Here is a 115,343-nt window from a genome sequence, read left to right on the forward strand (position 1 = left end):
TTTTCGTTTAACTCTCGCAGTTGCCAGACCGCAAGAGTGTTTTAACAAATTGAAAGGGGCTTTATAACTGACTTATAGCTGAAAGCTTTACGGAACCCCCAGCCTAGCTGGGGGTTTTCTCTATACAAAAAAAGCAGATCGACTTGATCTGCTTTTTGGTTTACTGAATGTATCTTATCTATTTAGTCTCGCAGTGTTGCAGAGTACTGTTCAGCCACCGCTTGAACAATATTGTTCACTGCAGCAGTGATATCCGCATCTTCTAGCGTTCGCTCTGCCGATTGTAAGATAAGCGCAATAGCTAAGCTCTTCTTACCCTCCTCAACACCTTTACCAACGTAAACATCGAACAGTTTAGCATCGCGTAATAACGAGCCACCCGCCGATTGACAAGTAGCAACGATGTCACCAGAAGCAACATATTGATCGACAACCAGAGCAATATCACGGCGATTTGCAGGGAACTTAGATAGAGCGACGGCTTCAGGGATCACTTTGGTATTAATCGCTGACCATTCGATTTCAAATACGATTGTACGACCATTTAAACCAAATTTACGCTCAAGTTCTGGATGAACGGTACCAATCACGCCGATCTCTTTACCATCCAGCACAATCGCAGCCGCCTGACCAGGATGCAATGCCGGATGCTGCGTTGCCGTAAACTGATAAGCTCGGCCATTCGCAGTTAAATCGAGGATTGCTTCTACATCGCCTTTTAAATCAAAGAAATCAACGCTAGCCGTTTCCATGTTCCAATGTTCATCACCACGAGTACCAGCGATCACACCAGCCAGCATAGGCTCTTGACGCATACCATTTTCAGCAGCTTGATCGGGAATAAAACGCAAACCTTGCTCAAACAAGCGTACGCGCGGCTGTTGACGTTTCTGGTTGTGCACCACCGTATTCAGCAAGCCTTGGATTAAACTAAGGCGCATCGCTGACATATCGGCAGAAATTGGGTTTGGTAAAATGAGGGGTTCTATATTCGGAACCACTAGTTTTTGCTGTTCCGGTTCAACAAAGCTATATGTGATAGCTTCGTGATAACCACGATCCACTAACAAATCACGCACACGCTTGAGCGGTAAACGCGCTTCTTTGTGGGCATTCATATTCAATGCCGCTTGAGGAGCTTGATTAGGAATATTGTCATAGCCATAAATACGGCCGATTTCTTCAACTAAATCTTGCTCGATAGCGATATCAAAACGCCAAGTTGGTGCAGTCGCTTGCCAACCTTGTGACGTGGTTTCTACTTGCATGCCAAGACGTTGTAGAATTTCGACCACATCGGCATCGGCAATAGTATGGCCAAGTAAATTATCCAATGTCGTCCGACGTAGAGTCACTTGATTCGCACTTGGGAGATGCTGATCAGATTGTGCAGCAACAATAGGAGCCGCTTGACCACCACAAATATCAATCAATAGTTGGGTAGCACGCTCAAGAGCCGCTTGCTGTAACTCGTAGTCTACACCACGTTCAAAGCGCATCGACGAATCAGTATGTAATCCATAACGACGAGCACGACCGCGGATATGATCTGGCGCGAAGAAAGCCGACTCTAATAACACATCTTGCGTGCTTGAACTTACCCCAGAATGCTCACCACCAAATACACCGGCAATCGCCAGTGGTTTGTTATGGTCAGCAATCAATAAGGTATCAGGATTGAGCGTCGCTTCTGTGCCATCGAGAAGAGTTAGCTTTTCATCTTGCTCGGCAAGACGTACCACAATACCGCCCTCAATCTTTGCCAAATCAAACGCATGCATTGGCTGGCCTTGCTCTAGCATCACATAGTTAGTGATGTCGACAATCGGATCGATCGAACGAATACCGCAACGGCGTAACTTTTCCTGCATCCATAATGGAGTGGCGGCGTTCACATTAACGTTTTTGACAATTCGCCCAAGATAACGCGGACAAGCCGCAGGTGCTTGGATATCAATCGTTAGGGTATCGTTAATTGACGCCGCTACAGGAGCAACCGATGGCTCAATAATATCCAGACGGTTAAGTACGCCAACTTCACGCGCCAATCCACGCAAGCTGAAACAATCAGCACGGTTAGCCGTAAGGTCGACATCGATAGTGACATCATTAAGACCTAAAAACTCACGAAAATCACAGCCAATCGGCGCATCTTGCGCTAATTCCATAATCCCGTCTGATTCAATGTCAATCCCTAACTCTGAGAATGAACACAACATGCCGTGAGAAGGCTGGCCACGTAATTTGGCTTTCTTAATTTTGAAATCGCCAGGCAGTACAGCACCAACGGTAGCAACCGCGACTTTCAAGCCTTGACGGCAGTTGGCTGCGCCACAAACGATATCGAGTAATTCGTCTTCACCGACATCGACTTTAGTGATACGCAGTTTATCAGCGTCAGGATGTTGACCACATTCAACCACTTGGCCAACTTTAACACCGTTAAACACGCCAGCAACAGGGAGAACGTCATCGACTTCTAACCCTGCCATAGTAATTTGATGAGTCAATTCGTCAGTGCTAACCGCAGGGTTTACCCACTCACGAAGCCAAGATTCGCTAAATTTCATAGTGATAAGCCTCTGGATTACTTGAATTGTTTAAGGAAACGCAGGTCGTTTTCGAAAAACGAACGTAGATCGTTCACGCCATAACGCAACATCGTTAAACGCTCTACTCCCATACCAAAGGCAAAACCTGAGTACTGCTCAGGGTCAATACCGACACTGCGCAATACATTAGGATGAACCATACCGCAACCCAGTACTTCTAACCATTTACCGTTCTTACCTTTCACATCCACTTCAGCGGAGGGCTCGGTAAAAGGAAAATAAGATGGACGGAAACGCACCTCAACTTCTTCTTCAAAGAAGTTGCATAGAAAATCGTGTAAAATGCCTTTAAGTTGAGCAAAGTTAACCTTTTCATCGACCAACATGCCTTCGACTTGATGGAACATTGGCGTATGAGTCTGATCATAATCATTACGATACACACGACCTGGAGCAATAAAGCGGAACGGTGGTTTACCGTTTTCCATCGTGCGGATCTGTACGCCAGAAGTGTGAGTACGCAGCATTAAATCAGGATTAAAAAAGAAGGTATCGTGATCGGTACGCGCCGGATGATCGGCAGCAATATTTAACGCATCAAAGTTATGGAAGGCATCTTCAACCTCAGGGCCAGACTCAACGCTAAAGCCTAATTCACCAAAAAAGTTTTCGATGCGTTCAATCGTGCGAGTGACTGGGTGTAAACCACCATTATCAATACGGCGACCAGGTAAAGTCACGTCAATCGTTTCAGCCGCCAACTTCGCTTCTAATTCGGCGCGTTGTAAAGCATCTTTACGCAGTGAAATCGCTTTTTGTACGGTTTCTTTGGCAACGTTGATCTCTTGACCTGCGGTACGACGCTCTTCTGGTGGTAATTTACCTAGGCTTTGCAGTTGAGCCGTTAGCTCACCCTTTTTGCCCAGATAATGAACACGCACTTCATCCAGTGCAACTAACGACTCCGCAGCATTAATAGCTGCTGTCGCGTTAGCAATAATCTGTTGTAGATGTTGCATTGTTTCCTCGTCTGCTGATGCGCAGTTTCCTTAAGGCACCCGTGAGGGAATTAAGGGATTCTTGGGGTTTTTAGTAAGCTGTACATAGTAACGAAAGCCGCTGTCAAAGCCAAATTGAAATCACATTTCCTTCATTTTTTGCGTGTTTATTCATCGCTAACTCATCAAGTTAGGCAGTTGCAAAATAACTTTTAGTTATAGTGATTTTGTCATAAATTGATTTTGTTCAAATGACGCTGCCCGTTATGGTTAGACCCACAAAGATTATAACCAGAGGTTGATGATGCCATTAACAATTTTACCCATTGAAGCAGAACACGACGCTGCAATTTGCCAAATTATTAAACAAGTCGGTGCTGAATTTGGTGCGGTCGGCGAAGGTTTTGGACCTGCTGATGAAGAAGTTTTAACTATGAGTAAGTACTACACTCAGGATAGGCATAGCCTATATCTTGTTGCTCTATTAGATAATGATATTGTTGGAGGGGGTGGAATAGCACCTTTTCAAGATAGTGGGAGTATTTGCGAATTAAAAAAGTTGTTCTTACTAGCCAAAAGCCGGGGTTACGGCGGCGGAAGAATCATCGCCGAACGCTGTCTCGAATTTGCTAAATCTCAAGGGTTTCAGTACTGTTATCTTGATACCCTTTCTAGTATGTCTTCAGCTATCACATTGTATGAACGATTAGGTTTTGAGCACCTATCAAAACCTCTCGAAGGTACTGAACATGGTGGCTGTGATGTTTGGATGATGAAAAAGTTATAATCAGGATACTATGCATAACTATAAATTGCTGCCGACCCTATATGCCCTATTAGAGACCAAAAATCTCACTGATGCAGCTAAAAAACTGAACGTTACTCAACCCGCTATCAGCAAAACGCTTAAACAACTGCGCGAAGAGTTTCAGGATCCGTTACTTATCAGGCAAGGACAGCAATTTATATTAACCAAACGGGGAGAATCATTACTGGTACTTCTCCCCTCCGTATTTACACAACTGGAACAACTTTATCAACCTGCCGATTGTGAAGTGCATAAAATTCAGCGGCCATTTAATCTCGCGCTCAATCATTTTATTTCACCAGATATTCTGCCCCAACTTTGCCGAGAATTTCATCAGCAAGCCCCCAGAGCTAGACTCAATACAACACTATGGCAAGATCGTGCACTCAGCGAGTTAGCCGAAAGCCAAGTAGATTTACTCGCCACATTATCTGTTATTGTCCCTGAAAACTTACATGGTAAAAAATTAGCCAGTGATCAGTATGTCGTCTGTCGTTGGTCACAGCATATCGAGCAAAATACAACACTCACACTTGATGACTACTTTCGAGCAAGGCATATTTTAGTCAGTGGACTTCATACGGAAAGCTTACAAGTTGATACGTTATTTCAACGCTATCGAAAAAAACGTCGGATCTTTGCCACGTTACCTTCAATTCGTCTTGCCATTGAAACCATGATTGGTACCGACTGCTTGGTTACGTTACCATTACATATCGCCGCTCAATATGCCCAAGGGCACCCAGTGACCCTTTTTCCTACGCCTTATGAGCTGCCTCAGCACGATTATTACTTACTTTGGCATGCAAAACACCATCACTCACTTGAACATCGCTGGTTTCGTGAATTCTGCTATCAGTTTTTTAAACAAGATATCAAAGACAAACAAGATATTGGCTACTCACTACTGGTCTCTTAGTCACTGCTTGTGTACTCCAGTATTGAATAGGTTTCCTAGGCTATAGTTCAATCAATCGGACATCAGCAAATCTGAATATGATGCTATCTATTAAAACGTAAGTCTTTTTCAACAGAAAACAGTTAACATAAAAAAAGCCCAACCATTTTTGGCTGGGCTTTTTTGTTTTGGAGCGACACACGAGGTTCGAACTCGTGACCTCAACCTTGGCAAGGTTGCGCTCTACCAACTGAGCTAGTGTCGCATTAAGCAAGTGACTTTATCACGTTGCTCGTTATAAATGGTGCCCCGGGCCGGACTTGAACCGGCACGACTCGAAAGTCGAGGGATTTTAAATCCCTTGTGTCTACCAATTTCACCACCAGGGCACACTAATTTTTTAATCTCAGCACCGCTTTCGCCATACTGATATAATCTGGAGCGACACACGAGGTTCGAACTCGTGACCTCAACCTTGGCAAGGTTGCGCTCTACCAACTGAGCTAGTGTCGCAATGGAGGCGCGTCCCGGAGTCGAACCGAGGTTCACGGATTTGCAATCCGCTGCATGGCCACTCTGCCAACGCGCCTTCGAAACTCAAACCGCTTGCTTCTTTATCGCGTTGCTCTTGAGTACGGGATGCATTCTACGGATTCGATGCGATCAGTCAATAGAATTTTTTTGCTTTTTGAATCGTTTGATTACTTTGCATTCAAAAATGGGTTTTTTGTTTATTTTTTTAGCAAAAAGTCTCTATTTATCCAGAACATAACGAGCAAAAATCCATTTTTACTCGGCTTTTGATTACTCTTTATCGAACAATAAGCGACGATCATTAATCAACAAAAAACACGTTATTAAAAAACAATCGCAACCAAGCTCAGTTGACATCCAACTCGGCGGTGTTTAAAAATAGAGAAACGGGCCGATGCCCGCTTTTCTAGTGATGTTCTTCATTTAGCAAATCATTTTTCGCCGCTGCTAAATATTGCGCCATTGACCAATACGTTAAAATGGTCGCAATGTATAAGGCAATGAATCCTAACCACACCATCCATTGGTCATAACGCCAAATCAAAATCCACAATGCAAACATTTGACTGACGGTTTTTACTTTACCAATCCAAGAAACGGCCACACTAGCGCGCTTACCGATTTCAGCCATCCATTCTCTTAATGCTGAAATAATAATTTCTCGCCCAATCATGGTCACCGCGGGGATGGTTATCCATATTGAATGATAATACTCGGTGATCAAAATCAGCGCAGTAGCGACAAGAACCTTATCAGCAACCGGATCAATAAACGCACCAAAACGCGATGTTTGGTCAAGCTTCCTCGCCAACATGCCATCTAACCAATCGGTAAAACCAGCCACAAAAAAAATCATTGCTGCAGCAAAAGGAGACCAGCTATAAGGCAAATAAAAAACAACAATAAAAACAGGGATGAGAAAAAGTCTCAATAACGACAAGATGTTAGGAATATTTAAACGCATAATGTTAGGCTCTGATCAATGGCGCGTTAATGGTGCTGCATTTTGACTATGGTTTCAATGCCTGATAAATAATTTCTGCTAAAGAGTGACTAATACCCGGCACCTTGGCGATTTCTTCAACCGTTGCACGCTTGATTTCCTGTAAACCACCCATGTATTTCAATAAAGCTTGACGACGTTTAGGTCCAACGCCTTCAATCCCTTCCAAAGTACTGGTTCGTCGAGTTTTACCCCGTTTAGCGCGATGTCCAGTAATGGCATGATTATGGCTTTCATCACGAATATGTTGGATAAGGTGTAATGCAGGCGCATCGCTAGGTAAATGAAATTCGTCTCCCTCCGTAGTGATTAATGTCTCAAGACCAGGTTTACGACTAATTCCTTTCGCGATACCAATCAATTTTGGTCGCTTCGGCCAATCTTGCCAACACTGAGTAATGATCTGTAGCGCGCGATTGAGCTGACCTTTACCACCATCAATAAATATCACATCCGGAATTTTATCCACATCCAATTGCTTTGCGTAACGACGCTCTAAAGCTTGGGCCATGGCTGCGTAATCATCACCACCAGTAATTCCAGTGATATTAAAACGGCGATATTCTGCTTTGAGTGGCCCCTCTTGATTAAATACCACACAAGAGGCAACTGTGCTTTCTCCCATGGTGTGAGAAATATCAAAACATTCCATACGAGTTACATTATCTATACCTAATACACGTTGAAGCTCATTAACACGCTGCTGAATGGTCATCTTGTGATTAAGCTTACTGGTCATCGCGCTCAATGCATTGGTATTTGATAACTTCAAGTATTGGCCACGTGTCCCCGTCGGACTCACATGAAAATGAACGTTATGCCCAGCTAATTCACGCAACGCCAGCTGTAATGGTTTGGTCTCTTTTAATAACCCCTGATTAAGAATAATTCGACTCGGAACCACTCGGCTATCAGTATGATTAAGATAGTATTGGCTTAAAAAACTTTCGAAGACTTCTTGCGACTCGGTATTGGCTGGGATTTTTGGAAAAAAGCTCCGACTCCCCAAAACTTTACCTTGGCGGATCATCAAAATATGGATACAGGCCAACCCTTTCTCTTGCGCAAAACCAAGCACGTCCAGATCATCTTGTGAATCTTCTGCTACAAACTGCTGCTCCTGCACACGGCGAATCGCTTGAATTTGGTCACGAAACTTTGCTGCATCTTCAAAACGTAACGCCTGACTAGCCGTCTCCATTTTTCGAACCAACACTTCCAAAACTTGCTTATCTTTTCCTTGCAAGAACAGCCGTACACAGTTCACTAACTCGGCATAATCTGCATCAGAAATAAGGCTACTCACACAAGGAGCCGCACAACGACCGATTTGATACATTAAGCAAGGGCGAACACGATTGCTGTACACGGTATCTTCACATTGCCGCACTGGGAATATTTTTTGAATCAGGTGCAACGTTTCTCGCACCGCACCAGAATCTGGATAAGGGCCAAAATACTCACCTTTGCGTTTTTTTGCACCGCGATGCGCAGAGAGACGAGGATGCTTGTGCGCACTGATGAAGATATAAGGATAAGATTTATCATCCCGCAGCAACACATTGTATTTAGGTAAATACTGCTTGATGTAGTTATGTTCGAGGATCAACGCTTCGGTTTCAGTATGAGTAACCGTGACGTCAATTTTATTGATATGACTGACTAAAGCTCGGGTCTTTTCACTATCAACTTTACTACGAAAATAGCTAGACAGTCGCTTTTTAAGATCTTTGGCTTTACCAACATAAATCACCTCAGCCTCAGTGTTATACATACGGTACACACCGGGCTGATGGGTGACATTTTTTAAAAAGGAAGCAGAATCGAAATCAGCCACTACAACTTCTCTGTATCGAGCATCCCATGTCGAATGGCTAAATGGGTTAACTCAACATCTCCGTTAATATCTAGCTTGGCAAACAAACGATAACGATAGCTATTGACTGTCTTTGGACTAAGATTGAGTTGCTCAGAAATATCGGTTACTTTTTGGCCTTTAGTGATCATCATCATGATTTGTAGCTCACGTTCTGATAGACCAGCAAACGGATTTTCAGAGGCGGGTGAAAACTGGCTTAATGCCATTTGCTGAGCGATTTCAGGAGAAATATATCGCTGGCCACTATTCACAATACGAATAGCGTTCACCATTTCATCGGGCGCGGCACCTTTGGTCAAATAACCAGCAGCACCAGCTTGCATCACTTTGGTTGGGAACGGATTCTCAGTATGAATAGTGAGCACAATGATTTTTACGTCTGGATTAAAACGTAAAATCTTCTTAGTGGCTTCCAATCCACCAATACCGGGCATATTCATATCCATTAATACAATATCAGTGTTATTACTACGACACCATTTTACTGCATCTTCACCGCTATCCGCTTCCCCTACTACGTTCATTCCACGGACGTCTTCAATAATACGTCGTATCCCTGTGCGAACCAGCTCGTGATCATCTACAAGGAAAACATTGATCAAACTTGTATCTCCACACTTATCTATTCGCTCTGCACTTTATCATATTAAAGATGCAGCATGGCTGCTTAGTCTAACCTAAATGGCTAGCTCGCTGCCAATGAATATGTGCTGAATAGAAGTATTTGGCAAGTATTTCTTTAATAAACTGTGTACTTTAATGTACAAACAACAACTCTCAGAATAGAATATTGAAAATTAAGAATATATTCTTTTTAATATGATATAGCCAGAAAGGTAAGATAAAGGATTTCTACAGTGAAAAATTTATATATTTTTTTTGTTTTTTTGTTAACAGGTTGTGCGACAGCTTCTAAAGATATAACTCCCAGTTATGTATCCCCTCTAATTTTTCAAGGTAATAGTTGCAATCAAATTGCAGCCGAAGAACAGCGTCTTCGCGTAAGGGTTTCTGAATTAGGAGGGCGCATTGATAGTAAAGCGAGTCGAGATAAACTTCTAGTAATAACACCTTATACAATTTGGTTCATCGGTGGCAACAAAGATCAAGAAGCTGAGTTTGCTAGATTAAGTGGTGAACTTAATGCACTTCAGCAAGCAGCCATTCAACAAAATTGCCTTAACCCAGAAAGTCAATGATTTCAATACAGATTGGAAATTTACTAATCTAGCGTCAGCAGAAATAGCTATGTTTGTGCAAGGTGGTTATGGTCAGGCATGGGGTGACCCCAATAACTTACACAGCTATGGATTAGCCTCACTGGCATTCAATCATGGTTCACTGACCGATTATCGTCTTACCACCGGTGTGGGTATGGAAGCAGGCGTCCTCTGGCAAGTGGCAGACAAGCACCGTTTAGGGTTACAGGGACAATACTTGGCTTTATTGAATAGCGCTGCCGATCATCATAGCCAGATTAATTTAACGTGGAACTGGAGTCTTGCTCGTCATTGGGCACTGCGCAGTGAAATTCGCTATCAGCATTGGCAACAAGAAGAAATGAGTGCAAAAGTCACTGGTTATTTTTATTACTAAGCGCGACAAGTAAATCGCAGTAGCCCATTATAATAATGTTCACTTTAGTTTAGAAATATCATGAACTTGGTAAGGTCCACTATAGGCAAAACCTCAAATTACACCGACCTCAACGCGTCCTGACGCGAATAGCAGAAGATGGTATTATCTTCTGCTATTTTTTAGGTATCCCCAAACGACTTGATGTTACAGATAGACGACAAGTAGCAAAGGAAGATATCTTCTGCCTAAATACTGCCATCAATAAGGTTGACTGTGACTCTCGAATCAGGTTTTGTCCTCACCCGCCAAGCAAAAGATATCAACGGTAAAAGTCACATTGAGTTGTGGCTGGCGACAAATCAAGGGCCAACACAGTTGATTATCGAGGGCGAACAAGCGGTGTTTTTTATCGAACAAACGCAGATTCAAGCTTGCCAAGCCATCGCCAAACAACAGCAAATAACCGTTGATATTCGGCCTCTTGAGCTTAAAGACTTTAACCAACAGTCACTGGCAGGTTGTTATTTTGCGAGCCATTATCAAGCATCCAAACTGGCTCAAGCGCTCCACCATGAGAATATCATCACTTTAGAAGCCGATATTAAACTGGCGGATCGCTATTTAATGGAACGATTCATTCAAGGCAGCCTTGAGTTTACCGGCACCATAACCCACTACGGCGACTATCGCCAAGTCCGTCAAGCAAAATGCCGACAAGCGGACTATTTACCACAACTCCATGTGGTTTCATTAGACATTGAATGCTCAGAGAAAGGCCTGCTCTACTCCATCGGTTTACATAGCCCCATCGATAGCCGTGTGATCATGGTCGGCCAGCCACAGTCCGCTGAAACCACTATCGAATGGGTCAGCGATGAATATCACTTACTCAATGCTTTAGTCGATTGGTTTCAACGTTTTGATCCGGACGTGATCATTGGCTGGAATGTGATTGATTTTGACTTTCGCTTACTGCACAAGCGGGCCGAATGGCATAAATTAAAGCTCAAACTTGGCCGAGCTAAGCAGGCCAGTTATTTTCGATCAGCTGCGCAAACGAACCAAGGTTTTATTACCATTCCCGGACGCGTGGTACTGGATGGAATCGATACCTTAAAAACAGCCACCTATCAGTTTCGCTCTTGGTCTTTAGAGGCCGTGTCCCGTCAACTGTTAGGAGAAGGTAAAGCCATTACTCAGCCGCACGATAGAATGGAAGAAATCAATCGCCTTTACCGACAAGATAAACCTCAGCTCGCCCATTACAATCTGCAAGATTGCATTTTAGTCGAGAAGATTTTCCAACACACTCATTTACTAGACTTTGTTATTCAGCGCTCTCGATTAACCGGATTAGAGTTAGATAGAATTGGCGGCTCAGTAGCCGCTTTTACGAATCTCTATCTGCCTCAACTACACCGAGCAGGGTATGTTGCGCCCAACCTGCACTCCGAAAACTGGATTGCCAGTCCAGGTGGTTATGTCATGGACTCTCGCCCTGGCTTGTATGACTCAGTCCTACTACTTGATTTTAAAAGCCTTTATCCCTCAATTATCCGCTCGTTTTTAATTGACCCTTTAGGGCTGATTGAAGGTCTACCACTTGAGATCGGCAATAAACCACATCAAGCGGCCGCTGGATTTCGTGGCGGCCAATTTCATCGTCAGCGCCATTTTCTGCCAGCCATGATCGAAGCACTGTGGGCCGCTCGGGATATTGCTAAGCAAAACAACGAACCCGCCTTTTCGCAAGCGATCAAAATTATTATGAACTCCTTTTATGGCGTACTTGGATCATCTGGCTGCCGGTTTTTTGATACTCGTCTGGCTTCAAGTATTACCATGCGCGGCCACGAAATCATGAAGCAGACCAAAACCTTAATTGAGGCGCAAGGTTATCAGGTCATTTATGGTGATACCGATTCAACCTTTGTTTCATTAGGTGGCGCATTTATCCAAACACAAGCTGACAAAATCGGACGTGACTTGGTCTGGCACATTAACCAGTGGTGGGCAACCCATCTTCAGCAAGCCTACGGATTAAGTTCTTTTTTAGAGCTGGAGTATGAAACTCACTACCGCAAGTTTTTAATGCCGACCATCCGCGGCTCAGAAACGGGGTCAAAAAAGCGCTACGCTGGCCTGATTGGTGAACCCGGTGCGGAAAAAATGGTGTTTAAAGGCTTAGAGAGCGCCCGCAGTGATTGGACGCCTCTTGCCCAACGTTTTCAGTCTGAACTGTATTGGATGATATTTCACGATCAGCAGCCAGATGAGTATATTCGCACGACCGTTGAGCAAACGTTAGCTGGGGAGTTTGATCAGCAGCTAACCTACCAAAAGCGCCTGCGACGCAAGCTGCACGAGTACCAAAAAAACGTGCCTCCTCAAGTACGCGCCGCTCGCCTAGCAGATGAAATCAATGCGAGTTTAGGTAGAGCTTTACAATATCAAAATAAAGGCACGATTGAATACTGTATGACACTTAATGGCCCTGAACCTAAGCAGTACTTATCCAGCCCTATCGATTACCAACATTACATTGATAAACAACTCAAACCCGTTGCCGATGCGATTTTGCCTTTTATTAACCGTCAGTTTGAGCAAATCACCGCCGCGCAACTCGGGTTATTTTAATAACCCGAGTTCATATAATAGCCCCAAAAATTAACGCGTTTCCCATCTCATTATTCTGAATAAGAAAATAATTAACATTACCCTTTGTAAGGGAATAAAGCTTTTATATAGAAAAAACGAAAGCCTATTAAGATCACAGTTTCTCTCCCTCAGCGCATTTATGGTAAGCCTCGTCGTTCTTAATTTCAGAGTTATCAATAATTCATAACTATAAAAATAAATACAGCGCAAACTTGGAGAAAACTATGCTATCGACACAACAGGATGTCACGATAACCACCGTATCACCTTCAACATGGCGAAAATCTGATACCGTTTGGATGCTCGGACTTTATGGTACTGCAATTGGGGCTGGTGTACTCTTTCTTCCTATTAATGCAGGCATTGGCGGACTGATCCCTCTGATATTAATGGGCTTACTGGCTTTTCCGATGACCTTTTATGCTCACCGTGGTTTAGCTCGTTTAGTTCTATCATCGACCAATCCTGCTGCAGATATCACCCAAGTGATGTCTGAACATTTCGGAAAAAAAGCAGGTCGTATTTTTACTTTACTGTACTTTGTTTCCATTTTTCCTATTTTGCTGGTCTACGGCGTTTCTATCACCAATACTGTCGAAAGCTTTATGCTGCATCAATTAGGAATAATCCCACCGCCACGCTTTATTCTGTCATTTTGCCTTTTGATGTCACTGATTGGGATTGTTCGTTATGGCGAGGAACTGATAGTAAAAACCATGAGTATTCTGGTCTATCCTTTCGTTTCAGTATTGATGCTCCTTGCTTTATATCTTATACCGCATTGGAATGGCGCAATATTTAACCAAGATCTTATCCTTCACTCCGTGACCAGCGGCGATATGTGGCGAACGCTCTTACTCACCATTCCAGTGATGGTTTTCTCCTTTAGCCACACCCCCATTATTTCCACCTTTGCTAAATCAAAACGCAAAGAATATAGTGACACACTCGCAGAAAAAAAGTGTTCTCAAATTCTCGGTTACGCACACATGATGATGGTCGCGAGCGTAATGTTCTTTGTACTTAGTTGCGTACTCACGCTTTCGCCACAGCAACTTGCCGAGGCCAAAGCACAAAATATCACTATTCTCTCTTACTTAGCCAACTATCTGGATACGCCCGTCATTGAAATCATGGCCCCGATGATCGCTTTTATCGCCATTTCTAAATCATTTTTAGGGACTTATATTGGCGCACAAGAAGGATGTTCTCGTTTAATCAGTGAAGGTTTTGAGCATCGAGGCTATAACATTAAACCCAGTACAATAAATACGTTGACCGTTATCGTCATGCTGATGACCACTTGGCTTGTCGCGACACTAAATCCATCGGTACTGGGAATGATAGAAGTGCTCTGTGGTCCAATCATTGCTCTTATCTTGTATATAATTCCAATGTACGCGATTCAAAAAATACCCGCGTTAGAAAAGTATCGAGGACTGACCAGCAATACCTTTGTAGTCATCATGGGGATTATTGCGATCTCAGCAACCGTATACGGCTTATTATAAGAAAGAGACGTTGACTCTGTTGGTAAGTTGTTAGTAAAAGTATTGATAACTTACCGTTCTATAACGTAATAGAATGAATGCGCAGACTATCAACCAATCTTAAATTCAGTTTTTTTATACTGTTTGACTAACCACGGACCAAAGCTATCTAATAAACCAATCACCGAACGCTTGGGGATCACTCGCCCTTTCAGCAAAATTTTTAAGCGATCAACCTCGGTTTGTTTCTCTGGGTAATAACGTAAAAACTGCTCGCCGCACTGACGCGGATCATCAAACCAATTTTTGTCCTGATACATGACCAATGAATAGCTGGCACGAAGCAGTTTTTTAGCAATCATCTGCTGAGCGTTCGCCTGTTGAGCGGCATCATGGGTTTTGGCTATTTTATCACGATAAAACAGCAGCCAATCTTCGACATCCATATTCCAATACTTGGCGATTTCCCAACTTGGTTCATAATCACCAAAACATTCTGCGAGGTTATCGCCATAGACACAAACACTACAGTGGCGCAGTAAAAAACCCCAAGAAAATAAACTGTCTAACGTCGCGACTTCTTTCACTTCAGCGGTTTTAAAACTGACATCAGTAATAAACGCAAAGCGTTTTTGAAAACGCCAACGAATGGTATTGATTAACGTCGTACGAGTATTCTCGATTGAACCATAAGTCACCACAATCACATCCAGATTTGAAAAGTTGGGACGCGCAGTTTTGCGTGCCACACTGCCATAGAGATATACGCTATGTAGCTGCTCGCCTAATCCGGCACGCAAAAAAGAGACCAACTCCTTAATCGCAGGTTGATAATCAATTTGGAAAGGCTGCTTGGCATCAATAGGCGACAAGGTCATGTCGTAAAGTAACTCAACAAGTGAAACATAAAGTTATGTTCTCCTATGCGCGCGTTCGAATCAATAGCCAAATCATGACCAACCGTGTCTTGCAAGACAATTTCCACTGCACAACAACTTTTTCTTTTCAGGAGCGCATGAAGCATTTCTTTTCTGGGAAAGCATTCGTTATAATGCGCCGAAATCAAGCACAAAGGGTATTTTCCATGCCAAAGGCAAGTGAACTAAAAAAAGGTTTTGCGATTATTTCTAACGGCAAAACATTGTTAATCAAAGATATCGAAGTCACCACTCCAGGTGGCCGTGGCGGTTCTAAAATTTACAAATTACGTTGTACTGACCTAACTACAGGTGCTCGCGTCGACGAACGTTATAAATCTGACGATTTTCTTGATACGGTAGAGATGAACAAACGCAATGTTTCTTTCTCTTATGTCGACGGTGATGATTATATCTTCATGGATAATGCAGATTACTCACAATTCACCTTCAAAAAAGCCGATATCGAAGATGAACTGCTGTTTATCACTGAAGAAATTCAAGGTCTACAAGTGGTACTGGTTGATGGTAAACCCGTTGCCATTGAATTACCGTCTTCTGTAGAGATGGTGATTGAAGAAACTGACCCATCAATCAAAGGGGCTTCTGCTTCTTCTCGTACTAAACCAGCGCGTTTTGCCACGGGTCTGGTCGTGCAAGTGCCTGAATACATCGCTAACGGTGATCGCATTGTGATCAATACCGCTGAGCGTAAATACATGAACCGAGCGTGAGCATGACAGACTTACTCTCTTACGATGAAGCCATCGATACCGCTTACGACATTTTCTTAGAAATGGCGGAAGATAACCTTGAACCAGCAGATGTCCTGCTCTTTGTTGCCCAGTTCGATGAGCGCGGCGCAGCTGAAGTGGTTGATATTAGTGATGATTGGGATGCGGAAGTTGGCTTTAGCGTCGATAAAGAGCGCTATGCAGAAATTTGCATAGGATTGGTCAATGAGAGTAACGACGTACTGGATGACGTTTTTGCACGTTTATTGCTAAGCCGAGATCCTGAACAAAAGTTTTGTCATATTCGTTGGAAACGTGACTAATATTCGTTTCGTTAACGGACGATACCCAGAAAACTTTAAGTAAGAAGGGTATCAGCGACAATGCCAACTCAGTACGAGTTGGCATTGTTTTTTTCCTAAAAGAAAAATCAACTTAGCACGGCAGTTAAATAACCAAAGATCGTTATTCGACTAGTTGGTAATGAATCACATACAACTCTTCTATCCCTGGATAGATATCGCTGATCACCTGTTTTAATTCAGTTAAGGTCATATTTTCTTGCTGAGCATGAAACTCATTTAAGTCATCAAACTGGATCGGCTCAACATTGATGATTTTTAAACGGCAAAACCAACGCCCTTCTTCTAAGGTACTCACTTCAACCATAGAACCCGGTTGATAATCCTTCTCGCTTTGATCGCGAATAGTGATGACTTTTTTTCCGGTTAAAATATCGCTTTCAAATCGTGAAAAGAAAGTCATTTCTGTAGGAATGCTGGTCGAGGATGCGAGCATATTTTTCTCTCTTATTAGCCTGGAAATAGCTGACACTATAGCGAATAAGCCTAAGGCTTTAAATCGCAAAAAACATTATCTGTATAGCCCTGCGCTAAATACGAACAAATAGACTTGCTTTTTTTAGCTCGCTCATCAATCATTTGTATAGATAAATAAATGTAATGGATTTGTATGCCTACTTCACCCCTGTACCAACAAATTAAACAGCACATTATTCACCAGATCGAATCCGGCCAATGGCCAGTTGGTGAACGGATCAGCACCGAATTGGAATTAACTGAGCAATTTTCTGTCAGTCGCATGACGGTCAATAAAGCGATTCGAGATTTAGTGTCTGAAGGCCGCTTGCAACGTCGCCCACGGTTAGGCACCTTTGTCTGCGCCGCACCAGAAAAAGCCGAATCTCCACTGTTAGATATACGCAATATTGCCGAGGAAATCGTCAGTCGAGGTCAGCGTTATCATAATAAAGTTCGCGCTCATCACTCTTTAATTGCCGATGAAACTCTTGCTACTCAATTAGGGGTAATGCTCTCTACTCCATTGTTTTATAGTGAAATATTACATTACGCGAACGATCAACCATTACAACTTGAAGTTCGTTGGGTTAACCCTAGGCATGCCCCTGACTACCTTCAACAAGACTTTACTCATATTACGCCTAACCAATACCTTTCCGAGGCCTGCCCACTCAGTGCGATTGAGCATACGGTCGAAGCTTTGATCGCTGACAAACCAATCAGTGAAGCGTTGCTACTCAAAGCTAACGAACCTTGCTTGCTGCTTAATCGTCGTACTTGGAGTGGTGAGCATTTAGTGAGCTTCGCTCAGCTCTATCATCCGGCCAGTAAGTACAAATTAAGTTCGAAAATTGTCTATCCATAACCATAGAGTCGATCACATTTTTGTAACATTACCATTGCATTCATCATCCGTTAATCCTATTAATTGTATATACATTAAATCATCCTTAACGACCTAATGTTACCTGTTTGGAAAAATCGTCCTCAAACAGTCGAAAACTCAGCGATTGAATTGAGATGATCGAACGTAGCCAATGTCGCTGCAGCTTCAAGTAGCAAGGAAGTCGGTATCATCGCGAACCTCTGGCTCGCTAAGTAGGGGAAATGGAACACGTCTTAACCAATGCGCGTATAGTGAGTATGCAAGCTGGTGATATCGGCTATCAGCCCAGTGAGCCGCTTTCAATTGTCATCCGTGACGGAAAAATTGCCGACATCACCACAAACACCTTCGCCGACCATCCACAGCGAACCAATTGCCAAGGCCAGTTAGTCACTCCGGGACTGATTGATTGCCATACGCACCTTATTTATGCAGGTCAACGAGCCAATGAGTTCGAACAACGCTTAAATGGCGTCTCTTATCAGACGATTGCCGCCCAAGGAGGCGGAATCATGTCAACGGTGAAAGCCACCCGCCAAGCCTCACAAGATCAATTAATCGAGTTAGCACTGCCTCGTTTAGATGGTTTATTACGCAGCGGGATCACCAGTGTAGAGATCAAATCTGGCTATGGGCTGACGCTTGATGATGAAATTAAAATGCTCAAAGCCGCGAAAGCGTTGGAAGCCCACCGCCGAGTGAAAATCACCACCACCCTACTTGCCGCCCACGCCGTGCCACCTGAGTTTGCCGGTAAAGCCGATAGTTATGTTGATTTCATCTGTCAAAGCATCATTCCACAAGTGGCAGAGCAGCAATTGGCAAGCAGTGTGGATGTGTTTTGTGAATCGGTAGGCTTTAATCTTAAGCAAACTGAGCAAGTGTTTCAGTGTGCCATTGAGCATGGTTTAGCGATTAAAGGCCATACAGAACAGCTGTCCAATCTCGGTGGCAGCGCTTTAACGGCGCGCTATAACGGCCTATCGGTCGATCACATTGAGTATCTCGATGAAGCTGGAGTACAAGCATTAGCGCAATCAACGACCGTCGCGACTTTGCTGCCCGGTGCGTTTTATTTTTTACGCGAAACACGTAAGCCACCCATTGAATGGTTACGCTACTATCAAGTACCCATGGCGATTGCTACTGATATCAATCCTGGCACTTCACCATTTGCTGACCTGACCTTAATGATGAACATGGCTTGCACCTTGTTTGGCTTAACCCCGCAAGAAGCGCTGCGTGGGGTTACCACCCATGCAGCACAAGCACTAGGTGTCGCGGCAAGCCGTGGCCAAATTGCCGTCGGCTATGATGCCGATTTGGCCTTCTGGTCACTCAATCATCCTGCCGAATTGAGTTATCAAGTTGGTATCCCTTCTTTACAAGCCCGTATGGTTGATGGAGAGCTCTGTCATGACTAATTCCGTTTCCCCTTCCCATCTTTATCAGTGGCAAGGTCGTGATGATATTGAAGATGGTGAACTGGGTCAGCGAGTCCACCATGTTATGCAAATAAAACACCTTGATGAATTAACCGAAGCCTCCCATAGCGTTGCATTGGTCGGCTTTGAATGTGATGCCGGTGTTGAGCGCAATAAAGGGCGGATCGGCGCAAAACATGCACCGAATTTAATTAAACAAGCATTAGCCAATTTAGCGTGGCACCATACCAGCTCGTTATGCGATTTGGGCAATATTCACTGCCATGATGATGATTTAGAGCAGTCCCAACTCCGTTGTGCGCAGTTAATTGCTGACGGTTTACAACACTCACCCGTGATTGTGCTTGGCGGTGGTCACGAAGTGGCGTGGGCGAGTTTTCAAGGACTGGGCAAACATTTACTCAAACAAGGCATGAAAACGCCAAAGATCGCGATCATCAATTTTGATGCTCACTTTGATCTCAGATCCTTTAGCAGTGAGAAGGTATCCATCAAGCCCAGCTCTGGCACTCCGTTTATGCAAATCGCTGATCACTGCCAACAAATCGGCTGGGATTTTCATTACGCCTGCTTAGGTGTCAGCCGTGCTAACAATACGACCGCTCTATTCCAGCGTGCCGATCAGCTTGGTGTTTGGTATGTCGATGATAAAACCCTCAACGAGCGCAATCACGCTGCATTAATCGAGAAAATGGATGCATTTATCGCCGATTGTGATTATCTCTACTTAACCATCGATCTCGATGTCTTTCCAGCGGCGACCGCCCCCGGTGTCAGCGCTCCTGCTGCCCAAGGCGTAAGTTTAGATAATTTCCATCTCTACTTCGATCATCTACTGCAACACCATATTGATAAGCTGCTGATTGCCGATCTGGCTGAATATAACCCGAGCCACGATATCGATAATCAAACGGCGCGACTTGCTGCTCGTCTGTGTTGGGAAATCGCCAGTGCCATGACTCAGCACCAAGAGCAGTCACACGCTACCCCATCATCGGTTGAAGTTCAGAGCACTGACTCTCCTTCTGATGATATTTAAAGCTCAATCAAACGACTCACTCATTACCGGCCCCCATACTGGCTGAGTGGGTCATTCATCTATCCTCGATGATAAAAAAGGGTTTGACCCGTAAACGGAACCATGAATAAGGAGCAACACCATGTCACAACCACCCAATAACGATGTTCGTTTAGATACCACTCGCACTATTCGTGCTCCGCACGGCACGACTCTGCGCGCGAAATCTTGGTTGACCGAAGCACCACTGCGCATGTTAATGAATAACTTAGATCCTGAGGTTGCCGAACATCCTCATGCATTAGTGGTATACGGTGGTATTGGCCGCGCGGCGCGCAACTGGCAATGTTTCGATAAAATCGTCGAGGTATTAGAGCGTCTTGAAGAAGATCAAACGCTGTTAATTCAATCGGGCAAACCGGTGGCAGTGTTCCCGACCCATAAAAACGCACCACGAGTGTTGATTGCCAACTCAAACTTAGTCCCTCATTGGGCGAATTGGGAGCATTTTAATCAGCTCGATAAACAAGGACTGATGATGTATGGGCAAATGACCGCCGGCTCATGGATTTATATTGGTTCACAAGGCATTGTCCAAGGCACTTATGAAACCTTTGTCTCGGTTGCTAAACAACATTTTGATGGTCAAGCCAAAGGGCGCTGGATCTTAACCGGTGGGCTCGGTGGTATGGGCGGCGCTCAACCACTCGCGGCAACCATGGCAGGATTTTCAATGATTGCCGTTGAATGCGATGAATCGCGCATTGATTATCGTCTACGCACTGGCTATGTCGATAAAAAAGCCACTAGCTTAGATGAAGCGTTAGCGATTATTTATGAATCAGAGACGCCGGTTTCGGTCGGTTTATTAGGTAATGCCGCGGATGTTTTCCCGCAGTTAGTTGAGCGCAATATCACGCCTGATGTGGTGACCGATCAAACTTCAGCTCATGATCCACTCAATGGCTATTTACCGCAAGGCTGGAGCATGGAGCAAGCCGCGCAGCGCCGCTTAGAAGATGAAGCTAAAGTCACGGCAGCCGCTAAAGCCTCAATGGCCACTCAAGTACGAGCCATGCTCACCTTGCAGCAACGCGGCGCGGCAACCTTAGATTATGGGAATAACATTCGGCAGATGGCTTTAGAAGAGGGCGTTGCTAACGCGTTCGACTTCCCCGGTTTCGTTCCTGCTTATATTCGTCCCTTATTTTGTGAAGGCATCGGACCGTTTCGCTGGGCGGCTTTATCGGGCGATCCGGAAGATATTTATAAAACCGATCAAAAAGTTAAAGAACTCATCCCTGACAATCCTCACTTACATAATTGGCTTGATATGGCTCGTGAACGCATTCAGTTTCAAGGCCTACCAGCGCGTATCTGCTGGGTGGGTTTAAAAGACCGTCAACGGTTGGGACTCGCGTTTAATGAAATGGTCAAAAATGGCGAACTAAAAGCGCCCATCGTTATTGGTCGTGATCATTTAGATTCTGGTTCAGTGGCAAGCCCTAACCGAGAGACTGAAGCGATGCTTGATGGCTCTGATGCCGTCTCTGATTGGCCATTATTGAATGCGCTACTCAATACGGCCAGCGGCGCGACTTGGGTTTCGCTTCATCATGGTGGCGGCGTTGGTATGGGCTTTTCACAGCACTCAGGAATGGTGATCTGTTGTGATGGTAGTGACGATGCAGCCGAGCGCATTGCCCGAGTGCTGCATAACGATCCTGCTACCGGGGTAATGCGTCATGCTGATGCTGGCTACGACATCGCCAAGCGCTGCGCAGCGGAACAAAAACTCGATTTACCTATGCTTAACGCAGAGTTGGCTCAATTAAAATAATAAGGATAACCCATGCATCACTTAACCATTACTCCCGGCGAGATGACGCTGAGCCAACTGCGCCACATTAACTCATCCCCTGTCTGCTTGAGTTTAGATCCAAGCGCGATTCCAGCGATTGAACAAAGCACCAAAGTGGTCGAGCAAGTGATCACAGAAGGCCGAACCGTGTACGGGATCAATACCGGTTTTGGCTTATTGGCTAACACCAAAATCGCCCCTGAAGATCTAGAAACGCTGCAAAAAAGCATTGTCCTTTCCCACGCTGCTGGCATTGGCGCATGGATGGACGATGACACCGTGCGTTTAATGATGGTGTTAAAAATTAACAGCTTAGCGCGCGGCTTCTCAGGCATACGTTTATCGGTCATTGAGGCTTTAATCACTTTAGTCAATCATCAAGTCTACCCCTGCGTACCGCAAAAAGGCTCAGTAGGGGCATCAGGTGACTTAGCGCCTCTCGCCCACATGAGCACCGTATTGCTCGGTGAGGGACAGGCACGTTATCAAGGGGAGATCATTGACGGTGCTCAGGCACTGCGCATTGCTGGTCTATCACCGATTACTTTGGCGCCTAAAGAAGGACTGGCGCTGCTCAATGGCACTCAAGCCTCAACCGCATTCGCGCTGCAAGGCTTATTTATGGCCGAAGATCTGTTTGCTTCGGCAATCGTCTGCGGCGCAATGTCCGTTGAAGCGGCGTTAGGTAGCCGTAAACCATTCGACCCGCGCATACACCGAGTGCGTGGTCATCGTACCCAAATGGATGCGGCAGCCGCCTATCGTCATTTACTTGATAGTCGTAGTGAAATTGGGGATTCACATTCAGGTTGCGAAAAGGTGCAAGACCCGTATTCGCTACGCTGCCAACCACAAGTGATGGGGGCATGTTTGCAGCAAATTCGCCAAACTGCGGAAGTGCTTTGCGTTGAAGCGAATGCGGTATCTGATAATCCTCTGGTGTTTGCTGATGATGGCGATATTATCTCTGGCGGTAACTTTCATGCCGAGCCTGTGGCAATGGCTGCCGATAATCTCGCCTTAGCGATAGCCGAAATTGGTAGCTTGTCAGAAAGACGCATGGCGCTGTTAATTGATAGTGCGCTGAGTAAACTACCGCCCTTTTTGGTTGATAATGGCGGTGTCAACTCAGGGTTTATGATTGCCCAAGTCACCGCGGCTGCACTAGCGAGTGAAAATAAAACCTATGCCCATCCAGCCTCGATTGACAGTTTACCCACTTCAGCGAATCAAGAAGATCACGTCTCCATGGCAACCTTTGCCGCCAGAAGACTGCGTGATATGGCAGAAAATACGCGTGGGATTTTGGCGGTAGAATATCTCTCAGCCGCGCAAGGATTAGATTTTCGTGCGCCGCATCGCTCTTCTGAACGCATTGAACTGGCCAAGCAGATATTACGCGCCAAAGTATCGTTTTATGATAAAGATCGCTACTTTGCACCAGACATACAACAAGCGAACGAGTTGCTCAAACAAGCAGTACATAATGCTTTAATGCCTGAAGGCTTGCTGCCAAGTGTTACTCATCATGTAACCATTTGATAATAAAAGGTAATCCACTAACACAGGGATTGATCATCAGATTAATCCCTGTGCTATATCAGCGCAGCGTGCATTCGATTAGCTTATAAAATCTCCGCTATTATAGACAACCTACTTAGCCCAATTACCTATGATCGGTTTTCCAAGCAGTGCTAAAACAGCAATAAGGCTGACCTCAATCGAAACGGACCAACAAATATGGCCGATCATCTCACTCCAAAACTCATAACCATTAAGATTCCATAACCATCCTACTTGTCCATCAAGATACGCTAGATGTCGAAAACCTAATGCGGGGATCAATAGACCATGCATGACTAATGTAATTATAATTCCGTACACTGCCCCATACCAAAGTCTTATCTTGGGTGCTATTGCTGAGATGAAAATATAAACAAAGGCAAAAGCAAAACTAAATAGCCAGTGATAAAGCATTACCGCACCAGGGATAGTAATGCCTTGATAAACATAATCCAGCGAATGAGAGTTTACTCCTAGCCATCCTAACCAAGCATCAATATTCGCGGCAGGCGGCGATATTTCACCCGCTATACGTGGCGGCATATTAGCCTCAGTACCTGATTTTACGAGAGAACTAATAAAGCCCCCAATAAAGGTAGCAAGCACCAAAACCATGGCATTTTTTTTGTCTAAAATAAAATCAAATCTATTCATGTTTTGAGAGGACATTCTCGAGATCCTTTTTGGCTCGCACAATTTCTTGCACTGTCAGTAAAAACACGACCATCCACTGTTGATTTCGAAGATAGCTGTGCAGTAAACATCATATGCTCATGTGATTTCAGTGTAGCTGTAGTTATCAGCATACTCCAAGATATCTTCATCTCTCTCGTATACCTTTATCTTTTACAGGACACACACCAAATAACTCCATTTCTAAGGATTAGTACTAAAAACTTATTATCTTTTACAGGACACACACTAAATAACCCCATTTCTAAGGATTAGTACTAAAAACTTATCAAATGATAGTGAAACTAACTCTGTCTCCAAGCGTTTAAGGTCTATTTAAACTAAATTAATTAAAACGAGGTTATAACAAGTAGGTAGATATCGTATATTGATTGAATTAAAAGAATGCATAATTCCAGTAAAGGTTCTGGTCTAGTTTTTATGCTGAGTTTTTATAGTAAAGCTAACACTTACTCCAAAAGATACAGGTGCATCTTTTGTTTTTTCAAAACTACCTTCGCTATTGCTGCCTGAGGCCGAGTACCGATAGCTGTCGCGCGCGACTTCTCTAGACTAGTGCAGATTTTTAGCCAATCCCTTGTATTAAAACTTAACCGTGACAGGATATTTGGCATTTTATCGCTCATCGACGCTTTGCCGTCTCGATATTGGCGAGCGGTCCAGTCAACCAACTCTAAATAATCCATCAGACGAAAAGGGATCCCCTCTCGTAGTTCATTAGTTGGGTTACCAATCAAAGGATGCAAGCAAGGCGCTGTCACTAAATTTTTATTTAGTGCATCAATTCTGGCTTTTATCGAAGTAAATTCACTAGTTTCTGGGGTATCAGCGATCCCCGTTCGAATAGGATTTAAATCAACATAAGCCATTGCCGCTGCCAGTGCTTTTTCATCAAGTAGTGCTTGGCTTTTGAAACGGCTCTCCCAAAAGTGTCCAGTGCAATTGTCTTCTCGGTTAGCTTTACAAGCAATGTCGTAATTGAGCTCTTTCATAAACCAGCTCAAGCTCGATAACCTTTCCCGCCAAACTTCTATTAGTTCAATGCAGCACGTTTGTTCAGCTAGGCTAGTGAGTTGTTTATTTTGCCAACGTTGGATTAGTACTGGGAGTTTATGAACTTGGCTCCAGCGATCAACGACTTGATGATGCGTGAGGTTTAACACCTTGTCTTGATTAATATTTATCACTAAATGGTAGTGATTGCTCATGATTGCGTATGCACAAATATCAATGCAATAGACGTTAGTTAACGAATAGATTTTTTGTTCTATCCATTCTCTTCGATGTTCATAACAACGATTGGTCAGCGTATCTTTTCCGCATAAAAAGCTACGCCTCACGCAGCGAGAAATGCAGTGATAATAAGATGTTACATCCGTAGAAACCAGTTGTTGTCGAGCGGTGGTCAAAGTAGTGTCCTCCATTAAACGTGAAGGAACCTTAGCAATAAATGATGATTAAATGTGCTATCGAATCACCAAAAGACTAAAAATCATACTTTTTCCATACTTTTGGTGTGTGTCCCATAACATCCTCCTCCCATAACATCCTCCTAGTAACTGGAATACCGTCAAAATTTGGCCAATGATCAGAAAACCGAACAAATACGCACTATACATTTAGCTAACCCAGCCCCCCGTCTTTGTACAAAAACTCCCCATTACCTCATATTCACCCGCGCGTGAATGGCAAGAATACGCTGAGCTTCACGATTAACATCCTCTCGTTTGCGCCAAGCCCATAACCTATCTCGCGCTTGCTTAGCGCAAGCTGCCACATCAATCACTGGGTTTAAATAGCGACTATCGGCGGGCAATTGATACATCATGGCTTCCATAGGGCTCATTTGCCACGGTTCAAACAGCAAAGATAGTGGTACTTCTGCCAATTCAGGCACCCACTGACGAATAAACACACCTTGCGCGTCATGCTCTTGAGCTTGTTTGATTGGGTTGTAAATTCGAATGGTATTGATCCCAGTCACCCCAGCCTGCATCTGAAATTGAGCATAATGAATGCCTGGTTCAAAATCTAAAAATAGCTGTGCTAAGTGCCCGACCCCAGCACGCCAATCTTGATTCATATGATGAGTCAACACACTCACTAACATTGCGCGCATACGAAAGTTTAAATAACCGGTATGATACAAACAACGCATACAAGCATCGACTAATGGAATGCCGGTTTGGCCGCTTTTCCAAGCTTCCAATAGTTCTGTATCCGGCTGATACGCTTGCGCCAGAAGCGGCTCATAAGCACGGTTTACGCAGCGAAACTCCATCTCACATTCTGATTCAAATTTCTGTATGAAATGGCAATGCCAGTGTAACCGTGAAGCTAACGCAATTAGGCTCCGCCTTAACCCAGTCGTATTCCAATAACTGAGTAGCGTTTGATACATCTCGCGCAATGAGATATTCCCCCATGCAAGATAAGGGGACATACGCGAACAAGATACTCGGGCGAGCGACGGGCTGGATATCTGAAAGTAGTAATTTTTTGCTCGACGCTGAAAAAAATCCGCTAAGGTCTGTTTAGCGAGTGTCTCACCGCCTGTTTGGAATCCTTTCTCTTTACGTCGCCAAGCTGATGGTACATTGTTATCCAAACCTAAATCGGTAGCACAAACAGAAATTAACCTCTGTGCGGTTAAATTCGGCATTGCCAATGGTGCTCGCATAATTACTTGCCAGTGCTTATCCCAACCTTGACGGTGAGTTGCCGCGCGGCGAACGGCGCCATAAGCACTTTGATGCCAACTTATCCCCTGCTCCGTACACCAATGCTGAAGGGCAACATCACGCTTGAAGGTATTAGCAAGACCCACTTCCTGATGAGAATAAAGACCTTGAATAGAAAAGTGTGTCGCTAGTGTCGCCAAACCTTGCTCAGCTGAGACGTTAGCAATCAGTATCTGATGACCAAATCGAGCGAGCCGTTGATTGATATCTTGCAGTGATTGCCAGACAAAACGCCAATGGCGCTCAGAATAATGGCGATCATTGAGCAGCATGGGCTCAAAGAAATACACCAACAGCGTCGGTATTCCGCTATCTAATGCAGCGCACAAGGGGGGATGATCACTTAAACGTAAATCGCGCTTGAACCAAACAATGTTGATGGCTGGAGGGCTCATTATGCTTTACCTCGCTGACGACGACACCGTTCTGAACAATAGTTCACTTCATTCCAACAACGTTGCCACTTTTTCCGCCAACGAAAAGGGCGCTTACACACTGAGCAGAGTTTTTCAGGTAAAAAGGCTTTTTGATGACTTGTCATGGCCATTGATTGATTCGTTATCATGCCGTTAATTACGTCAAGCTTGCCAACCACGATCACGGTTTTAGCTAAAATCGTGCTGTTTTATAAGCTAAAAATCCTTTCTTTTTGCCAAAAGGCACAAATTGTGAACAATTTAACACTGATTGGACCATTAAAACTTTTCTTGGGGCTATAATCGGCAACAGTTTTTATGAACAAGTGTTGATTATGCTGCTTAAACCTTATTTTTCATCTGCTGAACATCAATTTCAATTTACTCGCCAACAAGCGAGCCATTTTGCTAAAAAAGTGGCGGGTGATTTCAATCCGATCCACGACGAAGACAGTAAGCGGTTTTGCGTACCCGGCGATCTGCTGTTTGCAGTGCTCTTGAAAAAGAACGGTATTAGCCAAAAAATGCGCTTTACCTTCTCCGGCATGGTTAGTGATGGCGTTGCGCTGCATGTTGAAAATCAATGCAGCCAAATGAGTGCGTTGGTGGATGAATCGGGTAAAGAATATTTATTAATGCAACGCGAGGGAGAAGTTTCCCACGATGCGGTGTTTATTGAGCATGTGATTAAAAGTTATGTCCAATTTTCAGGCATGAACTTTCCACACATTATGGTGCCACTGATGAAGCAGCAACAAGTGATGATCAACTGCCAGCGTCCATTGGTGATTTATGAAAGTATGGAAGTGGAATTTGAGCGCTTGGATCTTAGCCATCCAGAAGTTGAGTTTAGCGGTGCCTCCTTCGATGTCGATGGTAAACGAGGCGTCGTGACCTTGAATTTTACCTTTAAAGATCAAGGCCAATTAGTCGGCAAAGGTATCAAACGTATGGTTGCCAGTGGATTAAAGCCTTATAACCAAGCCGATATTGATGATTTAGTGCAGCGCTTTAACGATCGTAAAGTGCGTTTTCTGGCTGAGTTATCACAAGCGGCCTAATCATCTCAGCTCCGCCACTACCGGAGGAGCTATATCCAAACGACTTGGAGTTGCAGGTAGGCGGCAAGTGAGTGAATCCCGATGAGCATAGGCAAACTATGTGATTGGGGTGAACGAACGTAGCCAACACCGCTGCAGCTCCAAGTAGGAAGGCTGTAAATCATATCCAACGCCTAACCCGCGCTTTATAATTGCTATAACGCTCACCAAACACCCGCTCTAATACTCGTTCTTCTGGCTGGATCTGAAACCGATTCATGTAAGCGATGAACCCTATCACCACTAATAAACTGACTAGATTTTGCTGCCAATATGCCACGCCAAATAACAATAGTAATAACGCTAAATACATAGGATTACGGCTGTAGTTAAAAATTCCAGAATCGACAACAGTAGAAGCTTGATCCGGTTTGGTTGGGTTGACCGTGGTATTCGCCCTGCGAAATTGTACAACGGCAGAGATACCGACTACCCCTGATAACATAACGCATAATGCAAAGATCAGCTTGGTATACGGAAGAGTAAGAGCGGCAAAGCTAAATAGATACGCTAACCGATTAGACATCACCAGTGCCACTAAAAACAGAGCCACGGGTGGAATTTTCAGTTCTAAATAACGCATAACTCCCCTCCTGATTAGTTAAAACGGCCATCCGAAGATGGCCGCTAGGGTCATAGGATCTCTAACAAGGCTTGGATAGGATGCCTTGGTTGTATCTCCTCAAAGCGTTTCACTTGGCTACGACAAGAGTAACCGGTCATCAAACAGCGTTCTTTAGGCAGTTTATCCAAACTTGGCTGCCAGCTTAAGGCATAAATGTCTTTCGACATCTGTAGCTTATCCACTTCATGACCAAAGGTACCTGCCATACCACAGCAACCTACAGGTACGGTCTGCAACTCAGCCCCAAAGTGGCTGAAGATCTGCCCCCACTCTTTTTCAGCATTAGGTAACTTAGTTTTTTCGGTGCAGTGAGCCAATAAATACCAAGGCGCTTGTGGTGCCTGTCCTTGATCAATATTCGCTTGAGTAACATTGGCTTGCGATGGCATCTCAGCCAATCGTGGTAATAACCATTCATGTGCGGTAAGCACTTCAAACTCGCCCCGTTGCTGACCTAAAATCTCCACGTATTCATCGCGATAACAAAGCACCAGAGCCGGGTCAACCCCAACCATAGCAATATTAAGATCCGCGACTTGAGATAGAAAGCCAGCCGTACTGGTTGCTGTACTCTTAAAGCGCTGTAAAAAGCCCTTAATATGTTGCGCTTTACCATTGGGCTTAAACGGCAGCAAAATCGGTTTTTTACCCAGCTTAATCACCAGGGCGATAAAATCTTCCACCACTTGCGCATCATAATAACTGGTGAAAGGGTCTTGTACGATAATCACATGTTCAGAGCGCTGTTGCTGAGAAAGCGCCATCAATTGTTGGCGATCAAACGGCACAATATTATGACGACGAGATCGCGCCGCTAAGGTCGGGATAGATAACCGAGGGGTATCGACATAGCCAACTGTCGCCGCCGTTAAGCGTTCAATCCATGGCTGACCAATAACCGCATTGACCACTTGTGGCGCTTTCGCCATCAGCGGTAACATGGTTTCAATGTTCGCGACTAAGTAATCTTTAACCGGACGCGGATAGCGAGTGTGATAAAGATTTAAGAAACGTGAACGAAAACTCGGCACATCCACTTTAATTGGGCATTGGCTAGCGCAGGCCTTACAGGCTAAACAGCCATTCATCGCTTCATACACTTCATGAGAGAAATCATACTCATGAGAGGGACGAATACGCTGCCGAACGCGATCCAATAGACTTTTAACACTGGCTGTTTTCTGCAAGGCTTGTTGCTCTAAATCGAGAATATCAATCCCTTGCTCCGTCAGTTGACGCAACCATTCACGCACTAAACCCGCTCGACCTTTTGGCGAGTGACGACGGTCGGCGGTAACCTTCATCGATGGACACATCGGGGAGCTAGTGTCGTAGTTAAAACATAGCCCATTGCCGTTACATTCCATCGCTTGCTTAAAGCTGTCACGAACTTTTACGTCAATCTGCCGATCAAAATAACCACGCTTGGTATCCGATACTTTAACCAGCTCAAAACTGCTATTAAGCGGCGTACAAATCTTACCGGGATTCATCTTATTGTGAGGGTCAAAAGCCGCTTTGACGCGGCGTAATTCGGTAAATAGCTCCGCTCCAAAAAACTCAGGGCCGTACTCAGAGCGATAACCCTTACCATGCTCCCCCCACATTAAACCGCCGTATTTCGCCACCAGCTTAACGACTTGATCGGAAATCTCATGCATCATTAACTCTTGCTTGGGATCGCATAAATCAAGTGCGGGACGCACGTGCAATACGCCAGCATCCACATGACCAAACATACCGTAACTGAGGCCTTTGTCGTCAAGCAGCGCGCGAAATTCACTAATAAAATCCGCCAAGTGCTGCGGTGGCACACAAGTATCTTCGGTAAATGGCACCGGTTTAGCTCGTCCTTTGGCCGCGCCCAATAAACCTACCGCTTTTTTACGCATAGTATAAATACGGTTAATGCTGGCTAAATCATCACACACTTGATAACCAATAATCCCGGCTTGCTGCTGACTGATCATCACATCTAAACGCTGGGTCAATTGCGTGACTAATTGTTTTACCTGCTCTGGGTCTTGGTCTGCATACTCAACCATATTGATGCCGAGCAATTCCTTGCCAGGCACATCGGTTAACAAATCACTGACGCTATGCCAAACAATATCTTGTTTCGCTAAATTGAGTACGTTTGAATCTAGCGTTTCCACCGATAACGCATTGGCTTCAATCATTAGCGGCGCATTACGTAATGCCGAATCAAAACTGTCATATTTGATGTTAACTAAGGTTCGCGCTTTAGGAATTGGGGTGAGATTGAGTTTGGCTTCGGTAATAAAAGCCAATGAACCTTCAGCGCCGCACAGTACGCGGGTGATATTAAATTCCCCCGTTTGTTCATCAAGGGCATTTTTTAAATCATAACCGGTCAAGAAACGGTTTAAAGGCGGAAACTTGGCGACTATCTGCTCTCGCTGGCCACGGCAGACGGCTTCGGTAACCTGCATGGCCTTTTCAGCATAGCTATTGGCTTGCGGGTCGCCCCGTGAACCGTCGGTTTCTAAGATTGACCCATCGGAAAATACCGCTTGTAGCGAGAGAACATGATCGGAGGTTTTACCGTATTTGAGTGAACCTTGGCCTGAAGCATCGGTATTAATCATCCCACCCAATGTAGCTCGGTTACTGGTAGAGAGATCGGGCGAGAAAAAATAGCCATAAACACGCACCGCATCATTCAGTTGATCTTTAATTACACCAGCCTGAACCCTTACCCAACCTTGCTCTGGATTGATTTCAAGGATTTGATTCATATGGCGAGACAAGTCAACCACAATCCCTTTGGTTAAAGCTTGCCCATTGGTGCCTGTCCCGCCTCCACGCGGAGAAAACGTGACACGTTCGAATTCTGGCCTAATACTTAATTGACCGATAAGCGAAACATCATGGCTAGTTTTAGGATGAACAACCGCTTGTGGAAGTTGCTGATAAACGCTGTTATCAGTAGACACGGCTAAACGACTGGCATACTGTGTTTCGATATCGCCCGTAAACCCAGCTGTTTTTAACTCATGTAAAAAGGTTAAAACAACCGGATCAACATCAGATTGGAGGTGAAGTCTTGGTAACATTTGCTTCCTGCCCGAACGCCGCTGATCCAATCAGCGCTATGTAATGGGTGAGTTTTAATTTATTTTTTTGAGTCCGGTCACTTTACAACATTTAAATCAGTGATCAAATCAGAATCTTAACAACAATAGAGTTAAGCCATTTTTTAGATAACGGAAGAGTTGAAGGTCAGCTAAATCCAGCTATCGTTAAGTAAACACAGATACATTTTCGTCGCCTACTTTCCTAAGCGGTCATTGATTAACCACTTAGCCCTGACACACTCATGGACCTAGATATGAAAAAAAATAAAGTCGTTACCACAGAAGATATTCTATTGAAACTTTGTCAATCGGTTTCAACCGTACTCTCCTCAGCCACGGGATCGAACATCACCTACTCGGCAATGGTACAAAAAATCACCAAAACGTCACTCAAACCAGACTTTGGCTGCTTCGTTTTGTTTGATGGCGGATTTTCTGGTTTAGTGGTAATTAACTTCACTTCTAAAGCCGCTTTAGAAGTGTATACCCAATATATGCGCAATATGGGCATGCCAGAAGATGAACTTGCGGTATTACACACCTCCGACGAAGTTGGCGATGTACTCGGTGAACTGATGAACCAACTGGTCGGTGATTTCACCAACAAAGTACGCAAAGAGTTACAAACCAACATCACTCAAAACCAGCCGAAAATGTTGTCACTCAACAAACAAGTTAACTTATCGGTTGATACTAACTTAGATCGACCACAAGCCCGCCGCGTAACCTTCTCGACCGAAAATAATAATATTTTCTATCTAGAATTGGCCATGGATCGCACTGAGTTTATTCAATTGGAAGACTTTGAAATTCAGGAAGATGAAAGTCCAGACTCTATTTTAGCTGATACACAACAAAAGATGGCCGACAAAGCGGCCAATAAAGCGGCAAGCCAAGCAAATAGTGACCTCTCCGCCGATTTACTCGATGAACTAGGTATCTAACCGAGTATCTATCTTTACCCTACTTGAAGTTGTCGCTTACCAACCGAGCCGCAACTTCAAGTTACCATCAAAATAACATCGAATTACCGGTTAATTCGTCCCGCCGGTAGGCGAATATCCAGCATCCCTTTCACTCCTTAGATAAAAACGGTAAAATAGCTGACTTTTCTTAGCGCTGCGGAACCGATTTTATAATTCGATGGATAAACAAAAAGCCTTAAAAAAAATAGCCAAATGCCTAGAGTTAGGTAACTCCGCTAATGTCAATGAAGCGGCCAACGCGATCAAAATGGCCCACCGGCTGATGCTCAAATATGGGTTGGATAAAGACGATATTGAGTTTATTAAAATGGGCAAAACCCAATCAACTCATCTTCTGCCTGCCTCCATCAGTTCCGGCATTTTACGTATTATCCGAGGCATTAATACCAAATTTGGTGTTGAAGCCGTTTTGATCAATCATAAAGGTTTAAAACGCGTCGAATTTATCGGTGAGGCAGACAGAGCGATTTTTGCCGCCTTTGCTTTTGATATTGTTTATCGTGAAATGAATGAGCAGACTGGGCAGTTTCGCAACAGTTTTGCAGGCAGTGGCACACCAACGACAGAAGTCTCGCGGCGCGTAAATTCGTTTTTATCCGGTTGGGTAGAAGGCGCACTGGAAAAATTGCCAACCATTACGCCTGACGAAAACTCAATGAATAAAATCAACAGTTACATTGATAAAGAGTTCGAAAATATTGATCGGGAAACCTTTAAGCAACAGCTACGTGATGCGATGAAGAACATCACCGCAGATTATGAAGTCGGGCTCAAAAAAGGCCGTAAAGTTTCCGTTAATAGACCGATTGATGGTGCACAAGCGCCAAAACGACTTAAATAACCTTTCGTCTATAACGCTCAATTAAGTGATGCGAATGTGAAATTTAGATCAATGGATTGACTTTATTCGATAAGTTTTGTTTATTTCAGGCTAATTCCAGTGGACTCAAGGCGTTTTCCCTATCGCCCCTACCGCTGGATGACCAACAACTTCCAACCAAAGCTTAAAAAGTTTAAGGCTATAAACTACACATAGCGTAGCCAATAAGCGGAAATGAACACATACTGCCAACACGGAGAGAATACATTGAAAAAAATCACGCTGGCGATGGCACTGGTCATCACATTGTCTGGCTGTGCTGCCACACAAAGGCAAAATGCCACAACAGGCGAATCAGAAACGAATGCCGCCACTCGCGGAGCATTAATTGGCGCGGTAGCTGGTGCGGCCGCGGGTTTAGCCACTGGTGATAATGCGAAACAGCGCCGTCAACGCGCTTTAATTGGTGCGACTGGCGGCGCGGCTGTAGGTGGTGGTGTCGGTTACTATTTTGACCAACAAGAAGCGGCTTTGCGTGAAGAATTGCTTCATTCAGGCGTACAAGTTCAACGTGTCGGCGACAATCAACTTTTATTGCGTATGGAAAACGGCATCGGTTTCCAAACCAACTCTTATCAACTCGACTCAAGCATTCACCGTACACTACGCGGCGTAGCCAAAATTCTTGTCCAATACCCAGACACCAGTTTAGTGATTGATGGGCATACCGACAGTACTGGTGGTGATACCACTAACCAAGTGCTATCGGAACGTCGTGCTGAATCAGTACGCAGCTTCTTATTGTCACAAGGAGTCGCTCCAGGACGAGCTATCGCGCGAGGTAATGGCTCTCGCTTCCCAATTTGTACCAATAGTACTGTGGAAGGACGAGCTTGTAACCGCAGAGTAGACATTCAAATTTTGCCGCTAAAATAAGCCCTCCAGCAAGGCAAGTTTAGTGAACAAGAGTATACTTAGAAGGCCCTTAATTGGGCCTTTTTCTCATTAGCACCGATACGGTGATCACAACCATCAACTCATTAGGACACGCTGAGCATGCACGTTTTATCACCCTGGTTACTGCTGTTTTTCACCTTGGTGTGTTCATGGCCTATTGCCGCGCAAACCGATCAAGTTCGCCAACAAGCTCGCTTAGGTAATCCGGAAGCACAATTTCAATTAGCAGTGAGCTATCAACAAGCGCAGCAATCAGACCAAGCCTATTACTGGTTTTTACAAGCGGCAGAACGCGGCTATCAACCCGCAATGACACCACTAGCCAATGCTTATTTACAGGGTCTAGGTACGTCTACTGATGTAACCCAAGCTCTACTTTGGTATACCAAATCAGCTACCTTAGGTGATGTTGAGGCAGCCTTAGCAATGGGACGTTTATATCAACAAGGAGAATATCTCCCTCAATCATTGCTCATGGCAGAAATTTGGTATCACAGTATTGCGGATCGCCATCCGCTAGGTGAACAACGCTACAGTGAACTATTACAACAACGTTTTAATCAACGTCGAGCCAATCAATTAATTGCCTTACAAAATCTCGAAATACAAGCGCAACAGGATGGTTTAAGGAACGAGGACGAAGATAAGGCGTTACAAGAACGCCAAACTCAAGATCATACGATGTCGTTGATGAGCGATTTTTTGTTCGTTTTAATTGGCCTATTGTTAATTATGGGCATCTTGTCTCTGTATCGTTCAATCAAAAACAAACAACAGCATCAAGCCGAGCAATTAAATATGGAACAAAAAGAGCAGATCCAACAGCAAGCGGCGATTATAAAACAACAAAAACGTCAACTTGATAAGCTCTATCAAGAGTTTAAAAAACAACAACACCAACAGGCACATCACCAACACGACCAGACTTTTTCTTTGGCCTGCGCCCTACTCGGTTTTCACCCTCATCGATTACCCGATGAAAAAATCATCAAACAACGCTATAAACAACTGAGTAAAATCTATCATCCCGATCTGCAAGGCAGCGAAGAAGAGATGAAACGTCTCAACGGCGCGATGAAAATCATCAACCAAAGGTTAACTAAGCGTTAATAATTATAATAAACATATCGCAACCTCTTCTAAATAAATTAGAAAGCAAACGATTAGCATCGCAAAGCCAGTAACAGATACTTAACTTAATTACTGAGCATGTGCGATAATCTGCACAGATTAAACACCAAACAGAATAAGGTGGGGAGAAGTAATGTTTACTGTGATCGGAGTGTGCGATTGGTGCAAACTGTCAAACCAATTAACAAAGCATGAATATATTGACGGTAAAGCGCATTATTCTTGTCCAAATTGCCATGATCTGGCAAGAATGGACGTCAGGTTATTCAATCTTGATGAACTCGCCTCCCGTGAACGACAAATGCACCAAGCATCCTAACCTAGATAGAAGCGCCGCCAAGGCGCTTTGTTGCTAAATAAATTCCCTTTTCATCTCTCATCTCAACAAACTGCCAATTTGATCACAAATTCACATCTTTCATCTACTCTCTCGTTCAAAAAACAACCGCTTATTTATCAATCATCTAGGATAAAAATGACGACTAAATGTCAGAAATGAACAAAAAACAAACACACTTATCACTTGATCATCATCCACGCCTTGATTACTGTATATGCATACAGCATGTATATGAGGACAGTATTATGCTTAACACTACCTTTCATTATTCAGACGCTATTTATGACTCTTGCTCGGTCAATCGCCACTGCGTGCCACAACTCAATCATCCTATATTATCTCGCTTAGCGCAGTTATCCGAACAACGCCAATGGATTCTCTACACGGCACAATGCCCTCGTCCTCACTATCAACAATTAAGCATGCACCGGATCCAGTGTCATAAAATTATTCATATGAAAGCTTCACGCTCAGGTTCTGAAATGGATATTGTGCTCAAAGCGATTCAATCAGGCAATGCGAGCGCTATTGTTGCTTCGGCAAGTATCGATAAAGCACATCAACGTCGTTTACAACACATGGCGAAACAGCACCAATGTGAAGTCTTTTTCCTGAATAAAACCTCGTCGTTCTTTCATTAACGACGGTCCCCCCAGCAGAGACTGAACCCATCCACAAACCACCAAAGCAAACGTTTGCTTTTTATATGGCGACAGAAAATAGTTCTGGTATGATGCGTGCCATAAACAAGACCCAATGGTCGGTTGACAAACCAGAGGGTCTTTCTTGTCAACGCTGTTTAATCCAGATAGGAATGTTTCATGAGTCTTGCTGATCAAGTTCTTGCCGTCAATGACGACCTCCCCATTCGTACCCACTTGCCTGTACATAGCGGTAAAGTCCGCTCGGTTTACTGGCTTACCGAACAAGACAGTCAGCGATTGATCCAAGAAAAAGGTTATCCGATTGCCAAAGATGCCCCACTGGCAATTATGGTGATCAGCGATCGTATCTCTGCTTTTGATTGTATTTGGCATGCAGAAGGTGGATTAAAAGGCGTTCCCGGTAAAGGCGCAGCGCTCAATGCGATTTCTAATCATTGGTTTAGCCTTTTCAAACAACAAGGGTTAGCCGATAGTCACATCGTCGACATTCCTCATCCTTTAGTGTGGATTGTCCAAAAAGCCAAACCGATTAAAATCGAAGCGATCTGCCGCCAATACATCACTGGATCGATGTGGCGCGCTTACGCTAAAGGTGAACGCGAATTTTGTGGTATTGCTCTGCCTGACGGATTGGAAAAAGATAGCCTACTCCCTGAGCTGCTGATCACGCCATCAACCAAAGGGATTTTAACTGGGATCCCCGGCGTTCCTGAAGCCGATGATGTGAATATCACTCGACACGATATCGAACAGAATTTCGCTGCATTTAACTTTACTCATCCTGCTGATATTGATCATTACGAAACGCTGCTTAAACAGGGTTTTAGCGTGATTAATGAAGCATTAAAAGCCATCGGTCAACAGTTTGTTGATACCAAATTTGAGTTTGGTTATGTTACCGATGCCAACGGACAAGAAAAACTGATTTATATGGATGAAGTTGGTACGCCCGACTCTTCGCGCATTTGGGACACCGAATATTATCAAAAAGGCCAAATCGTCGAAAATTCAAAAGAAGGCTTTCGCCAATTTTTGCTTGGTTACTTCCCTGACCCAGATATTTTACTCAATAAAGAACGGATGACAGAGCGCGAAGCATTGGCACAAAATAATGCGCTTCCGGTAGAAGCACTGATGGACATTTCGCGCACCTATTTAGGCATTGCAGAAAAAATTGTCGGCCACCCTATCAAACTAAGTAGCCATCCTAAACAAGAGATCATCGCTATATTGCGTGACCAATACGATTTGATTGTCTAACGCTGTTTTTTACCCGCACTCATCATCTGATCGATGGGTGCGGATGATAATGAAAGCGCTAACTCACGGGCAAAGCGGGGTTAACGATCACCAAAAACTCATCCCCCTGAGCGGGCTGTAATTTAACCTCGGCGCTTTGCTCGATCAACAGAACCTGCGCTGGCTCTAATCCATAAGGCATGATCAGTGTTAGCTCTTCTATCCCTTCGGCTTTAGCCAGTTTGAGCAATGCGATGAGATTGGCTTCGTCACTTCGACGGCTAGATAACGTGCTTAAGGCCAAATCCCATAGTCGCTCTTCATGGGTTTTACTCTGTTTAACGGTATCTTGCCAGACGGTACCGAAAATGGGAGCAAAGGAGGCTAATACATCAGAAAAATTCCATCGTTTGGTACACGATGCTCCTAAAAAGCTCGCATAATCAAACACGACAGAAACTCGTTGTGATTGTTGCATGTTTACCTCAATGTAAAAATCTATCCTAGCGGGCTTACTATTATGCAGGAACACTTATATAGCAATACGATATGTAAAAACAATCTTTTATGGGAAGTATTCTCTTCTAACTGGAATATAAAAAATCAAACTTGTAACACTATATACCGACTATGTTTCTGATTGGTACTCTTCTCGTCAACAGAAGGTTATCCATCAAAAAGTCCGCGAGAGTGACCGATTTAACCTTTAATTAAGTCTATAATGAAAATAATCACTTAAACGGAAAGGCTTATCTATTTACAACTTAGCGGATAAGCCGCTATCATTTTTAACCATCTGTTCCCACCTACCCTACATAGGCACCAAATGAATAACGATAAACGTCCGCTTTATATTCCTTATGCTGGCCCTGCGCTACTCAGCACCCCTTTACTGAATAAAGGCAGTGCCTTTAGCGCCGAAGAGCGTGCATCTTTTAACTTGGAAGGCTTACTTCCAGAATCGACAGAAACGATTCAAGAACAAGTGGTCCGTGCTTATCAACAATATTGCAGCTTTGAAAGTGATATGGATAAGCATATTTACCTACGTAATATTCAAGACACCAACGAGACTCTCTTCTATCGTTTAGTACAAAACCATATCTCTGAAATGATGCCGATCATTTACACCCCGACGGTTGGCGCTGCGTGTGAGAATTTCTCTAATATTTACCGTCGTGGTCGTGGGCTATTTATCTCCTACGCTAACCGAGATCGTATCGACGATCTGCTTAATAACGCCGCAAACCATAACGTTAAAGTGATTGTGGTGACTGATGGTGAACGTATTCTCGGCCTTGGCGACCAAGGGATTGGAGGTATGGGCATTCCAATCGGTAAATTATCACTTTACACGGCTTGTGGCGGAATCAGTCCCGCCTATACCTTACCTATCGTATTGGATGTCGGTACCAATAACCCGCAACGCTTAGCAGACCCAATGTACATGGGCTGGCGTCATCCTCGGATCACCGGAGCCGAATACGATAACTTTGTCGAAGATTTTATCCAAGCGGTACAACATCGTTGGCCAGATGCGTTAATTCAATTTGAAGATTTTGCGCAAAAAAATGCCATGCCACTGTTGGAACGCTACAAAAATCGCATTTGCTGCTTTAATGATGACATTCAAGGTACAGCGGCGGTCACCGTTGGCTCACTACTGGCGGCTTGTAAAGCGGCAGGTAGCCAATTATCACAACAGCGGATCACCTTCTTAGGGGCAGGCTCTGCTGGCTGTGGCATTGCTGAAGCGATTATTGCCCAGATGGTCTCCGAAGGGATCTCCGACGCTCAAGCTCGTTCACAAGTCTATATGGTCGATCGCTGGGGTCTATTAGAAGAAGGGATGCCGAATCTGCTTGATTTCCAACAGCGTCTGGTGCAGAAAAAAGACAATACTCAAGATTGGACTTCTGAAGGTAATGGTTACTCATTGGTCGATGTAGTCCGTCATGCCAAACCAACCGTGTTGGTGGGTGTTTCAGGCGCTCCAGGCCTATTCAGTGAGGAAGTGATCAAAGAGATGCATGCACATTGCCCTCGACCGATTATTTTTCCTCTCTCTAACCCGACGAGTCGAGTTGAAGCGACGCCTGCCGACATTATTCACTGGACCAATGGTGAAGCGTTAGTCGCCACTGGTAGTCCGTTTGCTCCCGTCATCCATGATGGTAAGACGTACGCCATTGCCCAGTGTAATAACAGCTACATCTTCCCTGGGATTGGCTTAGGCGTACTCGCCGTAGGAGCGAAACGAGTCACTGATGAAATGTTAATGGAATCGAGCCGAGCTTTATCACTCTGCTCACCACTAGCGATTAATGGTCACGGTCCACTTCTGCCACCGCTAGAATCGATTCATTCTGTCTCGAAGAAAATTGCCTTTGCTGTCGCTAAAAAAGCCATAGAACAAGGTGTTGCGTTAGAAATTACGGATGAAGCTTTGGACGTTGCCATTGAACAGCATTTCTGGCAACCTGCTTATCGTCGTTACAAGCGTACCGCTTTTTAATTCGTCCCGTTGAACAAAGCGTTAATAGGAGCTGTTAATTTTTGCACTGTTTTGTCGTGCAACGTTAGCAGCTCCGAGGCTTTAATCACTAGAGCACCGATATGATGAGTTTTTTTGCCCCAGCCGGTCAGTATCTGGCCCCCTATCTTGCTGAGATCTCGATGGCATTGATTGCCTGTTGGTTGGTGATGTTAGGCGGAGAGGTGAATGCGTTACTGCGTCGCCTGATGCATAACCAGCATTTTATTGTCCGCACTTTAGTCTTTATTATCGTCAATGCGTTTGGTTATGGCTTACTGATTGTCAAAGCCAGCCCTTACTTAACTCGCACACTGGCCAACTTAGAGCGAGGCATGATGTTTAGTATCATCATGATCAGTTTTATTGTGATAGGTTTATGGGCACAAAAAAACCGACAAATTTAATGATTGGCCGACTGAAAACGCTTTTACGTTGGTTTCTCCGCGGCGTAGCCTTGCTGATGCTGCTTTTCCTGATAGCCGTAGCCGTCATTTTTTCTATCGACCGCTGGGTAAGCTGGCAAACTCAACCGCATATTATTAGCGATATCAATAAATTACCCAAATTTGATGTCGCGGTGGTGCTAGGAACCAGTAAGTACCTTGGGCGCACCTTAAACGATTATTATCTACACCGTATTGAAGCGGCGATTGAGCTTTATCAACTCAATAAAACCGATTATTTTCTTCTGAGCGGCGATAATGCTCATCGTTCTTATAACGAACCTTGGACGATGAAACGCGATTTACTCAAAGCGGGCGTGCCCGATGGGCAGATCTATCTCGACTATGCTGGCTTTCGTACTTTAGATTCGATTGTCAGGGCGAAACGCATTTTTGATACCGATGATTTCTTGATCGTCACTCAACGTTTTCATTGCGAGCGTGCGCTCTTTATCGCTCAACATCACGAGATTAACGCCACTTGTCTAGCCGTTCCCGGTCCTAAAAATCATCTAGGATACAAAGTACGTTTACGTGAAGTCTTCGCAAGAAGCAAAGCGGTTTTAGATCTTTACTTCCTCGATACGCAACCAAGGTTCTTAGGTCCCAAAGAACCTATCCTGTCTGAATCTCGTGATAATGGTACACTAAGCGAGAACACTGTCGATGAGTCTGATTGGACTCAAAAGTAATCACATAATTCTAAACCCAAACGACCGAAAACACGCCGTTAATAACCTATGCTCTGGCTTACGGGTCTCAATAATCCGTTGATTAACTAGCTCATAAGCAACGTAAGTTTCGGTCAGTAAGGGATAACACTACAAAAAAGAGCGATGTCATGTCTTTAACTATTCGCGGCGTATTACAAAAAATGCGCGCTCAACATCATCAAACGGTTCATTACCAACTTCCCGTTGGCGAGCACCTGATCGACCTTAATCCATTGATCGGCAAAACGCTGACACTTCATCATACGGGTAATATTTTTTGCCATTCATGCGGCAAAAAGACCAAAAAAAGTTACTCTCAAGGTCATTGCTTTGTATGCATGAAGAAACTTGCTAGTTGCGATATGTGCATCATGAAACCAGAGACCTGCCATTTTGGACAAGGCACCTGCCGTGAACCTGAATGGGCACAAAATCACTGCATGGTCGATCATTACGTTTATCTCTCCAACACCTCGAGCTTAAAAGTCGGCATCACTCGCCATAATCAAATTCCGACGCGCTGGATAGATCAAGGAGCCACTCAAGGATTACCGCTGTACAAAGTCAAAACACGACATATTTCAGGCTTACTCGAAGTCGAACTGGCTAAACACATCGCTGATAAAACCAATTGGCGAACGCTACTGAAAGGAGATGGTGAACCTCTGCCCTTAGCCGAACACGCTGCAAAGTTAACACCATTATTAGCAGAAAAAATTACCGAATTAAAACAACAATTTGGAGATGATGTGGTAATTGAGTTGAATGAGAGCGGTACCGAGATCAGTTATCCGGTTGAACAACATCCGATTAAAATCACTTCCCATAATTTTGATAAACAGCCATTAGTTAGTGGTGTGTTACAAGGTATTAAAGGTCAATATCTGATTTTTGATAGCGGCGTGATCAATATTCGCAAATACACCGCTTACGAAGTAGAAGTGAGTTACAACGAATAATATCGGAAATAATCCAGAGAGCCATCGAGCAAACAAGTTTGCCCGATGGCGACTGGCGGCGTTACTCGACGAGCGATACTGGCTTAACCAATGGCGCCAATACGTTAAAAAGCTGATCGATTTCTTCAACGGTGTTGTAGTGCATTAAACCAATTCGCACCACTCCACCTTTCGCTTCTAAGCCTAGTTGACGAATCAAACCTAGCGCATAAAAATGGCCATTCCAGACACAAATATTTTGTTCACCTAATGTCTTGGCTATCCATTCTGGTGAATGATCAGCGATACGAATCGCGAACGTCGGTGTACGCTTATCGCTGTCCGCTTCCCATCGACCATACAGTTGAGCTTGCGGTAATTGTTGTAATTTACGCAGAAAATAACCACTCAGCTGCTGCTCATGTTGATTAAATTGTGCAAAACTCTGCGCCAAACGTTGACGTAAAGGCGCACCGCTTTCTCCCCATTGAGCCAAATAATCAATCGCAGCCACTAAGCCTGCTAAGCTTTCAAAACTCTGGGTTCCCGTTTCAAATCGGCCGGGACCAATATTGGTTGCGGGCTCCACTTTATAAGGTTGCAAACTGTGTAGCCATTGAGAGTGGATATAGGCAATACCGATGTGGGGCCCGAAAAATTTATACGCCGAACAGACTAAGAAATCACACTCCAAATCTTGGACATCAATTAAATGGTGCGGCGCATAATGCACAGCATCAATGAACACTTGAGCCCCTACCGCGTGAGCTGCCTCGATAACCCTTTTGACATCGACGATTGAACCCGTCGTATTAGACGCATAAGTCAACGCGACCAAAGTTGTTTGAGCATTAATTAGGCTTAAAAGATGATCAATATCCAGCGTACCGTTTTCAGGATTGATCCTTGCTTGATGAACAAGCGCCCCTTTATCTTGTGCGGCCTCTTCCCAGCTCGATACATTAGAATAATGATCCAAGGCCGTAACAACCACTTCATCACCCCTTTGCCACTCTCGACTGATGCTGCGACTGAGTTGAAACGTCAAGGAGGTCATATTCGCACCGAAGACAATGTTACCCGACGATTCAGCATTGAGTAGCGCTTGAGCCGATTCTCTTGCTTGTAACATGAGATCCGTTGTCCGCTGGCTCGAAAAAAAGTGACCACCAAGATTAGAATTAAAGTGACCCAGATAATCCGTCATCGCTTGTAGCACTGAGCGAGGCACCTGAGAACCACCGGGTCCATCAAAGAAATACACTGGCCGATCATGGTGAGTCTGGGCTAAAGCAGAAAACTGCACCCGTGCTTGCTCAGGAGTGAAACTCATGGCGACCATCCTTAGCGGTTAGAACAAAAACATCCATGTGCCCTTCTTGAGTGTGATCCACCGAGCGAATGGGACTCGCGTTGTGCCATAACTTACTGTCTGCGAGTATCGCCACCTCACCATTATCAAGCACTTTACGGAAAAATGGCGCTTCATGGCAGTCGTTGTAAAGCATAATGTCACCACCAACGATGTTATAGCGGTCAATACTGACTAAGGCGATATGATCAAACCCATCTTGATGAACGCCTTCTGGAGCGACTTGAGTTTCATCATAAATCGCCGTCACTCGAATTTGATGAATCTCTATCTCTTGCCCATTCGGTAACTCATTAGCCTGCATAAATAACTCGCATACCTCACGCATTCCCTCACTATTGAGTGTCTCTGCAAGAATCGGCTCAAACTGACGAACAATATTCCCTTGAAAATGGTTAATATCCTCGCTTTGCACAAACTCATTTTTTCCAAGAGAAACCACTTGACCATCTCGATACTGAATCACCGAATAACGACGCAAGCGGTATTTACCATCAGCATGTTCGGTATGGGGCAGCGTGGCAAACGATGGCGCTAATTGGCGTGTTGCCTCTGGACTTAAATGAGTAATTTGTAGGGTTGTTTCATGTGCAGATAACATTATTGACTCCTTAATGAAAACACATGCCAGACACTTTTGATTAACATTATATTTACATAAAGAATACGCAGAAATACGCTTTATTCAAGCCAAGCAGACAAAAAACCCTAAGAGACAGCAACAATAAGAAATAAAAAACTAATGAAAACATTAAAATTAGACTAATAAACCAAAAATTAACATTGCATAGCCCAAATTTTAGACTCACACACCAAGAAAAATAAAATTTAAATTAAAACAAATAGTTATACACAAACCACCGCCTTAGAATATTGAAGCGTAATCTAACCATTCATTCCATTCGACTCGCCTGTCGTTACATGGATTGAATAATGATTTTCTTGTTACCACAGAAATTGTTAGTTAGACTAACTAAAAAGATAAACGCAAGAGTAAATTATGGACTTAAGGCATAGCCTACAGCGCTTAGAGTGGCACTTATGGCATCATTGGCGTGAACAAGCAAAACATAATGGTCATTTAGAGTTAACCAATAGTGAATTGCAGTATATCTATACCTTACTTGCCTATGCGGAACAGGGCATTCGTTTAACCGAATTGGCTGACCAGATGAAGGTGAGCAAAGCTTCAGCGAGTGCCATGGTCAATAAGCTGCAAAAACAAGGTTATATCATTCGTGAACCTTGCATGGAGGATGCACGAGCACAGCGTCTGTTGCCGAGTGAAAAAATGTTGGCCATGCAAGAATATGAAGCAGAGGTGTATCACTCCGCCATTGTGCACTTTCAACAGACATTAACCAGCGATGAGTTGAGACAATTAGAACAGTTGTTAATGAAAGCTTGTCGTGATTTAGATCTTGGGGGCATGGAGCCGCCTCAGCTCACCTCTCGTCCTTATTAATTGAGAAACAACATGATAAATTTACAGCGCACTTCTGTCGGTAAAGCGTTTTGGCACTACACCTTGCCATCGATTGCCGCATTGATGGTCAGTGGTACCTATCAAATTGTCGATGGTATTTTTGTTGGTCACTTTATTGGGGCTGATGGCTTAGCGGCGATCAGTTTGGCCTGGCCATTTGTCGGCGTATTACTCGCCTTTGGTATGATGATTGGCATGGGTGCAGGGGCTCATACGTCGTTAAAAATGGGCGCAGGTGAAACCTCGTCTGCAATTAATTATTTGATCCACGGCCTACTATTACTGGTCGCTGTCGGCTTGCCGCTAGGCATTGCACTGCACTTTCTAAGTCCAATGTTTTTGCATTTTCAAGGTGCAACAGATGGAGCTTACTTACAAGGAGCAGATTATCTGTATTGGATGATGGCTGGCGCTCCGATTGTTCTCGGCAGTATTGCCTTACCACTGTTAGTACGTAACGCCGGAGCACCACGTTTAGCAACACTCGCGATGGGAATTGGTGCGATCAGTAATATTGCCTTGGACGCCCTATTTATTGGTTATTTCCGTTTTGGATTGCAAGGGGCAGCGATTGCTACTCTACTGGGGGAGCTGATCTCCGTCGCCATCTGTTTAAACTATTTACTGAGCCGTCGCAGCCAACTACCTATCTCAAAACAAGCTTTTCACTGGCAAAGCAAAGCCGTGTTCGACATTCTAAAAACCGGCTTGTCGAGTATGCTGATGTACCTATATATCAGTTTTTCTATTGTGCTGCACAACATGCTGCTGCTCAAACATGGTCAAGCCATCCATGTTGCTGCTTATAGTATTGCTGGTTATTTACTGACTTTTTACTATCTGATGGCCGAAGGCACTGCAGGAGGGATGCAGCCTCTGACCAGTTTTTACTACGGTGCGAATCTTAAACAACGCGTCAAAGCAACGTTTAAAATCGCCAGCGCATTTACCCTAGGCAGTGGTATTTTCCTGGTTCTGGCGATTCAATGGTCACCCAGTTTCTTTGCACAATTTTTTATTGCTCAAGGCGATGAAGCACTGCTCTCCACCACCACATGGGCAATGCGGTTGTTTTTATGTGCCATGTTTTTAGACGGTTTTCTTATTTTAACCGCAACGTGGTTTCAATCCTTAGGATTAGGCAATAAAGCGACGTTTATTACCATGAGTAATATGATGATTCAGATTCCTTTTTTGTTGGTTTTACCCCATTTCTTTGGTTTAAATGGCGTATGGCTCGCGGTTCCGCTGTCCAATATCTGTTTATCCTTACTGGTGGGTTTTATGTTGTATCGCCAATGGAAAAAACTCGGTCATCAACCCGATTCATTAGTCATCCCCTAGCGAACCTCTAATAACTTGATGTGGCCAGTGGTGGAGGCAGCTCACACCACGGCTTCAAGTAGCAAGGGGATATATGGCTTTTCATCCCGAACATTATTCCTTACAATCGATTAACTTTTTAGAACTCACAGCGGAGTCATCATGAGCGATGTAAAGCATTGTAAACTACTTATTTTAGGCTCAGGCCCAGCTGGCTACACCGCTGCCGTTTACGCAGCGCGTGCGAACCTAAATCCAGTGTTAGTCACTGGGATGCAACAAGGTGGTCAGCTTACGACCACCACGGAAGTGGAAAACTGGCCAGGCGATCCAGAAGGATTAACCGGACCCAATTTAATGGAGCGGATGAAGCAACACGCAGAGCGCTTTGAAACTGAAATTGTATTTGACCATATTAATCAGGTCGATTTTTCAACGCGCCCTTTCCGCTTGAAAGGTGATAGCCAAGAGTACACTTGCGATGCGTTGATTATTTCAACCGGTGCTTCCGCAAAATACTTAGGCCTACCTTCTGAAGAAGCGTTTAAAGGCCGAGGGGTTTCTGCTTGTGCAACTTGCGATGGTTTTTTCTATCGTAACCAAAAAGTCGCGGTGGTCGGTGGCGGTAACACCGCTGTCGAAGAAGCCTTGTATCTTGCCAATATCGCCTCTGAAGTTCACTTAATTCATCGTCGAGATACCTTTCGCTCAGAGAAAATTCTTATTGACCGTTTAATGGATAAAGTCAACAACGGTAATATTGTTCTACATACCAACCGCACGTTAGATGAAGTGCTTGGCGATGAGATGGGCGTGACCGGCGTTCGTTTAAAAGACACACAATCTGATCAAACCGAACAACTCGATGTCATGGGAGTTTTCATTGCTATCGGTCATCAACCCAATACCGACATCTTCCAAGGTCAACTTGATATGAAAGATGGCTATATTTGGGTCCAATCTGGCTTAGAAGGGAATGCAACTCAAACGAGCGTAGCTGGAGTTTTCGCTGCGGGAGATGTGATGGATCATAATTACCGTCAAGCCATCACTTCGGCTGGTACAGGTTGTATGGCCGCACTCGATGCTGAGCGCTACCTTGATAGCCTCAATAACAAATAAAAAACCATCGATTGTGCCTCCTGTGTGACAACTGACTAACCCAGCGGTATATCCGTTGGGTTTTCTTTTGTATACTAGCCGACTTACCTTTCATAATAATGATCAATAAGCCTTTAAAATGGATAAGAAAAAGCAACGCAGCCTCAATCTTTGGCTCAAACAGCAAAGCAAACTTGCCAAACGTTGGTTAATGCTTGCTATTGGGTTAGGCGTTATTTCGAGCTTGCTCTTGCTCGGGCAAGCCGCCTTGATCGCCAGTATTCTTCACCAGCTAATCATCGAGCAGGTAGATAAACAAGCCTTAGTCACGCATTTCAGTTTATTGGCCATGACCATTGCACTGCGCGCTGGCTGTTCATGGGCGAGAGAAATGGCTGGATTTCGTGCTGGTCAAGAGATCAGAACCTACATTCGGCAACTGATTTTTAATAAACTTCGTGATTTAGGACCAGCCTACATTAAAGGTAAACCTGCCGGAGCATGGGCAACCTTAACGCTTGAACAAGTCGAAGAAATGCATGACTTTTTTGCTCGTTATTTACCACAAATGGCGCTGGCAGTATTGATCCCTTTTATCATTTTAGTGGTGGTATTCCCAGTCAACTGGGCGGCAGGATTAATTTTCTTGATCACCGCTCCGCTTATTCCGCTATTTATGGCTTTAGTGGGCATGAAAGCCGCTGATGCAGGCAAGAAAAACTTTAAAGCGCTGCAACGTTTATCCGGTCATTTTTATGATCGTTTACAGGCCATGACGACGATCCGTTTATTTGATCGAACCCAAGCAGAAACCGATCAAATGCTAGGGGCTTCGGAAGTGTTTCGTAAACGAACCATGGATATCTTACGCATTGCTTTCTTATCCTCCGCAGTATTAGAGTTCTTTGCCTCGGTATCGATTGCCATCACCGCGGTGTACTTTGGTTTTAGCTTTATCGGTGAACTCAATTTTGGATATTACGGTACTGGCGTGACCTTATTTGCAGGATTATTTATTTTGATCCTCGCCCCAGAGTTTTATCAGCCTTTACGTGATTTAGGCACCTTTTATCATGCCAAACAACAAGCGATTGCTGCCGCTGAAAGTATGGTGGATTTCTTAAGTATCGATGTTGAACAAGTCCAATCAGGCCATCACTCTATGGCCAATGCCCCTTCTATCGAGATTATTGCCAAAGATTTATCCGTGTTAAGCCTAGAAGGAAAAACGCTCGTTGGTCCGATCTCTTTTCAATTAACCCATGGTCAAACCACGGCGTTAGTCGGACCAAGTGGCGCAGGCAAAACCAGCCTAGTCAATGCCCTGCTTGGTTTTATGCCTTATCAAGGCAGTTTAACCGTTAATGGTACGGAATTAAGTCAAATCGACCATGCTTCTTGGCGAGCGTTAATCAGTTGGATTGGACAAAACCCGCTTTTAGTCCACGGAACCATTCGTGACAATGTCACTTTAGGTAAAGAAAGTATCGACGATAAACAGCTACAAAAAGTATTAGATGAGGCTTTTGCTAGCGAATTTGTTCACTCACATGGATTAGATTACCCAATCAGTGATCGCTCTGGTGGCTTATCCGTCGGTCAGGCTCAACGCCTAGCACTGGCGAGAGCGATGTTACAGAACGGCAAATTTTGGCTCTTAGATGAGCCAACTGCCAGCTTAGACGCACAAAGTGAGCAACTGGTTATGCGCAGCTTAACACAACAAATTAGTGATAAAACGGCGCTATTTGTGACTCATCAACTTGAACCTTTACGTTCCGTCGATCAAATCTTAGTGATGCAAGAGGGACAGATCGTTCAACAAGGTAATTTTCATCAACTTAGTCAGCAACCAGGACTCTTTTCTCGCATGCTTAGTGCAAACCAAACTAGAAAAGAAGCCGATAAGGGGAATTTAGATGCGTGAATTATTGCCTTATCTCAAGCTGTATAAAAAACATTGGTTTGGCTTATCACTGGGTATGTTACTGGCCTTTTTTACGGTTTGTGCCTCAATCGGTTTATTAACACTGTCAGGATGGTTTTTATCGGCTGCAGCGGTAGCAGGCTTAACCATTGCCCGAGAAACGTTTAATTATATGCTACCTGGGGCTTTTGTCCGCGGCTTTGCTATGCAGCGTACAGCAGGCCGCTGGGGTGAGCGAGTGGTTAGCCATAATGCCACCTTTAAACTGCTGACCGATCTGCGAGTATTCTTTTTTACTAAATTAGCACCCTTGATTCCCGGACGAATCAATAATCTGCGTGATGCGGATTTGCTCAATCGCTTAGTCGCTGATATCAATGCGATGGATCATGTCTATCTAAGACTCATTAACCCAGTAACCGTGGGTATTTTGGGGATTGGCGCATTAACCGCCCTACTCTGTTGGTTTGATATGAGTTTGGGGTTAACGTTAGGGGCTATCTTACTGACGTTACTGCTCGTCTGGCCGCCTTTGTTTTACCTGCTAGGTAAACGTAATGGTCAAGCGTTAACGGAACATAAAGCGCAGATGCGTATTGCAACGCTAGACTGGCTGCAAGGTTATAGTGAACTGGTTATTTTTAATGCTGAGCAGCGCTACCGCAATGCGATTTTTATTGCCCAAGATAAGCTCCTATACAATCAAAAGGTCAATACCCATTATACTGGCCTTGCACAAGCCCTATTACTTCTCGCTAACGGCTGGGCCTTGCTGTTAATGCTGTGGTTGGCGGCGGATGGCGTCAATGGTCAAGCGCCCGATCCAATGATTGCTTTAATGGCCTTTGCGACCATGGCCAGTTTTGAATTATTAATGCCGATTGCCGGTGCATTTCAGTATTTAGGCCAAACCTTAACCTCCGCTCGTCGCTTAAATGAAATCATTCTTAGTAAGCCCGACGTGGTTTTCCCCCTGTCACCCACTCAACATGCTGATCAATTGGATATCGAGTTTAATCAGGTTAGTTTCGCTTACCCTGACAGTACAAAAACCGTTGTTGATAAGGTTGATCTCACGATTCCTGCTGGTAAAAAAGTGGCGATTGTGGGTCAAACCGGATCGGGAAAATCAACACTCATTCAATTGCTGTGTCGTTATTGGGATCCATCACAAGGTTGCATTTCTATTGGTGGAACTCGTTTGCAAGAGTGGCAAGAGAGCGATTTACGCCGCGCAATCAGTGTCGTCAGTCAACGGGTTGATATTCTAAATGGCAGTTTGCGTGATAATCTTCTGATGGCTAAGCCTGATGTAACCGACCGTGAATTAGAACCATTACTTCATCAAGTCGGGCTAGAGAAATTGCTCGATGGCCCAGGATTAGATACTTGGCTTGGCGATGGTGGACGTCAACTTTCCGGAGGTGAAAAACGCCGGATTGGTATCGCAAGAGCACTGCTCCATAACGGAAAAATTTTGCTGCTTGATGAGCCTACCGAAGGGTTAGATAAGCAAACTGAGCAACAAATTATGGCCTTACTACAAACCCATTTTGTCGATAAGACGGTGGTGTTTATCACTCACCGTTTGGTTGCTCTAGAGTCGATGGATACGATTTGTCTGATTGATCAAGGGGAAATCGTCGAGCAAGGTCATCATGACCAACTACTCGCTCAACAAGGACGATACTTTCAACTGCAACAAACTTTATAAGCAATCAATAAACAACGTATTGAATAGCATAGTTATTACTATATGATATGGTTTTTATTCTCGCCCTACATAACGTAGGGCGACTTATTTCAATCATCACTATGCCCTCTTTAATCTCGGTTTATTGACGATTCATCGTAGGGACACAACGGAGTTGACCGTGAAAAAACTGATTCTTGCCGCTGCCATTGCTGCCACGGCAGCGGCGGGTGGCTATTTTTACCATCTTGATCCAAAAACCGATAGTGACATCGATCCTTTACTGACTCTGATCCCAGCAGAATCGGCTTTTGTCTCTTTCGCTACCGAAGACTACGATCATTATCAATATCTACATGCCTTCGGTTATGCTCAAGAGAGTTTGTACGACTATCTTGATGATAGAGAGCTCACCGCAGAGCAAGCCTTTATTATTCAATATCTTGATGGTTATTTACAAAGTGCTGTTGATAAACAGACTCTGAAAACCTACCTCGGTACACCGGATAACATTAAGCCAGTGATGTATACCTTAGGCTTAGTTCCTGTGTATAAGCTTCAGCTCGAAAACAGCGACGCTTTTTGGCGAACCATCTCGCAAGTTGAACAAGAAACAGGGGCAACCTACCAAGCTGGCCAATTCGGTGAAGTCACTTATCGCCGTTATCGACTCACTGAAGAAGAGGATGAAGATATTGGTCTGATCATTGCGGTAGGTAATCAAGTCGCGACCTTTACGCTTGATCTGCCAATGCTTGGTGAAGAAAACCCGCTTAAATTAGCTTTAGGCATTGAAAAACCACAACTCTCTTTTGCGCAAAGCGATCGTTTTAGCGAGCTGAAAACCAAATATGGTCAACAATACAGCAACTATGCTTACTTAGATCATCAAGCCATTATCCAAGGTCTCACCCAACCAGCCAGTAACCGTATTGCTCGTCAGCTGGAGGTATTACAACAACAGACCTCTGAACCATTTCTTGATGAAATTCGTCACCCCAATTGTCAAACAGAATTAGCAGCCATTGCCCGTAACTGGCCACGCACCGTTGGGCTTGCTGAATATAGCATGCATAATGGACAAGCGGCGATCAAGGGTAAATTGGTCATTGAAAGCCATAACCAAATGCTCATTAATGCACTCAAAGCCATACGTGGCTTTTTACCTGAAGTGACCGATCCCACAGAGCGTATTTTTTCTATCGGTCTGGGTTTAGATGTTTCAAAATTAGCCACTTCTGTTGGTAGCATTTGGAATGACTTACGTCAACCAAGCTACTCTTGTGGTTTGTTGGCAGATTTTCAACAAAGTTTAGGCGATGAAAACCCGGCGACAATGCTCAGTCTAGGGGCAAGTATGCTAGGCAGTGTCAAAGGTATGCATTTTGCGCTGAATGACCTGACCTTGGATACAGAGCATCCTTTTGGACCACAATGGGATAAACTCGATTTTCTCTTCACTCTTTCAGCTAATCAACCAGAAAACCTCTTGCTCAGCGCTCAGATGTTCGTGCCAGAATTAGCGCAATTGACACTTGAAGCCAATGGAGAGCCGATTGATCTCTCGACACTGGTGAGTGCTGAAACAGGGATGCAAACGCCACTATTTGCTCGGCTTAATGATAAACACCTTGCTCTTTATTCTGGTGCCCAATCAGCAACCTCCGCAGAAGCTATCTTAAAACAACCATTAACGGCTAAAGGTCTGTTTCAGTTTGATGTTAATATGCCACGTTTTATGGAAGCCATGCGATTAGCCGCAGAGTTCAGTGGCGAAGAGTTACCTGAAGAGTTAATGCATGGTTCAACGAGTAATGTGATTACTCAGTTTGTCATCGATATTAACGATAGCGGTATCACGGTTGACTATCATCAACGTTCAGCCCCCTCGGTACAGTAATCTTATTGATGAACAAATAAAAATCCCGAGCATTGCTCGGGATTTTTCAATCATTAACCAAAGGTCAAGTGCTACTTTTGTTATGGATAAACCTATTCAATAACAAAAAATGCGTTTAGCCTTGGCGACGTGGCGCTTTAGCTTTACCGCTCGGAGCGCGGGTACCCTGACGGGAGCTCTGCTCTTGTGCACTATTACGAGTACTTGAACCAGGTTTGCGACGAGCACGTATAGGTGCATTGCCTGTCGAACCACCGGTCGTTGTCCCGTTAGTCACTCGGCTTTTCGGTTTAGCGGTGGTGGTCGTGATTCGCTCTTCATGACGCTTCACAGCACGACGGATCTTCTGACTACGTGAACGTTCACGTTTGCGCGATGTATTATCTTTCGATTCATCCAGCATGGTTTCTTTTTCTGGGCGTAGTTCAACGAGATCACGCAAGTAGTTAACTTGTTTAAGATCGAGCTCTACCCATCCACCACGCGGTAATTTCTTATCTAAGAAAATATCGCCATAACGCACGCGCTTCAAACGACTTACTGTGGTGCCTTGTGACTCCCACAAACGGCGAACTTCGCGATTACGCCCTTCGTTAATCACCACATAGAAGGTATGATTCATACCTTCACCACCCGCATACATAACATCTTCAAAACGAGCCATGCCGTCTTCAAGCTGCACACCGCGCACTAAGTTGCGAATTTTTTCTTCGTTAATTTCGCCAAAAACTCGAACTAAATATTCACGTTCTACTTGACGGCTTGGGTGCATCAAACGATTAGCCAGCTCACCATCGGTAGTGAACAATAGCAAACCAGAAGTATTGGCATCAAGACGTCCAACTGAAATCCAACGTGACCCGCGAATTTTCGGCAAACGGTCAAAGACGGTGCGACGACCTTCAGGATCGTGACGAGTACACAGCTCACCTTCCGGCTTATAATAAGCCAGCACACGACAGATCACTTCTTCTGGCGCTTTAGCAGAAACGGCATGCCCATCAATACGTACTACGGCGGTTTCATCTTCTAGACGCTCACCGAGTATAGCTACCTTGCCATTAACACTTACACGTCCAGCTCGGATCAGAGCTTCAAGCTCTCGACGAGAACCATGACCAGCACGTGCTAAAACTTTTTGTAACTTTTCGCTCATTTATCTACCTATGATGTCGTCTTCTCAGACGTCGAATGACAATATGCGATCTTAAAATCGCGGTCGAATATTATTGCAAATAATCCAACAAAAAGCATCCGTTTTGTGACTGATGCGATCATTGAAATGGGGTTGGGTCTCCTGCACCTAAACGTGCAACAACCATTTCATCTTCACTGAAATCAATCACAGTGGTGGGTTGTTCCCCTAAATACCCACCATTGAGAATCACATCAACGAGATGCTCTAAGCGATCGCGAATCTCTTCCGGATCCGATTCCGTAGTTTCTTTGCCAGGAAGAATCAACGAAGTGGACATTAATGGCTCACCTAACGCCTCTAATAAATCGAGAGCAATTTTATTATCTGGTACGCGGATACCGATGGTTTTGCGTTTCACATTCATTAAACGACGAGGGACTTCTTTGGTGCCCTTGAAAATAAAGGTATAGGGGCCCGGTGTGTTATTTTTGAGCAAACGAAACGCGGTATTATCGACTCGTGCATACAAAGATAACTCCGATAAGTCGCGACATAATAATGTGAAATTATGTTTATCATCCAAACGACGAATTTGACAAATCCGCTCTAAAGCCTGTTTATTTTCTAATTGGCAACCCAACGCATAGCCAGAATCCGTTGGGTAGACGACAACACCGCCATTACGAATAATCGCAACCGCTTGGTTAATTAAACGTGCTTGTGGGTTTTCAGGATGAACGTAAAAAAATTGGCTCATGATTATTCCTCTTCATTGAGTCTCACGACTCTCTGGTTTGGCAGGTGCTGCCACTCTTTCCAAACCGCTTCAACGCCTGCTGGCAACCAAAGATTTCGCCCAAGCTCCATCCAAGGAGAGGGATAATGAAAGTCGCTGCCTTGCGAAGCGAGTAAATTAAAATGTATTGCGTAATCACCAAGGGTGCGCTTTTCTTGCGGTGCTTGCTGAGGCTGTGCCACTTCCATAGCATCACCTCCCGCTTCAACAAATGCGCTAATTAAGCGCTTAAGCCATTTCGCCGTCAAGTCATATCGCCCTGGATGGGCTAAAACCGCCTGTCCCCCAGCGGCATGAATCGCACTGATAGCCTCACTCATACTGCACCAGTTGGGCGGCACGTAGCCGGGATTATTACGGGTTAAGTATTTTTTAAACACTTGTTGCATGGATTTGACGTAGCCTTGGTCAACCAGCCATTTGGCAAAATGAGCACGAGTGATAGGTGCATCACCAGCGATCCGCTTAACGTCTTCCAATACCCCTTCTCTCGTCACTTTCGCTAACCGCTCAGCGATCAGCTCAGCACGCCCCACGCGGTGCTGTTTTTGCTCTGCAATTAATTGAGTGAGAGCGATATTATCGGGATCAATATTTAACCCAACAATATGAATATCTTTATTCTGCCATACCGTGGAAATCTCAATACCGTTGATTAACGTAATCGGATGCTGACCAGCTTCAATATAGGCTCGGGCTGGAGCTAAACCATCAATGGTATCGTGATCGGTAATCGCCAATACATCGACATTAAATTCTAACGCGCGATCGATCAATTGCTCAGGGCTAAATCGACCGTCTGAAGCAGTCGTATGACTGTGGAGATCTATTTTCATATCTATTGCCTGTTATTTAGGCTTGACTTTCTGCTCTCGAACTAGTTAACTAGTACGCAAATACAAAAGCACCGTATTAAGGCTTCCTATGTTACAAGAATTTAACCAAAACCATAATCACAATTTTAGTGCAGCTTCTGCTGAACTCACTTGGTGGCGCACTTGGACAAGTTCTTGGTGGGCAACGGTGTATTTCTAAATCGAATACGCAACCAAAAGCCCGCGGATACTGAGCGGGCTTTTTTATTGACTCAGATCGCTGACTTTTATTCTCCCTAAACGACTTGGAGTGACCACTTTCAATAAAAAGGGATAACAGCTTAGAAATACATCACAAGACGATTGGGTCAAACACAGGATTATGCGAGTATGCAAAGTAGCAAGAAAACCATTCATCAAGGAAGCTTTATGAACAAAGCTATTGATATCAAACAACAAGGGCAGCTTGAGGTTCTTCACACAACGCTACCTTATACACCGGATCCGACGCGTGTCTTCCATGCCTTGTGTGCCGATAAAACCGACTGTTTATTACTGGAATCCGCGGATATTGAATCAAAAAAAGATGTCAAAAGCCTGTTGCTGATTGATGCCGCGGTGCGCATTACTTGTGTCGGTCATCGCGTCACTTTTCACGCCCTCACCGATAATGGCCAGCAGTTGGTTGAGTTACTTAAACATAATATTGCTATCGATATTAGCCACCAGCTCGATCATGATACGTTAACCCTCAACTTCGCTCCAATCAGTGATCAGCTAGATGAAGATTCCCGCTTGCAAGAAGCCAGTTCATTTGATGCGCTGCGTTTAGTGCAGCACAGCTTTGATCTAAGCAACCAAGATAAGTATGCGATTTTTCTCGGCGGTTTATTTGCTTATGATTTAGTGGCTAACTTTGAACCTTTAGGCAGCGCTGAGGCCATCGACCAGTGTCCAGATTATGTGTTTTATGTCGCTGAAACTTTAATGGTCATTGACCATAAAAACGCACACTGCCGCCTACAAGCGACGCTGTTTAGCGCCAATCAAGAGCAACGCCAAGTGTTAGCCGCTCGCTTACAAACCATTACCACTCTTAGTGCAGAGTCAAAACCACTGCCTACAGCACAAAAAATCGCTGATCTCAGCGTGACCACCAATCTTTCTGATCCGGTATTCTGTGAAACGGTCAAGCACCTAAAAACCTTGGTCGTGAAAGGCGATATTTTCCAAGTTGTCCCCTCTCGCCGTTTTATGCTGCCTTGCCCGTCTCCATTGGCTGCGTATAAAAAACTCAAAGACAGCAACCCAAGCCCATACATGTTTTACATGCAGGATACCCGTTTCACTCTGTTTGGGGCTTCGCCAGAAAGCGCCTTGAAATACGCAACCGACAGCAATCAAGTCGAGATTTATCCGATCGCTGGTACCCGCCGCCGCGGTAAACGTGCTGATGGATCCCTTGATCATGATTTAGACAGTCGTATTGAGCTTGAATTGCGCGGTGATAAAAAAGAAAACGCCGAACACATGATGTTGGTTGACCTGGCAAGAAATGATGTGGCGCGCATTGCCGAAGCTGGTAGCCGCCATGTGGCTGATTTACTCAAAGTTGACCGTTATAGCCATGTGATGCATTTGGTCTCTCGGGTTGTTGGTCAGTTGCGGGGCGATCTCGATGCCCTACACGCTTACCAAGCTTGTATGAACATGGGCACGTTAACGGGGGCACCGAAGATCCGCGCCATGCAAATTATTCGTGAAGTAGAAAAAACCAGACGTGGTAGCTATGGCGGTGCGGTGGGCTATTTAACGGGGGATGGTGATTTAGATACCTGCATCGTGATCCGTTCAGCGTATGTGGAAAATGGCATCGCACAAGTACAAGCGGGCGCTGGTGTTGTTTATGACTCTGATCCGCAATCCGAAGCCGATGAAACACGCGGTAAAGCCCAAGCCGTGATCGCGGCGATTCAATCAGCGCATCAGGAGTAACCTCATGGCGAATATTTTGTTTGTCGATAACTTTGACTCCTTTACCTACAATTTGGTCGATCAATTTCGCACCTTAGGTCATCAAGTGACCATTTATCGTAACCACATTACGGCGCAAACCATTGAACACGCCATCACGCAACTAGATAATCCTTTGCTGGTCTTATCACCAGGACCGGGTGCGCCATCTGCCGCGGGTTGTATGCCCGAGCTACTACAACGCTTAAAAGGTAAAGTGCCGATCATTGGCATATGCCTTGGTCATCAGGCCATCGTTGAAGCCTATGGCGGCACCGTCGCTGGAGCCGGAGAAATCGTACATGGCAAAGTGTCAATGATGGAACATCAGCATCACGCGATTTATGCCCAGTTGCCCTCACCGATGGCGATTGCGCGTTATCACTCACTGGTCGCGACTCAAGTCCCTGACTGTTTAACTATTACGGCAAAAGTAGATGGCTTGGTAATGTCTGTTGTCCATGAACAAGACAAGATTTGTGGTTTTCAGTTTCATCCTGAGTCGATCATGACCACCTATGGCGCCACATTGCTTGCCAATGCCATTGATTGGGCACTGAGCGAATAAGCTCAACCACGATGCTCCGCCTAATTTTATACACTGATTGATAGGGATATTTTATGCAACACATCATCGATAAACTGTATGCCCAGCAGTCACTTTCGCAACTGGAAAGTCAGCAGCTATTTGATCTCATCATTCGAGGTGAACTTGACCCCATTTTAATCGCCGCGGTATTAACCGCATTAAAAATGAAAGGCGAAACACCGGATGAAATCGCTGGCGCGGCGCAAGCTTTGCTTGCTAACGCTGAACCGTTCCCACGTCCAGACTATGACTTTGCGGATATCGTCGGCACTGGTGGCGATGGTGCAAACACCTTTAATATTTCCACCACTGCCGCTTTTGTCGCCGCGGCATGCGGCGTGAAAGTCGCCAAGCACGGTAATCGTGGCGTTTCCAGTAAATCAGGCTCTTCTGATCTGTTAGACTCTTTTGGTATCAACCTTGCGATGAGCGCTGAGCAAACTCGTCAAGCCATGGATGAGTTAGGTGTGGCTTTCTTGTTCGCTCCCCAGTATCACCAAGGGGTTCGCCATGCGATGCCCGTACGTCAAATCCTGAAAACACGCACCATTTTCAATATCTTAGGACCTTTGATTAATCCGGCTCGGCCAACGATTCAACTGATGGGGGTTTACAGTCCTGAGCTAGTATTGCCAATCGCCCAAACCATGTTACAAATGGGGCTGCAACGTGCTGCCGTGGTGCATGGTAGCGGCTTGGATGAAGTCGCCATCCATGGTGAAACTTTAGTTGCAGAAATTCGTCATGGTGAGATTATTCAATATACCTTGACCCCTGAAGATTTTGGCCTCGAGTCTTACCCTCTCTCTGCTATTCAAGGCGGAGAGCCGGCAGAAAACCGCGCCATCATTACCCATCTTTTGACGGGGAAAGGCAGCGATGCACAACTGGCTGCTGTTGCGGTGAATGTCGCTCTGCTGCTACGCCTATTTGGCCGTGACGATCTGAAAGCCAACGCCCAGTTAGCCATCGACGTGATGAACTCGGGTAAAGCGTTTCAACTGGTTCAACAATTAGCACAAAGAGGTTAAATCCTATGTCTGAGCAACTCTCCGAACATATTTCAATCCAAGATACTCAGATGGCCGAAGTATTAGCTAAAATCGTGCAAGATAAGTACCTCTGGGTCGCACAGCGTCAAGCCGAGCAGCCGCTGGCTAGTTTTCAAGCTTTACTAACACCATCAGATCGCTCATTTTATGATGCCCTCAGTCCAGAGAAAACGCGCTTTATTTTAGAATGTAAAAAAGCCTCGCCTTCAAAGGGATTGATTCGCGAAGATTTTGATTTGGATTATATTGCCTCGGTTTATCATCAATACGCAGATGTGATCTCAGTTTTAACCGATGAAAAATATTTCCAAGGCAATGTCGAGTTTCTGCCACGGATCCGAGGGCAAGTGAGTCAGCCAATCCTGTGTAAAGATTTTATGGTTGATGCTTATCAAGTGTATTTGGCTCGTCATTATGGCGCTGATGGGATTTTATTGATGCTATCGGTACTCGATGATCAGCAGTATCAACACTTAGCCGCGATTGCTCACCAACTGGGCATGGGCGTATTAACCGAAGTCAGTGACCATGCGGAATTACAGCGCGCCATCACCCTGGAAGCCAAGGTGATTGGCATTAATAACCGTAACTTGCGCGATCTCTCGACTGATCTCAATCGCACTAAACAGTTAGCTCCCTTATTACCAAAAGGCACCATCATCATTTCAGAATCGGGCATTTATCACCATCAACAAGTGCGTGATCTGGCCCATTATGCCAGCGGATTTTTAATCGGCAGTTCACTGATGGCCGAGCAAAATCTTGAACTGGCGGCGCGCAAAATCATCCTCGGTGAAAATAAAGTCTGTGGCTTAACCCATGCCGATGATGCCGCCAAAGCCTATCAAGCCGGAGCCGTATTTGGCGGGTTAATTTTTGTGTCTAAGTCACCACGTTATGTGGATATTGCACAGGCACGACTCGTCATGAGTGGCGCACCTCTGCATTACGTGGGGGTATTTCAAAATCATTCACTGCAAGAGGTGGTCGATATCGCGCAGCAGCTATCGCTCAAAGCAGTACAGTTGCATGGTGATGAAGACCAAGCTTATGTTGATCAATTAAGAATGCAATTAGCCAATGAGATTGAGATCTGGAAAGCCTATGGCGTGAGTGATAGCAAGCCAAAAACTCTGCAACGGCATATTGATCGTCATCTGTTTGATAGCCAAGTCGGCGCTCAATCGGGTGGCACAGGACAAGCTTTTAACTGGCAACTGCTCGATGAGGTCAATAACGTGATGCTCGCGGGAGGAATAAACCCAGACAACGCTCAGCAGGCGGCAAGCCTTGGCTGTTTGGGATTAGATCTCAATTCAGGAGTAGAAAGTCAACCCGGTAAAAAAGATCAACAGAAACTTAATTCAGCATTTCGTGCCATTAGGCATTATTAATCACCGATTTGCGCATGACCAACAGTCCAAACCACCCACTAGGGTGGCAAACGACGCCAATGACAAGAGGATCATGCGCAACCAATGACAAGACAAAGGATACGAATCATGGCAAAGCTTAATGCCTATTTTGGCGAATACGGTGGTCAATATGTGCCACAAATTTTAGTCCCTGCACTGGATCAGTTAGAGCAAGCGTTTATTGATGCGCAGGAAGACCCTGACTTTCGCGCTGAATTTATGACCTTGTTGCAAGAGTATGCCGGTCGCCCAACCGCTCTAACCCTAACCCGCAATCTCACTAAGAGCACCAAAACCAAGCTATATCTAAAACGAGAAGATTTATTGCACGGCGGCGCGCACAAAACCAACCAAGTTCTTGGCCAAGCCTTGCTAGCAAAACGGATGGGCAAACATGAAATCATCGCCGAAACCGGCGCCGGGCAACACGGGGTAGCCACCGCGCTCGCTTGCGCGCTACTTGGACTGAAATGTCGCGTTTACATGGGCGCTAAGGACGTTGAGCGCCAAAGCCCGAACGTCTTTCGTATGAAACTGATGGGCGCAGAAGTTATCCCTGTTCATTCTGGTTCGGCAACCTTAAAAGATGCCTGTAATGAGGCGCTGCGTGATTGGTCTGCTACTTATGAAACGACTCACTATTTACTCGGTACGGCGGCAGGCCCACACCCTTTCCCGACCATAGTGCGTGAATTTCAACGCATCATTGGTGAAGAAACTAAGCTGCAAATTTTGGCTCGTGAAGGACGCTTACCTGATGCCGTATTAGCCTGTATCGGCGGCGGCTCTAACGCGATTGGTATGTTCGCCGATTTTATTGATGAAGCTAACGTACGTTTGATTGGTATTGAGCCAGCAGGAAAAGGCATTGATACCCATCAACACGGCGCGCCACTCAAACACGGTAAAACGGGGATCTTTTTTGGTATGAAAGCGCCACTGATGCAAGATTCGTATGGCCAAGTCGAAGAGTCCTATTCGGTTTCTGCTGGGTTGGATTTTCCATCCGTTGGCCCGCAGCACGCGCACCTGAATGCCATTGGCCGCGCCGAATATGAAAGCATTACCGATGATGAGGCGCTAGAGGCGTTTCAATCTATCGCGCGTAATGAAGGCATCATCGCGGCTTTGGAATCCTCACACGCGCTCGCTTATGCCGTAAAAATGGCGTATGCCGAGCCCGATAAAGAGCAGTTACTGGTCGTCAATTTATCTGGTCGTGGTGATAAAGATATCTTCACCGTCCATCAATTATTAGAAGAACGAGGCGCACTATAATGGATCGTTATCAACATTTATTCCAACGTTTGGCAGCACAGAACCAAGGCGCTTTTGTTCCGTTTGTCACCATTGGCGACCCTAACCCACAGCAGTCGCTGCGCATTATGCAAACCCTGGTTGAAGCCGGAGCCGATGCACTAGAGCTGGGTATGCCATTTTCAGATCCCTTGGCGGATGGCCCGACTATTCAAGGGGCGAATATTCGCGCGTTAGCATCCGGTACCACACCCGATCAATGCTTTGAGCTGATCAGCACCATTCGAGCACAATATCCTGATTTACCCATTGGTTTATTAATGTATGCCAACTTAGTCTACGCTCGCGGCATCGATAATTTTTATCAACGCTGCCAACAAGCGGGCGTTGATTCAGTGTTAATCGCTGACGTCCCCACCAATGAAAGTGCTGAGTTTGTGACCGCAGCGAAAAAATACGCCATTGATCCAATTTTTATTGCGCCACCTACCGCCAGTGATGAGACCTTACAATCGGTTGCAGAGCTAGGTAGCGGCTATACCTACCTTTTATCTCGCTCAGGGGTAACGGGCGCAGAAACCAAAGCCAATATGCCCGTTCACGCCTTACTCGATCGCCTTAACCAATTTTCAGCACCTCCAGCGTTACTCGGTTTTGGCATTTCAGAGCCAGAACAAGTCAAACAGGCCATTGAGGCTGGCGCTGCTGGGGCGATTTCTGGCTCGGCGGTAGTAAAAATTATCGAGCAACATCTTGCCGAACCCGAAGTGATGCTGGATGAACTGAAAACTTTTATTTCGGCAATGAAAAACGCCACTCTACGCGATAACTAATTATCCGCTAAGCACTTAGCGTTTCACTGAGGCGGCCTTATGGTCGCCTATTTTTTCGCTTCCTTTTATCTACAAACCCAGTCTATTTTTCTCTCACTTCCTCTTCTGGTGACAAATGTGAACTGACTCCAAGTATTCACTTTTCACCCTTCAATTTACGCTCCAATTCGGAAATCCCGATTGTTAAACAAGATTTAATCGATATAAACGAGACGAATATTTTTACAGTCAACTATCATAGGCTCAGATGTTGAGTTTTTACTCTGACAATGCCCAAGACCAATGTTGATAGAAGACTTAACGTTTCATTACACGACTAGATTGAAACTATCGGCTATAGCAATACTAAAAAAATAACAATGGAAGAATGACAATGTATAAAAGGATTAAATATTTTCTCACCAGTGATCCTGCGAGCGGTGTATTACTGCTGCTTGCCGCCATCACCGCACTTGCCATCGCTAACTCACCACTACAACACTCTTATCAACAATTTTTAAACTTTTATGTTTTTGGGATCAGCGTCAGTCATTGGATCAATGATGGCTTAATGGCTTTATTCTTTTTAATGATTGGCTTAGAAGTAAAACGTGAGTTGATTGAGGGATCGTTAAATAGTCGTTCAAAAGCCATGTTACCGGCGATGGCTGCCTTAGGTGGCATGCTATTCCCTATCGCTATCTTCTTGTTTTTTAATTATCAAGATCCGATTGCCATCAATGGCTGGGCAGCTCCAGCGGCGACAGATATTGCTTTTGCTTTAGCGATTTTAAGCTTACTCGGTAAACGAGTGCCCGTTGAATTGAAAGTCTTCTTGTTGGCTTTGGCCATTATTGATGACTTAGGCGTGATTTTTATTATTGCTCTATTCTATAACAGTGAGCCTTCAGGCATGATGCTGCTGTTTGTCTTGACCATCAGTTTGTTTTTATTCTTTTGTGGCAAGAAGCAATTTTCCTCTCTCGCGCTGTATTTTGTATTATTCCTTGTACTTTGGTTTACCGTCTACCACTCAGGAATTCACGCTACGCTCGCAGGCGTTATCGCTGGTTTCTTAATTCCACTGACTTGCCGAGCAGGAAAGAGCCCGGCGAAACGGGTTGAGCATTTATTGAACTCTTATGTCGCGTTTTTAATCTTACCGCTGTTTGCCTTTGCTAACTCTGGCGTCACGTTTTCGTCGATTAATATCGTCAGTAGTAATGCTCACTTACCGCTCGGTATTGCGCTAGGATTATTTGTCGGTAAACCTATCGGTGTCTTCTTATTCAGTTGGTTAGCGATTAAGCTTGGCGTCGCTCAACTGCCCCCTACTGTCAACCTACGCATGATTCTATCGGTAGCGGTACTGTGTGGGATTGGTTTTACTATGTCTATTTTCATTTCCACTCTCGCGTTTACCGCTGAGCAAAGTGTGATGGTCGATTACGCCAAAATCGGGATTTTGATGGGCTCGACCGCTTCAGCCATCTTGGGGTTTTCTATGTTAATCAAGGCGCTTCCAGTATCAACGCCACACATTGTCTCTAGCCAAGCCAGAGTAAGTGAGTTGCAACAAAGCCGAATTAAATAATCATGGTTGCTTCTATACTCAAACAACGTTGAATTATAATTAGGCAGTAACGAAGTGAATCCCCAATCATATAAATAAACGATATGATTGGGGTAAGCCAACACCACGGTGAGCGATTATCTGTTTTGATTTAGTGATTATTTCGCTAGACTGTCACCATCGTCTCCTTTTGGGCCTCATCTGATAATGAAACAACTGCTCGACTTTATTCCGCTGATTATTTTCTTCGTACTATTTAAGCTTTACGATATCTATATTGCGACTGGCGCGCTGATCGCCACAACCGCACTGCAAGTGGTGATCACTTACTTTTTAGTCAAAAAAGTCGAAAAGATTCAGCTGATCACTTTTGCTCTTGTGGCTATTTTTGGCGGCATGACCATCTTCTTACATAATGATAACTTTATAAAATGGAAGGTGACCATTGTCTATCTGGTGTTTGCTATCGGACTTGCTGTCAGTCATAAACTGGGTAAATCGGCGATTAAAGGTATGCTTGGCAAAGAAATTTCACTACCGAATGATATTTGGGCCAAAATCACTTGGGCATGGGTGATGTTTTTTGCTGTCTGTGCGCTTCTCAATACTTACATTGCCTTTCAGCTCTCGTTAGAAGTATGGGTTAATTTCAAGGTATTTGGCTTACTTGCCGCAACGTTTATCTATACTTTACTGACCGGATTTTATATCTATAAACACCTGCCAAAAGAGCAAAAAGACACGGAACAGTAACGGGAGTCAGCCCGATACTCATAACACTTTTGAGCTTAATCCTATTTTAAGGGTATAATCTCAGTTCTTTTTTCAGCGACCCTTGTGGGTCGCTGTTTTGTTTATTGTGGATGTCGAAAATGAATCAGGATGCACACTCTCCTAAAGGCCAACTATTATTGAGAACGTTAGCGATGCCAGCCGATACCAATGCCAATGGTGATATCTTTGGTGGCTGGATTATGTCGCAACTCGATCTCGCTGGTGGTATTCTCGCTAAAGAAATTTCCAGCGGACGTATTGTTACTGTCTCTGTTTCTAGTATTACCTTTAAAAAACCAGTCAAAGTCGGTGATGTGGTGTGCTGTTATGGTGAATGCACCAAAATCGGCCGAACCTCGATGTCGATTAATCTTGAAGTGTGGGTCAAGCCAATCAAGGAAGATGGGGTACTTGATCGCTTTCAAGTGTGTGAAGCCACGTTTAATTATGTCGCGATTGATGCAGATGGGCGGCCTAGAGTGATAAAGCAGAGAGGCGCTTGATCACATAACGAAGGATTAATAATATTAATCATTAATAGGCATTTTAAAATAGCTTTACTTTCAGTACATTAACATCAACCATACTGACTAAACCGAAAGTTAGAGGTAGACAGATAATCTACTTTTAAACACCAATAAGGATATCAATATGTGGTATGTGATCTTTGCTCAGGATGTACCGAATTCTCTAACACAACGCCTTAGTGCTCGTCCTGCTCATTTAGCACGCTTACAAGCATTACGTGATGAAGGTCGCTTGCTTACCGCGGGACCAATGCCTGCCATTGATGCAGAGAATCCAGGTGACGCTGGATTTACTGGCTCTACAGTGATTGCTGAATTTGAATCTCTACAAGCCGCCCAGCAATGGGCTGACAACGACCCTTATGTCACGGCTGGCGTTTATGCCCAGGTGATCGTCAAACCATTCAAAAAAGTGTTTTAATTATGAATAAGTTACTATTGTCCTGCGTAGGACTGACGATGCTATTATTGGCTGGCTGTAGTTCAACCGCCGATCAACAAAAACACCTAGAACTGCTTGCCGCTAATCGCGCCAGCGTATTAAACGCTGAACTCCCGATTGAACAAGGCCCTTTGACTATCATGCGTGCCAGCGCCAAGGGGACAATGATTGAAATGATGATGATTTATAACAACGACCAACAAGGTGCGACCCCAATTGATCAAGTGATGCAATCCAGTTTACAACGTTTTTGCTCGACACCTGATATTCGTGCCAATCTTGATGTCGGCATTAGTTATCGTTTCTTGGTACGCAACCCACGAGGACAAACCATGGTTGACCAATCGATGACGAAAAGTAGCTGCAAATAAACGCTAAATTCGGCTTTCCTATCGATGAGAATTCAGTCGTGGGTAAACTCAAATGAACAAGGTCTAACCATTCCGGTAGACCTTGTTTCTCTAACAAGTCAGCGTTTCTTGCTGCTCAATCAATAATGGGGATAAATCAATATACTTACCCAAATCTCGGCACTTAATACTTGGCATGTAGGGAATCTCACCTAACTTTGGCGCATCAATCCGATGTTCTAGTAATTGAATAATATCTGCATAGTGCTCGGTTCCAGGATTAACTCGATTCGCCACCCAGCCAACAATCTTTAATCCATCAGCATGAATGCTTTCTGCCGTTAGTAAAGCATGGCTTAAACAACCCAGTTTAATACCAACAACTAAAATCACTGCTAATTGTTCTTGCTGCACCCAGCGAGATAAACCCTCACTATCCGATATTGGTACCCGCCAACCACCTGCGCCTTCAACCAATACAACATCAGCATGAGATTGTAACTTCGCGAGTTTTTCACTCAGCACACTAGTATCTATATTTACCTGCTCATGTTTGGCGGCAATATGAGGCGAAGCCGGCAAGGCTAACGGATACGGATTAATATCTTCATACGGCATTTTGACGGTTGCTGCTTGCAACAAATGTAAAGCGTCGCCGTTACGCATTCCTTCTGCCGTTTGCTCACATCCAGCCGCTACTGGTTTATAACCTATAGTAGAAAAGCCACGAGCGGCCAATGCCTGCAAAATCGCTTTTGAAGCCACGGTCTTACCCACATCGGTATCCGTACCGGCAATAAATATTGCGTTAATCATCGATGTAACACCCCTAAACAAACTTGATACGTTGCAGGTAGGAGGCCTTGCTGACCAGCAAACTGCTGATAGGCCTGCTCTACCTGAGCAAGAGTGTGGCGGCCCGTTAGCCCTTGAGATCGGCCATGGATATGGGTGGCCCCAATACCTTTCAGATCGCGCATTAATTGATAAGCGCTCTCATACCACACGGTTATTGCGGGTAAGTCTAAGTGATATTGCGCAAAGTCAGATTGCGCTAACGCAAGGTTTATCTTATTCACATCCGCAAAGCGTTTAACGTGTTGATGTACATCAACCTTCTGCCACGCTTGTGCTAACTCGGTTAATGATCCAAACAATAAAGTGGAAAATCTTGCTTGTCCTTGAGGTTTGAGAATGCGATGAATTTCTTGCAGCGGAACGACTAAATCCTCACACCACTGCAAGGCTAAACTCGAAAACACCAGATCAAAGTGCGCAGCTTTGAAAGGGAGAGCTTCAGCGTCAAGTTGGACATAATGCATTCGATAATGACCACAACGCTGTTTAGCCTGATACAACATTGCTGATGAAAGATCCGCACAGACGACAGTCGCCCCCCGTGATCGCAGTTGCTGAGCGAAATAACCCGTACCACATCCCAAATCCAGTACCTGCCAATCCACCAGTTGTTTGGGCAAAGTGTCCAATAACCGTTGCCCGACATCACGTTGAAAAGCCGCATGTTGATCGTAACGAGATGCCGCTTTGCTGAAGGCTTGAGCAATGGCTTTTTTCGTTGCCCCTTGCTCAGCGTGCTCTACCCCAACCGCGAGGTTCATAATTGCCCCTCCATCGCCATCATTAAAGCGTCAGCCAGCTTTGTGACTTGTTGATTGGTGTGATTGGCCGTTAACGTAATTCGCAGTCTTGCTTGATTGGTCGGGACCGTGGGGGGGCGAATTGCACCCACCCAAATGCCACCATCACGCAGTCGGTCAGCAATAGTGATGGCACGCTGGTTGGTTCCTAGGATAAATGGTTTGATGGGAGTTGAAGTGGAAACAAAGCCAGGCACACCACTAAGCATTTGGTCATAGACCATAGAAAGTTCTTGCAACTTCTCTCTGCGCCACGATTGTTGTTGCACCATTTGGATAGAATGACAGAGAGCATAAGCTTGTGCTGGCGGCATCGCCGTTGAATAGACATGATGACGAGCAAATTGGGTTAAATAATCTCCCAAAACCTCACTACATAAGATTGCTGCTCCCGATAAACCAAGCGCTTTACCAAAAGTGACGACCAAAATATCGGGTTGAATTCCTGCTTGCGCGCAGCTTCCTCGCCCTTGCTCCCCCAAAACACCAATACCATGTGCATCATCAACCATCAGCCAGGCTCGTTGATCAACCTGCTGCTGGATTGATGATAAAGGCGCTCTATCACCATCCATACTGAATACCCCCTCAGTGACTACCAACGCGTGCTGGGATGAATGGGCGGTTAACAATTGCTTAAGGTGTTCAAGATTATTGTGCTGAAAGCGCCGTAATTGGGCTGAAGATAATAAGCCAGCTTCAATCAACGAGGCATGATTAAGCTTATCTTGTAAGAGCAGGTCCCCCTCCTCTAACAAGGTGAACAACAGGGCTTGATTGGCGCTAAAGCCAGAGCTAAACAAAATAGCTCGAGGATACCCTAACCACTCGCAAAGCAAGGCTTCAAGCCGCTGATGCGCGGGGGAAAAACCACTCACTAATGGCGAAGCGCCGCTGCCAGCACCAAAGAGAGCTAAGCCTTGCTGCCACGCTTCAACTAATGAGCGGTCACTCGCTAACCCTAAATAATCATTACTCGCAAAATGATCATACTTTCGCCCTGCGTGAACTAATTGCGCTGAACCTGTGGTTTGAACTGCTGACAATTGGCGGGTTAAGCCTCGTTGGTTTCGCTCATTCAGCGCATACTCAATCCGTTGCTCAAAGGCTAGCATCGTAAAACAGATCCGTATTACTTGGTCTTGATGCAACACGTTCAATCACTTGATCGAGCAGATCGTTTTCTGTCACTTGATCCGGTTTTTGAATCGCTTGTTGACGGTTAATACCTAACTTATTAAACAGCTGCAGATCACTGTCTTCAGCAGGATTTGGCGTAGTTAATAATTTGCAACCATAGAAGATTGAGTTGGCACCAGCCATAAAACACAGTGCCTGCATCTGTTCGTTCATCTTCTCTCTCCCTGCGGATAAACGCACCGCAGATTTTGGCATCATGATCCGTGCAACCGCAATTAACCTTATAAAATCAAAAGGCTCAACCTCTTCTGCACTCGCGAGTGGTGTTCCTTGAACTTTAACCAGCATATTAATCGGCACACTTTCAGGTTGAGTCGGTAGGTTGGCCAACTCAACGAGCAGGCCAGCACGATCATCAACACTTTCTCCCATGCCGATGATCCCGCCAGAACAAATTTTCATTCCGGAATCACGGACATGAGACAGGGTATCTAAACGGTCTTGGTAGGTTCGCGTGGTAATAATATTGCCGTAAAATTCAGGAGAGGTATCAAGATTATGGTTGTAATAATCTAATCCTGCTTGCGCTAGCTCATACGCTTGCTCTGCACTGAGCATGCCTAACGTCATACAGGTTTCTAGCCCTTTTTCTTTGACACCAGCAATCATCGCTTTCAACAATGGCATATCGCGCGCTTTGGGATTTTTCCATGCTGCTCCCATGCAAAATCGCGTCGATCCCGATTGCTTGGCTTTTTCCGCCGCGTCTAAAACACGCTCTACTTCCATAAGTCGCTCTTTATCAACATCAGTCCGATAATGAGCACTTTGTGGACAATATTTGCAATCTTCCGGACAAGCCCCAGTTTTGATCGATAATAAGGTACTGACCTGAACATGGTTATGCGGATGAAACTGACGATGTACTTGCTGCGCAGTAAATAACAAATCCATAAACGGTTGTTCAAGCAGCGCCGTAACTTCCGCCCTTGTCCAGTTGTGACGTACTTCCACGAGTAATCCTTAGCAATGTGCCTTGCTTGGTGACATTTATGCGCTGTAGTCTACTTAAGCGACATTAACTGTCAACGATAAATTAACCCCCCAGGTTTACAGTTGACTAAATAACGACCTTTCGCGTTAGGTGGATTTCTCATCACCTTCCCCAGTTTTTATACCGCTTATGCTTGGATCTATCGCCCCTCCAAGCTAGACTGTCAACATTTAAAAAACCATTAAGTTTACAACAGGTTACTTTAAGCTCTCACTTGAGTATGGACTTTTCATGGATTTAGCTTTTGATCGCCAACATATCTGGCACCCTTATACGTCAACCATTAACCCGTTAACTTGTTATCCCGTCACTCATGCACAAGGCGTCACTCTCTACTTAGAAGATGGCAAAACATTGGTTGATGGTATGTCGTCTTGGTGGGCGGCCATTCATGGTTATAATCATCCAGCTTTAAATCAAGCAGCGCATCAGCAAGTGGATAAAATGTCCCATGTCATGTTTGGGGGCTTAACCCATCAACCCGCGATTGATCTCTGTAAACAGCTATTAGCATTAACACCTGATAATTTGCAGCAAGTGTTTCTCGCCGATTCCGGCTCAGTCGCGGTGGAGGTTAGCCTGAAAATGGCGCTACAGTATTGGCACGCCAAAGGTGAACAACGCGCTAAATTTCTTACCTTACGTCATGGCTATCATGGTGATACTTTCGCTGCAATGTCAGTGACTGATCCGGATAACTCAATGCATAGCCTATATAAAGGCTTTTTACCTGAGCACATTTTCGCTGATTCTCCTAAAACTGCTTTTCATGCCGACTGGCAAGAGTCTGATATCGACGATTTTCGCAGCAAGATCGCGCGCCATCATCAACAGATTGCCGCGGTGATCCTTGAGCCGATAGTCCAAGGTGCAGGAGGAATGCGTATCTATCATCCGCAATTTCTGCGTGAAGTACGCCGACTTTGTGATCACTATAACGCGCTGTTAATTGTTGATGAAATTGCTACCGGTTTTGGTCGAACGGGAAAATTGTTTGCTTGTCAGCATGCGAATATACAGCCGGATATTCTGTGCCTTGGTAAAGCCTTAACCGGCGGTTATATGACGCTTGCGGCGACATTAACCAGTAAAACTGTCGCCGATACCGTTTGTAGTGGTGAGGCCGGTTGTTTTATGCATGGGCCAACGTTTATGGGTAACCCTTTAGCTTGTGCCGTCGCTTCCGCCAGTCTCGCACTGATTGCCAAAGGAGATTGGCAAACGCAAGTGGCTAATATTGAAAGCCAATTTGCCAAACGTTTACCCAATTTTACCGCCTACCGACACGTAAAAGACGTGCGCTGGCTTGGCGCCATTGGCGTCATAGAAACCCACCATCCAGTCAATATGAGCGTGATTCAAGCGTTGTTTGTCGAGCTTGGCGTATGGATCCGCCCTTTTGGCCGCTTGATTTATCTCATGCCACCTTATATCAGTGACAGCAAACATATTGATAGCCTATTAGATGCGGTAGAGACGGCTGTGCAAAATGACGACTGTTTCCAAATAAGCTAGCAATAAACGAAAACTCGTTTTAAATCGATAGCGCGCAGCTTAGCATCAATAAAAAACCGACGCACTGAGCGTCGGTTTTGAGTAACAATAAGGCAGAAATTAACCGATGTGGGTTAAACCACCCATGTATTTTTGTAATACCGCTGGGATTTCAATACGGCCATCCGCTTGCTGGTAGTTTTCCAAAATCGCTACCATGGTACGGCCCACAGCTAGCCCAGAACCATTCAGAGTGTGTACGAGTTCAGGGCGCTTTTCTGCCTTGCGACGGAAGCGAGCTTGCATACGGCGAGCTTGGAAATCCCACATGTTTGAGCATGATGAAATCTCACGGTAGGTTTTTTGCGCGGGTACCCACACTTCTAAGTCGTAAGTTTTACAAGCACCGAAGCCCATATCACCGGTGCATAGCACCACTTTACGGTAAGGAAGATTTAACAGTTGCAGCACTTTTTCTGCATGAGCGGTCAACTCTTCTAACGCCGCCATCGAATCTTCTGGCTTAGTGATCTGCACCAGCTCAACTTTGTCAAATTGGTGCATGCGGATCAAACCACGCGTATCGCGTCCATAAGATCCGGCTTCAGAGCGGAAACACGGTGTGTGAGCGGTCATTTTCAGTGGCAGATCTGCCTCATCCAAAATTACATCACGTACCAAGTTAGTCACTGGAACTTCGGCCGTTGGGATCAAAGAAAAACGACGTGGATCTTCATCGCTGGCTTTTTCCGTCAATGGCTCGGTGTGGAACAGATCTTTACCGAATTTAGGTAGCTGACCAGTACCAAATAACGTCTCTTGGTTGACTAAGTAAGGAACGTATAGCTCAGTATAACCATGTTGTTCGGTGTGCAAATCAAGCATAAATAGGGCAATGGCACGATGCAAACGAGCAAACTGGCCTTTCATGATCACAAAACGAGCGCCAGTAATTTTGGTTGCACTCGCAAAGTCTAAACCGCCGCTCATTTCACCTAAGTCGACATGATCTTTCACTTCAAAATCATACTCTTTCGGTGTACCCCAGCGTGACACTTCCACGTTGTCGTCTTCATCTTTACCATCGGGTACTGAACTATCAGGAATATTAGGCACGGTTTGCGTGATCGCTTCTAGTTCAGCTTGGATTTTGTCTAACTCAACTTTCTTGCTGTCGAGATCCTCACCGAGAGTACCAATTTGCTGCTTAATCATCGCTTCCGCGCCCGCTTTATCACCTTGCGACATCAGTTGGCCAATTTGCTTGGAGATGGAGTTACGCGTGGATTGTAAATTTTCAACTTCGACTTGAATCGACTTACGTTGCTCTTCAAGGGTGCGAATGGTGTCGACGTCGAGCGTAAAGCCACGACGTGCTAATTTTGCAGCTGTTTCATCCAGCTCTGTGCGAAGTAATTTAGAATCCAGCATTGCTAATCCTATGCTTTAATGTTGTGAAGAAACATGGACGTTGTTTTTTTGAACAACATCACACGTATTGAATTTACTCAGCCAAAGATAACCAAAAGCCACTACTTTTCATAGCGCTTTTGTGGGCTTTTTGCGTCTAAATCGGCTAGATACTGGAGTTTTTCCGCAATCTTAGTTTCTAATCCTCGATTGGTTGGAAAGTAGTAGCGTTTTCCAACCATTTCTGGAGGCAAGTAACGCTCACCAGCGGCAAAAGCCCCAGGCTCATCATGGGCATAACGGTATTCCGCACCATACCCGAGATCTTTCATTAAATGAGTCGGTGCATTACGCAAATGTGCTGGCACCTCATACTCTGGTAAGTTACGAGCATCATTCAGGGCCTGTTTCCAAGCGGTATAAACTGCATTACTTTTCGGAGCACAGGCCAAATAAACCACCGCTTGAGCAATCGCGCGCTCACCTTCAGCTGGACCGACACGGGTAAAACAGTCCCAAGCAGAGAGAGCGACTTGCATTGCTCTTGGGTCTGCATTACCCACATCTTCAGAAGCAATCGCAAGTAAACGACGCGCAATATATAATGGGTCGCACCCTGCGCTGATCATTCTCGCCATCCAATACAAGGCGGCATCGGCATTGGAACCACGAATCGACTTGTGTAATGCCGAGATTAAGTCGTACCAAATATCGCCTTTATTATCAAAACGAGCGACTTTTTCTCCCGCCACTTCAGCCAATAAACTGAGCGTGATCTGTTTACGGCCTTGCGCATCTTGACTTGCCATGTCATACAACAGTTCTAAATAATTGAGCGACATTCGTGCATCGCCATTAACCAACTCGGCGAGCCGCTGCAAAACGTTATCATGAAAATCAGCTGGATGTTGGCCAAGCCCTTTTTGCTTGTCATCAATCGCTTGTTGCAGCGTTTGTAAAATTTCATCGACACTCAATGAGGTGAGTTTGTACACCCGTGCGCGAGATAACAACGCATTGTTTAATTCAAATGACGGGTTTTCGGTCGTCGCGCCTATAAAGGTCACCGTTCCATCTTCAATATGCGGTAAAAAAGCATCTTGCTGTGATTTATTAAAGCGATGAACCTCGTCGACAAAAAGAATCGTCCTCCGCCCGACGCGCTGATTTTCTCTCGCTCTATCGATAGCCGCACGAATCTCTTTAACGCCGGACGTGACGGCTGAGACACGTTCTACTTCAGCATTTGCGTAATTAGCGGCGACTTCAGCTAGCGTCGTTTTTCCAGTTCCCGGCGGACCCCAAAGAATCATCGAGTGAAGATGCCCCGCCTGTAACGCACGACGCAGTGGTTTATCTTGGCCAAGAATATGCTGCTGGCCAATATATTGCTCAATGGTTTGTGGCCTCATACGTGCCGCAAGGGGACGAAAATCTTCATCCCCTGAAAAATCTAAACGGTAATTACTCACGATCGCTCATTGATTTCGTTATTAGCGTTGATCATCAACATCAACCCCATCGGGGATAACAAATTGAAAACGGCTGATAGGCGGCTTTTGCAAAGTGACATCATGGAATGTAAAACGACTTTGCTGACCATCTTGCTCTATGACGGTAAATCCGGTCACTTTGCCTTGTGCATCAATCATGATCTGAAAACGTCCTTGATTCGATTCAAAGGTAATGGGTGTTAAGGTAAAAACATCACCTTCAGCTTCCACTTGGTACGCATTCCAATCACTGGCTTGATTACGAGTCAGTAATATAAAAGGTGTCTGCTCAGTGGCTTGTTGCTGATTATAAATTGAGACTTGTTCGATAAATGGGCTGTAATACCACAGTGTTTGTCCATCGGAGACCAAGATATTTTCATCCGGTTCAAAGGTTTCCCAGCGAAACAATCCCGGACGAGCCACTTCAACGGTGCCCTTACCTTCCATGACTGTTTCCCCTTCTGGACTCAGCACTTGCTGATCAAACTGGGCACTAAAACCTTCGGTTAATGCTAAACGCTGACTCAGCGTCTCTTTAGGACTCGCCAATACCGAAAAGCTACAAAACAGCAGCACTATCCATTTTTTCATTTTATTTTTACTCCTGACAACCTGACTTAAGGATAAATCCGTGATGATTAACCGCATCAATATCTTCAATGGTAAGGTATAACGACTTTCCTTGTTTTATATGTCAACATTCGGTAGAAAAAGTTCGTGGTTAAACCGCGTCATGTCGAAAACAAGGTTGACATGACTCCGCCCAAGTGTGGTTATTGGCCACAGCAATGCTTGAATTTTTTACCACTCGAACATGGACAAGCATCGTTACGCCCAACTTGTTTATAAGGATTAATGGTTTGCGCTTTAGCGCCAAGCATCGCTTCATCGGCGGCCAGCGCCACTTCATGAACCATTAAATCCAGTTGTTCAATCATATGCGCTAACGTGGGCAATGATTCATAACCCGCTGCTTTCATCTGCTGATGAGTCCCCGCTTCATCAATCGCCAACATTAAGGTGGTTAATAACGCTTGTAGCATGCGTAATGAACCATCGGAATGACTGAGCGTCTGCCATTGTGGTTCGATCATCGGCCATAGACTCATAAACCCCTGAGCAAACTCAGTTAACCCCTTTTCACGTGACTCTGCGTGTTGCGATAAAAGGCTTAACAACGCAAATTGATTAGCTTTAAGCTGCTGATACTGTGCATTGATCTGTGCGGTAATCAAAGGTTCCAGTTCATCGACATGGTTTGGAAACAACTCACTTAACCACTGCTTAGGGTCCAGTGGCTGAGTAGCAAAATTCGCCGCTAATATACTGCCTTCGATAAACAAGGGGGATACAGCGCAGAAGTGCTTAGGGAGCATTATCAATGGGTAGTTCATAAATTATCGGTATCGGTCAATTAAGATTGACACAGTATAAACGTAAACCGTTGTCAGTTGCAGCCATGATCCGCGTATCACTTGCTACAATCCATCAGTAAGACGACAAAAGAGGATGACTCGTCGCCAGTCTGCCACTACAATCTCGCGTCTTTGTTATTGGCGGTACCAATCTTTATTATGCGCGTTATTTTAGGCCCAATGGAGGGCGTTCTTGACCCCTTGATGCGTCAAATGCTCACCGAAATCAATGATTACGATTTTTGCGTCACCGAATTTGTTCGCGTGGTCAACTTGCTCCTGCCGGATCATGTTTTCTATCGTCTTTGTCCCGAGCTTAAACACGCTTCACGCACTCAATCCGGCACCCCAATCAAAGTCCAGCTTTTGGGCCAAGAGCCACAATGGATGGCAGAAAATGCCGTGCGCGCCGCAGAATTAGGCGCCTATGGCGTTGATCTCAATTTTGGTTGTCCCGCGAAAATGGTCAATAAAAGCAAAGGTGGAGCGGCACTGCTGCAACACCCTGAATTGATTTATCAGGTGGTTAAAGCCTGCCGTGACGCAGTGCCCAAACACATCCCTGTCAGCGCTAAAATTCGCTTAGGATGGGAAGATCCTAATGACTGTTTTGAAATTGTCGATGCGGTAACTCAGGCTGGGGCCGATGAGCTTACCGTGCATGCGCGAACCAAAGCGGGGGGCTACAAAGCCAGTGAAATTCAGTGGGACTATATTGAACAGATCCGCCAAAAAAGCACCATCCCTTTGATAGCCAACGGTGAAATTTGGAATCATGCCGATGCGCAAGCCTGCATGAATACCACGGGCGTTGATTCTTTGATGGTTTGCCGCGGCGCGCTGAATATTCCTAACTTAGGCAATATAGTCAAATACAACCATGCGCCAATGCCTTGGAGTCAAGTTGTTGAATTATTACTCGAATACTCTGCCTATGAAGTGCGCGGAGATAAAGGTCGCTACTATCCTAACCGCGTCAAGCAGTGGTTTTCGTACTTACGTCAAGCGTATCCAGAAGCGGCAGAGCTATTTAGAGAGATACGCACGCTGACTGACGTCAACGCCATCGTAAGCCACTTTCAACGCTATCGCGATCAACTGCGCTAATCGGCTCCCCAAAACAAAACACCGCGCGGCTCAATCAGCGGCGCGGTGTTATTCGTTTATATGGTCATATGACCGTCGATATCTTATTTAAAACCAGCGCTCTAACGCCCCTTTATCTAACTGACGAAAAGCGCGGTTAAGCACTAAAGCCAGTTCTTTATAACGAGGTTTCGCTTTGAGTGGCTCAAGCGCAAAACCCGTCTCAATGATTTTTTGGTGTAATTCACGATACCAACCAGCCAATGAAGGGGGTAATTGGGTATTCGCACGGCTGCCCAACCACCAAATACCTTGTAATGGCAAACTGATCGCAAACAGAGCCACCACAATGGTTTGTGGCATAGCTTGTAAATTATGAAAGCTCATTTGAGTCAGTACGCTAATCGCCGCAATGGCTGGCATCACTTTAATGCCAAAACGGGTCGCTTTTATGATACGTGCTTCGGGAAACAGTAAGTTGAGCTCTTTACGCATTGGCCAGGTATCCATGTACTTTTGGCCATCTCTTAAACTATGGATGATTCCTGCTCTGTTGGCCATACCCTCTCTCCTTCACTGTTGATGAACCTTAAGACTAAAAAATAGTTTAATGATTCAACAAATGGCGTAAAAATTTGACGAAAGCTAATATTGTTTCAAATTTTTTTTGTTATACTGAGCCATTATCGCTATCCTCTGCGGACTCTCAATCTTATTGTTGCTGTTATTTACAATTTAGGCAACCGTAAGACGAAATCAGCATGGAATGCGTCGACGATTATACTGATTCAGTCACGTCCCTATTATACGGATATTCACCGTGTTATTGATCAAGATTAGTTCTCACTTTTTACGGGTTCAGCTATTCTTGTGGTTAAATTTTATCCTAACTGATTATACAGGTAGTTATACATGTCCAAGCTAGTTTTAGTTTTAAACTGCGGTAGTTCTTCGCTCAAGTTTGCGGTTGTTGATGCAGAAAACGGCAATGAGCATCTCTCCGGTCTTGCAGAATGTCTGCACCTTCCTGAAGCGCGTATCAAGTGGAAACTTGATGGTAAACATGAAGCCCAATTAGGTCATGGCGCAGCTCACGAAGAAGCGCTCGCATTTATGGTTGATACCATCCTTGCTTCAAAACCTGAACTAGCTGAAAACCTTGCAGCTATTGGTCACCGAGTGGTACACGGTGGTGAGCAATTCACTCAATCAGCGCTAATCGATGATTCGGTATTAAAAGGGATTGAAGACGCTGCAACTTTCGCACCTCTGCATAACCCTGCACACATCATTGGTATCAATGCGGCTAAAAAAGCTTTTCCAGCGCTGAAAAATGTTGCTGTATTTGACACTGCATTCCACCAAACCATGCCTGAAGAAGCTTACCTATACGCACTACCTTACCATCTTTATAAAGAGCACGGTATCCGTCGCTACGGTATGCATGGAACTTCTCACCTATTTATTGCTCGTGAAGCCGCTGAGCGTTTAGGTAAACCGGCCAATGAATTGAACATCATTAACTGCCATCTAGGTAACGGTGCTTCTGTCTGTGCAATTAAAAACGGTCAATCGGTTGATACGTCAATGGGCTTAACGCCACTTGAGGGCCTAGTGATGGGGACTCGTTGTGGTGATATCGATCCTGCGATCATCTTCCACCTGCATGACGCATTAGGTTACTCGGTTGAGCAAATCAACACAATGCTAACCAAAGAGTCTGGCCTACAAGGCTTAACTCAAGTGACTTCAGACTGCCGTTTTGTTGAAGATAACTACGGTGAAAAAGAAGAAGCGACTCGCGCAATGGACGTATTCTGCCATCGCCTAGCGAAATACGTTGCTGGTTACACTGCAAGCTTGGATGGCCGTTTAGACGCCATCGTCTTTACTGGTGGTATCGGTGAAAACTCGGGTCCAATTCGCGAAATGGTTCTAAATCGTTTAGCAATTTTTGGTATTGAAGTCGATAGCGCCGCTAACCTCAAAGCTCGTTTTGGCGGCGAAGGTGTGATCACCACAGCAAACAGCCGCATCCCTGCAATGGTTATCTCAACCAACGAAGAGCTGGTGATTGCTGAAGATACTGCGCGCTTAGCAGGCATCTAATTGTCCATGTAGGCGACTCTTCCTTCCTTGCCGATAGTGTTACTTATCGGCAAGGTTTATCTAGCGTCTCAAGATGTAGCCTATTTTTTAGGGGCTCAAGACCTATTCTTACGGAATACGGCGTTGGGCTTTGTTCCTTTCAATCTAACTCGTTTAGATTGTATCGATAGTGTTGAGGTACTTAACGTATGTCCCGTACTATTATGCTTGTCCCAATCAGTGCCGGTGTGGGTTTAACCAGTGTGAGCATGGGTCTTTTGCGCGCCATGGAGCGTAAAGGTGTAAGCGTTTCTTTTTACAAACCAATTTCACAGCCACGTAGCGGTGGCGATCAGCCAGATTTAACATCAACCATTATTCGTCATAGTAGCGATATCAAAATTGCTGAACCAATGGCCATGTCAGCCGCCGAAGCGCTGATTGGCGGCGAAAAAATGGATGTACTACTGGAAACGGTCGTTGAACGCTATAACCAAATTATTGTTGATGCCGAAGTCACGTTAATTGAAGGTTTAGTCCCGACACGTAAGCATCCTTTTGCCAACCAAGTTAACGCAGAGATTGCTAAAACGTTAGGCGCTGAAATTGTTTTCGTTGCCACGCCTGGTACCGATAATCCAACTCAGCTCAAAGAACGTATCGAAGTCGCTTGCTCTAACTTTGGCGGCACTAAGAATAAAAACATCTCTGGTGTGGTTATTAACAAACTCAATGCGCCAGTCGATGATGCGGGTCGTACTCGTCCCGATTTGTCAGAGATTTTTGATGATGCCGACGGTGCAAAACAAGCCAACCTTGAAGTGATGCAAATCTTCAACAGTAGCCCAATTCGCGTACTTGGTTGCGTGCCATGGAGCATTGACCTTATCGCGACTCGTGCGATTGATATGGCGAAACATCTCAAAGCCGAAATCGTTAATGAAGGTGATATCAACAGTCGACGCATTAAGAGCATCACTTTCTGTGCACGCTCTATCCCGCATATGATTGAGCACTTTAAACCTGGCTCATTATTAGTGACTTCAGCCGACCGTCCTGACGTTATTGTTGCTGCTGCTTTAGCGGCGATGAATGGCGTAGAAATTGGTGCCGTATTGCTGACCGGTGGTTACGATATTCCTAAAGAGATCGCTAACCTATGTAAGCCTGCTTTTGACACTGGCCTACCGATTTTCAAAGCGCAAGGCAATACTTGGCAAACCTCATTGAACCTACAAAGCTTTAGCCTTGAAGTTCCAGCGGATGATAAAGAACGCGTTGAGTTTGTCAGTGAACATGTTGCTAGCCACATTGATGGCCCATGGATTGACTCGCTGACCGAAGGCACTCAAGCAACGCGTCGTTTAAGCCCACCAGCGTTCCGTTATCAACTGACTGAATTTGCTCGTCGTGCTAACAAACGTATCGTGCTACCAGAGGGTGATGAGCCACGTACCGTTAAAGCCGCTGCGATCTGTGCAGAGCGTGGTATTGCAAAATGCGTACTGCTTGGTAACCCAGAAGAGATCAAACGCGTTGCTGCATTGCAAGGCGTTGAGCTTGGTGCAGGCGTTGAAATTATTGACGCTGCAGCCGTTCGTGAAAATTACGTTGCTCGTTTGGTTGAGCTGCGTGGCGCGAAAGGCATGACCGAAGTCGTCGCTCGTGAAAAGCTTGAAGATTCGGTATTCCTCGGCACTATGATGCTTGAAGCGAATGAAGTCGATGGTCTTGTTTCTGGTGCGGTTCATACCACAGCCAATACCATTGTTCCACCGTTCCAGATCATCAAAACTGCGCCGAACGCTTCGATCGTCTCTTCCGTGTTTTTCATGCTGCTGCCTGATCAAGTTTTGGTTTACGGTGACTGTGCGATTAACCCAGATCCAACTGCTGAACAACTGGCGGAGATCGCGATTCAATCGGCAGACTCTGCGGCTGCATTCGGTATTGAACCTCGCGTCGCGATGATCTCTTACTCAACCGGCACCTCAGGTAAAGGCGCGGATGTGGATAAAGTGCGCGAAGCCACTCGTCTTGCTCAAGAGAAACGTCCTGATTTAATCATTGACGGGCCTCTGCAATACGACGCTGCCATCATGGAAAATGTCGCGGCTTCTAAAGCACCGAATTCTCCAGTTGCAGGTAAAGCAACCGTGTTTATCTTCCCTGATCTGAATACAGGTAACACCACTTATAAAGCCGTACAGCGTTCAGCGGATCTGGTTTCTATCGGTCCAATGCTGCAAGGTATGCGTAAGCCGGTGAACGACTTATCACGTGGTGCTTTGGTTGACGATATCGTCTACACCATCGCCTTAACTGCGATTCAAGCAGACCAAGAGCAAAAATAATTGAGATAATGATTGCTCACGGTTAATGGCAGACAAAAAGCCCTCGATGTAATTCGAGGGCTTTTTTAATCATGACGACCAAATGTCGATTAACTTAACTGTTCACGACCATGAGCACTCTCAAGATCAAGTTCTGGACCTCTTGGCACCACTTGCGTTGGATTAATCATGCTATGACTAAAATAATAGTGCCGCTTAATATGATAAAAATCCGTCGTTTCACGCACTCCCGGATGTTGATATAACTCTTTAAGATAGCTATTAAGATGGGGATAATCAGCAATCCGTCGCTTATTGCATTTAAAATGGCTTACATACACCGCATCAAAACGAATCAAGGTAGTGAACAACCGCCAATCCGCTTCAGTTAACACTTTTCCAGCCAAATAACGATGCGTTGCCAAATGTTGCTCTACCTTATCTAGAGCCGCAAAGAGTGCTTCATACGCTTCTTCATATGCTTGCTGGGTAGTAGCAAAACCACAGCGATAAACGCCATTATTAATATTGGGATAAATAAAAGCATTCCAATCATCAATGACTTCACGCAATGCCAATGGGTAATAGTCGATATCATTGCCGGTTAATGAGTTAAACGCCGAGTTAAACATTCGGATAATATCTGCAGATTCATTACTGACGATGGTTTGGGTTTGTTTATCCCATAGTACTGGCACAGTAACGCGTCCGGTATAATCCGCTTTGGCTTGAGTATAGAGTTGATGCAAAAAACGATGGCCAAATAAAGGTTCGGGGATCCCAAACTGCCAGCCATGGCTAAGCATATCAGGGCAAACCACTGTTACGTCAATATGGTCCGTCAGCTGTTTTAACTCTCGAAAGATCAACGTGCGATGCGCCCATGGACAGGCTAAAGAAACATACAGATGATAACGACCTGAATCGGGAGTGAATCGAGCATTCGGTGTATTGTCTATCCAATGGCGAAAGGCTGCGTCTTCACGCACAAATTGCCCATCACTCTGTTTCGTATCGTACCAAACGTCCTGCCATTGGCCTGCCACTAGTCTACCCATGCTTGACCTCTCTCTTTACGTATTTCGCCACTCAGTATTGATACGCTAGTATAAAATGAAGCCGTAAGAAGAGAACCGTAGGGAATTGGCCTAGATGTTCAAAATTTTTGATGGGGAAGCAAATAAAACCATTTGAATATCACCCCGAAAGACGATCTATCTTTCGGGGCGATGTGGTAGAGATGGACCTTGAGGCTATATTTCGACGTGTAGACACGACACAGCGTGAGTATCATTACCTTTGATTTGCGGTTTGGTTTGCGCACACTCTGCCGTGGCTTGTGGGCAACGAGTGCGGAACACACAACCAGATGGAGGATTGATCGGCGAAGGCAGGTCCCCTTCTAACATCTGAATGGTTTTGCTGCGCTCTTTTTTAGGATCAGGGATCGGCACTGCCGACATCAAGGCTTTGGTATAAGGATGCAGCGGATTGGAGAATAGAGCTTCGGACGTGCCCAGCTCAACCGCATTACCTAAATACATCACCAATACCCGATCGGAAATATGCTTTACTACCGATAAATCATGAGCAATGAATACCAGAGACAAGCCCAATTCTTTTTGCAACTGCTGCAATAAGTTAACCACCTGAGCCTGAATCGAGACATCCAGCGCTGAGACGGGTTCATCACAGATGATCATTTTCGGATTTAAGATCAACGCACGAGCAATACCAATACGCTGACATTGACCACCGGAAAACTCATGAGGATAACGGTTAATCACGTTCGGCAGCAAACCGACTTTAGCCATCATCTCTTTAACGCGATCTTTCACTTCTTGCTTAGATAGCTCAGGGTAAAAGGTTTGTAGTGGCTCAGCGATAATATCGCCCACCGTCATCCGCGGGTTGAGTGATGCCAATGGATCTTGGAAAATCATTTGAATATCTTTGCGGGTATTGCGTCGCTTAACGGCATTCAGACGGGTTAAGTCTTGCCCTAACCAGACCACTTGTCCTTCGGTCGCTTCGACTAGGCCAATGATTGCCCGCGCAAAGGTCGATTTACCGCACCCTGACTCACCCACCACACCTAAGGTTTCCCCTTCGTACAAGCGCACATTCACGCCATCGACCGCTTTAAGTGTCGATGGTTTGGCCCATGGCCATGGTGATTTTGCTGGAATGCTAAAATGTACTTTCAGATCTTGCACATCCAACAATAGATTTTTTTCTAAGTTCATTACTTCCATCCCTCCCAATCCGAAAAACAAGCGCGCTGACGATTATCGGCAAAAGTCAGTAACTGCGGCGCTTCACGTTTACAACGGTCGGTGACTCGATGACAGCGTTCTTGATACGGACACCCCGGTGGTAGACGTAATAGATTTGGTGGATTACCCGGAATGGTCGGTAAAATTTCCCCTTCCGTATCCAAACGAGGAATGGCTTTTAATAACCCTTCTGAATACGGATGACTTGGATTATAGAAAATATCATCCACGTCAGCGTATTCCATCGTCCGTCCGGCGTACATGACCAGCACCTTGTCACATGAGCCAGCGACAACGCCCAAGTCATGGGTGATCATAATGATCGCGGTATTAAACTCTTTTTTCAGCTCATTGAGCAAATCCATAATTTGCGCTTGTACCGTCACATCCAGTGCGGTCGTTGGCTCATCGGCAATTAACAATTTTGGACGGCACAACAGTGCCATCGCAATCATCACCCGCTGACGCATACCACCAGAAAACTCGTGAGGATACATGGTGATCCGATTACGTGCCTCGGGGATTTTCACCGCATCGAGCATACGCACTGACTCTTCGAAAGCTTGCGCCTTACTCATGCCTTTATGAAGCATTAACACTTCCATCAACTGATCGCTGACTTTCATGTATGGATTGAGCGACGTCATTGGATCTTGGAAAATCATTGCAATTTGTTCGGCGCGAACTTTGTTCAATTCACGTTCAGGCAAGTTTAAAATTTCTCGCCCTTCAAATTTAGCACTGCCACTGATCTTTCCGTTTTTGGCCAGCAAACCCATTAAAGCAAACACGGTTTGTGACTTGCCCGAACCAGACTCACCAACAATGCCCAAGGTCTCACCTTGTTGCAAAGAGAAGGTTAAATCATTGACCGCAGTGACCATGCCATCCCGAGTCGAGAACTCAACTCGCAGGTCTTGAACATCTAATAAGTTCATTATCTATTCCTTAGCTAAGTTGGGTTATCGGTCTTTAGGATCGAGCGCGTCACGCAGCCCATCACCGACGTAGTTAAAACAAAATAGAGTGACGATCATAAAAGTAGCCGGGAAGATAAGTTGCCAAATAGCGACTTCCATTGTGTTAGCGCCTTCCTGTAGCAACGCCCCCCAACTGGTCATCGGCTCTTGAACCCCTAAACCAAGGAAAGAAAGAAATGACTCGGTTAAAATCATACTCGGGATCAGTAGCGTTGAGTAGACCGCAACAATGCCCAGTACGTTCGGCACAATATGACGAGTGATAATTCGCCATTGACTGACACCACAGACATGCGCAGCTTCAATAAACTCTTTGCTGCGTAGGCTTAAGGTTTGCCCACGTACAATTCGCGCCATATCCAGCCAAGCTATCGCTCCGATAGCAACAAAAATCAGCACAATATTACGACCGAAAAACGTCACCAATACGATAACCAGAAACATAAAAGGAATCGCGTATAAAATTTCCAAAACACGCATCATCACACGGTCGGTACGACCACCAATAAAACCAGAAGCCGCGCCGTATAAAGTCCCAATCAGTACGGCAACAAACGCACCCATGATCCCGACCATCAAAGAGATTCGGCCGCCAATTAAGGTCCGGACAAATAAATCTCGCCCTAAGGCATCAGTACCAAACCAATGGGTTGCCGAAGGGGCCGCGTGCATCGCATACCAATCGGTTTCATCGTAACTAAAATTAGCCAGCATCGGCCCAAACACCACCAGTAAAGTGATGAAGCATAAAATACATAAGCTCGCCATTGCCGCTTTGTTGCGCATAAAACGTACACGAGCATCTTGCCATAAACTACGACCTTCAATCTCAAGGTTTTCGGTAAATTTCTCTATGGCTTGTAAGTGTTCTTGTTTCTTTAACATGCTTTCGCCCTCAAACTAGTAGCGAATTTTCGGGTCGATATAAGCCAGAAGAATATCGACAATCGCGTTAAATAAGATAAATAAGAAACCAATCAAAATGGTGATTCCCATCACTAAGGAGTAATCTCGGTTAAATGCCGCGTTAACAAACAAACGACCAATTCCGGGTAAACCAAAAATGGTTTCAATGACCACCGAACCAGTGATAATGCCAACGAAAGCCGGTCCCATATAAGAGACAACCGGCAGTAAAGCGGGTTTTAACGCGTGCTTAAACACGATATAGCGATAGCTTAATCCTTTGGCACGAGCGGTACGGATAAAATTACTGTTTAAGGTCTCAATCATCGAACCACGGGTGATACGGGCAAAAGTTGCAACATACAGCAACGACATACCAATCACTGGCAACGCCATATATTTAAAGGATCCATCGAGCCAGCCACCGGCCGGAAACCAACCTAATTTGATGGAAAAGACATAAATTAATACCGGCGCTAATACAAAGGAAGGCATGACGACCCCGAGCATCGCGGTCGACATAATCGTATAGTCTATCCAAGTATTGTGCTTTAACGCCGCAATCGTACCAATCGAGACACCGATAATAATCGTAAAGATAAACGCCGCAGCACCAATTTTTGCCGACACGGGTAGTGAACTCGCAACCAACTCATTCACGGTATAATCTTTATATTTAAACGAGGGACCTAAATCACCACGCAAAATATTACCGAGATAAGTGATGTACTGCACCGAAACGGGCTTATCAAGGCCATATTTGGCATTGATATTGGCCATGACTTCCGGTGGTAATGGACGCTCACTAGAAAACGGATTTCCCGGTGCAAAGCGCATGAGAAAGAAAGACAGGGTGATCAATACCAACATGGTTGGTATTGCCTCAAATATCCTTTTTACGATGAATTTAAACATAAACTCACTCTTTCCAATCTGTGATAATAAAAAATACAAACGACACTGCATGCACCGTTACGTACATGCAGAGTCGAACAACAGGTGGTTTAACCACTCAATTATTATTTTGCTATGAGATAAAGATCTTTAGTGTAGATTTTTTCTTCAGCGTTATTGCTCGGGAAACCACCGACCTGTGGTGATAACAAACGAGATTTAACATATTGATAGATAGGGGCAATCGGCATGTCACGTGCAAGCAGTTTTTCTGCCTGAGCGTAAATCGCCTGACGCTCTTTTTCTGAGGTAGTTGCCATGGCTTTGGCCATCAGCGCATCATACTCTTCGTTATGATATCTTGGATCATTCGAGCTGTTGCTTGACTTCATCAAGGTAAGGAATGATGAAGCTTCGTTGTAGTCACCACACCAGCCAGCACGCGTCACGTCAAAGTTACCTTCACGGCGTGAATCAAGATAGGTTTTCCACTCTTGGTTCTCTAGCGTAACGTTCACTCCAAGGCCTGAGCGCCACATCGATTGAATCGCGGTCGCGACTTTACGGTGGTTTTCTGAGGTGTTGTATAGCAAATTAAAGCGCAGTGGATTACTACGATTATAACCCGCTTCTTCTAGTAACTTTTTCGCTTCGGCCAAACGTTGCTGTTGAGTCATTTTGCCATAAGCAGGCATTTCTGGTTGGAAACCAGCGGTAATTTCTGGGGTTAAGAAATAAGCTGGTTTTTCACCTTGGCCCATAATCGCATTGGCGATGACATCACGGTCAATCGCGAAAGAGAGCGCTTTTCGAACTCGCACATCATCCAAAGGCGGTTTTTGGTTATTAAAACCATAGTAGTAAGTACATAAACTTCCGACTACCGAAACCGAGTCAGCATGGTCACGTTGTAAACGGCGGAAATGCTCAATCGGCACTTCGTTGGTAATGTGAATCTCACCAGATAAGAAGCGGTTCATCTCTGCGACTTGGTTTTCAATCGGTAAAAACGTGACTTTATTAATCACTGTTTTTGAATCATCCCAGTAATTTGGATTACGTTTCAGCTCTAAACGCTCATTAACTACCCAACGGTCCAACATATAAGCGCCATTGCTGACATAATTACCCGCGCGAGTCCACTCATCACCATGTTTCTCTATCGTCCCTTTATGGACAGGCTTCATTGTGGTATGACCAGTCATCATCACGAAATACGGCAGTGGCGTATCCAATTCAACCACCAAAGTATGATCGTCTAATGCTTTAACACCTAATGTCGTGCTGGCTTTTTCTCCGGCAATGATCTCTTTCGCATTTTTCATCTTGGTGTATTCCATATACCAAGAATAAGGTGACGCTGTAGCAGGGTCGACCGCACGCTGCCAGCTGTAAACGAAATCTTGCGCAGTCACTGGATCGCCATTAGACCATTTTGCATCTTTACGTAAATAGAAGGTATAAGTTTGGTTATCTGAGGTTTCCCAACGCTCGGCAACACCAGGAATGGTATTACCATCAGCATCTTGGTTAACTAAACCTTCGAGCAAATCGCGAATTACGTGCGATTCTGGTACACCTTCTGTTTTGTGCGGATCGAGAGAAGCAACTTCAGTACCATTACCACGGATAAGCTCTTGAACAGGAGCAAGTTTAGTTCCTGCTGGAACATCAGCAGCGAGCGCAGAGAAAGGGGTCGTAGCGACAGTTAAACCTGCGCTAAGTAACAAGGCTTGTGTGATTTTATTTTTGTACATGCATAAACTCCAAGTTTTTATTTTGCATCCATGACTCTTTATTAAGCCTTCAGAACGGCCTGAATCAGGTGGCTTAGCGCAAAAACCAAGCAATATAACCTAGACCTAATAAAGAATTTCGCACATTAGCAATCATCGAAGTAATTTGCCAATAAAATGTAAAGCTAACCAATGATATCCTTAACCCACATCAATTATTAGGCAATTACTCCACTATAACGCTGTACCGCTGCGCGTTTGCGGCTATGCCCTAGTGACTAATAAACCACCACTTACTTAGCCAGTAGCCTTTTTAATCGACAAGGGAAACAATCTTTAGATAAGTCGGGCATAAGCACTGCTTGCAACCCGATTAGCAGTATCTTTCGCCGTCAACTTTAGCAAAAAATTAACATTTAAACAGTAGAACGTCTAACTTATTGTAATAATCCCCTGTTAAAGCCCTGCGTTCTGTGAAGAGGGTCACTACCTTGCACTAAGCTGATCGTATTGCTCCAGCATGTCGCATTCACAAAAAGAATAACTACACGCCTAACCGATTAGTTTTAATGACTCTTCGTCCGATATTCGCCTAAAAATCAGCTATCCAAGAGAACGCGTCAAAATTTCAAGTATTTGTGGACGGAAAATAAAAAACACCGCGCCAAGTAAACACAGTCCGGCCCAGATAAAATCAAGTCGAAAAGGTTCTTTCATATAAATCAGCGCAAAAGGTACAAACACAGTTAACGTAATAACTTCTTGCAATATTTTCAGTTGGCCTAAGTTCATTACCGTATAACCAATACGATTGGCGGGTACTTGAAACATATATTCAAATAGGGCGATTCCCCAACTGATCAATGCAGCAATGATCCAAGGTTTATGGGCTAAATCTTTTAGGTGGGCATACCAAGCGAAGGTCATAAAAACATTACTGATCAATAACAGACCAATAGTGACCAACATTGGCGGTAAGGAAAACATGCTAAACGCTCCGCAACAAGTAGAAAAACCAGCGCAGTTTGCGCTGAGATTTTATTTTCGTCAATCTGTCCAAGCGTAATTTAAATCAAACTGGGAACGATACCGAAAATTAAACTAAAAATCTCAAATTTACCTCGTTTATTGATAAACGGTCACATTTTGAGAAGCAAAATATTCTACTCATCACTTGGCGCTTTTTACTCCCTAGTCCATCAGCTAAACTGGAACAAACCATTATCTGGAGAAATGACAATGAACAAAATTTGGGTAACGGGTGATGCCGTCGTCGATTTAATTCCCGAAGGAGACAAGCATTACTTAAAATGTCCCGGAGGGGCTCCTGCTAATGTTGCCGTTGCTATTGCAAGATTAGGTGGGCAAAGCGCTTTTTTTGGTCGAGTCGGGAACGATCCCTTTGGTCAATTTATCCAACAAATCTTAACCACGGAACAAGTCGATTGCCAACATCTTATTCTCGATGAGCAGCAACGCACCTCAACCGTAGTGGTTGATCTCGATAGCTCTGGTGAGCGTAGCTTCACTTTTATGGTCAAACCCAGTGCTGATCAGTTCCTACAGCCAACCGATATTCCAGCCTTTAAACAAGGGGAATGGTTGCATGTCTGCTCCATCGCGCTTGCTAACCAGCCAAGTCGCAGCAGCACTTTTGCAGCCATAGAACGAATCAAACAAGCCGGCGGTTATGTCAGTTTTGATCCTAATTTACGCGAAGAAGTCTGGCAAAACCCGGAGCAGATTATCGAAGTCGTGATGCAGGCAGTCAGTCAGGCTGACGTGGTGAAATTTTCTGAAGAAGAGCTGACTTTTTTAACTCAAACACAAACTATTGAGCAAGGGTTAACCGCATTAGCTCCCCTCGCTTTACCCTTAGTGGTGGTCACTCAAGGGGCAAAAGGTGCTTTAGTGGTAACAGGCAAACAACAGCAGTTAGTTACAGGTAAAGTGGTCAAACCTATTGATACCACTGGCGCAGGCGATGCTTTTGTCGGTGGTTTGTTGTACCAATTGGCGACAAGCCATAACTGGCAAGAGAATATTGCCCAAGCCATCCAATGGGCACATAGCTGCGGTGCATTAGCCACCACCCAAAAAGGAGCCATGACGGCTCTGCCTAATCAACAAGCATTACTCGAATTTATCGAATCTTAATTGAATGGCTGTTGGTCTTGTTGAACCAACAGCCACTATTATACCCAAACGATTTGGAGTCACAGGTAAGCGGCAAATGAATTCATCCCAATAAGCATAGACAAGCTATTTGATTGGGATGAACGAACGTAGCCAACATCGCTACAGTTACAAATAGGAGGAGGATAACCTTAAGCAGCAAACGGCTTTAATGTTGCCTGAAGAGGGAAGTAATCCGCTTCAAGCTCAGCGCCGAACAAAGCGATTTGCGTAGCATCCGGCGCGGTAAACACGCGGCTACTCATCACTTGCTCTCCTTGGTTGATAAAAATTTCAATCGACGAATGATCAACCAGAATTTGTAGCTTAACTTGTTCTGTCGTGAGGTTTAGCTCTCGTATTGTATCCCCTTGACGGATCTCAGTTTGACTGCGATCTAAGCGTAAAGTGTGGCTCTGCTCATCAAGGGATAACACAACTTGCTGGTGACGATTTTTCATCAAATGCAGCTCACTCCCCCAAGGTAAAGTGACCTGTAATTCATAACTTTTACCGCCAATGTCGATACCCTGCTCGGTCAAATGTAGTGAGCGTTTTTCGCCACGTAACTGAGTCAGTTCACGAATCGGGCTCTGTATCACGCGACCATTTACCCACCGTAACTCACGTAACGCGGTTAATTGATGGATCCAACCATCAGCGCAACTGGGGTGATCGACCTCGTCCGGTAGCCCCATCCAACCACAGAGTACGCGGCGTCCATCTGGCGTCAATGCCGTTTGCGGCGCATAAAAATCAAAACCACTATCAAGCTCCCAACCTTGTAAGAATTGTAGCTGTCCTGGCTGATTGTCGGCGACGGTAAAAATTCGATTGTGGTGTTCAATGGTGTGATGAGGATTAGATGAGCGAATACCTTGTGGACCAAAAACAACCAAGGTTTGGCCATCCAGTTCAAATCTATCTGGGCATTCCCACATATAACCATAAGGCGCTAATTCTTGACCATACAATCCATCAAATTGCCAATCATGTAAGTTATCCGAATGATAAACGGCTAAACAACCCGCTAATTGCTGAGTTTGCGCGCCGAGCAGCATCTGCCAGCGGCCTTGTTTATAGACGACTTTAGGGTCGCGAATATGCTCAGTAACACCATCTGGTAGTGTGCGGATAACCGGGCCTAGCTTAGTGAAACCACCTTCGGAGTTAGCTTTAGCAATGCACTGCATGGTCTGCCGCTGTCTATCCTGTCCTAATCGAGTATTTCCGGTATAAAACAACCACAGATCGTCATCATCACTGACCGCATGACCTGAAAAAACCCCGTGACTGTCAAACCAATCTGATGGCGTCAGTGCGATCGAATGCCAACGCCAGTTGATGAGATCTTGGCTCTTGAGTAACACCCAATATTTGTCTTTATGCTGGCAAGCAAACGGGTGCCACTGATAAAACAGATAATATTCACCTTGATGATAAACAAAACCATTAGGATCATTAAGTAAACCTTGTGGCGGCGAAATATGCCATTGCGGACGATATACACTTTCGGTCGGCGGTAAATAAGCTTTAGCTTGTTGACGTTGCTGCTTGGCAATGTGAATGCCAACCTCTGCCAAATCGTGTTCAGAAATTTCATCACTGATCGGCATAGAAAGCTGCCACTCCCCTAATACCGACTCTGAGACTATCGATGTTGGCAGCGGTTTAACCTGCTGTAAATCACGTACCGCAACGGTTACCCGCCCTTCTGGTGCTAAAATACGCAGAATATTGGTTATCCCACCAGCGAGTTCAATCAACAAATTAAGAGACATAGAATTACCATTAAATCGGGAACGTTCTCAAAAAGTATAAGACATTACGCCGATAGGCAAGTATTTCTGATTTTCATGAGTAACTCGACGAGAGCAATGTGAGAAAGAACACAAAATTGTCGACTAGTCTCTACGAGCCCAATGGTGAGCAAGTCTCACGATCAATATTTTGAAAGGTCAACACGACTTTACTCATCTCTAAACCTTGCCCAGCAATACGATCAAGCAACATTTTTGCGGCATTTTCTCCTGCTTTATCAAAAGCATAATTGAACGTTGATAAGCTTGGAGTACTGACATAAGCCAACTCGTCATTACCGACCCCGAGTATTTTCACCTGCTGACCCGCAATTCGACCGCTCTCATGCAGGGCTTTAATTGCCCCGACCGCTAATCGATCAGTCGCACAAAATAGTCCATCGAGTTGAGGGAAAACTTGCAGTTGCCGCTTAGCTAACCGATAACCTGATTCAATCGAAAAATCACCACGTGCATGAAACAATAACTCTCGCTGATGAAGCGCTAGTGACTGAGCTAACCCTTGCGAACGCAGGGCATCCACCGCCAAATCATCACTTTGCACACCGATAAAACCGATCTGCTCGCACCCGGCCGCGACTAAGCGATTACCTGCTTCAAACCCGACTCGTAAATCATCATGCACCACGCTAGGGATATTGTATAACGAGCCATCCTGACCAATTAATACAACGGGAACATGAGATTGTTGAATCGCTTTAATCAAAGGCTCATCAAGGTGAGTCGCATAGAAGATGATTCCCTCAACTCGCTTTTGATTAAAGATTTGAATGTATTCTAATTCCTTAGCATGAATTTGATGAGTATTGGCGAGCAATACATGCTTTCCTGCTTGTTCAAAAATAGCCGTTAAACCATCAACCCCTTGCGCGGTGGCATGGGAAGAGACCCGAGGCACAATCACGCCAATCAAATTGGTCTTTTGTGATTTGAGATCTTTTGCAACCTGATTGACCATATAACCACAATCAGCAACCGCTTTTAAGACCTTGATTTTGGTCGATTCTTTAACACCATACTCGTCATTCATCACTCGTGATACGGTCGATTTTGATACACCAGCTAAACGCGCTACATCATGCAAACTTGCCATTATTTTCTCATTCCATCATCACATTGGGATTGATTGCAAAATCACTACCATCTTATCGTTCTTATTGCGTGATTCTACCCTTGTTTTGTTAATTATCACTGCGGGTTTTGGCGATCCTATTCACATATTTACTGATTTCCTTTTGACCTGTAGCGATTTGTTGATGATTATTAAATCTGCAAACGTTCCCAAAAAAAACAACTGTAATCATTAAAACTATCCTATAAATCATTCACAACAACCGGGGTGAGTTATGAACTATCCAGTCATAGCAAAACAACTTATTGAGCTCTTGGGTGGCAAAGCCAACATTCAAGCACTCGCACACTGTGCCACTCGACTACGTTTGGCGATCAGTGATGAATCGCTGATTGATGAAAAAGCCATTGAAGATCTCGATGGTGTTAAAGGTCAATTTAAAGTCGCAGGCCAGTACCAAATCATTTTTGGCTCTGGGATTGTTAACCAAGTTTACGCTGAAATGGCGAAATTGACTGGCCTCGCTGAGATGTCCACCAATGATGTCGCCTCTGCGGGTGCGCAGAAGCAAAATATTGTCCAGCGTGCGGTGAAAGGCTTATCGGACATTTTCGTGCCGATCATTCCAGCCATTGTCGCGGGCGGTTTATTAATGGGTCTTTATAACCTATTAACGGCACAAGGATTATTTCTTGATGGGCAATCACTGATTGACGCCAATCCGGGTCTTGCTGATTTAGCGAGTATGATCAATACCTTCGCCAATGCCCCTTTTGTTTATTTACCGGTTTTACTGGCTTTTTCTGCCTCTCGTAAATTTGGTGGTAATCCCTTCCTTGGCGCAGCTTTGGGCATGCTCATGGTCCATCCTGATCTTCTCAATGGCTGGGGATTTGGTAGCGCTTCATTAACCGGCGACATTCCTACTTGGAATATTTTAGGCTTAGAGATCCAGAAAGTCGGCTATCAAGGCTCGGTATTACCCGTCTTAGTCGCGACCTTTATTCTGGCTAAAGTCGAAAATGGGTTAAGAAAAATCATCCCTTCTGTGCTTGATAACCTATTAACGCCGATGCTGGCTATTTTCATCACTGGGTTTCTGACCTTTACGGTAGTTGGTCCTTTAACTCGTGATGTCGGCTTCCTATTAGGCGATGGCTTAAACTGGATGTATGAATCAGCGGGCTTTATCGGTGGCGCACTATTTGGCTTCGTCTATGCACCATTTGTAATAACAGGCATGCACCATAGCTTTATTGCGATTGAAACTCAGCTTCTTGCTGATATCGCTATCACTGGCGGTACGTTTATCTTCCCTATTGCTGCCATGTCCAATGTGGCGCAAGGCGCTGCTGCTTTAGCCGTGGGACTTACCAGCAAAGAAACCAAAATGAAAGGGATTGCTGTGCCTTCTGGTGTAACCGCGTTACTGGGCATTACTGAACCTGCAATGTTTGGGGTTAACTTAAAACTGCGTTATCCGTTTATCGCAGCAATCTGCGGTGCAGCCATCGCCAGTGCATTCATTACTTTATTTACCGTAAAAGCACACGCTTTAGGTGCAGCAGGTTTACCGGGTATTATCTCCATCAGTCCTGATAAAATTGGCTACTATGTGGTCGGCATGGTTATCGCGTTCGTCGCATCATTTGCCCTCACCTTGTTGCTCGGTATGCGTGAAAAAGCCAAACTAGGTGCTCGTGCTAACGCGTAAGGTATCCCCCTTAACGGCAAAAATTATTAAGTCGCTTTGAACATCGATTACGCGACAAACCATCAACCGTTAATCTTACGCTTTGCCCACTCTTTGAGTGGGCATTTTTATTTATCCCACAGGGACTGATTGGATTGATTGTTATCTTAATGATTGTTATAAAATCAATCAGTCTATCCAAGTGGCTTAAAATTGTCGCTAAAAGGGGACCTATCCAATAACCCTGTCGCGTTAAGTCGGCAGGATATGCACCACTATAGTCGGGGAGCCTTAAGGCTGAGATCGCATTGCGAGACCCGTTGAACCTGATTCAGTTAGCACTGACGTAGGGAACTATGGCAACCAATGACACAGCTTTCGCATACCACTAGCATCAATGTGTATACGATGATTTAGCTTCGACCATATTGGTCGTCACTGGCCAGTTCCTATACGTCATCTATAGGAGCCTTTCATGACCAATACCTTATCTGCTATTTCATCCATCCCCATCGTATTAACCATTGCTGGCTCAGATAGCGGCGGCGGCGCCGGGATCCAAGCCGATATCAAGGCCATTTCCGCCACTGGTAGCTATGCTTGTAGCGCCATTACCGCCATCACCTCACAAAATACCCTTGGAGTAACGGCAATTTTACCGATTGCCATTGAACACATTGCCAGTCAACTGGATGCGATTTTTAGTGACTTTACCGTGGCCGCGGTAAAAATTGGCATGCTGGCTGATAGCCAGATTATCCATATCGTGGCTGAAAAACTCCGTCACTATCAACCAAAGATTATCGTGTTAGATCCGGTAATGGTCGCCACCAGCGGTGATGCGTTACTTGCCGAACAAGCCGTCAATGACTTAAAACAGCAGTTATTACCATTAGCCACGGTTATTACCCCCAACTTACCCGAAGCCACGGTATTAACTGGCTGTCCGATGCCAAAACACGACCAGCAACTTGATGAGATCATCACCGCATTACAAGCTTTGCCAAGCCAAGCGGTGCTGCTTAAAGGTGGCCATTTTACTGCATCAGTAAATAGTCACGATTGGCTGATCTGCGGATCGTGGGTAACGTGTTTTTCAGGGCGAAGAATCCACACCAGCAATACTCATGGTACAGGTTGTACCCTTTCTGCAGCGCTCGCTTCTTACCTCGCGCAAGGCTTAAGCCTTGAGCAAGCGGTAACGCGAGCAAAGCATTATATCTCGCAAGCCATCTTACATGCTGACCAGTTACAGGTAGGTAAAGGCCATGGGCCTGTGCATCATTTCTATGCGCTTCACGGCAAAGTTCACACCGAACAGAAAAATTTGGAACCGGTTACAGAAACCGGTTCCAAATGAGTGAAAAACGATCTAGACTAGCCACAGGTTAAGCATGTTTCTAATAAGATGATTAAGGGGCAACCTATGACACAGTACAGTTTTCCGAAAGATTTTCTCTGGGGCGGCGCAGTGGCGGCTCACCAAGTAGAAGGTGGCTGGAACAAAGACGGTAAAGGCGTGAGTGTGGTTGATGTGCTGACTAAAGGGGCGCATGAAGTACCGCGAGTAATCACCGATAGCGTAGAATCCGATCAGTTTTATCCTAACCATGAAGCGATTGATTTTTATGGACGTTATAAAGAGGATATCGCGTTATTTGCTGAGATGGGCTTTAAATGCTTTCGCACATCGATTGCTTGGACGCGGATTTTTCCGAACGGCGATGAAGCCACACCTAACGAAGCTGGGCTGCAATTTTATGATGATCTGTTTGATGAGCTATTGAAATACGGCATTGAACCGGTCATCACCCTTTCGCATTTCGAAATGCCGAATCACTTAGTGAAACACTATGGCAGTTGGGCGAATCGACAAGTGATCGACTTTTTCGTTAAATTTAGCCAGACCGTGATGGAACGCTATCAGCACAAAGTCAAATACTGGATCACTTTTAATGAAATCAATAATCAGCGTAACTGGAAGCTGCCGATTTGGGGATATTGTAACTCAGGGATGATCTACACCGATTACCCAAATCCTGAACAGATGATGTACCAAGTGCTGCACCATCAATTTGTTGCCAGTGCGCGAGTGGTCAAATTAGGTCATCAAATAAACCCTGATTTTAAAATCGGTAGCATGATCCACATCATGCCGCTCTACCCTGCCACTTGTCGTCCAGAAGACGTATTACTCGCACAAGAGCTCATGCGCGAAAAGTATCTATTTAGTGATGTTCAAGTGCGTGGCTACTACCCAAGTTATCTGATTAAAGAATGGCAACGTAAAAATATCCAAATCGATATTGCCTCTGGGGATGAGCAAATTTTACGTGAAGGCTGCGCTGATTACCTCGCGATCAGCTACTACATGACCAATATTGTCTCAACCCAGAAAGAGGAAGGACAAACGACCTCCTTGTTTGAAAATAGCCGTCTCAATCCATATCTACCCGCCTCTGATTGGGGCTGGCAAATCGATCCCGACGGTTTACGTGTTGCCCTATCTGAACTGTATGAGCGTTACCAAAAGCCAATTTTTATTGTCGAAAATGGCCTTGGTGCGATTGATGAAGTACAAACGGATGGTTCAATTAATGATGATTATCGAATTAACTATCTCAGCGAGCACATCAAAGCGGTGGCTACCGCCATTAACTACGATGGTGTTGACGTGATGGGTTACACGCCTTGGGGCTGTATTGATTGCGTGTCTTTTACCACCGGTGAATACAAAAAACGTTATGGTTTCATCTATGTCGATAAGCACGATGATGGTACGGGAACCATGGCGCGCTCGAAAAAGAAAAGTTTTTACTGGTATCAGCAAGTGATTGCCAGTAACGGACAAATTATTTAATTGCATCGATACCCAAACCACTTGCCGTTGCCGCTAGGCGGCAAGTAGGAAGGGTATAGAGCTGAGATGAATAACACGCTACACTCACCAGCCCTTTGCACGCTCAAGTGACAAAGGGCTGGATCAGTTAGGAGTAATCGTCGTCATGGCCACCATTAATGATGTATGCAAAGCCGCCGGAGTGTCTAAAGCAACCGTATCACGAGTGCTGAACGGCAATGGCCAAGTAAAAGAATCTACCCGCCAAGCGGTTCTTGCTACCATGCAACAACTCGGTTATCAACCCAATACCTTGGCGCAAGCGCTGGCCACCAATACCTCTCATGCGATTGGTTTAAGCTTACCGCATTTTCAAAGCAGCTATTTTGGTAGCATTCTGCATCATGCCGAACAAGGGGCTCAGCAAGCGGGCAAAAAATTGCTGGTAGTGAATGGTAAAAATAGTGCTCAAGGTGAGCGAGAAGCGCTGCAAACATTGGCGAATCAACGCTGTGACACGATTATGATCTATAGCCGTCATTTAACGGAAAGCGAGCTCACTCAATGGCAACAGACGCATGCCATACCGCTCGTGGTGTTAAATCGATGCTTTTCTACGACTGCCATCGCAAGCTTTGGCTTAGATCAAACTCAATTAGCCACCCTTGCCGTCCAACACTTACTCACCCTTAACCATCGAGCGATTGCTTGTATTACTTCACCGCTCAACAGTGAAACAGGACAGCTCCGCTTCGCCGCTTATCAGCAGCAACTCGCGCAATCTGATATTGAACCCAAGCCTGATTTGATCGCCGAAGGCGATAATAGCCTTAACTCGGGCTACCATGCTACCCAGCAGCTACTCACTCGAGGTGTCCACTTTAGTGCGATTTTTGCCTGTAATGATGATATGGCGATTGGCGCCATTCGCGCTTTACATGAGCACCGCCTGCACGTACCACGGGATATTGCCGTCGTTGGTATTGATAATGAACCTGCAGCGGCCTACGGCATTCCAAGTTTATCAACCGTGGCGCTGCCGATCGTCGAGTTAACTCAGGCTGCGACACAATGCGCGGTAATGCTTGCTAATAAGCAGCCAGTGACCTCATTGCATCATACCTATCTTGGCCAGTTGATAGTGCGTGAGTCGTCACTGTCCGATTAATTTTCAACGTGAAACGATCACATTGCGCCGATTAAATGATATAACCATGACTGCCTTTTGCACTATTGTTGATAAAACGCAAAGCAACACCTTGCTGCACAGTCAATGATGGTCTTTTCACACTTAACTGCCCTCCTCTACCCCAATAACTTGGGGCTGCAGGTAGGCGGCAAGTGAGTTCATCCCCATGAGCATAGACAGACTCTATGATTGGGGTGAACGAACGTAGCCAACACCCCTGCAGCTTAAAGTAGGAAAAGTATAGCGGTTAAGTTTTCTCTAAAGTAAGGAATATGTATGTCTGATATCGCAACCAGTATTGATGCCATTCAGCCGATGGTTGAGTCTTCTTCTGGCTCTATTTGGGGTTATGTTGTCGGTGGGCTAGTTCTTGTCGTGGCCGCTGGTTATTTTGGTTTTAAAAAGATTAACCAACCTGCATTTGTGATCAAACAAATTCGCAAGCGCAACCGCAAAGAAATGCAAAAACAAGGGATAGAAAGCACCGAAGCCTTAGCCGATTTAGATCATTTGTTGGATGTCGTTCAACAACACGCTATCGATAATGGCATGAGTGGTACAGCGATGGTTCAACTGCTAGCTCCACTCAATGATAAAGCCAAAATCAACTCTGCTGCCGGGTTTTATCAGGCCATGGCTTATATTGCCAAAAACATCAATCAGCCACAGCTAGTGAAAAGCTTACAAAACAAATCTAAACAAGTGAAATCCAGCTCGCCACTGATGGCCGGACTACTGAAACGCGCTGGGGTTTAATTCTCGATTTCTGTGGCTTGCTATAATCACCAGCAGGCCATAGCAACAACCATTCCGTTCATTCGTATAGCTTAACCTCGCTCACACTTTTCCACTCTCCCTTCGATCTACGCCCTAAATTGCTGAGTAAGGGATGAGTTGCATTATCAAACCATTGTCTACCCTTAAGCGGTTTCTTATTGATAGCAGTTAGGTTTTAGACGATGCATCCAAAATATTCCTCTTCAAAAATAAACGTTTATCAAGTATTCACTCGTCTATTTGGTAATACGCAAACCGCCAACATCCCTTGGGGCACAAAAGCGCAAAACGGAGTGGGTAAGTTTAGTGATTTTACGCTTAAAGCCTTGCAAGAAATTGCTCAATTGGGAGCAACGCATATTTGGTATACGGGTGTTCATCATCATGCTTTAGTGGCCAATTATCGCCAGTTTGGCATCAGTGATGATCATCCAAGCGTAGTGAAAGGACGCGCTGGTTCGCCCTATGCGGTGAAAGATTATTACTCAGTCAATCCCGATTTGGCCGATAACACCGCGCAACGTAACCAAGAGTTTTTGGCCTTAATTAACCGCTCACATCAGGCTGGATTAAAAGTCATTATTGATATTGTTCCGAATCATGTGGCACGACACTATCAAGGATTAAACAATCCTCCCGGTGTCGAGGACTTCGGACAAAGTGATAATACTCAACTTGAGTATGCCAGAGACAATAATTTTTATTACCTACCCAATCAGGTGTTTCAAATGCCCGATCTGCCCGATCACTTAGCACCATTAGGGGGTGAAAATCATCCGCTCCTGGCTGAGTCTTATCAAGAATTTCCAGCCAAATGGACCGGCAATGGCTCGCGGCAGGCCAAACCGGATGTGGACGATTGGTATGAAACGGTAAAGATTAATTACGGCGTTACCCCTAGTGGAGAAAAAGACTTCGCCGAACTGCCAGAATCTTATCGTTGGCTTTCTCATCAAGCGCATTTTACTTTTTGGCAGCAGCAGTCGGTGCCGAACTCGTGGCTTAAGTTTCGTGATATTGCGCTCTACTGGCTAGAGCAAGGGGTTGATGGGTTTCGTTATGACATGGCGGAGATGGTACCGATTGAGTTTTGGAGTTTTATGAACTCAGCGATCAAGCACGTTAATCCTAATGCCTTTTTAATGGCCGAAGTCTATCAACCTGAGCTTTACCGTGATTATATTCAGTTAGGCAAAATGGATTATTTGTACGATAAAGTCGATTTATACGATGGGTTAAAAGCCATCATGCAGGGCAAATCCTCAACCGCGATCATTGGCAGCATTGAGCATCAAATGCGTGATATTGAACATCATATGTTGCATTTTTTAGAAAATCACGATGAACAACGCATTGCCTCAGCTGAGTTTGCCGGTGATGCTGAACAAGGGCGGCCAGCGATGCTGATCTCTACCTGTTTATCCAGTGCGCCGACCCTAATTTATTTTGGTCAAGAGGTGGGAGAGCCAGGAGCGGAACAGGCTGGATTTGGTCAGCCGTCACGCACCTCTATTTTTGACTATATTGGCGTACCTGAACATCAAAAATGGCTTAATCATGGTCGATTTGATGGTGGGCAGTTAAGTGATAAGCAGCGCCAGCTACGTCAGTTTTACTGCCAGCTACTCAGCTTAGCTAAAAACAGTCCAGCGCTGATGGGCGATTATCACGATTTATACGCCGAGAATTGGCCACTTTTTGCAGAGCAACAACATACGCTGTTTGCCTTTGCCCGCTCTTGCCCTGAGCAAAAATTGATTATTGCCGCTAACTTTAGCACCACGGCAAGTAAAACCGTGCCACTGCATTTACCCCAAGAGCTGATTAAACATTGGCAATTGAGCGAGGGAGAATATGTCTTAATCGATCATCTCAATCAGCAACCACTCACACTGGTGGTAACGAAGCAGCGCAGTTATGTCGAGATAAACTTTCAGCCGCTTTCCACACATTTTATTGAAATTGACCCTGAACACTTAGCCTTGTAAGCCAGTTGCTGATCTTCTCCCTGCTGAGAAAAACAGCAGGGAAATTGTACGATGATGAAGGAGTATAATATGCGCGCCCCGTTTCTTTTTCACGGCCAAACTGAATCATGGGTTACTCGCCACCAAGATTCATTAACCTTAACCCTAGCTATTGAACGCTCATTTCCATGCCGCCAAATTCTCGTGCGTCATGAGCCTGATAATGAAGAACATTTAGTCGAGATGGTCAATATAACCACTCATGAACGGCTCACTTATTGGCAAGCAACTATCCCGCTAAATCAAGATCGCGCAGTGACTCACTATGTTTTTAAGTTACTCTCTGAGCAAGGTCAGTGGTGGTTAGATGCGAAATCTGTCTCTGCGCGAATCCCAAGTCGTGAGTACCACTTCAAGTACAATGCACAACATCAGCCACCATCTTGGGTTAGTCGACAGGTTTTTTATCAGATTTTTCCGGATCGCTTTGCTAATGGCAAACCGGAAATCAGCGTGAAAAGCGGAGAATACTGTGTCAGTGGCGGCAGCAAACCGGTGATTGCTAAAGCATGGGGGGAGCCCGTTGATAATCATCAAGGCAATGGCGGCTGTGAATTTTATGGCGGCGACCTATATGGGGTAGAAGAAAAGCTTGATTACTTACAAGATCTTGGCGTTACTGCGCTGTACCTAAACCCGATCTTTCATGCCCCTAGTAATCATAAATACGATTGTATGGATTACTATCATGTCGACCCACACTTAGGCACCAATCAACACTTTGCGCAGTTGTGCGATAATCTTCATCAGCGAGGGATGAAAATTGTGCTCGACGCGGTTTTTAACCATACTTCTACCGAGCATCCGTGGTTTAATTTACAGGGTTGGCATCAAGAAGTAGGCGCTTATCAATCGGTCCAATCCACTTATCGCGATTACTATTTTTTCCAAGGCGACACTCAAGAATATATCGGTTGGAAAGGTGTCGCTAGCTTACCGGTGTTGAACTTTCAGCATCCTGACGTCAGAGCGGCTATTTATCAATCTGATCAAGCGGTAATTAAACATTGGCTAAAGCCTCCGTATCAAATTGATGGCTGGCGCTTTGATGTTATCCATATGCTCGGTGAAGGTGAAGGTGCCAAAAATAACGCTCATTACGTGCAAGCCTTTCGTGATGCGGCAAAACAGATCAACCCGGATTGCTATGTATTGGGTGAACATTTTTTTGAAGCGACTCAATGGCTACAAGGCGATCAAGAAGATGGCGCGATGAATTATTATGGTTTTGCGCATCCTTTACGGGCCTTGCTCACGCATTTAGATATTGCTTTTCACCCTATCGATATCCAAGTAGCGCAGTTTCTCGATTGGCTAGCAGAAGCCAGAGCCAAAATCCCGTGGGCGAATCAGTTAGCGCAACTCAATCAATTAGATAGCCATGATACCGCACGATTTATGGAGCTGATCGATGGCGATCAACCGTTATTTCATATCGCCAGCACGCTACTTTTCACCTATGTGGGTACGCCTTGTATTTATTATGGGACGGAGGTTGGATTAAGAGGCAGTCATGACCCCGACAACCGTCGTTGTATGCCTTGGCAGCAAGTGACAACATCACCTTATTTTGCTTTCTTTCAACAACTGATTGCGCTACGAAAACAATATGTCGCTTTGCAGATAGGCGATTTTCAACTGCTGTATCAAGATGAGAGCAGTTTTGTCTTTGCACGCTGCTATGCGGAGCAAAGAGTTCTGGTTGCGATTAATCTTGGTCATGCCCGCGACGTATGTTTGCCCCTCTGGCAGTTGGGGTTAACCAGTGGGGAGTTTAGCAATGCGCTAAACGCACAACATTATGAGTATCGACATGGAGAAATGCTCATCACGCTTGAGGCCAAAAGCGCTATGATTTTAAGCTAGCCAGTACCAAGCAAGCCGGTTGTTAATTCCGGCTTGCTTGGGTTCAGTTACTCCACTTTACTAAGCACAATCTGGCGATCAGGCACCGTTTCTGCTTCACTGTGGCTGGGTAAAATGCCTAACGTATGTAAAAAACCTTTCAACATAATGGCATAGATAAACATCATCGGCAGACCGGCAACCACACACAGTGATTTAATGGTCTCTATGCCGCCGCCTGCTAAAAATACACTGAGACTGATCAAACCAATGGCCGCCGCCCAAAGTAGCTTCACTCGATTATCCGGATCTCCATTCAGTTCAAGTTGATTGGTGGTTAACATCGCCGTAGCGACACTGGCGCTCGACATGGTGGTCAACATTAAGAAAAATTGGATGATTAAAAACAAAGCGAGGATCCAGCCACCGCCGGGTAAAGTTTTGATCAAAGCGACCACAGCGTAGGTTAATCCCCCTTCCACCATCCACGCTTGAACGGGTAAGCCACCTAGCATTTGCGCCCATACTGCATAACCACCGAAAATAGAGATGAAAAATGCGCAGCCTAAAGCGCCCATCGAAAGGGTATAAAGGATCACCTCTTGAATAGTACGACCGCGTGAAATACGGGTGATAAAGAGCCCCATCATGATCAAATAAGCGTAATACCAAAACCAATAGTATTGCGTCCAACCTTCAGCAAAGCCACTTTGCTGAACCGGATCGGTCCACAAAGACATTCTAAAAAAGCTATCTAGCATCACCCCTAATGAATCAGTAAAATTATTAACGATGAAAGCAGGCTGAGTGACCAGCAGAACAAACAGCGCAAACACAATCGCCAAGGTCACTGTCCAGTTTGAAATTTGATTAATGCCTTGATTAAAGCCCACTAACATCACCGCGACTAATGAGCTAACAAACAACGCAATAATAATCCCTTGAAGACCAAGGCTGTTATTGATCGCCAATAAATCGGCAACCCCAGTACTCACCAGCGTCACGGTTAACGCCAATGAGCTAGCAAAAGCAGCCAGCGTGCCAAAAATCGACAACAGATCAATACTTTTGCTGACCAGCGGATGATTGCCGACCACGGATGAACATAAACTCGACACTTTTAAAGTGCGCCTTTTCTGCACATAAAAAGCATAGGCAAAAGGAATCGCGGGGAAACAGTAAATTGCCCAGCCAGTGATCCCCCAATGGAAAATAGAATAGGTCACAGCCCAAGCCGCGGCTGGGTAACTATTCGCCTCGGCAAATAACGGCGGCGATTGTAGGTAATACATCGGCTCACCAATCGCCCAGTAAATCAAGGATGCACCAACACCAGCGGTGAATATCATCCCACCATAAGAAAAATTGCTGTATTCGGTTTTTTCATCACCCAGACGGATTTGGCCATGTTTGGAAAAGGCGAGCCAGAGTAAAAAGCCGACTAACGCCAAACTGGCTAGTTGCACCAACCAGCCAAACCAATGACTGACCCACGCCATCGCTTGTCCGGCCATGGCTTGTGAGTTGGCAGGATAAAGGGCTGAAACGGTCAGTAATACCAAGACCAAAATAATCGCCGGGAAAGCCAAGCCATAGTTAAGATTTTTCAAGCGCCTGCCTCCAATCCTGTAAAGCACGAATATGGGTTGGGGTAATACCGCAGCAGCCACCAATCACGGTTGCGCCTAGTTCATACCACTGCTTGGCAAACTCAACATAATCTTGCGCGCTGAACTCACGCATCGCCTGAACGGTTTGATTAGCCGCATGTTGCGCTTTAATCGGCGCAAAGCTATTGGCATACACCCCGATCTCGATACCGGTTTGATCTCCATTCAACACATTTTTCGCTTGCGAAATAGCATCCGCCATCACTTCAGGTACTGAACAGTTGAATAACATCCCTGCCCCTCCTGCCGCAGCAACTTGCTGAGCCGCATCCGATACCGACTCTCCAGAACGCAGCAGCGCCACATCGCCATCATCTTGCAAAGTAAACGAGTAATAACAAGGCTTACTTGATTGCCCTAAGACCTGTTGAATCATGCTCAACTCTTCTAAGCTAGCAATGGTCTCGGCAATCCAGATATCCACGTAAGGATCTTGCGCCGCATACAGGGTTTGGGTGATCGCTTGCGCTGGTTGCGCTTGAAACAGATCGGGGCGATAGCTGCCCATTGCTGGCGGAATTGAGCCTGCTACCTGTACGGCATGTGGCGCTTGCTGTGCAACCTCAGCAGCAATTTTCGCCGCTAAACGGGCCAATCTTGCGCCATCACTGCGATACAGTGCTTCGCCTAAATGAAAGGGCACACAGGCATAACTATTGACGGTAATGATCTCGGCACCGGCATCAATAAAACTCTGATGAGCTAAACGGACATGATCTGGCGATTCAATCAGTGCTTGGGCGCTCCATAACGGCTGTGAAAACGGCGCGCCTATGCGTTTTAATTCCCGGCCCATACCGCCATCAAGAAGGGTAAATGTGCTCATATTCTTGTATCCATACTGCTTTATTGGTTCAAGCATTGAAGCATACTGTGAGCAAGATCATAGTGAATAAGCTTCAAATACAACATGAAAAATTTTCAGGTTAGATATTTGATTTCAATCGACATTTTAGAGCTAAAAGTCTAATGCTTGATCTTCGTTCAATATTTGCCCGGCCAATATGATTGACGGAATCAATCATTATGTTAAATTCACCGCGAATACCCCCGTTTTATTTGCTGCCATAAAGAGCTTCTTATGATAAAAAAAATAATCCTAATTGCCGGATTGGCCCTCGCCCTGCTAGGTTGTAAATCCGAAGATGATAGTGCTTTACGCGCTCAACAGCGCGCTGATGCTATAAGTAATGAAAAACGCGATATCGCCTACTATTTAAGTCAACATTATAATTTATATTCAAGCTCACTACAGAGCACACTGAATAACCATAATTTAAGTGTTTCGATTGCCGATTTAGTGAGTGACGATCAAAGTCCAACATTAAGTGCTCGTGTTAAACAAGCGGATGAAACGATTCGTACATTACAAGGTATCGAAGCGTTTACCGATGAGTTATTAGAGCTTCGCTTAGCCGACGGCACCATGCTCAAAGATCTGCAACAAGGCCAACTGCCATTATTCGCCTTTGAACCCAAAGGTAATGAGCAAACCTGGCAGTTTATTGAAGCGTTCGACATTTATGGCAATATCCACCAGTTGGACGTCTATCAATTACCAAGCTTTCCTGTATTTGTTGTCGATAATAACAGCGCAAAATCACTACAGGCAGGCTTACAAGCTATGCGTCAGGAACTGCAAAAATTGGGACAACAACCCATCAGTCAATCTGACGACCTCCTATCGACATCGCAAGCGCGTAACCTTAGTGTGGCGAATAAATCAGATGTGCAACCTCTCTCAACCACGGTATTGAAAAAAATCCGCCTTGAAGATGACAAAGAGCCTTGGATTTTGGGTAAAGCTGAAATTTATGCTTTGGTAACAGGGGTTGATCCTAGTCGTGATAAACCGACGATTGATGTGGTTGACATGCCTTATTTGGATTATGACAAGATAGATTACTATCCTAACCAAGTAATGATCCATTGGGCGCGCTATCGTTGGGGAGCGGTTGATATAGTATTAATGGAGCAAGACAGTGGTACCGATTATAAAGAACTGGCTAAGCTGTTGGTTGAAGCCGCAGAAAAAGTGCTACAGTCAATTCCTGATCTTGAAGCTCAAGGGTATTCAGTGATTGCCAATATCACAGGTAAAATTATCGATGCCATCCCCAGCGGATTGCTGACTAACGATGATGATTTTGTTGATGTTTTTTATACTATTCAGCAAGATAAGCCTTATATTGATCATCCAGGGGCAACCAATAACGCACTGGTCACGTTAGAGCCTTTAACCATTTATCCTACTCGTTAATTTCAGTATTTCGTTTCCCTAAAACCGAAAGCTTTGCTTTCGGTTTTTTTCTGCCTCTTGATAGATATTTATGCGATTTATAATGGATAAATAATCATTATAAATCGCCATGCTGTAAATCAAGCAGACTAAAAAATGTACAGTTTTTTTTTACTTAATAGTCTATCAATATCATTAAATTAACCAATAGATAACAATTCAGTAAATAAAAACAAACACATTCACCCAGCTAATAATAGCTTTATTAATAAACTATAAAACTGGCGAATGGCTGCCGTTGTAATGATCCTTGATGAGTGGTATTTGCCACTAACATTTTACAAGGATAAAAAAATGTTTAAGAAAAATGTCAAACGTACAGTACTGGCTGGGTTATTGTTGCCAACTTCAATCTCACTGGCAATAGCATCTCAGCTTAAGGATCAAGAAGTACCGAGTTTTACCCCCTCTGTTGCTGTTGAAAATCATCAAACAGAACAACGCTATTTTGTTACCTACGTGCCTGGGGCAACCAGCGGACCAATGCGGATGAGTCAAAACGGCTTAACAGAAACAGATTTCTCTCTGCAAAAAGCCGCCGATATATTAAGTACTCAGCAAGTAACGGTCATCAATCACCTCGAGTCATTACATACTTCAGTGGTTGAGATGACGCCAACTCAAGCCAAGCAACTGCTCGATAATCCTGATGTGGCGATGATCGAAGTCGATCCAATACGCTATTTATTCGATGCTGAGATTGAGCCTTACGCACAACAGACCCCATACGGAATCCGTATGGTACAAGCGGATCAACTCTCTGACGTTTATGCGGCTAATCGTAAAGTTTGCGTCATCGACTCGGGATATCTTCGCAACCATGTTGATCTACCGAGCGCTGGAGTCACAGGCAGCACTTTCTCTGGCCATGGTTCATGGTTCACTGATGGCAATGGCCATGGAACTCACGTTGCAGGGACAATTGTCGCACTGGATAATAATGTCGGAGTTGTTGGGGTTCTACCGTCTGGCTTAGTCGGCCTACACAACGTAAAAATCTTTAACGATTCCGGTGTCTGGACTCGCGCTTCGGATTTGATTCAAGCTATCCAATCTTGTCAAAGTGCAGGCAGTCATGTGGTAAATATGAGTTTAGGTGGTAGCCAAGGCAGCGTAACCGAACAAAACGCAATGCGTAACTTTTACCAACAAGGGATGCTCTTAGTTGCAGCAGCAGGTAACTCAGGAAACAGCGGCTTCTCATACCCGGCGTCTTATGATGCAGTGGTCTCAGTTGCGGCAGTTAACTCAGGTGGTAATGTGGCTAACTTCTCACAGTTCAATTCACAAGTTGAGCTTTCAGCGCCCGGGGTGAATGTTTTATCCACGGGAAATAATGGCGGCTACTTAAGCTATAGCGGAACCTCAATGGCTTCTCCTCACGTTGCAGGTGTCGCAGCGCTGGTTTGGAGTCACTTTCCACAATGTCGACCAGAGCGAATCCGTCAGTCACTCAGTCAAACGGCTCTCGATCGTGGTGCCGCAGGTAGAGATAATTTTTACGGTTGGGGGATAGTTCAAGCGAGAGCTGCCTATAACTGGTTATCTCGCAATGGCTGTTAATTTCTAACATTGAGAAGATGAACAGGGTACTGAGTACCCTGTTTGTTATTTTCTAGAGACAAATCTAACCGTCTAAATTAATTTGTTTGATCAATTCTTCTTGTACACGGTCTGCTTCAGATAAGGGAATTTGACAGGTTCCAGCAGCATGATGACCGCCGCCACCGTATTTGAGCATTAACGCACCAACATTGGTTTTGGAACTACGATCAAAAATTGATTTACCAGTGGCAAAAACAATATTCTGCTGTTGAAAACCCCACATTTTGTGAATCGAGATATTACAGTGAGGAAAGAGCGCATAAATAATGAATCGATTACCAGCATAAATCACTTCTTCATTGGTTAAATCCAATAAAACAAGATTACGATAGACTTTTCCACAGCGCTGAATCTGTTGTTTAAATTTAACTTCATGCTCGCGATAAAGCTCTACCCGCTCCTGCACATCAGGCAGTACCAAAATTTGTTCAATACTTTGGGTACGACAATTCTCAATCAAATTCATCATTAAGTTATAGTTGGATACTCGAAACTCTTTAAATCGGCCGAGCCCAGTGCGAGCATCCATCAAGAAATTTAATAAGTTCCAACCTTGAGAATCGAGCACTTCATCGCGAGTAAATTGAGCCGAATCGCCTTTATCAACCGCCGTCATCATCTCTACCCATCGCTCCGGAAATACCGAACCTCCCCCATAATGATCCCATACCACACGCGCAGCAGAAGGTGCATTCGGGTCAATAACATGATTAGGCCGAGCCCCTTGATTACGAATGGTTTCTGATAAATGATGGTCAAACACCATATGTGCTTCTTTAACATAAGGTAAATTGGTAACAATATCGTGTTCGGTAATCTCTATCAGTCCATCTTGCATATCTTTCGGGTGTACAAACTTAATCTCATCAATCAACTCAAGCTGTTTGAGCAATACAGCGCACACCAAACCATCAAAGTCACTTCTCGTGACTAACCGGAATTTTTGTTGTTCTGACATAGCTAATTCCTTTATCTATTTTTTGTTATTCAACGGTGAAGAAACCGGAAAAATAAATACAGCACTCTTTAATATCATCGAGCTTAATAAAGCTCACCAATGATTAAAAATCAAATGAAACACTCTCTATCTGTTTATAAATCGACCCTCTTATGAGGGTCTATATGATTAATAGGCTTATGCATCAACTTATTAAGTTCGAATATGTTTAATCGCAGCATTTAAATCATCAACATTGTGCTGCAAATCCCTAACCACTGGACCAAGTTGATTGATGGCAATATTCATATCAGAAGATAGTGATTTAATATTACTGAGATTACTCGATATCTCATCACTCACTGTTAACTGCTCTTCCGTTGCTGAGGCAATAGAGGTATTAAGCTTATGGATTTCAATGGCCGAGTTTTGTATGGTGCCCAATGCTTCATTAGCGGTAGACATATTCGTGCGTGTCGATTGCATTTTATCGGCACTGGAACGAATGGTTTTGGTAGACTGCTCCGCTTTTTCTTGCAGCGCAGAAATCATGGTTTCAATTTCACCCGTTGACTGTTGAGTTCGCTGGGCAAGAGAGCGAACTTCATCAGCGACAACCGCAAACCCACGCCCTTGCTCACCGGCACGAGCCGCCTCAATCGCCGCATTCAATGCCAGTAAGTTGGTTTGTTCGGCAATAGCCTTAATGACGTCAAGCACATTACCAACATTATTCGATTCATTCGCCAATTGCTGAATCACCTCAGACGTTTTGGTAAATTCGCTTTCCAGCTCACCAAACTCATGAGTCGTTTTATCAAATACCTGCTTACTGGTGCTGGCTTCTTTTTCTGCACTACCGGCGTACTGCTCAGCCATCGTAGTACTTTCAGCAACGGTAGACAATGCCGAGGTCATCTCTTCCATAGCGGTAGCCGCCATTTCTAGCTCTTGGCTCTGCTGATTCGCCACTTTTGCATTTTGCTCAGTCACATCACGAATCGTGTCTGAGATAGCAGAGATAGTATGGTTAACTTGGTTAATTTTGGTAATGGTCGAAGAATAGCTAACCAAGACTTTGTTGATAGTCGAACCAATGATCCCGAGTTCATTATTACTCTTATCATCCACTCGTAGGGTTAAATCTGAATCCTTATCGACTTTTTGGAGCAAGGTTGCCATGCTGTCTATCGGTTTCACGACCTTACGATTGACAATGAAGTAGCCAAGAATGGCAATCACAAAGACAATCACTAATGAGATATTACCGATCAATACGGTATTTTTTACTTTCTGTGCGGCCTCATTCATCTGTTGACTGGTACGATTCTCCAGTTCAGTAAAAAACTTATCAATTGGAGCCATGATTTTGGCTTTTTCTTGATGGTATTGATTACTGTGTAATAACTCGATGGCCATATTACGATCCGGCGCTCTTCTGACGGTATAATTCCCACTCGCATCAGCAAACAGTCCTTTAACCGCATTCATGGCTTTGACTTCCATGTTAACTAACGCATCGGAGTTAGCTTGAGCTTCTCTCAGTAAGCGAAACTCTTGTTCAGTAAAGCCTAGATCACTCATCATTTGATTAAGCGAAATAGCCTTACCATCTCGTTTCGGTTTTTGACCATGTTGTAAAACAAGATCCCAATAAATGGTGTGGTAATTTTCTGGGCGGGGTTTGTTTCCGTTACGAATATCTAAAATATCCATATACATTTTTTCGTACTTTTCATCACCGGTGACGACATAAGTACGTCCTAAACGGGTTAAATCATCAGAGCTTTGGCGAAGTTCATCTGCCGCTTGATAGGATTGATAGCGAACTTGCGCCATATGCTCAACTTGGTGCATTAGTCCATTGAGCTGCAATACGGTTAAGACACTGATAATAATACCCGCACCAATCACAGCAAATACGAGCTTCATAGTATTGTTGATAGTCATAACACTGCCTCTTTGTTTTTATCAACGAAAATAAATTAAGCCGTATTGTTTTTATTATTACTATCAGCATAGAACAGGGTGATGATTCATGAAGGACTTTTTCTGACTTGTGAGAGAAAAAGGAGTACTCATTCTCGCTTGCACCCTCTTTATAATGGCTAACAACAGAAAGACTGTAGAGGTAGAAATAGCTAGTATGTTTGTGAATAATGAATACACTATCCCTGAGACTGAACAGCGCATAGAGACCGTCACTATCATGAATACTTTTACCCATTACCAAAGCCCTTTTGGGGTCATGACGCTACAGGCTTGCCCACAAGGATTATTGGGCGCTTGGTTTGCTACCGAAACCACCATGCCAACAGACTTAGGTATCGAGTCCGCACACTGCCCGCTACTTATCGATACCATACAACAGCTAGAGGAATATTTTGCTGGCCAGCGCACCCAATTTTGTTTGCCTTTAGCCGCCACAGGAACACTATTCCAGCGATCGGTTTGGCAAGCATTGGGCAACATCCCTTATGGCGAGACATGGAGCTATCAACAGTTGGCTGAAGCAATCGGTAACCCGAAAGCCGTCAGAGCGGTAGGATTAGCCAACGGAAAAAATCCACTTTCCATTATCGTTCCCTGCCATAGAGTGATTGGAAAAAATGGCAAACTAACGGGCTATGCGGGAGGTATAGAGCGCAAAGCAGGCTTATTAGCATTAGAAAGAGGCGATTAAGTACTGGGTACTAAAGCGCTCTCAGTATTACTTTTGTTCAGCTTCTAGACGCTCAATCTGCTGGTACATCTCATCCGCTTCAAAGGTGAGCTGTGAGTAAGTCCGAATATCCCCTTTTCTCTGCGCCAGCATCGCATTTTCGAGCTTCAGAGCATGTTGTTTTCTAAGCTTTTTGGTTGGGTCAGATTTAAATATTGAAAACATTCAACCATTCCTTGATTTGGTAATTGTTCACTATCAAGTTCTACGTAGGATCCATTACCTTAGATCATCGGTATAACATAACGTTTAATGACGCTAACGGTTTCTAAAAATACAAATCGTTTAAGAAGAAAAAAGCGTTCGCAACGCATTGTGCTGCTAACGCCTTAAGTCCAGATAATATGATGAATGATACGCTAATTAACGCTACATTTTACTCGCCATCAATATCGCAATTAGTACAACTTTGCAGGGCGATTTCGTGTTCAAAGTCAATCGACTCGCTACCATCGACCAATAGCTCTGCGATCTCATCCGCCACTTCTTGCTCATCTTCGGCTTCAACTTGATCAGCAAGCTCTTCTTCAGAGTAACCAAAGAAGTTAAGCAACAAATAATCACGCGCTTCGTCTTTCGTGCACGTCACCTTAACCGAAAGATCCGGTTCGATGCTGTCTTGCGCCGTGATTGTCGCCACTTGTGCTAATACGTCCTCTTTCATCGTCGCCGTTAACCAACCCAAATCAGTACTCACTGTGGTTTTTTTACAGTTAAAACAAGGGAGTGGATGAAAGTAATATTGAAAATTAGTCATGGATTATTTCTTCTTTGTCTGTTATCTAGCAAGATTATCCGCGTTTTGATAAAAAATACCATCTCTATATACCCAAACAACTTTGGCTACAGCTTTAAGCTGAATGGATAACAGACAGTTAAAATGACTAAAGGCTTGCGTTTCAGTGACGTCTCACCGCCCTTGCCTTATCTATAGTGCTGAAATTAACCTCTTTAACAACAACGTATTCATGCATGATTGGCATAAAAGCTAGACACTGTACACAACTTAACAAACTTACTTCTTTGGTCTAATTTACAGAACTCAGTATCATTTGTTACTGTAGATAAATATGAAATCTTAATCATATTATTATTTGGTCATATATCAAGGAGTGATGTTTATGACTTATGTTAGTCTGCGCCGACTTTCTATCCGTAATCGTCTATTTTTACTTACTGCCATCATTCTGGTCATGCTTGCCGTACCTTTTGCAATTACGGTCAAAGACTACCGAGCCGATCTGATGCGAGAAAAACAAACCCAAACA

At 44.7% G+C, this 115,343-nt stretch carries 102 protein-coding genes, 4 tRNA genes, 1 riboswitch and 1 other annotated feature (1 of these 108 running past the window's edge); of the genes, 59 read left to right on the forward strand and 47 right to left on the reverse strand.

Annotated elements, in window-relative coordinates; all coding sequences use genetic code 11:
- Nucleotides 1-182: 182 nt before the first annotated feature.
- Both pheT and pheS read right to left on the reverse strand, forming a co-directional pair.
- On the reverse strand, nucleotides 183-2,570 hold the full coding sequence (gene pheT, locus FKN93_RS07905) for a phenylalanine--tRNA ligase subunit beta (RefSeq protein ID WP_170904814.1): 2,388 nt from the start codon (nucleotides 2,568-2,570) through the stop codon (nucleotides 183-185).
- Between the two features lie 17 nt (nucleotides 2,571-2,587).
- Entirely contained in the window at nucleotides 2,588-3,571 is a 984-nt protein-coding gene (gene pheS / locus FKN93_RS07910) for a phenylalanine--tRNA ligase subunit alpha (protein WP_154168385.1), read from the reverse strand.
- A gap of 283 nt (nucleotides 3,572-3,854) precedes the next feature.
- On the opposite strand from pheS, the gene FKN93_RS07915 reads away from it, so the two are divergent.
- Both FKN93_RS07915 and FKN93_RS07920 read left to right on the forward strand, forming a co-directional pair.
- Nucleotides 3,855-4,337, forward strand: a complete 483-nt coding sequence (locus FKN93_RS07915) for a GNAT family N-acetyltransferase (RefSeq protein WP_040904846.1) — start codon at nucleotides 3,855-3,857, stop codon at nucleotides 4,335-4,337.
- Nucleotides 4,338-4,347: 10 nt separating this feature from the next.
- Entirely contained in the window at nucleotides 4,348-5,277 is a 930-nt protein-coding gene (locus FKN93_RS07920; RefSeq protein ID WP_004395420.1) for a LysR family transcriptional regulator, read from the forward strand.
- Between the two features lie 168 nt (nucleotides 5,278-5,445).
- Here the strand turns inward: FKN93_RS07920 and FKN93_RS07925 are convergent.
- The 7 genes from FKN93_RS07925 to uvrY form a co-directional block, all read right to left on the reverse strand.
- Nucleotides 5,446-5,521: transfer RNA gene (locus FKN93_RS07925), tRNA-Gly, on the reverse strand.
- 37 nt (nucleotides 5,522-5,558) lie between these two features.
- Nucleotides 5,559-5,645: transfer RNA gene (locus FKN93_RS07930), tRNA-Leu, on the reverse strand.
- Nucleotides 5,646-5,693: 48 nt separating this feature from the next.
- A tRNA-Gly gene (locus tag FKN93_RS07935) sits at nucleotides 5,694-5,769 on the reverse strand.
- A gap of 2 nt (nucleotides 5,770-5,771) precedes the next feature.
- A tRNA-Cys gene (locus FKN93_RS07940) sits at nucleotides 5,772-5,845 on the reverse strand.
- 351 nt (nucleotides 5,846-6,196) lie between these two features.
- Nucleotides 6,197-6,754 (reverse strand): CDP-diacylglycerol--glycerol-3-phosphate 3-phosphatidyltransferase, encoded by a 558-nt coding sequence (pgsA, locus tag FKN93_RS07945; RefSeq protein WP_040904360.1) that lies wholly within the window; start codon nucleotides 6,752-6,754, stop codon nucleotides 6,197-6,199.
- 46 nt (nucleotides 6,755-6,800) lie between these two features.
- Entirely contained in the window at nucleotides 6,801-8,630 is a 1,830-nt protein-coding gene (gene uvrC, locus FKN93_RS07950) for an excinuclease ABC subunit UvrC (RefSeq protein WP_170904815.1), read from the reverse strand.
- A complete protein-coding gene (uvrY, locus tag FKN93_RS07955) occupies nucleotides 8,630-9,274 on the reverse strand; it encodes a UvrY/SirA/GacA family response regulator transcription factor (protein ID WP_154168391.1) in 645 nt (214 codons plus the stop codon). Before uvrY ends, uvrC begins: the two co-directional genes overlap by 1 nt.
- Before the next feature lie 255 nt (nucleotides 9,275-9,529).
- Between uvrY and FKN93_RS07960 the strand changes: the two genes are divergently transcribed.
- The 4 genes from FKN93_RS07960 (at nucleotide 9,530) to FKN93_RS07975 (ending at nucleotide 14,419) form a co-directional block, all read left to right on the forward strand.
- Nucleotides 9,530-9,871 (forward strand): hypothetical protein, encoded by a 342-nt coding sequence (locus tag FKN93_RS07960; RefSeq protein ID WP_170904816.1) that lies wholly within the window; start codon nucleotides 9,530-9,532, stop codon nucleotides 9,869-9,871.
- A complete protein-coding gene (locus tag FKN93_RS07965) occupies nucleotides 9,816-10,268 on the forward strand; it encodes a hypothetical protein (protein ID WP_212755144.1) in 453 nt (150 codons plus the stop codon). Before FKN93_RS07960 ends, FKN93_RS07965 begins: the two co-directional genes overlap by 56 nt.
- 255 nt (nucleotides 10,269-10,523) lie before the next feature.
- Nucleotides 10,524-12,887 carry a DNA polymerase II gene (locus tag FKN93_RS07970; RefSeq protein WP_170904817.1) on the forward strand — a complete coding sequence of 788 codons (2,364 nt, stop codon included), beginning with the start codon at nucleotides 10,524-10,526 and terminating at the stop codon, nucleotides 12,885-12,887.
- A gap of 245 nt (nucleotides 12,888-13,132) precedes the next feature.
- Nucleotides 13,133-14,419, forward strand: coding sequence for an HAAAP family serine/threonine permease (locus FKN93_RS07975; RefSeq protein WP_170904818.1), 1,287 nt, complete (start codon nucleotides 13,133-13,135; stop codon nucleotides 14,417-14,419).
- An 89-nt stretch (nucleotides 14,420-14,508) separates the two neighbouring features.
- Here the strand turns inward: FKN93_RS07975 and FKN93_RS07980 are convergent, their stop codons facing one another.
- Nucleotides 14,509-15,276 (reverse strand): nucleotidyltransferase domain-containing protein, encoded by a 768-nt coding sequence (locus FKN93_RS07980; RefSeq protein ID WP_158138354.1) that lies wholly within the window; start codon nucleotides 15,274-15,276, stop codon nucleotides 14,509-14,511.
- A gap of 206 nt (nucleotides 15,277-15,482) precedes the next feature.
- Between FKN93_RS07980 and yeiP the strand changes: the two genes are divergently transcribed.
- Complete coding sequence (gene yeiP, locus FKN93_RS07985; protein WP_004395429.1) at nucleotides 15,483-16,049, forward strand: elongation factor P-like protein YeiP; 567 nt, start codon at nucleotides 15,483-15,485, stop codon at nucleotides 16,047-16,049.
- A gap of 2 nt (nucleotides 16,050-16,051) precedes the next feature.
- Entirely contained in the window at nucleotides 16,052-16,372 is a 321-nt protein-coding gene (locus FKN93_RS07990) for an HI1450 family dsDNA-mimic protein (RefSeq protein WP_004395430.1), read from the forward strand.
- Nucleotides 16,373-16,514: 142 nt separating this feature from the next.
- Here the strand turns inward: FKN93_RS07990 and yqfB are convergent, their stop codons facing one another.
- Nucleotides 16,515-16,814 carry a N(4)-acetylcytidine aminohydrolase gene (gene yqfB / locus FKN93_RS07995; RefSeq protein WP_212752454.1) on the reverse strand — a complete coding sequence of 100 codons (300 nt, stop codon included), beginning with the start codon at nucleotides 16,812-16,814 and terminating at the stop codon, nucleotides 16,515-16,517.
- A 207-nt stretch (nucleotides 16,815-17,021) separates the two neighbouring features.
- On the opposite strand from yqfB, the gene hutC reads away from it, so the two are divergent.
- From hutC to hutH, 5 genes are all read left to right on the forward strand, one after another.
- Complete coding sequence (hutC, locus tag FKN93_RS08000) at nucleotides 17,022-17,735, forward strand: histidine utilization repressor (RefSeq protein WP_154168401.1); 714 nt, start codon at nucleotides 17,022-17,024, stop codon at nucleotides 17,733-17,735.
- A gap of 242 nt (nucleotides 17,736-17,977) precedes the next feature.
- The gene (hutI, locus tag FKN93_RS08005) at nucleotides 17,978-19,180 is read left to right on the forward strand and encodes an imidazolonepropionase (RefSeq protein ID WP_170904819.1); all 1,203 of its coding nucleotides are present in this window, start codon (nucleotides 17,978-17,980) and stop codon (nucleotides 19,178-19,180) included.
- Nucleotides 19,173-20,240: a formimidoylglutamase gene (gene hutG / locus FKN93_RS08010; RefSeq protein WP_170904820.1), complete on the forward strand. Its 1,068-nt coding sequence runs from the start codon at nucleotides 19,173-19,175 to the stop codon at nucleotides 20,238-20,240. Before hutI ends, hutG begins: the two co-directional genes overlap by 8 nt.
- Before the next feature lie 121 nt (nucleotides 20,241-20,361).
- Nucleotides 20,362-22,059: a urocanate hydratase gene (gene hutU, locus FKN93_RS08015; protein WP_004395435.1), complete on the forward strand. Its 1,698-nt coding sequence runs from the start codon at nucleotides 20,362-20,364 to the stop codon at nucleotides 22,057-22,059.
- Nucleotides 22,060-22,071: 12 nt separating this feature from the next.
- The gene (gene hutH, locus FKN93_RS08020; RefSeq protein WP_004395436.1) at nucleotides 22,072-23,622 is read left to right on the forward strand and encodes a histidine ammonia-lyase; all 1,551 of its coding nucleotides are present in this window, start codon (nucleotides 22,072-22,074) and stop codon (nucleotides 23,620-23,622) included.
- Nucleotides 23,623-23,733: 111 nt separating this feature from the next.
- Here hutH and FKN93_RS08025 read toward each other — a convergent pair whose 3' ends face one another.
- From FKN93_RS08025 to FKN93_RS08040, 4 genes are all read right to left on the reverse strand, one after another.
- Nucleotides 23,734-24,312, reverse strand: coding sequence for a DUF1440 domain-containing protein (locus tag FKN93_RS08025; protein ID WP_224215253.1), 579 nt, complete (start codon nucleotides 24,310-24,312; stop codon nucleotides 23,734-23,736).
- A gap of 473 nt (nucleotides 24,313-24,785) precedes the next feature.
- Nucleotides 24,786-25,760, reverse strand: a complete 975-nt coding sequence (locus FKN93_RS08030) for a transposase (RefSeq protein WP_170904821.1) — start codon at nucleotides 25,758-25,760, stop codon at nucleotides 24,786-24,788.
- 236 nt (nucleotides 25,761-25,996) lie between these two features.
- Entirely contained in the window at nucleotides 25,997-27,472 is a 1,476-nt protein-coding gene (locus FKN93_RS08035) for a deoxyribodipyrimidine photo-lyase (protein WP_170904822.1), read from the reverse strand.
- A complete protein-coding gene (locus tag FKN93_RS08040) occupies nucleotides 27,472-27,618 on the reverse strand; it encodes a DUF2256 domain-containing protein (RefSeq protein ID WP_154170666.1) in 147 nt (48 codons plus the stop codon). Before FKN93_RS08040 ends, FKN93_RS08035 begins: the two co-directional genes overlap by 1 nt.
- 210 nt (nucleotides 27,619-27,828) lie before the next feature.
- On the opposite strand from FKN93_RS08040, the gene FKN93_RS08045 reads away from it, so the two are divergent.
- Nucleotides 27,829-28,554, forward strand: a complete 726-nt coding sequence (locus FKN93_RS08045; protein ID WP_170904823.1) for a DUF3581 domain-containing protein — start codon at nucleotides 27,829-27,831, stop codon at nucleotides 28,552-28,554.
- 160 nt (nucleotides 28,555-28,714) lie between these two features.
- Here the strand turns inward: FKN93_RS08045 and FKN93_RS08050 are convergent, their stop codons facing one another.
- A complete protein-coding gene (locus FKN93_RS08050) occupies nucleotides 28,715-29,176 on the reverse strand; it encodes an isoprenylcysteine carboxylmethyltransferase family protein (protein WP_170904824.1) in 462 nt (153 codons plus the stop codon).
- 50 nt (nucleotides 29,177-29,226) lie between these two features.
- Nucleotides 29,227-32,295: an FAD-binding and (Fe-S)-binding domain-containing protein gene (locus FKN93_RS08055; RefSeq protein ID WP_170904825.1), complete on the reverse strand. Its 3,069-nt coding sequence runs from the start codon at nucleotides 32,293-32,295 to the stop codon at nucleotides 29,227-29,229.
- A 275-nt stretch (nucleotides 32,296-32,570) separates the two neighbouring features.
- Between FKN93_RS08055 and FKN93_RS08060 the strand changes: the two genes are divergently transcribed.
- From FKN93_RS08060 to FKN93_RS08090, 7 genes are all read left to right on the forward strand, one after another.
- Nucleotides 32,571-33,260: a DUF3334 family protein gene (locus FKN93_RS08060; RefSeq protein ID WP_004395442.1), complete on the forward strand. Its 690-nt coding sequence runs from the start codon at nucleotides 32,571-32,573 to the stop codon at nucleotides 33,258-33,260.
- 199 nt (nucleotides 33,261-33,459) lie between these two features.
- Nucleotides 33,460-34,143: a DUF2786 domain-containing protein gene (locus FKN93_RS08065; protein WP_004395443.1), complete on the forward strand. Its 684-nt coding sequence runs from the start codon at nucleotides 33,460-33,462 to the stop codon at nucleotides 34,141-34,143.
- Between the two features lie 246 nt (nucleotides 34,144-34,389).
- A complete protein-coding gene (locus FKN93_RS08070; protein WP_004395444.1) occupies nucleotides 34,390-35,058 on the forward strand; it encodes an OmpA family protein in 669 nt (222 codons plus the stop codon).
- A gap of 120 nt (nucleotides 35,059-35,178) precedes the next feature.
- A complete protein-coding gene (locus FKN93_RS08075) occupies nucleotides 35,179-36,189 on the forward strand; it encodes a J domain-containing protein (RefSeq protein ID WP_154168414.1) in 1,011 nt (336 codons plus the stop codon).
- Nucleotides 36,190-36,343: 154 nt separating this feature from the next.
- Nucleotides 36,344-36,529 carry a hypothetical protein gene (locus tag FKN93_RS08080; RefSeq protein ID WP_083797756.1) on the forward strand — a complete coding sequence of 62 codons (186 nt, stop codon included), beginning with the start codon at nucleotides 36,344-36,346 and terminating at the stop codon, nucleotides 36,527-36,529.
- Nucleotides 36,530-36,795: 266 nt separating this feature from the next.
- The gene (locus FKN93_RS08085) at nucleotides 36,796-37,191 is read left to right on the forward strand and encodes a SulA-like leucine-rich domain-containing protein (RefSeq protein WP_170904826.1); all 396 of its coding nucleotides are present in this window, start codon (nucleotides 36,796-36,798) and stop codon (nucleotides 37,189-37,191) included.
- Between the two features lie 180 nt (nucleotides 37,192-37,371).
- Nucleotides 37,372-38,475 carry a phosphoribosylaminoimidazolesuccinocarboxamide synthase gene (locus FKN93_RS08090; protein WP_170904827.1) on the forward strand — a complete coding sequence of 368 codons (1,104 nt, stop codon included), beginning with the start codon at nucleotides 37,372-37,374 and terminating at the stop codon, nucleotides 38,473-38,475.
- A gap of 58 nt (nucleotides 38,476-38,533) precedes the next feature.
- Here the strand turns inward: FKN93_RS08090 and FKN93_RS08095 are convergent, their stop codons facing one another.
- Nucleotides 38,534-38,932 carry a transporter gene (locus FKN93_RS08095; RefSeq protein WP_154168420.1) on the reverse strand — a complete coding sequence of 133 codons (399 nt, stop codon included), beginning with the start codon at nucleotides 38,930-38,932 and terminating at the stop codon, nucleotides 38,534-38,536.
- A 348-nt stretch (nucleotides 38,933-39,280) separates the two neighbouring features.
- On the opposite strand from FKN93_RS08095, the gene FKN93_RS08100 reads away from it, so the two are divergent.
- From FKN93_RS08100 to FKN93_RS08115, 4 genes are all read left to right on the forward strand, one after another.
- Nucleotides 39,281-40,969, forward strand: a complete 1,689-nt coding sequence (locus FKN93_RS08100) for an NAD-dependent malic enzyme (RefSeq protein ID WP_004395448.1) — start codon at nucleotides 39,281-39,283, stop codon at nucleotides 40,967-40,969.
- Between the two features lie 101 nt (nucleotides 40,970-41,070).
- A complete protein-coding gene (locus tag FKN93_RS08105) occupies nucleotides 41,071-41,394 on the forward strand; it encodes a DUF3392 domain-containing protein (protein ID WP_161425622.1) in 324 nt (107 codons plus the stop codon).
- A complete protein-coding gene (locus tag FKN93_RS08110; RefSeq protein WP_161425621.1) occupies nucleotides 41,367-42,125 on the forward strand; it encodes an ElyC/SanA/YdcF family protein in 759 nt (252 codons plus the stop codon). The genes FKN93_RS08105 and FKN93_RS08110 overlap by 28 nt, the downstream gene beginning before the upstream one ends.
- 149 nt (nucleotides 42,126-42,274) lie before the next feature.
- A complete protein-coding gene (locus tag FKN93_RS08115) occupies nucleotides 42,275-43,105 on the forward strand; it encodes a DUF2797 domain-containing protein (RefSeq protein WP_170904828.1) in 831 nt (276 codons plus the stop codon).
- 61 nt (nucleotides 43,106-43,166) lie between these two features.
- On the opposite strand, the gene FKN93_RS08120 is transcribed toward FKN93_RS08115, so the two are convergent.
- Together FKN93_RS08120 and FKN93_RS08125 are read right to left on the reverse strand one after the other, a co-directional pair.
- Nucleotides 43,167-44,417 (reverse strand): cysteine desulfurase-like protein, encoded by a 1,251-nt coding sequence (locus FKN93_RS08120; protein ID WP_170904829.1) that lies wholly within the window; start codon nucleotides 44,415-44,417, stop codon nucleotides 43,167-43,169.
- A complete protein-coding gene (locus FKN93_RS08125; protein WP_170904830.1) occupies nucleotides 44,401-45,057 on the reverse strand; it encodes a 2OG-Fe dioxygenase family protein in 657 nt (218 codons plus the stop codon). The genes FKN93_RS08120 and FKN93_RS08125 overlap by 17 nt, the downstream gene beginning before the upstream one ends.
- 399 nt (nucleotides 45,058-45,456) lie before the next feature.
- On the opposite strand from FKN93_RS08125, the gene FKN93_RS08130 reads away from it, so the two are divergent.
- The 6 genes from FKN93_RS08130 to FKN93_RS08155 all read left to right on the forward strand — a co-directional run bounded on the left by FKN93_RS08130 (nucleotide 45,457) and on the right by FKN93_RS08155 (nucleotide 53,886).
- Nucleotides 45,457-45,921 (forward strand): helix-turn-helix domain-containing protein, encoded by a 465-nt coding sequence (locus FKN93_RS08130; protein WP_158138325.1) that lies wholly within the window; start codon nucleotides 45,457-45,459, stop codon nucleotides 45,919-45,921.
- A 12-nt stretch (nucleotides 45,922-45,933) separates the two neighbouring features.
- A complete protein-coding gene (locus tag FKN93_RS08135; protein ID WP_004395455.1) occupies nucleotides 45,934-47,286 on the forward strand; it encodes an MATE family efflux transporter in 1,353 nt (450 codons plus the stop codon).
- Nucleotides 47,287-47,427: 141 nt separating this feature from the next.
- Complete coding sequence (gene trxB / locus FKN93_RS08140) at nucleotides 47,428-48,387, forward strand: thioredoxin-disulfide reductase (RefSeq protein WP_158138323.1); 960 nt, start codon at nucleotides 47,428-47,430, stop codon at nucleotides 48,385-48,387.
- 118 nt (nucleotides 48,388-48,505) lie between these two features.
- Nucleotides 48,506-50,293 (forward strand): cysteine/glutathione ABC transporter permease/ATP-binding protein CydD, encoded by a 1,788-nt coding sequence (gene cydD, locus FKN93_RS08145; protein WP_170904831.1) that lies wholly within the window; start codon nucleotides 48,506-48,508, stop codon nucleotides 50,291-50,293.
- Complete coding sequence (gene cydC / locus FKN93_RS08150) at nucleotides 50,286-52,007, forward strand: cysteine/glutathione ABC transporter ATP-binding protein/permease CydC (protein ID WP_170904832.1); 1,722 nt, start codon at nucleotides 50,286-50,288, stop codon at nucleotides 52,005-52,007. The genes cydD and cydC overlap by 8 nt, the downstream gene beginning before the upstream one ends.
- A gap of 160 nt (nucleotides 52,008-52,167) precedes the next feature.
- Entirely contained in the window at nucleotides 52,168-53,886 is a 1,719-nt protein-coding gene (locus FKN93_RS08155) for a hypothetical protein (protein WP_170904833.1), read from the forward strand.
- 115 nt (nucleotides 53,887-54,001) lie between these two features.
- On the opposite strand, the gene rluB is transcribed toward FKN93_RS08155, so the two are convergent.
- The 3 genes from rluB to FKN93_RS08170 all read right to left on the reverse strand — a co-directional run bounded on the left by rluB (nucleotide 54,002) and on the right by FKN93_RS08170 (nucleotide 56,656).
- The gene (gene rluB / locus FKN93_RS08160) at nucleotides 54,002-55,042 is read right to left on the reverse strand and encodes a 23S rRNA pseudouridine(2605) synthase RluB (RefSeq protein WP_170904834.1); all 1,041 of its coding nucleotides are present in this window, start codon (nucleotides 55,040-55,042) and stop codon (nucleotides 54,002-54,004) included.
- A 118-nt stretch (nucleotides 55,043-55,160) separates the two neighbouring features.
- Nucleotides 55,161-55,781: an L-threonylcarbamoyladenylate synthase gene (locus FKN93_RS08165; RefSeq protein WP_004395461.1), complete on the reverse strand. Its 621-nt coding sequence runs from the start codon at nucleotides 55,779-55,781 to the stop codon at nucleotides 55,161-55,163.
- Between the two features lie 2 nt (nucleotides 55,782-55,783).
- Nucleotides 55,784-56,656, reverse strand: a complete 873-nt coding sequence (locus FKN93_RS08170) for a PHP domain-containing protein (RefSeq protein WP_170904835.1) — start codon at nucleotides 56,654-56,656, stop codon at nucleotides 55,784-55,786.
- A gap of 88 nt (nucleotides 56,657-56,744) precedes the next feature.
- Between FKN93_RS08170 and FKN93_RS08175 the strand changes: the two genes are divergently transcribed.
- The 12 genes from FKN93_RS08175 to FKN93_RS08230 all read left to right on the forward strand — a co-directional run bounded on the left by FKN93_RS08175 (nucleotide 56,745) and on the right by FKN93_RS08230 (nucleotide 67,460).
- Nucleotides 56,745-56,855 (forward strand): Trp operon leader peptide, encoded by a 111-nt coding sequence (locus tag FKN93_RS08175; protein WP_083797757.1) that lies wholly within the window; start codon nucleotides 56,745-56,747, stop codon nucleotides 56,853-56,855.
- Nucleotides 56,802-56,903 (forward strand) — a sequence feature (Trp leader region). (Overlaps the previous gene by 54 nt.)
- A gap of 161 nt (nucleotides 56,904-57,064) precedes the next feature.
- Nucleotides 57,065-58,630 (forward strand): anthranilate synthase component 1, encoded by a 1,566-nt coding sequence (locus FKN93_RS08180; protein WP_170904836.1) that lies wholly within the window; start codon nucleotides 57,065-57,067, stop codon nucleotides 58,628-58,630.
- A 4-nt stretch (nucleotides 58,631-58,634) separates the two neighbouring features.
- Nucleotides 58,635-59,216, forward strand: a complete 582-nt coding sequence (locus FKN93_RS08185) for an aminodeoxychorismate/anthranilate synthase component II (protein ID WP_161426054.1) — start codon at nucleotides 58,635-58,637, stop codon at nucleotides 59,214-59,216.
- Nucleotides 59,217-59,269: 53 nt separating this feature from the next.
- Complete coding sequence (gene trpD / locus FKN93_RS08190; protein ID WP_170904837.1) at nucleotides 59,270-60,268, forward strand: anthranilate phosphoribosyltransferase; 999 nt, start codon at nucleotides 59,270-59,272, stop codon at nucleotides 60,266-60,268.
- Nucleotides 60,269-60,273: 5 nt separating this feature from the next.
- Nucleotides 60,274-61,683, forward strand: coding sequence for a bifunctional indole-3-glycerol-phosphate synthase TrpC/phosphoribosylanthranilate isomerase TrpF (gene trpCF, locus FKN93_RS08195; RefSeq protein WP_170904838.1), 1,410 nt, complete (start codon nucleotides 60,274-60,276; stop codon nucleotides 61,681-61,683).
- A gap of 108 nt (nucleotides 61,684-61,791) precedes the next feature.
- The gene (trpB, locus tag FKN93_RS08200; protein ID WP_170904839.1) at nucleotides 61,792-62,982 is read left to right on the forward strand and encodes a tryptophan synthase subunit beta; all 1,191 of its coding nucleotides are present in this window, start codon (nucleotides 61,792-61,794) and stop codon (nucleotides 62,980-62,982) included.
- On the forward strand, nucleotides 62,982-63,794 hold the full coding sequence (gene trpA / locus FKN93_RS08205; protein WP_170904840.1) for a tryptophan synthase subunit alpha: 813 nt from the start codon (nucleotides 62,982-62,984) through the stop codon (nucleotides 63,792-63,794). Before trpB ends, trpA begins: the two co-directional genes overlap by 1 nt.
- Before the next feature lie 373 nt (nucleotides 63,795-64,167).
- The gene (nhaA, locus tag FKN93_RS08210; protein WP_004395469.1) at nucleotides 64,168-65,367 is read left to right on the forward strand and encodes a Na+/H+ antiporter NhaA; all 1,200 of its coding nucleotides are present in this window, start codon (nucleotides 64,168-64,170) and stop codon (nucleotides 65,365-65,367) included.
- A gap of 186 nt (nucleotides 65,368-65,553) precedes the next feature.
- On the forward strand, nucleotides 65,554-66,099 hold the full coding sequence (locus tag FKN93_RS08215; RefSeq protein WP_170904841.1) for a septation protein A: 546 nt from the start codon (nucleotides 65,554-65,556) through the stop codon (nucleotides 66,097-66,099).
- A gap of 119 nt (nucleotides 66,100-66,218) precedes the next feature.
- Entirely contained in the window at nucleotides 66,219-66,623 is a 405-nt protein-coding gene (gene yciA / locus FKN93_RS08220) for an acyl-CoA thioester hydrolase YciA (protein ID WP_040904380.1), read from the forward strand.
- Between the two features lie 148 nt (nucleotides 66,624-66,771).
- Nucleotides 66,772-67,068 (forward strand): YciI family protein, encoded by a 297-nt coding sequence (locus FKN93_RS08225; protein ID WP_154168448.1) that lies wholly within the window; start codon nucleotides 66,772-66,774, stop codon nucleotides 67,066-67,068.
- 2 nt (nucleotides 67,069-67,070) lie between these two features.
- A complete protein-coding gene (locus tag FKN93_RS08230; RefSeq protein ID WP_154168450.1) occupies nucleotides 67,071-67,460 on the forward strand; it encodes a GspS/AspS pilotin family protein in 390 nt (129 codons plus the stop codon).
- A gap of 90 nt (nucleotides 67,461-67,550) precedes the next feature.
- On the opposite strand, the gene bioD is transcribed toward FKN93_RS08230, so the two are convergent.
- Genes bioD through bioB form a run of 4 tightly spaced genes read right to left on the reverse strand, consistent with a single transcriptional unit; the run spans nucleotide 67,551 to nucleotide 71,251 of the window.
- Nucleotides 67,551-68,255 carry a dethiobiotin synthase gene (gene bioD, locus FKN93_RS08235; protein WP_170904842.1) on the reverse strand — a complete coding sequence of 235 codons (705 nt, stop codon included), beginning with the start codon at nucleotides 68,253-68,255 and terminating at the stop codon, nucleotides 67,551-67,553.
- A complete protein-coding gene (gene bioC / locus FKN93_RS08240) occupies nucleotides 68,252-69,058 on the reverse strand; it encodes a malonyl-ACP O-methyltransferase BioC (RefSeq protein ID WP_004395477.1) in 807 nt (268 codons plus the stop codon). The genes bioD and bioC overlap by 4 nt, the downstream gene beginning before the upstream one ends.
- The gene (gene bioF / locus FKN93_RS08245; RefSeq protein WP_170904843.1) at nucleotides 69,055-70,212 is read right to left on the reverse strand and encodes an 8-amino-7-oxononanoate synthase; all 1,158 of its coding nucleotides are present in this window, start codon (nucleotides 70,210-70,212) and stop codon (nucleotides 69,055-69,057) included. The genes bioC and bioF overlap by 4 nt, the downstream gene beginning before the upstream one ends.
- Entirely contained in the window at nucleotides 70,199-71,251 is a 1,053-nt protein-coding gene (gene bioB / locus FKN93_RS08250; protein WP_161438182.1) for a biotin synthase BioB, read from the reverse strand. Before bioB ends, bioF begins: the two co-directional genes overlap by 14 nt.
- Nucleotides 71,252-71,522: 271 nt before the next feature.
- Here bioB and bioA point away from each other — a divergent pair, with 271 nt between their 5' ends.
- The gene (gene bioA, locus FKN93_RS08255; protein WP_170904844.1) at nucleotides 71,523-72,806 is read left to right on the forward strand and encodes an adenosylmethionine--8-amino-7-oxononanoate transaminase; all 1,284 of its coding nucleotides are present in this window, start codon (nucleotides 71,523-71,525) and stop codon (nucleotides 72,804-72,806) included.
- Nucleotides 72,807-72,905: 99 nt separating this feature from the next.
- Here bioA and serS read toward each other — a convergent pair whose 3' ends face one another.
- The 4 genes from serS to FKN93_RS08275 all read right to left on the reverse strand — a co-directional run bounded on the left by serS (nucleotide 72,906) and on the right by FKN93_RS08275 (nucleotide 77,085).
- Nucleotides 72,906-74,216 carry a serine--tRNA ligase gene (serS, locus tag FKN93_RS08260; protein ID WP_170904845.1) on the reverse strand — a complete coding sequence of 437 codons (1,311 nt, stop codon included), beginning with the start codon at nucleotides 74,214-74,216 and terminating at the stop codon, nucleotides 72,906-72,908.
- 101 nt (nucleotides 74,217-74,317) lie between these two features.
- Nucleotides 74,318-75,667: a replication-associated recombination protein A gene (locus FKN93_RS08265; protein ID WP_158144003.1), complete on the reverse strand. Its 1,350-nt coding sequence runs from the start codon at nucleotides 75,665-75,667 to the stop codon at nucleotides 74,318-74,320.
- A gap of 21 nt (nucleotides 75,668-75,688) precedes the next feature.
- Complete coding sequence (gene lolA, locus FKN93_RS08270; RefSeq protein WP_170904846.1) at nucleotides 75,689-76,282, reverse strand: outer membrane lipoprotein chaperone LolA; 594 nt, start codon at nucleotides 76,280-76,282, stop codon at nucleotides 75,689-75,691.
- Nucleotides 76,283-76,464: 182 nt separating this feature from the next.
- A complete protein-coding gene (locus tag FKN93_RS08275; RefSeq protein ID WP_170904847.1) occupies nucleotides 76,465-77,085 on the reverse strand; it encodes a YecA family protein in 621 nt (206 codons plus the stop codon).
- A gap of 180 nt (nucleotides 77,086-77,265) precedes the next feature.
- Here FKN93_RS08275 and dusC point away from each other — a divergent pair, with 180 nt between their 5' ends.
- A complete protein-coding gene (gene dusC / locus FKN93_RS08280; RefSeq protein WP_170904866.1) occupies nucleotides 77,266-78,213 on the forward strand; it encodes a tRNA dihydrouridine(16) synthase DusC in 948 nt (315 codons plus the stop codon).
- Between the two features lie 87 nt (nucleotides 78,214-78,300).
- Here the strand turns inward: dusC and yfbV are convergent, their stop codons facing one another.
- A complete protein-coding gene (gene yfbV, locus FKN93_RS08285; protein WP_040904387.1) occupies nucleotides 78,301-78,753 on the reverse strand; it encodes a terminus macrodomain insulation protein YfbV in 453 nt (150 codons plus the stop codon).
- 351 nt (nucleotides 78,754-79,104) lie between these two features.
- On the opposite strand from yfbV, the gene FKN93_RS08290 reads away from it, so the two are divergent.
- Both FKN93_RS08290 and pta read left to right on the forward strand, forming a co-directional pair.
- Entirely contained in the window at nucleotides 79,105-80,301 is a 1,197-nt protein-coding gene (locus tag FKN93_RS08290; protein ID WP_004395488.1) for an acetate kinase, read from the forward strand.
- 188 nt (nucleotides 80,302-80,489) lie between these two features.
- Nucleotides 80,490-82,634 carry a phosphate acetyltransferase gene (gene pta / locus FKN93_RS08295; RefSeq protein ID WP_004395489.1) on the forward strand — a complete coding sequence of 715 codons (2,145 nt, stop codon included), beginning with the start codon at nucleotides 80,490-80,492 and terminating at the stop codon, nucleotides 82,632-82,634.
- Between the two features lie 89 nt (nucleotides 82,635-82,723).
- On the opposite strand, the gene FKN93_RS08300 is transcribed toward pta, so the two are convergent.
- From FKN93_RS08300 to FKN93_RS08330, 7 genes are all read right to left on the reverse strand, one after another.
- Nucleotides 82,724-83,671 (reverse strand): glutathione S-transferase family protein, encoded by a 948-nt coding sequence (locus FKN93_RS08300; protein ID WP_170904848.1) that lies wholly within the window; start codon nucleotides 83,669-83,671, stop codon nucleotides 82,724-82,726.
- 195 nt (nucleotides 83,672-83,866) lie between these two features.
- Nucleotides 83,867-84,859, reverse strand: a complete 993-nt coding sequence (gene oppF, locus FKN93_RS08305; RefSeq protein WP_170904849.1) for a murein tripeptide/oligopeptide ABC transporter ATP binding protein OppF — start codon at nucleotides 84,857-84,859, stop codon at nucleotides 83,867-83,869.
- Nucleotides 84,859-85,827 carry an ABC transporter ATP-binding protein gene (locus FKN93_RS08310; protein ID WP_161438609.1) on the reverse strand — a complete coding sequence of 323 codons (969 nt, stop codon included), beginning with the start codon at nucleotides 85,825-85,827 and terminating at the stop codon, nucleotides 84,859-84,861. The genes oppF and FKN93_RS08310 overlap by 1 nt, the downstream gene beginning before the upstream one ends.
- A 24-nt stretch (nucleotides 85,828-85,851) precedes the next feature.
- Nucleotides 85,852-86,754: an oligopeptide ABC transporter permease OppC gene (gene oppC / locus FKN93_RS08315; RefSeq protein ID WP_004395493.1), complete on the reverse strand. Its 903-nt coding sequence runs from the start codon at nucleotides 86,752-86,754 to the stop codon at nucleotides 85,852-85,854.
- A gap of 15 nt (nucleotides 86,755-86,769) precedes the next feature.
- Nucleotides 86,770-87,690, reverse strand: a complete 921-nt coding sequence (gene oppB, locus FKN93_RS08320) for an oligopeptide ABC transporter permease OppB (protein WP_072669302.1) — start codon at nucleotides 87,688-87,690, stop codon at nucleotides 86,770-86,772.
- A gap of 104 nt (nucleotides 87,691-87,794) precedes the next feature.
- On the reverse strand, nucleotides 87,795-89,426 hold the full coding sequence (locus tag FKN93_RS08325; RefSeq protein WP_170904850.1) for an ABC transporter substrate-binding protein: 1,632 nt from the start codon (nucleotides 89,424-89,426) through the stop codon (nucleotides 87,795-87,797).
- 582 nt (nucleotides 89,427-90,008) lie between these two features.
- Nucleotides 90,009-90,392 (reverse strand): DMT family protein, encoded by a 384-nt coding sequence (locus FKN93_RS08330; RefSeq protein WP_154168463.1) that lies wholly within the window; start codon nucleotides 90,390-90,392, stop codon nucleotides 90,009-90,011.
- Between the two features lie 252 nt (nucleotides 90,393-90,644).
- On the opposite strand from FKN93_RS08330, the gene FKN93_RS08335 reads away from it, so the two are divergent.
- Nucleotides 90,645-91,562 carry an aminoimidazole riboside kinase gene (locus tag FKN93_RS08335; protein WP_170904851.1) on the forward strand — a complete coding sequence of 306 codons (918 nt, stop codon included), beginning with the start codon at nucleotides 90,645-90,647 and terminating at the stop codon, nucleotides 91,560-91,562.
- A gap of 170 nt (nucleotides 91,563-91,732) precedes the next feature.
- Here FKN93_RS08335 and FKN93_RS08340 read toward each other — a convergent pair whose 3' ends face one another.
- Together FKN93_RS08340 and FKN93_RS08345 are read right to left on the reverse strand one after the other, a co-directional pair.
- Nucleotides 91,733-93,361, reverse strand: coding sequence for a glycoside hydrolase family 32 protein (locus FKN93_RS08340; protein WP_170904852.1), 1,629 nt, complete (start codon nucleotides 93,359-93,361; stop codon nucleotides 91,733-91,735).
- A 130-nt stretch (nucleotides 93,362-93,491) separates the two neighbouring features.
- Complete coding sequence (locus FKN93_RS08345; RefSeq protein ID WP_158144024.1) at nucleotides 93,492-94,493, reverse strand: LacI family DNA-binding transcriptional regulator; 1,002 nt, start codon at nucleotides 94,491-94,493, stop codon at nucleotides 93,492-93,494.
- Nucleotides 94,494-94,746: 253 nt separating this feature from the next.
- Here FKN93_RS08345 and FKN93_RS08350 point away from each other — a divergent pair, with 253 nt between their 5' ends.
- The 7 genes from FKN93_RS08350 (at nucleotide 94,747) to malZ (ending at nucleotide 104,863) form a co-directional block, all read left to right on the forward strand.
- A complete protein-coding gene (locus FKN93_RS08350; protein ID WP_170904853.1) occupies nucleotides 94,747-96,186 on the forward strand; it encodes a sucrose-specific PTS transporter subunit IIBC in 1,440 nt (479 codons plus the stop codon).
- Between the two features lie 251 nt (nucleotides 96,187-96,437).
- Nucleotides 96,438-96,535, forward strand: a riboswitch (TPP riboswitch).
- A 105-nt stretch (nucleotides 96,536-96,640) separates the two neighbouring features.
- Nucleotides 96,641-97,525, forward strand: a complete 885-nt coding sequence (gene thiD, locus FKN93_RS08355) for a bifunctional hydroxymethylpyrimidine kinase/phosphomethylpyrimidine kinase (protein WP_170904854.1) — start codon at nucleotides 96,641-96,643, stop codon at nucleotides 97,523-97,525.
- A gap of 66 nt (nucleotides 97,526-97,591) precedes the next feature.
- Entirely contained in the window at nucleotides 97,592-99,025 is a 1,434-nt protein-coding gene (locus tag FKN93_RS08360; RefSeq protein ID WP_170904855.1) for a 6-phospho-beta-glucosidase, read from the forward strand.
- Nucleotides 99,026-99,170: 145 nt separating this feature from the next.
- Nucleotides 99,171-100,172, forward strand: coding sequence for a LacI family DNA-binding transcriptional regulator (locus FKN93_RS08365; RefSeq protein WP_170904856.1), 1,002 nt, complete (start codon nucleotides 99,171-99,173; stop codon nucleotides 100,170-100,172).
- A 297-nt stretch (nucleotides 100,173-100,469) separates the two neighbouring features.
- Nucleotides 100,470-100,949 carry a hypothetical protein gene (locus tag FKN93_RS08370; RefSeq protein ID WP_170904857.1) on the forward strand — a complete coding sequence of 160 codons (480 nt, stop codon included), beginning with the start codon at nucleotides 100,470-100,472 and terminating at the stop codon, nucleotides 100,947-100,949.
- Between the two features lie 203 nt (nucleotides 100,950-101,152).
- A complete protein-coding gene (locus FKN93_RS08375; RefSeq protein ID WP_170904858.1) occupies nucleotides 101,153-102,958 on the forward strand; it encodes an alpha-amylase family protein in 1,806 nt (601 codons plus the stop codon).
- Nucleotides 102,959-103,027: 69 nt separating this feature from the next.
- A complete protein-coding gene (gene malZ / locus FKN93_RS08380; RefSeq protein WP_170904859.1) occupies nucleotides 103,028-104,863 on the forward strand; it encodes a maltodextrin glucosidase in 1,836 nt (611 codons plus the stop codon).
- 47 nt (nucleotides 104,864-104,910) lie between these two features.
- Here the strand turns inward: malZ and FKN93_RS08385 are convergent, their stop codons facing one another.
- Nucleotides 104,911-106,452, reverse strand: a complete 1,542-nt coding sequence (locus FKN93_RS08385) for a BCCT family transporter (protein WP_170904860.1) — start codon at nucleotides 106,450-106,452, stop codon at nucleotides 104,911-104,913.
- Nucleotides 106,439-107,338, reverse strand: coding sequence for a homocysteine S-methyltransferase family protein (locus FKN93_RS08390; RefSeq protein ID WP_170904861.1), 900 nt, complete (start codon nucleotides 107,336-107,338; stop codon nucleotides 106,439-106,441). Before FKN93_RS08390 ends, FKN93_RS08385 begins: the two co-directional genes overlap by 14 nt.
- Nucleotides 107,339-107,593: 255 nt before the next feature.
- On the opposite strand from FKN93_RS08390, the gene FKN93_RS08395 reads away from it, so the two are divergent.
- Entirely contained in the window at nucleotides 107,594-108,772 is a 1,179-nt protein-coding gene (locus tag FKN93_RS08395) for a DUF3103 domain-containing protein (protein ID WP_170904862.1), read from the forward strand.
- 333 nt (nucleotides 108,773-109,105) lie between these two features.
- Nucleotides 109,106-110,374 carry a S8 family peptidase gene (locus FKN93_RS08400; RefSeq protein WP_170904863.1) on the forward strand — a complete coding sequence of 423 codons (1,269 nt, stop codon included), beginning with the start codon at nucleotides 109,106-109,108 and terminating at the stop codon, nucleotides 110,372-110,374.
- Nucleotides 110,375-110,438: 64 nt separating this feature from the next.
- Here FKN93_RS08400 and FKN93_RS08405 read toward each other — a convergent pair whose 3' ends face one another.
- Both FKN93_RS08405 and FKN93_RS08410 read right to left on the reverse strand, forming a co-directional pair.
- Nucleotides 110,439-111,374, reverse strand: a complete 936-nt coding sequence (locus tag FKN93_RS08405) for an exopolyphosphatase (protein ID WP_170904864.1) — start codon at nucleotides 111,372-111,374, stop codon at nucleotides 110,439-110,441.
- A 192-nt stretch (nucleotides 111,375-111,566) separates the two neighbouring features.
- Nucleotides 111,567-113,303: a methyl-accepting chemotaxis protein gene (locus FKN93_RS08410; RefSeq protein ID WP_004395510.1), complete on the reverse strand. Its 1,737-nt coding sequence runs from the start codon at nucleotides 113,301-113,303 to the stop codon at nucleotides 111,567-111,569.
- Nucleotides 113,304-113,562: 259 nt separating this feature from the next.
- Here FKN93_RS08410 and FKN93_RS08415 point away from each other — a divergent pair, with 259 nt between their 5' ends.
- Nucleotides 113,563-114,036, forward strand: a complete 474-nt coding sequence (locus FKN93_RS08415; protein ID WP_170904867.1) for a methylated-DNA--[protein]-cysteine S-methyltransferase — start codon at nucleotides 113,563-113,565, stop codon at nucleotides 114,034-114,036.
- 27 nt (nucleotides 114,037-114,063) lie between these two features.
- Here the strand turns inward: FKN93_RS08415 and FKN93_RS08420 are convergent, their stop codons facing one another.
- Complete coding sequence (locus FKN93_RS08420) at nucleotides 114,064-114,240, reverse strand: DUF6435 family protein (RefSeq protein ID WP_154168473.1); 177 nt, start codon at nucleotides 114,238-114,240, stop codon at nucleotides 114,064-114,066.
- 211 nt (nucleotides 114,241-114,451) lie between these two features.
- On the reverse strand, nucleotides 114,452-114,832 hold the full coding sequence (locus FKN93_RS08425) for a hypothetical protein (RefSeq protein ID WP_170904865.1): 381 nt from the start codon (nucleotides 114,830-114,832) through the stop codon (nucleotides 114,452-114,454).
- Between the two features lie 364 nt (nucleotides 114,833-115,196).
- Here FKN93_RS08425 and FKN93_RS08430 point away from each other — a divergent pair, with 364 nt between their 5' ends.
- Nucleotides 115,197-115,343 carry the 5' end (the start) of a methyl-accepting chemotaxis protein gene (locus tag FKN93_RS08430; protein ID WP_004395514.1) on the forward strand. It continues 1,494 nt past the right edge of the window, so the window shows 147 of its 1,641 coding nt (coding positions 1-147); it begins with the start codon at nucleotides 115,197-115,199; its stop codon lies off the right edge, out of view.

This window comes from Vibrio sp. A8-1, assembly GCF_013048685.1.
GTDB classification, from domain to species: domain Bacteria; phylum Pseudomonadota; class Gammaproteobacteria; order Enterobacterales; family Vibrionaceae; genus Vibrio; species Vibrio metschnikovii.

Excerpts from the sequence above, each read along its gene's own strand:
- pheT (WP_170904814.1), bottom strand. The coding sequence starts at position 2,570 with ATGAAATTTAGCGAATCTTGGCTTCGTGAGTGGGTAAACCCTGCGGTT.
- pheS (WP_154168385.1), bottom strand. The coding sequence starts at position 3,571 with ATGCAACATCTACAACAGATTATTGCTAACGCGACAGCAGCTATTAAT.
- FKN93_RS07915 (WP_040904846.1), top strand. The coding sequence starts at position 3,855 with ATGCCATTAACAATTTTACCCATTGAAGCAGAACACGACGCTGCAATT.
- FKN93_RS07920 (WP_004395420.1), top strand. The coding sequence starts at position 4,348 with ATGCATAACTATAAATTGCTGCCGACCCTATATGCCCTATTAGAGACC.
- pgsA (WP_040904360.1), bottom strand. The coding sequence starts at position 6,754 with ATGCGTTTAAATATTCCTAACATCTTGTCGTTATTGAGACTTTTTCTC.
- FKN93_RS07965 (WP_212755144.1), top strand. The coding sequence starts at position 9,816 with ATGCACTTCAGCAAGCAGCCATTCAACAAAATTGCCTTAACCCAGAAA.
- FKN93_RS07975 (WP_170904818.1), top strand. The coding sequence starts at position 13,133 with ATGCTATCGACACAACAGGATGTCACGATAACCACCGTATCACCTTCA.
- FKN93_RS07980 (WP_158138354.1), bottom strand. The coding sequence starts at position 15,276 with ATGACCTTGTCGCCTATTGATGCCAAGCAGCCTTTCCAAATTGATTAT.
- yeiP (WP_004395429.1), top strand. The coding sequence starts at position 15,483 with ATGCCAAAGGCAAGTGAACTAAAAAAAGGTTTTGCGATTATTTCTAAC.
- FKN93_RS07990 (WP_004395430.1), top strand. The coding sequence starts at position 16,052 with ATGACAGACTTACTCTCTTACGATGAAGCCATCGATACCGCTTACGAC.
- yqfB (WP_212752454.1), bottom strand. The coding sequence starts at position 16,814 with ATGACTTTCTTTTCACGATTTGAAAGCGATATTTTAACCGGAAAAAAA.
- hutC (WP_154168401.1), top strand. The coding sequence starts at position 17,022 with ATGCCTACTTCACCCCTGTACCAACAAATTAAACAGCACATTATTCAC.
- hutI (WP_170904819.1), top strand. The coding sequence starts at position 17,978 with ATGGAACACGTCTTAACCAATGCGCGTATAGTGAGTATGCAAGCTGGT.
- hutG (WP_170904820.1), top strand. The coding sequence starts at position 19,173 with ATGACTAATTCCGTTTCCCCTTCCCATCTTTATCAGTGGCAAGGTCGT.
- hutU (WP_004395435.1), top strand. The coding sequence starts at position 20,362 with ATGTCACAACCACCCAATAACGATGTTCGTTTAGATACCACTCGCACT.
- hutH (WP_004395436.1), top strand. The coding sequence starts at position 22,072 with ATGCATCACTTAACCATTACTCCCGGCGAGATGACGCTGAGCCAACTG.
- FKN93_RS08025 (WP_224215253.1), bottom strand. The coding sequence starts at position 24,312 with ATGTCCTCTCAAAACATGAATAGATTTGATTTTATTTTAGACAAAAAA.
- FKN93_RS08030 (WP_170904821.1), bottom strand. The coding sequence starts at position 25,760 with ATGGAGGACACTACTTTGACCACCGCTCGACAACAACTGGTTTCTACG.
- FKN93_RS08035 (WP_170904822.1), bottom strand. The coding sequence starts at position 27,472 with ATGAGCCCTCCAGCCATCAACATTGTTTGGTTCAAGCGCGATTTACGT.
- FKN93_RS08040 (WP_154170666.1), bottom strand. The coding sequence starts at position 27,618 with ATGACAAGTCATCAAAAAGCCTTTTTACCTGAAAAACTCTGCTCAGTG.
- FKN93_RS08045 (WP_170904823.1), top strand. The coding sequence starts at position 27,829 with ATGCTGCTTAAACCTTATTTTTCATCTGCTGAACATCAATTTCAATTT.
- FKN93_RS08050 (WP_170904824.1), bottom strand. The coding sequence starts at position 29,176 with ATGCGTTATTTAGAACTGAAAATTCCACCCGTGGCTCTGTTTTTAGTG.
- FKN93_RS08055 (WP_170904825.1), bottom strand. The coding sequence starts at position 32,295 with ATGTTACCAAGACTTCACCTCCAATCTGATGTTGATCCGGTTGTTTTA.
- FKN93_RS08060 (WP_004395442.1), top strand. The coding sequence starts at position 32,571 with ATGAAAAAAAATAAAGTCGTTACCACAGAAGATATTCTATTGAAACTT.
- FKN93_RS08065 (WP_004395443.1), top strand. The coding sequence starts at position 33,460 with ATGGATAAACAAAAAGCCTTAAAAAAAATAGCCAAATGCCTAGAGTTA.
- FKN93_RS08075 (WP_154168414.1), top strand. The coding sequence starts at position 35,179 with ATGCACGTTTTATCACCCTGGTTACTGCTGTTTTTCACCTTGGTGTGT.
- FKN93_RS08080 (WP_083797756.1), top strand. The coding sequence starts at position 36,344 with ATGTTTACTGTGATCGGAGTGTGCGATTGGTGCAAACTGTCAAACCAA.
- FKN93_RS08085 (WP_170904826.1), top strand. The coding sequence starts at position 36,796 with ATGCTTAACACTACCTTTCATTATTCAGACGCTATTTATGACTCTTGC.
- FKN93_RS08090 (WP_170904827.1), top strand. The coding sequence starts at position 37,372 with ATGAGTCTTGCTGATCAAGTTCTTGCCGTCAATGACGACCTCCCCATT.
- FKN93_RS08095 (WP_154168420.1), bottom strand. The coding sequence starts at position 38,932 with ATGCAACAATCACAACGAGTTTCTGTCGTGTTTGATTATGCGAGCTTT.
- FKN93_RS08100 (WP_004395448.1), top strand. The coding sequence starts at position 39,281 with ATGAATAACGATAAACGTCCGCTTTATATTCCTTATGCTGGCCCTGCG.
- FKN93_RS08105 (WP_161425622.1), top strand. The coding sequence starts at position 41,071 with ATGATGAGTTTTTTTGCCCCAGCCGGTCAGTATCTGGCCCCCTATCTT.
- FKN93_RS08110 (WP_161425621.1), top strand. The coding sequence starts at position 41,367 with ATGGGCACAAAAAAACCGACAAATTTAATGATTGGCCGACTGAAAACG.
- FKN93_RS08115 (WP_170904828.1), top strand. The coding sequence starts at position 42,275 with ATGTCTTTAACTATTCGCGGCGTATTACAAAAAATGCGCGCTCAACAT.
- FKN93_RS08120 (WP_170904829.1), bottom strand. The coding sequence starts at position 44,417 with ATGAGTTTCACTCCTGAGCAAGCACGGGTGCAGTTTTCTGCTTTAGCC.
- FKN93_RS08125 (WP_170904830.1), bottom strand. The coding sequence starts at position 45,057 with ATGTTATCTGCACATGAAACAACCCTACAAATTACTCATTTAAGTCCA.
- FKN93_RS08130 (WP_158138325.1), top strand. The coding sequence starts at position 45,457 with ATGGACTTAAGGCATAGCCTACAGCGCTTAGAGTGGCACTTATGGCAT.
- FKN93_RS08135 (WP_004395455.1), top strand. The coding sequence starts at position 45,934 with ATGATAAATTTACAGCGCACTTCTGTCGGTAAAGCGTTTTGGCACTAC.
- trxB (WP_158138323.1), top strand. The coding sequence starts at position 47,428 with ATGAGCGATGTAAAGCATTGTAAACTACTTATTTTAGGCTCAGGCCCA.
- cydD (WP_170904831.1), top strand. The coding sequence starts at position 48,506 with ATGGATAAGAAAAAGCAACGCAGCCTCAATCTTTGGCTCAAACAGCAA.
- cydC (WP_170904832.1), top strand. The coding sequence starts at position 50,286 with ATGCGTGAATTATTGCCTTATCTCAAGCTGTATAAAAAACATTGGTTT.
- rluB (WP_170904834.1), bottom strand. The coding sequence starts at position 55,042 with ATGAGCGAAAAGTTACAAAAAGTTTTAGCACGTGCTGGTCATGGTTCT.
- FKN93_RS08165 (WP_004395461.1), bottom strand. The coding sequence starts at position 55,781 with ATGAGCCAATTTTTTTACGTTCATCCTGAAAACCCACAAGCACGTTTA.
- FKN93_RS08170 (WP_170904835.1), bottom strand. The coding sequence starts at position 56,656 with ATGAAAATAGATCTCCACAGTCATACGACTGCTTCAGACGGTCGATTT.
- FKN93_RS08175 (WP_083797757.1), top strand. The coding sequence starts at position 56,745 with ATGTTACAAGAATTTAACCAAAACCATAATCACAATTTTAGTGCAGCT.
- FKN93_RS08180 (WP_170904836.1), top strand. The coding sequence starts at position 57,065 with ATGAACAAAGCTATTGATATCAAACAACAAGGGCAGCTTGAGGTTCTT.
- FKN93_RS08185 (WP_161426054.1), top strand. The coding sequence starts at position 58,635 with ATGGCGAATATTTTGTTTGTCGATAACTTTGACTCCTTTACCTACAAT.
- trpD (WP_170904837.1), top strand. The coding sequence starts at position 59,270 with ATGCAACACATCATCGATAAACTGTATGCCCAGCAGTCACTTTCGCAA.
- trpCF (WP_170904838.1), top strand. The coding sequence starts at position 60,274 with ATGTCTGAGCAACTCTCCGAACATATTTCAATCCAAGATACTCAGATG.
- trpB (WP_170904839.1), top strand. The coding sequence starts at position 61,792 with ATGGCAAAGCTTAATGCCTATTTTGGCGAATACGGTGGTCAATATGTG.
- trpA (WP_170904840.1), top strand. The coding sequence starts at position 62,982 with ATGGATCGTTATCAACATTTATTCCAACGTTTGGCAGCACAGAACCAA.
- nhaA (WP_004395469.1), top strand. The coding sequence starts at position 64,168 with ATGTATAAAAGGATTAAATATTTTCTCACCAGTGATCCTGCGAGCGGT.
- FKN93_RS08215 (WP_170904841.1), top strand. The coding sequence starts at position 65,554 with ATGAAACAACTGCTCGACTTTATTCCGCTGATTATTTTCTTCGTACTA.
- yciA (WP_040904380.1), top strand. The coding sequence starts at position 66,219 with ATGAATCAGGATGCACACTCTCCTAAAGGCCAACTATTATTGAGAACG.
- FKN93_RS08225 (WP_154168448.1), top strand. The coding sequence starts at position 66,772 with ATGTGGTATGTGATCTTTGCTCAGGATGTACCGAATTCTCTAACACAA.
- FKN93_RS08230 (WP_154168450.1), top strand. The coding sequence starts at position 67,071 with ATGAATAAGTTACTATTGTCCTGCGTAGGACTGACGATGCTATTATTG.
- bioD (WP_170904842.1), bottom strand. The coding sequence starts at position 68,255 with ATGATTAACGCAATATTTATTGCCGGTACGGATACCGATGTGGGTAAG.
- bioC (WP_004395477.1), bottom strand. The coding sequence starts at position 69,058 with ATGAACCTCGCGGTTGGGGTAGAGCACGCTGAGCAAGGGGCAACGAAA.
- bioF (WP_170904843.1), bottom strand. The coding sequence starts at position 70,212 with ATGCTAGCCTTTGAGCAACGGATTGAGTATGCGCTGAATGAGCGAAAC.
- bioA (WP_170904844.1), top strand. The coding sequence starts at position 71,523 with ATGGATTTAGCTTTTGATCGCCAACATATCTGGCACCCTTATACGTCA.
- serS (WP_170904845.1), bottom strand. The coding sequence starts at position 74,216 with ATGCTGGATTCTAAATTACTTCGCACAGAGCTGGATGAAACAGCTGCA.
- lolA (WP_170904846.1), bottom strand. The coding sequence starts at position 76,282 with ATGAAAAAATGGATAGTGCTGCTGTTTTGTAGCTTTTCGGTATTGGCG.
- FKN93_RS08275 (WP_170904847.1), bottom strand. The coding sequence starts at position 77,085 with ATGAACTACCCATTGATAATGCTCCCTAAGCACTTCTGCGCTGTATCC.
- dusC (WP_170904866.1), top strand. The coding sequence starts at position 77,266 with ATGCGCGTTATTTTAGGCCCAATGGAGGGCGTTCTTGACCCCTTGATG.
- yfbV (WP_040904387.1), bottom strand. The coding sequence starts at position 78,753 with ATGGCCAACAGAGCAGGAATCATCCATAGTTTAAGAGATGGCCAAAAG.
- FKN93_RS08290 (WP_004395488.1), top strand. The coding sequence starts at position 79,105 with ATGTCCAAGCTAGTTTTAGTTTTAAACTGCGGTAGTTCTTCGCTCAAG.
- pta (WP_004395489.1), top strand. The coding sequence starts at position 80,490 with ATGTCCCGTACTATTATGCTTGTCCCAATCAGTGCCGGTGTGGGTTTA.
- FKN93_RS08300 (WP_170904848.1), bottom strand. The coding sequence starts at position 83,671 with ATGGGTAGACTAGTGGCAGGCCAATGGCAGGACGTTTGGTACGATACG.
- oppF (WP_170904849.1), bottom strand. The coding sequence starts at position 84,859 with ATGAACTTAGAAAAAAATCTATTGTTGGATGTGCAAGATCTGAAAGTA.
- FKN93_RS08310 (WP_161438609.1), bottom strand. The coding sequence starts at position 85,827 with ATGAACTTATTAGATGTTCAAGACCTGCGAGTTGAGTTCTCGACTCGG.
- oppC (WP_004395493.1), bottom strand. The coding sequence starts at position 86,754 with ATGTTAAAGAAACAAGAACACTTACAAGCCATAGAGAAATTTACCGAA.
- oppB (WP_072669302.1), bottom strand. The coding sequence starts at position 87,690 with ATGTTTAAATTCATCGTAAAAAGGATATTTGAGGCAATACCAACCATG.
- FKN93_RS08325 (WP_170904850.1), bottom strand. The coding sequence starts at position 89,426 with ATGTACAAAAATAAAATCACACAAGCCTTGTTACTTAGCGCAGGTTTA.
- FKN93_RS08330 (WP_154168463.1), bottom strand. The coding sequence starts at position 90,392 with ATGTTTTCCTTACCGCCAATGTTGGTCACTATTGGTCTGTTATTGATC.
- FKN93_RS08335 (WP_170904851.1), top strand. The coding sequence starts at position 90,645 with ATGAACAAAATTTGGGTAACGGGTGATGCCGTCGTCGATTTAATTCCC.
- FKN93_RS08340 (WP_170904852.1), bottom strand. The coding sequence starts at position 93,361 with ATGTCTCTTAATTTGTTGATTGAACTCGCTGGTGGGATAACCAATATT.
- FKN93_RS08345 (WP_158144024.1), bottom strand. The coding sequence starts at position 94,493 with ATGGCAAGTTTGCATGATGTAGCGCGTTTAGCTGGTGTATCAAAATCG.
- FKN93_RS08350 (WP_170904853.1), top strand. The coding sequence starts at position 94,747 with ATGAACTATCCAGTCATAGCAAAACAACTTATTGAGCTCTTGGGTGGC.
- thiD (WP_170904854.1), top strand. The coding sequence starts at position 96,641 with ATGACCAATACCTTATCTGCTATTTCATCCATCCCCATCGTATTAACC.
- FKN93_RS08360 (WP_170904855.1), top strand. The coding sequence starts at position 97,592 with ATGACACAGTACAGTTTTCCGAAAGATTTTCTCTGGGGCGGCGCAGTG.
- FKN93_RS08365 (WP_170904856.1), top strand. The coding sequence starts at position 99,171 with ATGGCCACCATTAATGATGTATGCAAAGCCGCCGGAGTGTCTAAAGCA.
- FKN93_RS08370 (WP_170904857.1), top strand. The coding sequence starts at position 100,470 with ATGTCTGATATCGCAACCAGTATTGATGCCATTCAGCCGATGGTTGAG.
- FKN93_RS08375 (WP_170904858.1), top strand. The coding sequence starts at position 101,153 with ATGCATCCAAAATATTCCTCTTCAAAAATAAACGTTTATCAAGTATTC.
- malZ (WP_170904859.1), top strand. The coding sequence starts at position 103,028 with ATGCGCGCCCCGTTTCTTTTTCACGGCCAAACTGAATCATGGGTTACT.
- FKN93_RS08390 (WP_170904861.1), bottom strand. The coding sequence starts at position 107,338 with ATGAGCACATTTACCCTTCTTGATGGCGGTATGGGCCGGGAATTAAAA.
- FKN93_RS08395 (WP_170904862.1), top strand. The coding sequence starts at position 107,594 with ATGATAAAAAAAATAATCCTAATTGCCGGATTGGCCCTCGCCCTGCTA.
- FKN93_RS08400 (WP_170904863.1), top strand. The coding sequence starts at position 109,106 with ATGTTTAAGAAAAATGTCAAACGTACAGTACTGGCTGGGTTATTGTTG.
- FKN93_RS08405 (WP_170904864.1), bottom strand. The coding sequence starts at position 111,374 with ATGTCAGAACAACAAAAATTCCGGTTAGTCACGAGAAGTGACTTTGAT.
- FKN93_RS08410 (WP_004395510.1), bottom strand. The coding sequence starts at position 113,303 with ATGACTATCAACAATACTATGAAGCTCGTATTTGCTGTGATTGGTGCG.
- FKN93_RS08415 (WP_170904867.1), top strand. The coding sequence starts at position 113,563 with ATGAATACTTTTACCCATTACCAAAGCCCTTTTGGGGTCATGACGCTA.
- FKN93_RS08420 (WP_154168473.1), bottom strand. The coding sequence starts at position 114,240 with ATGTTTTCAATATTTAAATCTGACCCAACCAAAAAGCTTAGAAAACAA.
- FKN93_RS08425 (WP_170904865.1), bottom strand. The coding sequence starts at position 114,832 with ATGACTAATTTTCAATATTACTTTCATCCACTCCCTTGTTTTAACTGT.